The sequence below is a fragment of the Bacillus sp. BPN334 genome (assembly GCF_008368885.1).
Classification (GTDB): domain Bacteria; phylum Bacillota; class Bacilli; order Bacillales; family Bacillaceae_G; genus Bacillus_A; species Bacillus_A wiedmannii.
Genome location: NZ_QOZW01000008.1, coordinates 1 through 115,343, shown reverse-complemented (window position 1 = coordinate 115,343; position 115,343 = coordinate 1). Strand labels below are relative to the sequence as shown.

General features: G+C 33.4%; 122 protein-coding genes, 5 pseudogenes and 3 other annotated features (1 of these 130 running past the window's edge). Of the genes and pseudogenes, 34 read left to right on the top strand and 93 right to left on the bottom strand.

What is annotated here, in order from left to right; genetic code table 11:
• The 4 genes in view from dapA to DN393_RS12560 are tightly spaced (at most 22 nt apart) and all read right to left on the bottom strand, a layout consistent with a single transcriptional unit that may run on beyond the window.
• Positions 1-447, bottom strand: the 5' end (the start) of a protein-coding gene (gene dapA, locus DN393_RS12575) for a 4-hydroxy-tetrahydrodipicolinate synthase (RefSeq protein ID WP_064475521.1). The gene continues 450 nt to the left of window position 1, outside the view; the window shows 447 of its 897 coding nt (coding positions 1-447); it begins with the start codon at positions 445-447; its stop codon lies beyond the left edge, outside the window.
• A gap of 22 nt (positions 448-469) precedes the next feature.
• On the bottom strand, positions 470-1,411 hold the full coding sequence (locus tag DN393_RS12570) for a proline racemase family protein (protein WP_149173547.1): 942 nt from the start codon (positions 1,409-1,411) through the stop codon (positions 470-472).
• On the bottom strand, positions 1,408-2,445 hold the full coding sequence (locus tag DN393_RS12565; protein ID WP_149173546.1) for a proline racemase family protein: 1,038 nt from the start codon (positions 2,443-2,445) through the stop codon (positions 1,408-1,410). The genes DN393_RS12570 and DN393_RS12565 overlap by 4 nt, the downstream gene beginning before the upstream one ends.
• A complete protein-coding gene (locus DN393_RS12560; RefSeq protein WP_064475524.1) occupies positions 2,442-3,617 on the bottom strand; it encodes an NAD(P)/FAD-dependent oxidoreductase in 1,176 nt (391 codons plus the stop codon). The genes DN393_RS12565 and DN393_RS12560 overlap by 4 nt, the downstream gene beginning before the upstream one ends.
• A gap of 181 nt (positions 3,618-3,798) precedes the next feature.
• Here DN393_RS12560 and DN393_RS12555 point away from each other — a divergent pair, with 181 nt between their 5' ends.
• The 4 genes from DN393_RS12555 to DN393_RS12540 all read left to right on the top strand — a co-directional run bounded on the left by DN393_RS12555 (position 3,799) and on the right by DN393_RS12540 (position 7,365).
• A complete protein-coding gene (locus tag DN393_RS12555) occupies positions 3,799-5,460 on the top strand; it encodes a sigma-54 interaction domain-containing protein (protein WP_064475525.1) in 1,662 nt (553 codons plus the stop codon).
• A 71-nt stretch (positions 5,461-5,531) separates the two neighbouring features.
• The gene (locus tag DN393_RS12550) at positions 5,532-5,804 is read left to right on the top strand and encodes a (2Fe-2S)-binding protein (RefSeq protein WP_000182228.1); all 273 of its coding nucleotides are present in this window, start codon (positions 5,532-5,534) and stop codon (positions 5,802-5,804) included.
• Positions 5,801-6,133 carry a (2Fe-2S)-binding protein gene (locus tag DN393_RS12545; protein WP_064475526.1) on the top strand — a complete coding sequence of 111 codons (333 nt, stop codon included), beginning with the start codon at positions 5,801-5,803 and terminating at the stop codon, positions 6,131-6,133. The genes DN393_RS12550 and DN393_RS12545 overlap by 4 nt, the downstream gene beginning before the upstream one ends.
• Complete coding sequence (locus DN393_RS12540) at positions 6,130-7,365, top strand: NAD(P)/FAD-dependent oxidoreductase (RefSeq protein ID WP_149173545.1); 1,236 nt, start codon at positions 6,130-6,132, stop codon at positions 7,363-7,365. The genes DN393_RS12545 and DN393_RS12540 overlap by 4 nt, the downstream gene beginning before the upstream one ends.
• A 40-nt stretch (positions 7,366-7,405) precedes the next feature.
• Here DN393_RS12540 and DN393_RS12535 read toward each other — a convergent pair whose 3' ends face one another.
• Together DN393_RS12535 and DN393_RS12530 are read right to left on the bottom strand one after the other, a co-directional pair.
• The gene (locus DN393_RS12535; protein ID WP_103655049.1) at positions 7,406-7,699 is read right to left on the bottom strand and encodes a YxcD family protein; all 294 of its coding nucleotides are present in this window, start codon (positions 7,697-7,699) and stop codon (positions 7,406-7,408) included.
• A complete protein-coding gene (locus DN393_RS12530; protein WP_000914488.1) occupies positions 7,687-8,136 on the bottom strand; it encodes a hypothetical protein in 450 nt (149 codons plus the stop codon). Before DN393_RS12530 ends, DN393_RS12535 begins: the two co-directional genes overlap by 13 nt.
• Before the next feature lie 259 nt (positions 8,137-8,395).
• Between DN393_RS12530 and DN393_RS12525 the strand changes: the two genes are divergently transcribed.
• The 3 genes from DN393_RS12525 (at position 8,396) to DN393_RS12515 (ending at position 10,395) form a co-directional block, all read left to right on the top strand.
• The gene (locus DN393_RS12525; protein WP_000447228.1) at positions 8,396-9,160 is read left to right on the top strand and encodes a DUF1836 domain-containing protein; all 765 of its coding nucleotides are present in this window, start codon (positions 8,396-8,398) and stop codon (positions 9,158-9,160) included.
• Positions 9,161-9,393: 233 nt separating this feature from the next.
• On the top strand, positions 9,394-9,999 hold the full coding sequence (gene uptA, locus DN393_RS12520; protein ID WP_064475528.1) for an undecaprenyl phosphate transporter UptA: 606 nt from the start codon (positions 9,394-9,396) through the stop codon (positions 9,997-9,999).
• Positions 10,000-10,170: 171 nt separating this feature from the next.
• Entirely contained in the window at positions 10,171-10,395 is a 225-nt protein-coding gene (locus DN393_RS12515; RefSeq protein WP_000558703.1) for a hypothetical protein, read from the top strand.
• Between the two features lie 39 nt (positions 10,396-10,434).
• Here DN393_RS12515 and dltD read toward each other — a convergent pair whose 3' ends face one another.
• The 8 genes and pseudogenes from dltD to DN393_RS31945 form a co-directional block, all read right to left on the bottom strand.
• The gene (dltD, locus tag DN393_RS12510) at positions 10,435-11,616 is read right to left on the bottom strand and encodes a D-alanyl-lipoteichoic acid biosynthesis protein DltD (protein ID WP_098103140.1); all 1,182 of its coding nucleotides are present in this window, start codon (positions 11,614-11,616) and stop codon (positions 10,435-10,437) included.
• 333 nt (positions 11,617-11,949) lie between these two features.
• On the bottom strand, positions 11,950-13,572 hold the full coding sequence (locus DN393_RS12505) for a peptide ABC transporter substrate-binding protein (protein ID WP_149173544.1): 1,623 nt from the start codon (positions 13,570-13,572) through the stop codon (positions 11,950-11,952).
• A gap of 20 nt (positions 13,573-13,592) precedes the next feature.
• Positions 13,593-14,594 carry a C40 family peptidase gene (locus DN393_RS12500; protein ID WP_149173543.1) on the bottom strand — a complete coding sequence of 334 codons (1,002 nt, stop codon included), beginning with the start codon at positions 14,592-14,594 and terminating at the stop codon, positions 13,593-13,595.
• A 39-nt stretch (positions 14,595-14,633) separates the two neighbouring features.
• On the bottom strand, positions 14,634-15,695 hold the full coding sequence (locus DN393_RS12495; protein WP_142315085.1) for a dipeptide epimerase: 1,062 nt from the start codon (positions 15,693-15,695) through the stop codon (positions 14,634-14,636).
• A gap of 154 nt (positions 15,696-15,849) precedes the next feature.
• Positions 15,850-16,176 (bottom strand): DUF3870 domain-containing protein, encoded by a 327-nt coding sequence (locus DN393_RS12490; RefSeq protein WP_064475534.1) that lies wholly within the window; start codon positions 16,174-16,176, stop codon positions 15,850-15,852.
• 259 nt (positions 16,177-16,435) lie between these two features.
• Positions 16,436-16,792, bottom strand: coding sequence for an FtsB family cell division protein (locus tag DN393_RS12480; RefSeq protein WP_064475535.1), 357 nt, complete (start codon positions 16,790-16,792; stop codon positions 16,436-16,438).
• Positions 16,793-17,186: 394 nt separating this feature from the next.
• Positions 17,187-17,777 carry a DJ-1/PfpI family protein gene (locus DN393_RS12475; RefSeq protein ID WP_098112140.1) on the bottom strand — a complete coding sequence of 197 codons (591 nt, stop codon included), beginning with the start codon at positions 17,775-17,777 and terminating at the stop codon, positions 17,187-17,189.
• A pseudogene (locus DN393_RS31945) lies at positions 17,774-17,860 on the bottom strand (ankyrin repeat domain-containing protein); the annotation flags it as partial. The pseudogene DN393_RS31945 and the gene DN393_RS12475, both read right to left, overlap by 4 nt.
• 174 nt (positions 17,861-18,034) lie before the next feature.
• Between DN393_RS31945 and DN393_RS12465 the strand changes: the two are divergent.
• Positions 18,035-18,466 (top strand): cytidine deaminase, encoded by a 432-nt coding sequence (locus DN393_RS12465; RefSeq protein ID WP_064475537.1) that lies wholly within the window; start codon positions 18,035-18,037, stop codon positions 18,464-18,466.
• 260 nt (positions 18,467-18,726) lie between these two features.
• On the opposite strand, the gene DN393_RS12460 is transcribed toward DN393_RS12465, so the two are convergent.
• The 3 genes from DN393_RS12460 to DN393_RS12450 form a co-directional block, all read right to left on the bottom strand.
• Positions 18,727-18,957, bottom strand: a complete 231-nt coding sequence (locus tag DN393_RS12460; protein WP_000789031.1) for a hypothetical protein — start codon at positions 18,955-18,957, stop codon at positions 18,727-18,729.
• Between the two features lie 374 nt (positions 18,958-19,331).
• On the bottom strand, positions 19,332-19,595 hold the full coding sequence (locus DN393_RS12455; RefSeq protein ID WP_064475538.1) for a hypothetical protein: 264 nt from the start codon (positions 19,593-19,595) through the stop codon (positions 19,332-19,334).
• Positions 19,596-19,797: 202 nt separating this feature from the next.
• A complete protein-coding gene (locus DN393_RS12450) occupies positions 19,798-20,562 on the bottom strand; it encodes a class I SAM-dependent methyltransferase (RefSeq protein ID WP_064475539.1) in 765 nt (254 codons plus the stop codon).
• Between the two features lie 194 nt (positions 20,563-20,756).
• On the opposite strand from DN393_RS12450, the gene DN393_RS12445 reads away from it, so the two are divergent.
• Positions 20,757-21,038 (top strand): hypothetical protein, encoded by a 282-nt coding sequence (locus DN393_RS12445; RefSeq protein WP_098102868.1) that lies wholly within the window; start codon positions 20,757-20,759, stop codon positions 21,036-21,038.
• Positions 21,039-21,100: 62 nt separating this feature from the next.
• Here DN393_RS12445 and DN393_RS12440 read toward each other — a convergent pair whose 3' ends face one another.
• From DN393_RS12440 to DN393_RS12430, 3 genes are all read right to left on the bottom strand, one after another.
• The gene (locus DN393_RS12440; RefSeq protein WP_149173542.1) at positions 21,101-22,894 is read right to left on the bottom strand and encodes a Xaa-Pro dipeptidyl-peptidase; all 1,794 of its coding nucleotides are present in this window, start codon (positions 22,892-22,894) and stop codon (positions 21,101-21,103) included.
• Between the two features lie 201 nt (positions 22,895-23,095).
• A complete protein-coding gene (locus DN393_RS12435; RefSeq protein ID WP_098102870.1) occupies positions 23,096-24,472 on the bottom strand; it encodes a sensor histidine kinase in 1,377 nt (458 codons plus the stop codon).
• On the bottom strand, positions 24,465-25,112 hold the full coding sequence (locus tag DN393_RS12430) for a response regulator transcription factor (protein WP_098102871.1): 648 nt from the start codon (positions 25,110-25,112) through the stop codon (positions 24,465-24,467). The genes DN393_RS12435 and DN393_RS12430 overlap by 8 nt, the downstream gene beginning before the upstream one ends.
• Positions 25,113-25,233: 121 nt before the next feature.
• Between DN393_RS12430 and DN393_RS12425 the strand changes: the two genes are divergently transcribed.
• Entirely contained in the window at positions 25,234-25,650 is a 417-nt protein-coding gene (locus DN393_RS12425) for a hypothetical protein (protein WP_064475544.1), read from the top strand.
• A 58-nt stretch (positions 25,651-25,708) separates the two neighbouring features.
• Here DN393_RS12425 and DN393_RS12420 read toward each other — a convergent pair whose 3' ends face one another.
• The 5 genes from DN393_RS12420 to DN393_RS12400 all read right to left on the bottom strand — a co-directional run bounded on the left by DN393_RS12420 (position 25,709) and on the right by DN393_RS12400 (position 31,799).
• Positions 25,709-26,158 carry a GNAT family N-acetyltransferase gene (locus tag DN393_RS12420; RefSeq protein ID WP_064475545.1) on the bottom strand — a complete coding sequence of 150 codons (450 nt, stop codon included), beginning with the start codon at positions 26,156-26,158 and terminating at the stop codon, positions 25,709-25,711.
• A gap of 390 nt (positions 26,159-26,548) precedes the next feature.
• Positions 26,549-27,253 carry an alpha/beta hydrolase gene (locus DN393_RS12415; protein WP_154131823.1) on the bottom strand — a complete coding sequence of 235 codons (705 nt, stop codon included), beginning with the start codon at positions 27,251-27,253 and terminating at the stop codon, positions 26,549-26,551.
• Between the two features lie 169 nt (positions 27,254-27,422).
• Positions 27,423-28,802, bottom strand: coding sequence for a 5'-methylthioadenosine/adenosylhomocysteine nucleosidase (locus DN393_RS12410; protein ID WP_064475546.1), 1,380 nt, complete (start codon positions 28,800-28,802; stop codon positions 27,423-27,425).
• Between the two features lie 22 nt (positions 28,803-28,824).
• Complete coding sequence (locus DN393_RS12405; RefSeq protein ID WP_064475547.1) at positions 28,825-30,414, bottom strand: M3 family metallopeptidase; 1,590 nt, start codon at positions 30,412-30,414, stop codon at positions 28,825-28,827.
• 116 nt (positions 30,415-30,530) lie between these two features.
• Positions 30,531-31,799, bottom strand: a complete 1,269-nt coding sequence (locus DN393_RS12400) for an APC family permease (protein ID WP_149173541.1) — start codon at positions 31,797-31,799, stop codon at positions 30,531-30,533.
• A gap of 142 nt (positions 31,800-31,941) precedes the next feature.
• Between DN393_RS12400 and DN393_RS12395 the strand changes: the two genes are divergently transcribed.
• On the top strand, positions 31,942-32,376 hold the full coding sequence (locus tag DN393_RS12395) for an Lrp/AsnC family transcriptional regulator (RefSeq protein WP_098111695.1): 435 nt from the start codon (positions 31,942-31,944) through the stop codon (positions 32,374-32,376).
• Positions 32,377-32,408: 32 nt separating this feature from the next.
• Here the strand turns inward: DN393_RS12395 and DN393_RS12390 are convergent, their stop codons facing one another.
• Positions 32,409-33,269, bottom strand: a complete 861-nt coding sequence (locus DN393_RS12390; RefSeq protein WP_149173540.1) for a DegV family protein — start codon at positions 33,267-33,269, stop codon at positions 32,409-32,411.
• Between the two features lie 834 nt (positions 33,270-34,103).
• On the opposite strand from DN393_RS12390, the gene DN393_RS12385 reads away from it, so the two are divergent.
• Positions 34,104-34,535: a GNAT family N-acetyltransferase gene (locus DN393_RS12385; RefSeq protein ID WP_076538304.1), complete on the top strand. Its 432-nt coding sequence runs from the start codon at positions 34,104-34,106 to the stop codon at positions 34,533-34,535.
• Between the two features lie 297 nt (positions 34,536-34,832).
• On the opposite strand, the gene DN393_RS12380 is transcribed toward DN393_RS12385, so the two are convergent.
• The 4 genes from DN393_RS12380 to DN393_RS12360 form a co-directional block, all read right to left on the bottom strand.
• Positions 34,833-35,831 (bottom strand): BC_2427 family protein, encoded by a 999-nt coding sequence (locus DN393_RS12380; RefSeq protein ID WP_472926284.1) that lies wholly within the window; start codon positions 35,829-35,831, stop codon positions 34,833-34,835.
• Positions 35,832-35,954: 123 nt separating this feature from the next.
• The gene (locus DN393_RS12370; RefSeq protein WP_002013348.1) at positions 35,955-36,650 is read right to left on the bottom strand and encodes a CsxC family protein; all 696 of its coding nucleotides are present in this window, start codon (positions 36,648-36,650) and stop codon (positions 35,955-35,957) included.
• 521 nt (positions 36,651-37,171) lie between these two features.
• Positions 37,172-37,942 (bottom strand): GNAT family N-acetyltransferase, encoded by a 771-nt coding sequence (locus DN393_RS12365; RefSeq protein WP_000638757.1) that lies wholly within the window; start codon positions 37,940-37,942, stop codon positions 37,172-37,174.
• Between the two features lie 259 nt (positions 37,943-38,201).
• Positions 38,202-38,981 carry a BC_2878 family exosporium-associated protein gene (locus tag DN393_RS12360; RefSeq protein WP_064475551.1) on the bottom strand — a complete coding sequence of 260 codons (780 nt, stop codon included), beginning with the start codon at positions 38,979-38,981 and terminating at the stop codon, positions 38,202-38,204.
• Positions 38,982-39,234: 253 nt separating this feature from the next.
• Here DN393_RS12360 and DN393_RS12355 point away from each other — a divergent pair, with 253 nt between their 5' ends.
• The gene (locus tag DN393_RS12355) at positions 39,235-39,555 is read left to right on the top strand and encodes a hypothetical protein (RefSeq protein ID WP_001062728.1); all 321 of its coding nucleotides are present in this window, start codon (positions 39,235-39,237) and stop codon (positions 39,553-39,555) included.
• A gap of 54 nt (positions 39,556-39,609) precedes the next feature.
• Here DN393_RS12355 and DN393_RS12350 read toward each other — a convergent pair whose 3' ends face one another.
• The 5 genes from DN393_RS12350 to DN393_RS12330 all read right to left on the bottom strand — a co-directional run bounded on the left by DN393_RS12350 (position 39,610) and on the right by DN393_RS12330 (position 45,138).
• A complete protein-coding gene (locus DN393_RS12350) occupies positions 39,610-41,145 on the bottom strand; it encodes an MDR family MFS transporter (RefSeq protein WP_000229631.1) in 1,536 nt (511 codons plus the stop codon).
• Between the two features lie 23 nt (positions 41,146-41,168).
• A complete protein-coding gene (locus tag DN393_RS12345; RefSeq protein ID WP_098103611.1) occupies positions 41,169-41,876 on the bottom strand; it encodes a cytoplasmic protein in 708 nt (235 codons plus the stop codon).
• An 18-nt stretch (positions 41,877-41,894) separates the two neighbouring features.
• Entirely contained in the window at positions 41,895-42,605 is a 711-nt protein-coding gene (locus DN393_RS12340; RefSeq protein WP_098103612.1) for a bactofilin family protein, read from the bottom strand.
• Between the two features lie 13 nt (positions 42,606-42,618).
• Positions 42,619-43,242, bottom strand: a complete 624-nt coding sequence (locus tag DN393_RS12335) for a YhbD family protein (RefSeq protein ID WP_149173538.1) — start codon at positions 43,240-43,242, stop codon at positions 42,619-42,621.
• Positions 43,243-43,401: 159 nt separating this feature from the next.
• The gene (locus DN393_RS12330; RefSeq protein WP_149173537.1) at positions 43,402-45,138 is read right to left on the bottom strand and encodes an ABC transporter substrate-binding protein; all 1,737 of its coding nucleotides are present in this window, start codon (positions 45,136-45,138) and stop codon (positions 43,402-43,404) included.
• A gap of 101 nt (positions 45,139-45,239) precedes the next feature.
• Here DN393_RS12330 and DN393_RS12325 point away from each other — a divergent pair, with 101 nt between their 5' ends.
• Entirely contained in the window at positions 45,240-46,466 is a 1,227-nt protein-coding gene (locus tag DN393_RS12325) for an MDR family MFS transporter (protein ID WP_064475554.1), read from the top strand.
• Positions 46,467-46,531: 65 nt separating this feature from the next.
• Here DN393_RS12325 and DN393_RS12320 read toward each other — a convergent pair whose 3' ends face one another.
• The 8 genes from DN393_RS12320 to DN393_RS12285 form a co-directional block, all read right to left on the bottom strand.
• Complete coding sequence (locus tag DN393_RS12320; protein ID WP_064475555.1) at positions 46,532-47,200, bottom strand: YjgB family protein; 669 nt, start codon at positions 47,198-47,200, stop codon at positions 46,532-46,534.
• A 17-nt stretch (positions 47,201-47,217) separates the two neighbouring features.
• Entirely contained in the window at positions 47,218-48,075 is an 858-nt protein-coding gene (locus tag DN393_RS12315) for a gluzincin family metallopeptidase (protein WP_064475556.1), read from the bottom strand.
• Between the two features lie 219 nt (positions 48,076-48,294).
• A complete protein-coding gene (locus DN393_RS12310; RefSeq protein WP_000847586.1) occupies positions 48,295-48,690 on the bottom strand; it encodes a hypothetical protein in 396 nt (131 codons plus the stop codon).
• A 77-nt stretch (positions 48,691-48,767) separates the two neighbouring features.
• Entirely contained in the window at positions 48,768-49,010 is a 243-nt protein-coding gene (locus DN393_RS12305) for a GlsB/YeaQ/YmgE family stress response membrane protein (RefSeq protein WP_064475557.1), read from the bottom strand.
• Between the two features lie 165 nt (positions 49,011-49,175).
• Positions 49,176-50,141 (bottom strand): nucleoside hydrolase, encoded by a 966-nt coding sequence (locus tag DN393_RS12300; RefSeq protein ID WP_064475558.1) that lies wholly within the window; start codon positions 50,139-50,141, stop codon positions 49,176-49,178.
• A gap of 77 nt (positions 50,142-50,218) precedes the next feature.
• On the bottom strand, positions 50,219-50,407 hold the full coding sequence (locus DN393_RS12295) for a DUF3970 family protein (RefSeq protein ID WP_064475559.1): 189 nt from the start codon (positions 50,405-50,407) through the stop codon (positions 50,219-50,221).
• Positions 50,408-50,476: 69 nt separating this feature from the next.
• Positions 50,477-51,262, bottom strand: a complete 786-nt coding sequence (locus tag DN393_RS12290; protein WP_064475560.1) for a class I SAM-dependent methyltransferase — start codon at positions 51,260-51,262, stop codon at positions 50,477-50,479.
• A gap of 196 nt (positions 51,263-51,458) precedes the next feature.
• On the bottom strand, positions 51,459-51,827 hold the full coding sequence (locus DN393_RS12285; protein WP_098103617.1) for a hypothetical protein: 369 nt from the start codon (positions 51,825-51,827) through the stop codon (positions 51,459-51,461).
• A gap of 478 nt (positions 51,828-52,305) precedes the next feature.
• Between DN393_RS12285 and DN393_RS12280 the strand changes: the two genes are divergently transcribed.
• From DN393_RS12280 to coaW, 7 genes are all read left to right on the top strand, one after another.
• Positions 52,306-52,458: a YqbF domain-containing protein gene (locus DN393_RS12280; protein ID WP_071723536.1), complete on the top strand. Its 153-nt coding sequence runs from the start codon at positions 52,306-52,308 to the stop codon at positions 52,456-52,458.
• A 290-nt stretch (positions 52,459-52,748) separates the two neighbouring features.
• Positions 52,749-53,951: an MFS transporter gene (locus DN393_RS12275; protein WP_000269247.1), complete on the top strand. Its 1,203-nt coding sequence runs from the start codon at positions 52,749-52,751 to the stop codon at positions 53,949-53,951.
• Positions 53,952-54,116: 165 nt separating this feature from the next.
• Complete coding sequence (locus DN393_RS12270) at positions 54,117-54,404, top strand: hypothetical protein (protein ID WP_370458089.1); 288 nt, start codon at positions 54,117-54,119, stop codon at positions 54,402-54,404.
• A gap of 170 nt (positions 54,405-54,574) precedes the next feature.
• On the top strand, positions 54,575-54,937 hold the full coding sequence (locus DN393_RS12265; protein WP_064475563.1) for a hypothetical protein: 363 nt from the start codon (positions 54,575-54,577) through the stop codon (positions 54,935-54,937).
• 533 nt (positions 54,938-55,470) lie between these two features.
• Positions 55,471-56,670 (top strand): LL-diaminopimelate aminotransferase, encoded by a 1,200-nt coding sequence (locus DN393_RS12255; protein WP_064475564.1) that lies wholly within the window; start codon positions 55,471-55,473, stop codon positions 56,668-56,670.
• A gap of 56 nt (positions 56,671-56,726) precedes the next feature.
• Positions 56,727-57,125 (top strand): 3-hydroxyacyl-ACP dehydratase FabZ family protein, encoded by a 399-nt coding sequence (locus tag DN393_RS12250; RefSeq protein WP_098102550.1) that lies wholly within the window; start codon positions 56,727-56,729, stop codon positions 57,123-57,125.
• Between the two features lie 93 nt (positions 57,126-57,218).
• Entirely contained in the window at positions 57,219-58,049 is an 831-nt protein-coding gene (gene coaW, locus DN393_RS12245; RefSeq protein WP_088046644.1) for a type II pantothenate kinase, read from the top strand.
• A gap of 6 nt (positions 58,050-58,055) precedes the next feature.
• Here coaW and DN393_RS12240 read toward each other — a convergent pair whose 3' ends face one another.
• From DN393_RS12240 to DN393_RS12215, 6 genes and pseudogenes are all read right to left on the bottom strand, one after another.
• A complete protein-coding gene (locus DN393_RS12240; protein WP_064475567.1) occupies positions 58,056-58,565 on the bottom strand; it encodes a 2'-5' RNA ligase family protein in 510 nt (169 codons plus the stop codon).
• Between the two features lie 118 nt (positions 58,566-58,683).
• The gene (locus DN393_RS12235; protein WP_064475568.1) at positions 58,684-59,163 is read right to left on the bottom strand and encodes a CcdC family protein; all 480 of its coding nucleotides are present in this window, start codon (positions 59,161-59,163) and stop codon (positions 58,684-58,686) included.
• A 68-nt stretch (positions 59,164-59,231) separates the two neighbouring features.
• Positions 59,232-59,876 carry a DUF4052 family protein gene (locus DN393_RS12230; protein WP_149173536.1) on the bottom strand — a complete coding sequence of 215 codons (645 nt, stop codon included), beginning with the start codon at positions 59,874-59,876 and terminating at the stop codon, positions 59,232-59,234.
• On the bottom strand, positions 59,873-60,745 hold the full coding sequence (locus DN393_RS12225; RefSeq protein ID WP_064475570.1) for an ABC transporter ATP-binding protein: 873 nt from the start codon (positions 60,743-60,745) through the stop codon (positions 59,873-59,875). The genes DN393_RS12230 and DN393_RS12225 overlap by 4 nt, the downstream gene beginning before the upstream one ends.
• Before the next feature lie 2 nt (positions 60,746-60,747).
• On the bottom strand, positions 60,748-61,122 hold the full coding sequence (locus tag DN393_RS12220; protein ID WP_000805192.1) for a GntR family transcriptional regulator: 375 nt from the start codon (positions 61,120-61,122) through the stop codon (positions 60,748-60,750).
• Between the two features lie 216 nt (positions 61,123-61,338).
• A pseudogene (locus tag DN393_RS12215) lies at positions 61,339-61,933 on the bottom strand (DUF4825 domain-containing protein).
• Positions 61,934-62,372: 439 nt separating this feature from the next.
• On the opposite strand from DN393_RS12215, the gene DN393_RS12210 reads away from it, so the two are divergent.
• The 7 genes from DN393_RS12210 to DN393_RS12180 are packed head-to-tail and all read left to right on the top strand — an operon-like array spanning position 62,373 to position 63,528.
• Positions 62,373-62,513: a YrzI family small protein gene (locus tag DN393_RS12210; protein ID WP_000156189.1), complete on the top strand. Its 141-nt coding sequence runs from the start codon at positions 62,373-62,375 to the stop codon at positions 62,511-62,513.
• A gap of 27 nt (positions 62,514-62,540) precedes the next feature.
• Positions 62,541-62,684: a YrzI family small protein gene (locus DN393_RS12205; protein WP_064475571.1), complete on the top strand. Its 144-nt coding sequence runs from the start codon at positions 62,541-62,543 to the stop codon at positions 62,682-62,684.
• 28 nt (positions 62,685-62,712) lie between these two features.
• Positions 62,713-62,856 carry a YrzI family small protein gene (locus DN393_RS12200; protein WP_017560126.1) on the top strand — a complete coding sequence of 48 codons (144 nt, stop codon included), beginning with the start codon at positions 62,713-62,715 and terminating at the stop codon, positions 62,854-62,856.
• A 26-nt stretch (positions 62,857-62,882) separates the two neighbouring features.
• Entirely contained in the window at positions 62,883-63,026 is a 144-nt protein-coding gene (locus tag DN393_RS12195) for a YrzI family small protein (protein WP_098111721.1), read from the top strand.
• 26 nt (positions 63,027-63,052) lie between these two features.
• Entirely contained in the window at positions 63,053-63,196 is a 144-nt protein-coding gene (locus DN393_RS12190; RefSeq protein ID WP_000668981.1) for a YrzI family small protein, read from the top strand.
• Positions 63,197-63,221: 25 nt separating this feature from the next.
• Positions 63,222-63,362 (top strand): YrzI family small protein, encoded by a 141-nt coding sequence (locus DN393_RS12185; RefSeq protein ID WP_000669812.1) that lies wholly within the window; start codon positions 63,222-63,224, stop codon positions 63,360-63,362.
• A 25-nt stretch (positions 63,363-63,387) separates the two neighbouring features.
• Positions 63,388-63,528, top strand: a complete 141-nt coding sequence (locus tag DN393_RS12180; protein ID WP_064473550.1) for a YrzI family small protein — start codon at positions 63,388-63,390, stop codon at positions 63,526-63,528.
• 239 nt (positions 63,529-63,767) lie between these two features.
• Here DN393_RS12180 and DN393_RS12175 read toward each other — a convergent pair whose 3' ends face one another.
• A complete protein-coding gene (locus tag DN393_RS12175) occupies positions 63,768-64,853 on the bottom strand; it encodes an AI-2E family transporter (RefSeq protein WP_064475575.1) in 1,086 nt (361 codons plus the stop codon).
• 149 nt (positions 64,854-65,002) lie between these two features.
• Between DN393_RS12175 and DN393_RS12170 the strand changes: the two genes are divergently transcribed.
• Positions 65,003-65,824, top strand: a complete 822-nt coding sequence (locus tag DN393_RS12170) for an HNH endonuclease (protein ID WP_149173535.1) — start codon at positions 65,003-65,005, stop codon at positions 65,822-65,824.
• 228 nt (positions 65,825-66,052) lie between these two features.
• Here DN393_RS12170 and DN393_RS31935 read toward each other — a convergent pair whose 3' ends face one another.
• From DN393_RS31935 to DN393_RS12035, 28 genes and pseudogenes are all read right to left on the bottom strand, one after another.
• Complete coding sequence (locus DN393_RS31935) at positions 66,053-66,145, bottom strand: putative holin-like toxin (RefSeq protein ID WP_001289320.1); 93 nt, start codon at positions 66,143-66,145, stop codon at positions 66,053-66,055.
• Between the two features lie 266 nt (positions 66,146-66,411).
• Complete coding sequence (gene ssuD, locus DN393_RS12165; RefSeq protein ID WP_149173534.1) at positions 66,412-67,524, bottom strand: FMNH2-dependent alkanesulfonate monooxygenase; 1,113 nt, start codon at positions 67,522-67,524, stop codon at positions 66,412-66,414.
• A 178-nt stretch (positions 67,525-67,702) separates the two neighbouring features.
• Positions 67,703-68,551, bottom strand: coding sequence for an ABC transporter permease (locus tag DN393_RS12160; protein ID WP_064475578.1), 849 nt, complete (start codon positions 68,549-68,551; stop codon positions 67,703-67,705).
• Positions 68,552-68,567: 16 nt separating this feature from the next.
• Complete coding sequence (locus DN393_RS12155; protein ID WP_149173533.1) at positions 68,568-69,554, bottom strand: aliphatic sulfonate ABC transporter substrate-binding protein; 987 nt, start codon at positions 69,552-69,554, stop codon at positions 68,568-68,570.
• A 15-nt stretch (positions 69,555-69,569) separates the two neighbouring features.
• On the bottom strand, positions 69,570-70,325 hold the full coding sequence (locus DN393_RS12150; protein ID WP_064475580.1) for an ABC transporter ATP-binding protein: 756 nt from the start codon (positions 70,323-70,325) through the stop codon (positions 69,570-69,572).
• A gap of 227 nt (positions 70,326-70,552) precedes the next feature.
• Complete coding sequence (locus DN393_RS12145; RefSeq protein ID WP_064475581.1) at positions 70,553-71,281, bottom strand: hypothetical protein; 729 nt, start codon at positions 71,279-71,281, stop codon at positions 70,553-70,555.
• Positions 71,265-71,873 (bottom strand): TetR/AcrR family transcriptional regulator, encoded by a 609-nt coding sequence (locus tag DN393_RS12140; protein WP_149173532.1) that lies wholly within the window; start codon positions 71,871-71,873, stop codon positions 71,265-71,267. The genes DN393_RS12145 and DN393_RS12140 overlap by 17 nt, the downstream gene beginning before the upstream one ends.
• A 202-nt stretch (positions 71,874-72,075) precedes the next feature.
• Complete coding sequence (locus DN393_RS12135; RefSeq protein WP_098111719.1) at positions 72,076-72,585, bottom strand: ribonuclease FAU-1 family protein; 510 nt, start codon at positions 72,583-72,585, stop codon at positions 72,076-72,078.
• A 103-nt stretch (positions 72,586-72,688) separates the two neighbouring features.
• Positions 72,689-73,183 (bottom strand): NUDIX hydrolase, encoded by a 495-nt coding sequence (locus DN393_RS12130; RefSeq protein ID WP_001057918.1) that lies wholly within the window; start codon positions 73,181-73,183, stop codon positions 72,689-72,691.
• Positions 73,176-74,225, bottom strand: coding sequence for a hypothetical protein (locus DN393_RS12125; protein WP_064475583.1), 1,050 nt, complete (start codon positions 74,223-74,225; stop codon positions 73,176-73,178). Before DN393_RS12125 ends, DN393_RS12130 begins: the two co-directional genes overlap by 8 nt.
• Positions 74,226-74,237: 12 nt before the next feature.
• Positions 74,238-74,711 carry a tetratricopeptide repeat protein gene (locus DN393_RS12120; RefSeq protein WP_064475584.1) on the bottom strand — a complete coding sequence of 158 codons (474 nt, stop codon included), beginning with the start codon at positions 74,709-74,711 and terminating at the stop codon, positions 74,238-74,240.
• A gap of 137 nt (positions 74,712-74,848) precedes the next feature.
• Positions 74,849-75,538: a phosphopantothenoylcysteine decarboxylase domain-containing protein gene (locus tag DN393_RS12115; RefSeq protein WP_064475585.1), complete on the bottom strand. Its 690-nt coding sequence runs from the start codon at positions 75,536-75,538 to the stop codon at positions 74,849-74,851.
• A 12-nt stretch (positions 75,539-75,550) separates the two neighbouring features.
• Positions 75,551-76,351, bottom strand: a complete 801-nt coding sequence (gene aacC / locus DN393_RS12110) for a BA2930 family N-acetyltransferase (RefSeq protein WP_141669125.1) — start codon at positions 76,349-76,351, stop codon at positions 75,551-75,553.
• A gap of 377 nt (positions 76,352-76,728) precedes the next feature.
• Positions 76,729-77,673 carry a methyl-accepting chemotaxis protein gene (locus DN393_RS12105; RefSeq protein WP_064475587.1) on the bottom strand — a complete coding sequence of 315 codons (945 nt, stop codon included), beginning with the start codon at positions 77,671-77,673 and terminating at the stop codon, positions 76,729-76,731.
• Positions 77,674-77,874: 201 nt separating this feature from the next.
• Positions 77,875-79,122 carry a glutathionylspermidine synthase family protein gene (locus tag DN393_RS12100; protein ID WP_064475588.1) on the bottom strand — a complete coding sequence of 416 codons (1,248 nt, stop codon included), beginning with the start codon at positions 79,120-79,122 and terminating at the stop codon, positions 77,875-77,877.
• Between the two features lie 20 nt (positions 79,123-79,142).
• Positions 79,143-79,754, bottom strand: coding sequence for a hypothetical protein (locus tag DN393_RS12095; protein ID WP_064475589.1), 612 nt, complete (start codon positions 79,752-79,754; stop codon positions 79,143-79,145).
• Positions 79,755-79,943: 189 nt separating this feature from the next.
• Positions 79,944-81,134: a DUF418 domain-containing protein gene (locus DN393_RS12090; protein WP_149173531.1), complete on the bottom strand. Its 1,191-nt coding sequence runs from the start codon at positions 81,132-81,134 to the stop codon at positions 79,944-79,946.
• Positions 81,135-81,435: 301 nt separating this feature from the next.
• Positions 81,436-81,846 (bottom strand): GNAT family N-acetyltransferase, encoded by a 411-nt coding sequence (locus DN393_RS12085; RefSeq protein ID WP_098111960.1) that lies wholly within the window; start codon positions 81,844-81,846, stop codon positions 81,436-81,438.
• Positions 81,847-81,902: 56 nt separating this feature from the next.
• Positions 81,903-82,841 carry a DMT family transporter gene (locus DN393_RS12080; protein WP_088046647.1) on the bottom strand — a complete coding sequence of 313 codons (939 nt, stop codon included), beginning with the start codon at positions 82,839-82,841 and terminating at the stop codon, positions 81,903-81,905.
• Between the two features lie 69 nt (positions 82,842-82,910).
• Positions 82,911-83,432, bottom strand: a complete 522-nt coding sequence (locus DN393_RS12075) for a DinB family protein (protein ID WP_149173530.1) — start codon at positions 83,430-83,432, stop codon at positions 82,911-82,913.
• A 15-nt stretch (positions 83,433-83,447) separates the two neighbouring features.
• Complete coding sequence (locus DN393_RS12070) at positions 83,448-83,948, bottom strand: GNAT family N-acetyltransferase (RefSeq protein ID WP_064475594.1); 501 nt, start codon at positions 83,946-83,948, stop codon at positions 83,448-83,450.
• Positions 83,949-83,982: 34 nt separating this feature from the next.
• Positions 83,983-84,528 carry a GNAT family N-acetyltransferase gene (locus DN393_RS12065; protein ID WP_064475595.1) on the bottom strand — a complete coding sequence of 182 codons (546 nt, stop codon included), beginning with the start codon at positions 84,526-84,528 and terminating at the stop codon, positions 83,983-83,985.
• Positions 84,529-84,543: 15 nt separating this feature from the next.
• Positions 84,544-85,246: pseudogene (locus DN393_RS12060) on the bottom strand (nucleotidyltransferase domain-containing protein).
• A 16-nt stretch (positions 85,247-85,262) separates the two neighbouring features.
• A complete protein-coding gene (locus DN393_RS12055) occupies positions 85,263-85,946 on the bottom strand; it encodes a DNA alkylation repair protein (RefSeq protein ID WP_098111962.1) in 684 nt (227 codons plus the stop codon).
• Between the two features lie 240 nt (positions 85,947-86,186).
• Positions 86,187-87,134, bottom strand: coding sequence for a PLP-dependent cysteine synthase family protein (locus DN393_RS12050; protein ID WP_064475598.1), 948 nt, complete (start codon positions 87,132-87,134; stop codon positions 86,187-86,189).
• A gap of 166 nt (positions 87,135-87,300) precedes the next feature.
• Positions 87,301-87,690 carry a VOC family protein gene (locus tag DN393_RS12045; protein WP_064475599.1) on the bottom strand — a complete coding sequence of 130 codons (390 nt, stop codon included), beginning with the start codon at positions 87,688-87,690 and terminating at the stop codon, positions 87,301-87,303.
• A gap of 205 nt (positions 87,691-87,895) precedes the next feature.
• Positions 87,896-88,717: an MBL fold metallo-hydrolase gene (locus tag DN393_RS12040; protein ID WP_149173529.1), complete on the bottom strand. Its 822-nt coding sequence runs from the start codon at positions 88,715-88,717 to the stop codon at positions 87,896-87,898.
• A gap of 688 nt (positions 88,718-89,405) precedes the next feature.
• Positions 89,406-89,666, bottom strand: a complete 261-nt coding sequence (locus tag DN393_RS12035) for a hypothetical protein (protein ID WP_001106983.1) — start codon at positions 89,664-89,666, stop codon at positions 89,406-89,408.
• A gap of 217 nt (positions 89,667-89,883) precedes the next feature.
• Here DN393_RS12035 and DN393_RS12030 point away from each other — a divergent pair, with 217 nt between their 5' ends.
• Entirely contained in the window at positions 89,884-90,711 is an 828-nt protein-coding gene (locus DN393_RS12030; RefSeq protein ID WP_064475601.1) for a peptidoglycan-N-acetylglucosamine deacetylase, read from the top strand.
• 280 nt (positions 90,712-90,991) lie between these two features.
• On the top strand, positions 90,992-91,663 hold the full coding sequence (locus DN393_RS12025; RefSeq protein ID WP_064475602.1) for a TerC family protein: 672 nt from the start codon (positions 90,992-90,994) through the stop codon (positions 91,661-91,663).
• Between the two features lie 58 nt (positions 91,664-91,721).
• Here the strand turns inward: DN393_RS12025 and ltaS are convergent, their stop codons facing one another.
• Positions 91,722-93,695, bottom strand: a complete 1,974-nt coding sequence (gene ltaS, locus DN393_RS12020; protein WP_149173528.1) for a lipoteichoic acid synthase — start codon at positions 93,693-93,695, stop codon at positions 91,722-91,724.
• A gap of 528 nt (positions 93,696-94,223) precedes the next feature.
• Entirely contained in the window at positions 94,224-95,849 is a 1,626-nt protein-coding gene (locus tag DN393_RS12010) for an ABC-F family ATP-binding cassette domain-containing protein (RefSeq protein WP_000633871.1), read from the bottom strand.
• Between the two features lie 164 nt (positions 95,850-96,013).
• Between DN393_RS12010 and DN393_RS12005 the strand changes: the two are divergent.
• Positions 96,014-96,187 (top strand): annotated as a pseudogene (locus DN393_RS12005) (stress protein); the annotation flags it as partial.
• A 29-nt stretch (positions 96,188-96,216) separates the two neighbouring features.
• On the opposite strand, the gene DN393_RS12000 reads toward DN393_RS12005, so the two are convergent.
• From DN393_RS12000 to DN393_RS11960, 9 genes are all read right to left on the bottom strand, one after another.
• Positions 96,217-99,333: an MMPL family transporter gene (locus tag DN393_RS12000; protein ID WP_064475605.1), complete on the bottom strand. Its 3,117-nt coding sequence runs from the start codon at positions 99,331-99,333 to the stop codon at positions 96,217-96,219.
• A 244-nt stretch (positions 99,334-99,577) separates the two neighbouring features.
• Positions 99,578-100,144 carry a TetR/AcrR family transcriptional regulator gene (locus tag DN393_RS11995; RefSeq protein WP_001107298.1) on the bottom strand — a complete coding sequence of 189 codons (567 nt, stop codon included), beginning with the start codon at positions 100,142-100,144 and terminating at the stop codon, positions 99,578-99,580.
• Between the two features lie 230 nt (positions 100,145-100,374).
• Positions 100,375-101,535: a GNAT family N-acetyltransferase gene (locus DN393_RS11990; RefSeq protein WP_064475606.1), complete on the bottom strand. Its 1,161-nt coding sequence runs from the start codon at positions 101,533-101,535 to the stop codon at positions 100,375-100,377.
• 135 nt (positions 101,536-101,670) lie between these two features.
• Positions 101,671-102,960, bottom strand: coding sequence for a 3-phosphoshikimate 1-carboxyvinyltransferase (gene aroA / locus DN393_RS11985; RefSeq protein WP_000664596.1), 1,290 nt, complete (start codon positions 102,958-102,960; stop codon positions 101,671-101,673).
• Between the two features lie 16 nt (positions 102,961-102,976).
• The gene (gene tyrA, locus DN393_RS11980) at positions 102,977-104,077 is read right to left on the bottom strand and encodes a prephenate dehydrogenase (protein WP_098101514.1); all 1,101 of its coding nucleotides are present in this window, start codon (positions 104,075-104,077) and stop codon (positions 102,977-102,979) included.
• Entirely contained in the window at positions 104,070-105,170 is a 1,101-nt protein-coding gene (hisC, locus tag DN393_RS11975; RefSeq protein ID WP_064475608.1) for a histidinol-phosphate transaminase, read from the bottom strand. The genes tyrA and hisC overlap by 8 nt, the downstream gene beginning before the upstream one ends.
• Before the next feature lie 18 nt (positions 105,171-105,188).
• Positions 105,189-106,361: a chorismate synthase gene (aroC, locus tag DN393_RS11970; RefSeq protein WP_001269422.1), complete on the bottom strand. Its 1,173-nt coding sequence runs from the start codon at positions 106,359-106,361 to the stop codon at positions 105,189-105,191.
• A gap of 53 nt (positions 106,362-106,414) precedes the next feature.
• Positions 106,415-106,634 (bottom strand) — a binding site (T-box leader).
• A gap of 9 nt (positions 106,635-106,643) precedes the next feature.
• Positions 106,644-107,720: a bifunctional 3-deoxy-7-phosphoheptulonate synthase/chorismate mutase gene (locus DN393_RS11965; protein ID WP_001273578.1), complete on the bottom strand. Its 1,077-nt coding sequence runs from the start codon at positions 107,718-107,720 to the stop codon at positions 106,644-106,646.
• A 194-nt stretch (positions 107,721-107,914) separates the two neighbouring features.
• Positions 107,915-108,150, bottom strand: a binding site (T-box leader).
• A gap of 54 nt (positions 108,151-108,204) precedes the next feature.
• Positions 108,205-108,441 (bottom strand) — a binding site (T-box leader).
• 107 nt (positions 108,442-108,548) lie between these two features.
• On the bottom strand, positions 108,549-112,028 hold the full coding sequence (locus DN393_RS11960; RefSeq protein ID WP_179958508.1) for a DUF4020 domain-containing protein: 3,480 nt from the start codon (positions 112,026-112,028) through the stop codon (positions 108,549-108,551).
• A gap of 180 nt (positions 112,029-112,208) precedes the next feature.
• Between DN393_RS11960 and DN393_RS11955 the strand changes: the two genes are divergently transcribed.
• A complete protein-coding gene (locus DN393_RS11955; protein ID WP_098101510.1) occupies positions 112,209-112,652 on the top strand; it encodes a YndM family protein in 444 nt (147 codons plus the stop codon).
• A gap of 123 nt (positions 112,653-112,775) precedes the next feature.
• On the opposite strand, the gene DN393_RS31930 is transcribed toward DN393_RS11955, so the two are convergent.
• The 3 genes and pseudogenes from DN393_RS31930 to DN393_RS11945 all read right to left on the bottom strand — a co-directional run bounded on the left by DN393_RS31930 (position 112,776) and on the right by DN393_RS11945 (position 114,174).
• Entirely contained in the window at positions 112,776-113,306 is a 531-nt protein-coding gene (locus DN393_RS31930; RefSeq protein WP_064475973.1) for a cysteine hydrolase family protein, read from the bottom strand.
• A gap of 15 nt (positions 113,307-113,321) precedes the next feature.
• Positions 113,322-113,855: pseudogene (locus tag DN393_RS31925) on the bottom strand (GNAT family N-acetyltransferase); the annotation flags it as partial.
• Positions 113,856-113,868: 13 nt separating this feature from the next.
• Positions 113,869-114,174 carry a YfzA family protein gene (locus tag DN393_RS11945; protein ID WP_098101506.1) on the bottom strand — a complete coding sequence of 102 codons (306 nt, stop codon included), beginning with the start codon at positions 114,172-114,174 and terminating at the stop codon, positions 113,869-113,871.
• Between the two features lie 100 nt (positions 114,175-114,274).
• Here DN393_RS11945 and DN393_RS11940 point away from each other — a divergent pair, with 100 nt between their 5' ends.
• Positions 114,275-114,799 (top strand): kinase, encoded by a 525-nt coding sequence (locus tag DN393_RS11940; protein ID WP_064475613.1) that lies wholly within the window; start codon positions 114,275-114,277, stop codon positions 114,797-114,799.
• 108 nt (positions 114,800-114,907) lie between these two features.
• Here DN393_RS11940 and DN393_RS11935 read toward each other — a convergent pair.
• On the bottom strand, positions 114,908-115,343 hold a 436-nt coding region (locus DN393_RS11935), incomplete at its 5' end, for a 3D domain-containing protein (protein WP_149173524.1).

Genomic DNA, 115,343 nt, shown 5'->3' with positions numbered 1-115,343 from the left:
GAGCTCTGTACTCATATTGATACCAGATGTAAACGGATTATTGTATAACATAATTGGTATATTTACAGCGTTTGAGATTTCTTTAAAATGAAAATAAATTTCCTCTTCTTTCGGCTTACAATAGTACGAGTTAATAATTAATGCGCAATCCGCTCCGTGTGCTTCTGCATGTTTCGTATATTCAATCGTTTCTTTCGTCGTTTCTGCTGCAGTTCCTACAATAACTGGAATACGGCCATCAACTTCTTTTAATACTGTTTCTACCATTTTAAATCGTTCTTCTTTTGATAAACTAACAAACTCACCTGTGCTTCCATTAATAATAATGCCAGCTACCTTTTGATCGATAAAATAGTTTACGTTTTGTTTTACACCGTTCCAATTAATTTCTTGAAACTCATCCATCGGTGTGATCAATACTGGAAATGCCCCTTTAATTTTTTTCATATTTATCTCTCCCTTTACTATTTTATTTTAATAAAAATCCTGTCGGAAATGGATCTGTAGGGTCTAATAGAAACGTCTGCATCCCTGTAATAAATCCTCTACTTTCAAAACTGAAAATGTAACCCGTTTCTTCCTTCTTCACTTTTTCAACTGTTATAAAGCTATTAAATATACTTTCATTTATAAAAGGTTTATCCGCCAAATAATCATTTTTAAATAACGCATCAACATAAGATACAATAGTAGAAACAAAACCTGGCGAACGTACGATAAAGTTATCTTCATGAAATGTAATCGATTTTATATAGTTCTTATCTTTCTGCGAAGAATCTACTAAAATAAGCCTTTTTATTAACGACTGTTTTTGTATAGCTTGTAGTGTAGCTTCTCCCCATTTTTTCAATTCAGAAATGTTTTCAATACGAATGTCTGGTGAATACGTATCTTTTTCTACAACTGCATATACTTTATCTGCTTGAATGAGAGAGTAACTTATATTACCCACTTGTAAATTTTTCTCAATCCTATAACATAGTTTACTTTCAAACGAAACTGATACAACTTCATCATTCTCTACATACGCATGGATTGAAAATATACCAGATAGCGTTTCGATTTTGTATTGGTTCGTCTCTCTCTTTTTTAAATACCCGCTTTCTAGTAACATCGTTATTACTGCGACAATGCCTCCATAATGAAGCGGAATGGATCCTTCATGATTAAAAAATAATACAGCGGCATCGACTTCCATATGAATAGAAGGAACGACAATACATCCATTTAATCCGATAAAACCACGTGGCTCATTTAATAAAAGCTTCATTCCTTCTGCTAATTCACCTGAAAATTGTTCGTTTAATTGCTCTAAACTGTAGTAGTATTTGCATGGTACATCTTTCATTACACGAAATGCTTCACCATTTACATGTACGTCTACTGTTGTATACATTTTTTGAATGTTCATTTTACATCCTCCGTTTCATGTTCCATCGGCGGAATTAGCAAAAAGCCTTCTTTCAGTGGGTCCTTTTCATTATAAAAAAATCTATGCATCCCCATAAGCCAAGCTGAACCTGTAATTTTCGTTACGACAGCTTCAATATTTTCTACAGATGTTGTATTTATGACGCACCCTTTAAATAAAGAGCCAACGATACTCTCATGAATAAACTCTTCATCCACTTCAATTTTTTGATTTGCGTATAATACAGCTAACTTCGCTGATGTTCCTGTACCACATGGAGAACGATCAATTCCTCCTGGCGGAACGACAACTGTATTTTTCACATGAGCACTTTCATGAGTAGGATCTGTATAAAATTCAATATGGGTTAACCCTCTAATAAACGAGTACTGCGGATGAATGATTTCAAATTCCTCATTAATGATATTTCTAATATGAATTGCCTTATCGATAATTGTAGATGCATTTTCCGGTACTAACTCTAAACCTACTGACTTCGCATCGATAATGGCATAAAAATTCCCTCCATACGCAATATCTGCTTCTACAGTTCCGATTCCTTCAACTTGTACAGTAATATGTTTCAGTAAAAAAGCTGGTATGTTACAGAAAGAGACTTCTTTCGCTTTTCCATCTTGAACAAAGATATCAACTTCAACTAAGCCCGCTGGCGTGTCTAACTTTAACGAAGTAATCGGTTCAACTACCGGAATTAAACCTGATTCAATTAAAGCTGTACATACACCAATTGTATCGTGACCACACATTGGTAAATATCCACCTGTCTCTATGTATATAACACCAATATCTGCTTCAGGATGACATGGACCTGTTAATAATGCTCCTGACATTACATCATGACCACGCGGTTCATTCATTAACAATTTGCGAATCCAGTCATACTCCTTTTTCATATGTAACATCTTCTCTGCCATCGTCTCTCCAATTAACTTTGGAAGTCCGCTTATCAATGTCCTCGTCGGATTCCCGCCCGTATGTGTATCAATCGTCGTAAAGACTCTTTGTGACCTCATCCGTTTAACACCCTTTCTGTAAAACGACTCAAACGAAGTGGTTCAATAGGAATGATTGTTTCTTTTTCATTTAACAACTCTTCAATCACTTTCCCTGTAACTGCTGCCAGGCTAATGCCATCCCCTTCATGCCCCGCGGCGATAAAGTAGTTCGGGATATGTTCCACGCGTGAAATGATTGGCAAATGATCTTCTGTCCACGGGCGTAATCCAGCATATGAACGAATCACCATCATATCCGCCATTTTCGGATAAAAACGAATTGCTCTGTTTGCAATACATTTAATAACCTCGTTGTTTATCTTCGTATGAAAGCCTACAAACTCTCTACTACTACCAATTAAAAAATTTTGGCTTTCTGTCGGCTCAAACACAAGAGCTATCCCATATTTCTCAGTTAAAGCATCCACTTTTCGTTTTCCGCCAAATTTAGAAATTAAATAACCAAATTCCATTACTTTACGGCAACCAACGTGTTGTTGCCTTGAAGCTACAATAATATGTCCTTTTCTCGGTTCAATTGGGATATTTACATCCAACATTTCTCCGATTTTTGGAGCCCACACACCAGCTGCGTTCACCACTTGCTTCGCGGTAAACGTCCCGTTAGTCGTTTCTACAATAAAGGAACCGTCTATATCTCTTTTCATTTCTTTTACTTCCGTATGATTAAAAGCTTTCGCACCCATTTTTTTCGACTCTGCTAAAAGTGAAAATGCAAGGAGATATGGATTTACAGTAGAATCCGTTGCGCATTCTAAACCACCCAATAAATCGTCCGCAAAAAATGGCGATTCCGCTCTTATATCTTGCCTATCAAGCATTCGGAACGGTAACCCAACTTCTTTTTGACGATTCACCCATTGCTGTGCTGCTGCCATTTCTTCATCTGATTCACATACGAGAATACTTCCTGGCGCCCTATATTCAAATGAGTGCTCTAACTCTTCACTTAAATCATTTACTAATTTTTGACTTACTAACGACATTTGACTATCAAATCCTGGGTCTTTATCAATAGCCAAAATATTCCCGTCACACCGTGAAGACGTCCCACTGACAAATTCTCCTTTTTCAATGATTGTTACGTCTCTTCCATATTTTGATGTGTAATAAGCGATAGAACAGCCTATAATTCCACCACCTATTATTAAAACGTCACAGTGCCTCACGTAGCACCCCTCCCTTCTTTTTAATCCCTCACTTTCTTTCATGCAATTGACGTGCCAACTATACATATATAAACTTTTTATAAAAAATATTTTTATTTGTAAAAATATTTTAAATTTATCGTAAATAGGTGTATTATTTTTTTATCACTGTCAAAATTTTTATACATAACAGGAGGACAATATGGCATTCTCATTTCCCACAATAAAAGAATTTCTAAAAATTTTATCCATCGATCATACATACAGCATGCAACCTACCCAGCAAGTTAACGAAAAATTTTATTACCGCCCTTCTACTACAGAAGAATATAACTGCGCAGTTATATATGAAGATGACTCATTCACTGCTTTAATTGACGCGTTTTCTAATGAAATGGCCGTTATCGTAATGAACAAAAATAAAGAGCCTATATGCTGTATAACGTCTCAGCAAATCATTCCGTTTCTTATTAAGTCATACAATGAACTACAATCTTTTTATAACACCGTAATACAAACAACGGATTCTTCTGTTACAGTTATCGATGATAAAGAATGTGTTCGCACTTGGACAGATGGCGCCGAAAAGATTTTTTCAGTCAACTATACTGAAATTATTGGACAACCTATCACTCGTTTTTTTGACTATAAAGATTTGGAAATCTTGCAATCATTACATGACGGAAAAAGCATAATTGCTCAGTTCCATCAGCCTCGTCCAGATTTGTTCGTATTAATTAATTCAAATCCAGTGTATTGTAACGATGAAATTATCGGAGCTGTCGTTTCAGAAACTGATGTAACAAATCAAGTCGCTTTAAATGAAAAACTATTTAATATGTCACATGAAATGCACCGTTTAGAACAAGAGGTTGCAAAGTACAAAGATGAATCCGACCCTTTCCTTGCGATGAATGGAAAAAGCCCTGTTATACAAAGAACGATACAATTAGCTAGAAAAGTTTGTTCGGTGAAATCAACTGTTTTAATACTCGGCGAAAGTGGTGTTGGAAAAGAAGTATTTGCAAAAGCGATTCATGAAGCAAGTGAATCAGCTAAGGCACCTTTCATTTCAATTAACTGTGGCGCCATTCCAGAAGCGTTATTTGAAAGTGAATTATTTGGGTATGAACGCGGGGCGTTTTCTGGTGCAAGTAGTAAAGGCAAAAAGGGTAAAATAGAGCTCGCGCAAGGCGGTACTTTATTTCTAGATGAAATAGGAGAAATGCCGCTCGATATGCAAGTAAAACTATTGCGTGTACTACAAGAACGAAAATATTACCGAGTTGGTGGAGAAAAAGAGATTCATATTAATTTCCGCATTATCGCGGCTACAAATCGTGATTTACAAGAAGAAATGAGAAAAGGTACGTTCCGAGAAGATTTATACTATCGCCTAAATGTAGTTAGCTTGCATATTCCACCGCTGCGAGAAAGACGCGAGGATATTATTGAATTAACTTATTCTTTCTTAAACGATTTTTCAATCAACTACAACAGACCAATTCGTGACTTACCTTCTAGCATTATGCATGAACTGCTTCATTACAATTGGCCAGGTAATATTCGCGAGCTTCGTAACGTCGTTGAAAGACTTGTCGTATTTGCGACTGACGGGATTATAAAACAAGAATATTTACCATTTCATACAACTGAAACGTTAGACAATCATACGGCTCATTCCGTATTACTCAGCAACAATCATACAATCCTCTCCTTACAAGAAGAGATGGATGAACATGAGAAAAAAGTCATCGAGAGGGCTTTACGCATTTTAAATGGGAATAAATTAGAATGCGCGAAACAGCTCGGTGTTACGAGGGCCACTTTATATAACCGCCTAAAAAAACTCGGGTTACAATAAACCTTCCTTCTCTATTTTGGCATAGTTTTTGCATAATAATTTGTGAAAACCGAACTAGAGGAGGAATACATATGACGAATAAAGATCACTTAATTGTTTGTCGATGTGAAGAAGTTACATACGGACAACTTCAATCGACAATTGCTGCATATAAATGCTCGGCAAGAGAATTAAAACTAAGAACACGTGCTGGCATGGGATTTTGCGGTGGCCGCACATGTAGAATGATGATAGATCGAATGATTGAAAGTGCAAATCCCGACGTAAACACTAATGAAATTCCATTAAAATATCAACCACCAGTTCGCGCAGTTACCTTTGGAGCGGTAGGTGAAAATCAATGAATAGAATTACACATCACCCTATTTTAGGAAGTTTAAATAGTAGGAAGCGCATCACTTTCCAATTTAACGGGCAACAGTATGAAGCCTATGAACATGAAACGATTGGGGCGGCTTTACTTGCAAACGGAATAAGAACTTTAAGAGTGCATGAAGATAGCGGAACACCGCGAGGTATTTACTGTAATATCGGGCATTGTTCTGAATGCCGCGTGACAGTAAACAATCAAACGAACGTACGAGCATGCTTAACTGTTGTTGAAAAAGATATGGTAGTTGATAGCGGCAAACAGCATCCAAATATCGTGAGAGAGATGGTGAAAAAGCGATGAACGATGTCATTATTATCGGAGCTGGACCAGCAGGTTTGTCAGCCTCCATCTCTTGTGCTCATTTTGGACTAAATGTACTTGTTATTGATGAATTTATGAAGCCTGGCGGAAGGTTGCTCGGACAATTACATCAAGAACCTACTGGAGAATGGTGGAACGGAATAGAAGAATCAAAACGCCTTCACGAAGAAGCAAAATCACTTTCAGTTGATATTCGATGCGGCATTTCCGTCTATAATTTAGATAATGATGAAAGTTCTTGGTTCGTACATACGAATATCGGTACGTTAGAAGCACCGTTCGTTTTACTTGCTACTGGCGCTGCTGAATACTCCATTCCCCTTCCTGGTTGGACACTTCCAGGAGTCATGTCAATCGGGGCAGCCCAAGTAATGACAAATGTACATCGCGTTCAAGTTGGGCGAAAAGGAGTAATCATTGGTGCTAACATTTTGTCCTTCGCTATTTTAAATGAATTACAATTAGCAGGTATTAAAGTGGAACATATCGTACTTCCTGAAAAAAGTGAATTAAGTCAAAAGGCTGGTGAACCAGAAGAAGTTTTAAACTCTCTATTACATGCTGCACACCTTGCCCCTTCGCCTTTATTACGTATAGGTAGTCGATTGATGAAATATAATTGGGCGAAACAAGCTGGATTAAACTTCTATCCAAATAACGGTATGAAAATAAATGGCACACCGCTTCACCTTCGAAAAGCAGCTCTTGAAATTATCGGTACAGATCAAGTTAAAGGTGTACGCGTTGCTACTATTGATACGAAAGGAAACATCATAACTGGATCGGAACAAATATATGAGGCAGACTTCGTTTGTATTGCCGGTGGCTTATACCCTCTTGCTGAGCTAGCCGCTGTAGCTGGTTGTCCTTTCCGTTACATTCCGGAATTAGGCGGGCACGTTCCTCTCCATTCCGAAACGATGGAAACCCCTCTTACCGGTTTATTTGTAGCCGGCAATATAGCTGGCATTGAAAGCGGAAAAATCGCTATGGCACAAGGAACTGTTGCTGGATATTCAATCGTAAAACAAGCAAATACAAAATCCCATTCGGTTGAACTACACTTGCAACAGGCGATCCAACATGTACATACCGTACGACAACAAGCTGCCATTCAATTTAACCCGATGATTGATGTCGGTAGACGGAAAATGAATGAAATTTGGCGTGATTATTCCCTAGCATATGCACATACTAAAAAGAGCTGCTGAGATTACTCTCAACAGCTCTTTTTTCTACTCATTTGAGTTATTAAAACTTTGCTAATGCGTAAATGCCTTCTTCATCGTCTAATTCAAGTTGTAACCTTGCTGCAAATGAATTGACATTATATTCTCTATCAAGCAATAAGCGTAGTGCTTCGATTAAGTTCGCTTGAATTAAAATTTGTTTGCGACCATTTACCTCTACTTCAGCAGAGAAACCATAGTCATCGTCATACATTAATTCAACTAAAACTTCTTCTGGACCGACTTGTCTTTTTTCAGCGATATATACGCAAAGTGCATTTATTAATTCTTGTTCAGAAATTTTTATTGTTTCCATGCTACTTCATCTGCCTTTTTCTTACGTTGATCTTTGAAGTATTTAAATGCACGAACTGCTAACATTACGATACCAGCCATTACTAACATATTTACCATAAACGCTAATACAGAACCAAGAGCTCCCATATTTGCAAATAAGCTACCCATTAGTAAACCACCAAGACCACCTAGTAATAAACCTTTCATAAAGCTTCCTTTATTACTTTTTGGTGCTGTGTTTGTTGCTTTGTTTTTTGAATCTGTTGTTGTTTTTTGTGAATTCACGTTAGTATCTTTTTTGTTCAAATCAACTTTTGACTTTTGACCAGAACTTGGTGTGTATGATTTTTTACCAGATTTGTAACTCTTCGCTGCTGCGTGATCTACAAACATGAAGCTACTAGCTCCAAAGATAACCATGAATGCTGTCATGACTGCTACAAGTTTTTTCAACATATTATATCCATTCTCCTTTTATATAGATATATGTGAAATCTACCTTTCTAGTAAATTCAGAATGATAGATTTGTTTTTAAAAACATTTTAAAGGTTCTTATGAACTTATTATATGAACTTTTGTCGAAATATGCAAGCTTTATTTACTTACAACAGTTTGGTGACAAAGGAAAAATTAAGCAAAACAGAATTGACTTTAAATGAAACAAAACATATTATAGGTTCATAAGAACTTTTTAATATTTTTGGAGGTGAAAAGATGGAAACATTTCATCTCACACGAAACGAAATGGCTACCCTTCTTCTATCTTTAAGAGGATGGAATACGAAAAAGCCTCTCGGTATTTTACAAGAAGCGTGGGCAAAGTCACATAAAAAAGATATTGAAAGCGGACAAAGCGTAACTGCTTTTATTACTACCGCACTTTCACCTATTTTTGAAAAACTGATTAAAATTGATGATACAGACGTCGGTTTTTCATTAAATGAAATAGTTGCGCTTGGAAATCAGATTGAAAATACAAGTTTCTCAGTAACGGCCATGCAAAACTGGGTAAAACGAGATATTAAAGAAATGATTGGCTCCCCTCAAAAAGGGAAAAAATATTCAATTGAACAAGCAGCCTTACTATTCATTGTCGAAGATTTAAAAACAGCACTTGATTTTGAATCCATTCGTAAGCTATTACGCCTTATCGTAAATGACCCAGCCGATCGAAGTGATGACTTAATCAATCCTGTTCATTTATATGGAGCATACTCTTCCCTATTTGAAGAACTCAATCAAGGGAATTGCTTACAACTAAATGCAACAGATACAGTTCATACAATTGAAAACATCGTAAAAGAAAAAGCTGATAAAATCGCAAGCAAGTTCGATCAGGTTAACAACGAACAACGTGAAGCAATTCGTAACGCTATTATTATTGCGACACTTTCTGTACATACCGCTTATGTACAAATGTTAGCGAAACGTTACGTAACAGCAACTTTATTTTTACAAAATTTAGAAGTGAAACCGTAAAAAAATAGGAGCAGCAATGCTTCTATTTTTTATGAGAAATTTTTAATAATTTTTTCATTATCTCTTCATGAAAACTGGGCTTATATCCTTCACTATAATACTTATGAGAGACATAAAAGAATTGAAATAGCAATCCCCTATATAAATAAGGTATAATCTACATATAGTGAACCTTTTACATTGTTAAATAAAGGGACATTTATTCAAAAATACATAAACTAGAAGGTGCAACAATGGTAAGTAGTTTTATTCATTCAGTATTAACATTTTTTGAAGGATTAGGTTATTGGGGCATTATGCTTGGTCTAATGATTGAGATTATTCCAAGTGAAATCGTCCTTGCTTATGCGGGATTCTTAGTATTCAATGGTAGTATCTCATTTGTAGGCGCCGTTGTATTCGGTACAATTGGCGGCGTTATTGCTCAAATCTTTATTTATTGGCTTGGACGATACGGTGGACGACCTATATTAGAACGATACGGAAAATATATTTTCATTCATAAAAAACATATAGATGCAGCTGAAGATTGGTTTAACCGTTACGGGACTGGTGTAATTTTCACTGCACGCTTTATTCCAGTAGTACGTCATGCGATTTCAATTCCTGCTGGTATTACAAAAATGCCATTATTACGTTTCACTACATTAACAGCACTTGCAATCATCCCTTGGTCTATCATTTTCATTTATTTAGGTGAAAAACTAGGTCAAAATTGGGAGAATATTAATGATATTGCTGGGCCATATGTGAAATCATTCGCAATTGGCGGTGTCATACTCGTTCTTTTATACTTCATCATTAAAAAATGGACAAAAAAACGTAAAAATCTTGCTTAAGATAATAAATAAAAACCGCTATATATTCATTACGAACTATAGCGGTTTTTTATGTTTAAATTGACTAATCTTGAGAAATCACAAGAAAACCCCTCAGTTTAACATTTACATGGATAAGCAACAATTCACTCGTCCATTTCGTATATTATCTCAAAAAGGAGTGATTTCCCTATGCATTGGCAACAAAAAATACAATACTTAATCGGACGCCCTATCGGTATTTCTTTCATAAATGGGCAAGGAACTTCTGGTGTATTATGTTCAGCACATGATGGTCAATTATATGTGTATGAATACCTTTATCAAGCTCAATTCGCAATGAAGCATTATGATTTTAGACAAATTCAAGATATACATGCCTTTCCGAATTGCCCACATCAAAATCCTCTGTACTAAAAAAAGGAACAGCTTATAGCCGTTCCTTTTTCTCCACACTTATTTTTCAGTATAAAAGTTATGCACTGCTTCATCAAAGTAAATCCAGCCTTTCCAACCTAAATGAATTGTATCTTTTAAGAAATACTTATCATATTCATGGCCAGAAAAATCAACTACTGGGTATCCTGCTTTCTCAACTTGTTCCCGAACTTTTTTATAATACACTTCGCGGCGTTCTTTAGGGAAACCAGCGTAATCATACCACGGTCCATTTACAGGTACAGAAATGAATAGTGGCTTAACATTTTTCTCTTTAAATATATTTAAAACAATTTGTAAGTCATCATATTCTGGTGATTCTTCATATGATTCATTTGCTCTAAAGTTTTTTAAACCTTTTAATTTTTTCTTCAAATTATGTTTATAGTAATACGGATTTTCAATTCCGAATGTGTTTGTAGTAGATTCCAATTTCCCTTCTTCCTCCGCATGTTTACGTGCATCTACCCAAGAAATTGAACGTAGTCCTATATTTGTTTTTTCTTTCATCGGTTCAATCTTAAATAAAGAGTTAAATACATCTCTATGATCTAAAATATTTCGATGCATATAAGCAAGCGGTTTGACTAAACCTGCTTTTATGTTATGTTTCGTATCATTATATACAATACCTTCTAATGAATTTTTTAATATATCATCTTTTTGAACAACTTTATAGTCTAATAGTCGTTTCGCAATTTGCTTCTTCATTTCAGTATTTATTTCATCATTAAAAATAAAATGATATGCTTGTTGTTTAGAGAAATTGTTAGTGAAATCCCCCTGTGATACCCCTGTCTTTGTAAACCATTGTGGCGATAAAACAAAGACTACTTTTTTACCTTCTAATCCATCCATCGTAGACGTCATATTCAATATATGAGCTAAACTTTGCGTACCGCCAATTCCCATTAAATATGGTGTAAAACCTGCGGGATTTACTTTAAAGTAATTAGACGGATGATATGCATCCATTCGTAAAAATTCAGATGAACCATACATCGGTAAATACTGCGAATTCTCTAACATTTTTTGCTGCAAGAAAACACTTTGCAATTTTTCTTTTTGTAAGGAAGTTGCCGCATCTTCTACCTTTTTATCACTAATAAGTGATACTAAACTTCTCGATGGAATGAGTATGATAATGAAAAAAAGCACACACGCTAAAATTATGGGACCAAAAGCATGCTTCATTTTCATCGTCTCTTCCTCTTTCTATCGCTATTAAATTGTAACCCTTGTTTTTGACACGCCATCATTTCTCTCCTTTTTCTCTTTACATGTTCCATTCTATTTATCTATTATATACATGTATGTATTTCTTTCCTTGTTCTATTAAGTCCTATATAAATAGCACAAGAAAATGTTTCCATAGAAACACGTTAATTATACAAGATTCTACATGAATTTCACACTGAAATTTTACTAATAATTTTATTTTTAAGACATGAAAAAATATATAAAATGTCTATACATTTGAAACTGTACAAAAAAACAGACAATCACATACGTGAAGTCTGTTTCTCCATAATTTTATTTCTGCACATCTGCCCATTTTAAACTTGTAGCTGGACCGAATTGATGTACATATAAATCTTTCACATGCGGCTTTTGTAAGTATGATAATCCGCGCTGGAATACCGGTGCAATTACTGCATCATCGAGTAATATTTTCTCAGCATCTTGCATTGCTTTCCAACGAGCTTTTTCATCATTACCTAATTCTGTTTTAATCTTCTTAATTAACGCATCGTAATCTGGGTTTGCATATTCTGTATTGTTCACACTGCTTCCAGAAAGGAATACTTCTAAATAAGTCATTGGATCTGGATAATCTGGTAACCAGCGTGATAATGACATTTCATATTCCTTCTTCTTCTCTAACGCCAGTTTTTGCGTATGTGGTTGTAATTTTACATTTACCTTTAAGCCTGGTAAGTTTTTCTCTAGCTCTTCTTTAATGTATTCTCCTACTTTTTTGAAGTTTTCTAAGTCATAGTTTAATAACTCAAGCGTCACTTCATTTGTACCAGTCTCTTGCTTCGCCTTTTCCCAATATTCTTTCGCCTGTTTTACATCAGTTTTATTAAACTCACCTGCTGTACTTCTAAAATCTTTTTTATCTGGACCTTTTAAAAATCCTTTTGGTACGTAATAGTTAGCAGCAACCGAACCATCATTTAAAAATGAATTCGCAAGTCCTTTCTTATCAAACACTGTACTTAGCGCAAGCCTTGCGTTTTTATTTTTAAGAATAGGTACATTTTCATTGAATCGGAAGAAGTACATAACCGGATCTGTATATTGTTTTAGCTCTTTATTATTTTTATATTTATCGACGAATTCTTTAGAAATGACAGCTCTATCCACTTTATCTGTTTCATATAAATTTACCGCAGTTGAAATTTCCTTTACAATTTGATAGTTTATTTCATCTAGCTTCACTTCTTTTTTATCCCAATACTTATCGTTTTTCTTCATTGTAAAACTCGCTTCATGCTTCCACTCCGATAATGTAAATGGCCCGTTATATACCGCTTTATTTGCTTCTAATCCGTATTTATCACCTTGTTCTTTCGCATATTTTTCGTTAATTGGATAGAAGGACGGTAAAATAAGTAGTTTTGTAAAATACGGTACAGGATGTTCTAACTCTACAACGAACGTTTTATCATCCTTTGCTTTTACTCCTAATTCCTCTAACCCTAGTTGTTTTTTATTTATTTTCTCCGCATTTTTCACATCGTACGCAATGTATGCATATTGAGAAGCTGTATCTGGATTAATAAGCTGCTTCCAAGCGTATACGTAATCTTGTGCTGTTACTGGATCTCCGTTAGACCATTTCGCATCACGTAAGTGGAATGTATATGTTTTCCCATCTTGACTCACTTCATATTTTTGTGCTCCAGCTTCAATCACTTCATCATTTTTCGATAAACGGAATAATCCTTCCATTACGTTATTTAAAACGTTAAACGATACCGCATCTGTTACTTTCCCTGAATGTAAAGACAGAATTTCACCTGTTTCTAATAACTGTAATACTTTTTTCTCATCTTTCGGCTTTGTCGTTGTTTTTTCTTTTGCGCAGCCAACTAAAAATGAAGAGGCTAATAAAGTACTAACTAATGAGTAACGAACAACTTTTTTCATTTGAAAACCCCCTCTACTTTTTATGGTAAGTAACGACGAGCACCAGCGTATTCTTCTATATATCCTGGTGTATTAAGCGGTATAATCTCTACTGATCTTTCAGCTCTCGGCGAGTGAATCATATTTCCGTCACCAATATACATCCCCACATGATGAACACTGCCTTTTCCTTGATCATGTGCAAAGAAGATTAAATCTCCTTTTTGTAAATGTTCTTTATCAACTGCAACTCCATTTCTCGATTGCGGACCTGAATCTCGCGGAATTGTAATACCGTGCGATTTATAAATCGTATGTGTAAATCCAGAGCAATCAAATCCGAAACCACTTGTACCAGCCCATATATACGGTAATCCTAAAAACATTTTCCCTGTGTTTATTAAATCATCGGCCGCCGGAGTTGGAATATCATTTTGAGAACGGTAAACCGTTCCATCATTTTTTCGTAGCCAAGCTTTCTGTCCGTTTGGTAACAACACGCGATATGAAATCGTATCTTCACTAAGTAGCGGCAGTCGCGTATTATAACTCACTTCAAGCGATTTATGTTTTTCAGAAGGATTTATATATAAAATGGCTGTCGGTTTCGTTACTAATACGAAAGGTTCATTTGTTTTATCTGCAAATTCTTGATTATATGTTAACTGTTTTTCAAGCATCCACCCTGGGTAGCCTTCTTCATTTCGCGGTGTTGGCTGACCGTGAACTAGCACTTTCACCCAGTCCCCTTTTTTATCAACAACCGTTACTTCTTGACCTAATAGCGCTTGCGTTTCTAATTTATTTGCATTTGTTAACCAAAGTTTCTCATCAAGCGTCATCGATTTCGTCCACTTCCACAAATCAACTGGATTTGTAGCACTCGGTGCATCAATTGGTCGTAATGAATCAGGTGCAGTCCAAAGTGTTGCGGCAGATACATCGATAAACGCCTTACTATCTTTCTTTTCTTCAGCATGTACTGATGTAAACGATGAAAATATAAATAAAGTTGTTAAAAATGCAGTTCCTACTTTTTTCATACATATCCCCCTTAAAAGATAGTTTACTTGTCTCTTCTCCTAAGATTTACTATTCACTGTTGATTGAAGGTTTACCTTTGATCCCGCATAAGTCATTCCTTCCGGTTCTTCCATTAACCAAAGTGGTGCATCCAAATCGAAGTAATGAATATTAGGATGTGCAGCAGCTAAATGGGCTACAGCACTAACAGAAAGTGAGGATTCCATCATACTTCCGACCATACATTTCACACCAGCTGTTTCAGCAATATCGGCAATACGCCACGCTTCACGTATACCACCACATTTCATTAATTTAATATTGATTAAGTCTGCATATCCTCCTTGAACAATTTTCAATGCATCACTCGCTGAAAATATGCTTTCATCTGCCATAATGGGCGTTTGCACATGATCTTTGACGTACTTTAATCCATCCCAATCTTTCGCATGAACAGGTTGTTCAATAAATTCAATATTTAAATTGCGATTTTCCATCTCTTTAATGATCGTAACCGCTTCTTTTGGATTCCACCCTTGATTTGCATCTAATCGTAACGTCGTATTTTTTGGTACGCTATTTCGAATCGCTTCAATACGTTCTAAGTCTAAAGGAGCAGATTTTCCCACTTTAATTTTTAAAATTTGAAATCCTTTTTCTACATGTTGCTTTGCCTCTTTCGCCATAATAAAAGGCTCATCTACACTCACCGTAATATCTGTATGAATATCTTTCTTCCCGCCTAATAATGCGTAAAGTGGAACGTTTTGGTGTTGACAATACACATCATATAAAGCAATATCTACCGCCGCTTTCGCACTTGGGTTTCCAATACAACTCATCTGAATGTGCTGTAGTAACTGCTGAAATTGAATGATATCTTGACCAATTAAACAGGAACGCATCGGCCCAATTATTGCTTCTTCAATCCCGTTAGCGAAATCACCTGTAATAACGGGTGTTGCGGTTGCAGCCCCCTTGCCAACAATTCCTTCATCAGTATGAATATATACATCTAAACTTTCTATTTCAGTTACGGTACGAAGCGCTGTTTTAAACGGTGTGTGAAGATTAACACGTCTACGATTTACTTTTACATCAGTGATTTTCATATTGTTCATCCTTTCGTTGTCTAACAAAGTGGAACCTTACTATTTAAAAATAAATTATGTTTTTACGTACAATTCATCTCCTCCTTTGCTTGCTTTTCATGTAGGAGGTTAATGTGAAATAAAAAAATCCAGCCATAAGAAGATTCTTACGGCTGGATTTTGTCTAGGAATGTGTAGACAAAGCAGCGATTTGATTATATTTTTTCCGCGCATCTTTTAACGCTACAAGTAGTGCTTTTTGAGACGAACCGAAGTATCTATTTTTTATTTCTGTTACTAATAGTGGGTCATTAATATTTTTATGTAGAAACAAATATTTAACGAATTGAGATGTTAATGCAATTGTCGCTGAGCAATCTGCATCTACAATTTCCCCAGTCTCCTTAACAAGTACAAACGCTACAAAATAGCTTTTAAACTTTTCGGTAATGGGATTATTTTGAGGTGCTTTCGCATCCCCTACGACATAAATTGTATTTGAAGCGTACACAGCTATCTTCCTTTCTAATACGGGATAACGGTTTTCTTAATAGTCGCATGAGTGATAAACTCAACGTTGATTAAAAAATGTATCCGCTTACCTTGTATTATAATATAATTAACAGAATTTTAACAACATTTATTTCGGTATATATTCCATAACTATAAAAACAGCTCAAACTCTTCATGTTTACAATATGTGATTGTTTCTTGTACCATGCCATTCATACATGAAAAAACAGTTAGCTATCGCTAACTGTTCTATTACACTACTTCGGCAACACAAATATAGTTTCATTTGACTTAGAAAACTGATATTCTTTTCTCGCAAACTTCAAAATTTCTTCCTCATCGTCTGTTAAATTTTCTATGTTAGTCTTTAAAGAAGCCTGATTTTTCTTTAAAGAAACCAATTGTTTTTTTTGATTCGTTATTGTATCTTTTTTTTCTACGATTATTTCTTGTTGTTTCGTTAAAATAAATTGAAGGTACAAAGTAGCCGCCACAATAAATATAAACATGAATATAAATCGTCTTAGTTTTTTCTTATTAATTGCTCGCTTCTCATTAGGCTGTGATAGTTGCTCTTCTATATTAGGAACATTTATTCGCTTGAGTTTCCTCATTATGAAATCCCCCTAACACATATATTTTCACTACCCTCGGCATAATCCCTTACTAACTTTAATTCTATTCTTATAAAATAAGCTCCTTCACAAAAATATCTCACAAATTAACCAATTAAAGATAGCATTCGACGACATTTCCATATTTACATTGCATTTTTTTATGTATGCTGCCATAAAATAGTAGTTTCTGTTATTCTTTTTCTACTATTGTAGAAGAGTTTTTTCACACACAAAATTTCTCCTTGTTATAACATGCTTACAAGGAGGGAAAAGATAAATTATCGTATATTCGATAAAACTGGAATTACTGTTTTAGAACTAAGACTTTGAGCATAGATCACCTGTTAAGAAACTTTACTAAATAAAAAAGCCCCAATTGGGCTTTTTTATTTTACAATTCAATTTCATATTCCATGCTTTTTGCCGTATTCTCAGCATTCTCCTCACCTAACAAATTTTTCACGATATGAAATGACATGTTAATACCAGCTGAAATACCTGCAGATGTAATAATGTGTCCTTCATCTACAAATTTCACATTCTCCATTACTTCTACATTCGGAAAATCTTTTTTGAAGGTTTGAATACTAGCCCAATGCGTTGTTGCTTTTAAGCCTTCCAGTAAACCGGCTTTCGCAAGTAATAGCGCACCCGTACAAACTGAAGTCATTAGCTTTACTTCTTTCATTTGCTGACGGACCCAATTTATTATAATATCATTTTTCACTTCATTTTCCCGAACTCCTTTACCACCTGGAATGATTAAAATATCAACTGATGGTAAATCTTCAATACTATAATCCGGCAGTACCTTTAATCCGTTTCTTGCTGTAATCATTTCTCCATTTTGGCTAACTGTATAGACAGTAAATGGTTTTTCTTCATCCGCTTCGGTTACAGAAAAAACTTCAAATGGCCCAGCAAAGTCTAACACTTCTACCTCGTTAAATAAAAATATGCCTACACTCCATTTATTTATCATACGTTCACTTCCTGTTTTAAATAATGTAAAAGGTGATCATGTCCTTTTGCTAATGCAATATGAAATGCTGTTCCCCCATCTTTCAAAATATTTAAGTATCCCTTCTTCTATATGTTCTATTGATTATGATATTTTCCTGTTAAAACTAAAGTTTACATAATAATATTATCTATCTAATTCCCATCTTTTGTTTTAAATGTTAAAATTTCCTGTCAAAATAACTATGATCATGTTTAATACGGAGGATAACATATGATATGTTACAAGTAATGCATTTAAATAATGAAGACTATGATTTAATTACAGCTGCTAAAAAAGTAATTGAAAAAAAATATAAATATGGCCGTCATCATATCGGTTCAGCTGTAAGAACTAAAACAGGTAATATTTATGCAGCAGTGCATGTTGAAGCGAATGTTGGAAGGATAACAGTATGTGGTGAAGCAATGGCGATTGGAAAATCTATTTCAGAAGGCGATTATGAATTTGATACCATTGTAGCAGTTGCTCACCCGCACCCTCATAAAGACATAGAAAAATGTTGGGTTGTTGCTCCATGTGGTATGTGTCGAGAATTAATAAGTGATTACGGAAAAAATACGAACGTTATACTTTCTTATAATGGTGAACTTGTAAAATGTAACGTAATGGAATTATTACCTGAAAAGTATACAAGTGAAGTAGAATAATCATTCATACTTTCAACATATCAAATAATATTATTCCAATAAAAAACAATCCATTTTAAAAACGGATTGTTTTTTTATTTCTTTTTTATGCAGTTTATTTTATTTTTCTATTTTCGATAATTATGAAATTAACATTAACAAAAATGAAATACAAATATTTAAGTACGTATCGCGGTTCGTTTTTCATTTGAAAGTAAAAATATAATTTCTCCTTACATTTGAAAAAAATCAATATGGACCCTCTAAAATCAGCAGTCTTATCATACCAATCTATAACAATTCTGTCTTCTTCCCTTACCAGTTTCCTTTAACACATATGATTTTAAAACAAGGGCCGTTAATGAATCTGTTAATGTTTTATATGATAAATTAGATAATGCCAATAGATCGTTCGTATATAACATTCTATGCTTCTCTAATAATAATAGTACTAATCGTTCAGACGGTTTTAATGCCTCATCACTTTCTAGTATAAAGTCTATATTTTTCATTTCTCTAATTGTTACTCCTTATATAAAAAAATACTTGCACAACTAATTTAATATAAAAATAATACACAACAAGATTTGAAGTATATTAAAATAACATCATTTCGAAACACTATTATACTATAACATAGAAAAAGCATTTCCCGAAATAGGAAATACTTTTTAAAATTTCTTATATATTTCTTCCAAACTTACATTATATTTCGAATTCTTATCCGTACAATTTCCTCCTAATTTTTGCTGGTCATACAGATGTATTTGTATTAAATTAACCTATTCTAAATTGATTTAAATAAATAAAAAACGGTTAGTCTATTATGCTCTAAACATGAATGACTAACCGTTTTCCAGCTTCTTCTCAATTATCATGTTCTACCTTAAATATTTCTTGCAATATGCGGCTTACTGTAATGACTTGTACCACCGCCACCTACTACTACTTTACCGCCTTTTTCAAAAATCAGTAATTTACTTGAACCATCTGCAAGAAGTACTATTACTTCAGCATTGTTACTTGTTGCTACATAAATTACATAACCACTTTTTGATATACACGTTTCCCAATTCGCATCAAATTCTGATCTTAATACACGATTGGAATACACTTGATTTTCAACTCTATCTTGTGCTTCGTTTCCCAAAATTTATCCCCCTAATTCTCCAAAATATCATTTACAAAAAATAACGATTCTATTTAAAATAGTAACTGTCTTTAATATAAATAGTATATGTAGGTAGTAGAAAAATGCTTGGACAATGAAAACGTAATAACATGTAAGTAATATACAATTGAAATAAGGCAATCGATACAGTATCGATTGCCTTATTTTCATAAATAATTCTTTATTTTTCATTTCGCATAGCTTCAAAAGTAAACATTTGATTTGCATTTGACGGTTCATTTTCATAAACATAGTCAGCCGAGCAAGTAATGTTAGAGAAACCTATACTTTCTAACAGAAGTTTAAACTCGTCTATTCCATACCAGCGCACCGCAAAGCGTTGCAGTTCTGATTGTACTAACTGTCCCTTACTCCATTTTTCATATTTTAAATATGATAGAGTAACTTGGTTCAACCAATCTATTTCAATTGATTTATTTTCTAATGTAATTCCGTCTCCGCTTGGCAAAGAAAAGGTCGATGTATGAATCTCTCCAGTCTTCCAGTCATGCGGAAGCATAATATCTACGATTAAACGCCCGCCTGGATTAAGGTGTTCATAAAAACATTTCAATGCGTTTATAGAATCCGCACGATTTTCAATTAAACAAAAGGATCCAGTAGGAATGATAATTGCCTCATATTTATGCGGCAGTGAAAATTGTTGTAAACTTCCTTCATACAAATGAGGATGTAAGCCTCTCTCATTACATCGTATACGGCACGATTCTAGCATTTCAGGTGAATAGTCAATCCCATCCACTTTAAAACCAGCTTCAAGAAGTGGGATGATAACACGCCCTGATCCGACTGCCGCTTCGAGAATTCTTCCTCTACCATTTTTTAAACGTTCTTCGTAATACTCAATATCACCATTTAAAGAATACCCGACAGGCTTTGTGTAATCATAAAGTTCCGTGCAAAGTGTACTATAAAAACTAAACATTTATTTTCTCCTCCGTTTTATACGTACGGAAGATTTTAACTCAATTAATCTTCCTGCACCTTTATTTTTAATAAAAATTCGAAAGAGCTGACTGTCATAATATATCACTCGCTTTCCATACAATATAATTATATTGTATAATATTCCATTCAAAATGAACATATGAAAATTCAGAATTATATTGAAAGGAGGATATGATGAATTCATTAATTGGATTTATTTTTCTTCTTATCACTTTTAATACACTGATTTTCTTTATAGCAAAGAAATATCAACGAATATGGAAAATAGCCAGTGGTATTTTCATACTTTCTTCTCCCGTTGTTTTCTTCGCCACTTTGCACGTAATTGGTGAAAAAGTAGGAGATGGATTCGCTGGAGGTTTTGCTGGGCTTACCTTTAGTGGTCTATTGATCATGAATGCAATTTTTTTATTTGTTGTAAGCATTTTTGTATCTACTAATAAAAATTCATAATAAACTCCCCATTTCAAAGTTTAAAGAGCTTACTATGCAGTAAGCTCTTTATTCATAACTATTTATTTCACAATCGGCAATGTTACTTCACTTAATTTTACTGTAAGCTTCGTGCCCGCTTTCGGTCTAATTGTATAATCATAGTCACTAGCGATTAAAATGACCCCTATTTGATGCCCCGCTTTAAATACATAATCATCAGGCTGCATATCCCATGTAAATGTATAATCTTTGCCCGGTTGAATCGCTGTTGAATTTTCTATACTCTTTAAGTTTTGTGGATCCATCCAGCCTCTCGTTACAATTTCCGGCTTTGCTCCACCATAATCAACAAGTAAAGCAGTTAAATTTGATACAGATCGATCAATATTTCCTCTAATTGAAATCTTTGGTGTACCGCTTATACGCGTATCTTTTTGAAGTACAGGCATTGTATACACTAATCGATTGGCTACTTCTAATTCTGGGTTTGCTATTAATTGATTTGATTTCATTTTTGCATCATCTACGAATGAGAAAACTTTATTTGCAGAGCCCATACTTAATGGCAAATTAACTGCTTTGTTACTTAAATACATACGAACTTTTGACGGTACAGCTGCTGGATCCGGCCAATTTTTTATTTTATCCCAAGTTTTATTTTCACGTTGAACATCAACCATTGGTTCATTCATAATTCCATTTTCAATTCCATACAACCAATAATCGAGCCATTTATTTTGTGTTCTTTGCCAGTCATTCGTTGATGTTTCACCATGTCCACCCTGATGTAACCACATTTTACGAGGAACATTATTTTCTCCAAGTGCATCCCACCATTGCGCGAACTGCTTCGTCTTTACATTCCAATCATTTAAACCATGAACAACAAATACGCTTGCTTTTACATTTTTAGCATCTTTTACATAATTACGTTTATCCCAAAAATCATTATAATTACCAGTTTTTCGGTCTTGTCCAGCTGTTAACTCTTTTATTACTTGTCCGCAAACTTCAGGATTTTCTCTTGTTAGAACTGCTTCTGCCATATTATCAGTATCTTCTCCTTGGTATCCACCTGGCGCAATGACTGCACCGTTTGCACGATAATAATCATACCAACTACTAATCGCTGCGATTGGAATAATTGTTTTTAAACCTTCAACACCAGTCGTCGCTACAGCATTCGGTAACGTACCATTATAAGAAACTCCTGTCATACCTACATTTCCTGTAGACCAATCAGCCTTAACTTCCTCACCATTTTCTGTATACGCTTTCGCACGTCCATTCGCCCAATCAATGACCGATTTCGTCCCTAATATTTCTTGCTCATCCCCAGTAGTCGGACATCCATCTGATTTACCAGTTCCAATACTTTCACCTAAAATGACTGCATAGCCTCTTGGCACATAATAATTTCCGTATGAACCAAGATTAACAGCTCCATACGGTTTCCCTTCATACGCATACAATTCTTCATCTACATTATATACAGGAACATCTTTTAAGCCAGATCGATATGGACTCATTTCATAAATAACGGGAACTTTCACATTCGAATCAGTTTTTGGACGCATAACTTTTACTGATACACGATCCTTTTTTCCATCTCGATCACTATCAACTTCTGTTTCTACAAATAAATTTTCAATAATTGCTTCATCAAGCGAATAAATCGGTTTTGTCATTCCATTTTCTAATTCTATCTTCGTGTTTGAACGTACCGCTTCTGAAACATTTCCATTTAACTTCACATCATTCTCATTTATGTAGTTTGTTTCTTTACTGTCTGCATACGCAGTCATACTAGAAACTCCTGACGTAATTGATAAAGATAATATTGCTGATAGTGCTGCTATTTTCTTTTTCCCCATACCCTTCCCTCCCCATATATTTCTCCTTTTACTATACACTAAAATTACAGAAAATTCAGTTTATATTTTATGCAACAACTTGAAAAATTTGTATAACACTCTTCAAACGAGCTTTCGAGTTTATATTTTATGATTTACTGCTCTCATATAATCAATAAAAAACATCGCCTAATAATAGACGATGCTTCTAATAGTATTGAATTAAACATTCTTCATATCAATATAAAATCGTATTTCTCCATCTATAGTAGATACTCCATAGTCAAAACCATGTCTTTCTAAAATGCTTTTTACGATCGCTAAACCTAATCCTGTACCTGAATGGTCTTTACTGCGAGAAGATTCTAAGACGTAAAAAGGTTCCCAAATTTTATCGATATCTTTCATTTGCTCAGTGTTCATACCATTTTGAATTTGAAAATATATATTTTCATTTCGATTTTCTAAAGTAATTTTTATATTTTGATTTGCTGTATATTTTATCGCATTAGATATTAAATTTTGAAACACCATTCTCATTTTATTTACATCAGCATAAACAACTGCATCGCCAACATTATAGTTCACATGCAAATTAATTTCTTTCGATTCCAGTTCAATCTTATGCTTATCTAATATACTTTGTACTAGTGATTTAATATCGAATTCTTCTTTTTCTAAAACATCTCTTTCTAGTTTAGAAAATCGTAATAACTCTTCAATTAGGTTTGAGATGTGATCAGTTTGTTTTATGATTGTATCTATGTATGTACCATCATCTAAACCATCTTTTATTCCCATAGAATATGCTTTCACTAATGCGATTGGAGTTTTTAATTCATGCGTCACATCACCCATAAATCGTTTTAAATGTTCATTTCGATCTGTTAAATCTTCATGCGCTTCATGTAGTTTCTCACTCATAATATTAATACTATTAGCTAAGTCCCCTATTTCATCATTTGTTTTCACTTTCGCTCGTTCAAATTTCAAATTTGAAATATCTTCTGCAACATTACTTAATTCTTTCAATGGTCTGGTGATTGTTGTTGAAAGTATCCATACAAGTACGATAATGAGAAAAATCGTAATGCCAAAAATATAAAAATAAAATGAATTTAACGTTTTTATTACTTCATTAGAATTTGCGATCGAAACTCCTACCAAAATTAACATATCGTCTTTCGCAATGTATTTCACAAAAAAACTAGATTTAATCTTTTCTTGATCATATATTTTATTCGCTTGCCCGAAGTTCTTTACTTTCATTACTTCTTCTTTTGTAATCCAAAGTTTATTAAGGGCAACCCTTTTCCTTGTAAGTTGCATACGTAACTCATCATTAATTTGATCTTCCGAATTGTTAATCAATGTATACGCAATCGTAACATTTCCTTTATTTTCAATACTAGTAATTGCTTCATCCAGTTGTTTGCTCGGTATGGACTGTATTTGTGCTGTAATACCTTCTAAACTTTCTCGCGTTTTGTAAATATTATATTTCGGTAAAAGATAGTTAATTAATAATAAAGAGATTGTAAAAATAAGAATAACAGTTAAAGAAATGCTGAGAAATAGCTTTTTTCCAAGTTTATTCACTCTGCTCCTCCAAACTATATCCTAAACCACGATGCGTCTTTATAATATTTTCTCCTACTTTTTTACGTAATCTTCTTACATGTGTATCAACAGTTCGCTCTTCTCCAAAATAGTCAAATCCCCATACGATATCTAACAATTTTTTACGAGTTAAAATCATGCCTTTATGATTTAAAAAACATTTTATTAATTCTAGCTCTGTTTTTGTAATATCTAACTCTTTGTCATTTTTATAAACTTTATTTTTAGTGAAATCTATTTTCAAATCTTGAACTTGAATGACATCATTATGCTGTATAAGCTTTTTCGCCCTAGTTATTAATACGCCTGGATGAAATGGTTTTTTTACGTACTCATCTGCACCACTTTGAAGCGCCGCTAATTCGTCTTCGCTTTCACTTTTCGCCGTAAGCATTAATACTTTAACGCTTGAGTTCTTTTTTATTTCCTGACAAACAGTAATACCACTATGTTTCGGCATCATCCAGTCTAAAACAGCTAAATCAATTTTTTCATCATAAAATATTTGAAGTGCTTCTTCTCCATCTTTCGCTAATAAAACTTCGAAGCCTTCTTTCTCGAAATAAGCTTTTAAAATCCTTAACATATCTTGTTCATCATCTGCTATTAATACTTTCATACATTATCCTCCATTGCTTTTAAACAAAAACCAATTGTATTATATAACTTCTTTGTTACATAAATGTGACAGAAAAATATTTAAACTTTTTAAGGGTATAGTAAAGACGAGGTGTTGTACTATGATTAAAAAAATCGGGTTCATTACTCTTCTTTGTTTCTTATTATCAACAAATGTGTTCGCAAATACAAATCAACAAATTGAAGTGTTTGATTGTCAAAAAGAAATGGTCGTTCAAAAACAATCTTTAGATCCAGCTATCCAAAAAGAAGCTGTTCAATATGCTAAATCCATTACTGGCCCGTTCAAAAACTTAAACGTCGTTCCAAAAGATGGTCACATGATAAAGATCCCTTTATCTAAACCAGTTTCTATTACAAATCAATGGTTACATACAACAATTGATGAAGTACTAATTCTTCTACCGCTTAATCAAAAGCCTTATATTATGCTTTACGATGATGAAAACAACCCGCATTTTTATTATGTGAAAGGTGATCCTGTATTACTATTGAAACAAATGAATGTTAAAACATAATTGATTAGCAAAAAGAGACTTCATAAGCTTATTTTTCGAAGCTGGGGTCTCTTTTTTACTAATATAATACTTTATAGTGACTAAATCCTTTATATACTTCCCCCTTCACAAATCCATTTACAGTATAAAACGCATCGCCTTGCTTTGTATCTGTATGTAAAACAACCACTTTAAAATACTTTTCCGAATGAGATAATAGCCGGTTTAATAACAAGTTCCCTAGCCCTACACGACGATAGTCCTTTGAAATATAAAATCTCCTTACCCTACCAATCTTATTGTTTTCTGTATATGGATCCTCATTTAGCCCTCCTATTCCAATTAACTTTTCCCCTTGAAAAATCCCAAATAAGCATTCACCATTTTTATTAAATGTGTTTATTTTATTTTCATATTCACTTATTAGTTTTATTAGGAAATAAAACCCTTCGTCTTTGCTTTCTTGAACAAGGTAATCGTGTTCGTATATCATTAAATCTTCTATTTGTTGAATATGTATATCTTTCAAGTGATTTCCCCCTTAATTTGAAAATACATAAAAATGCTCAAGAATCATTTATTCTGAGCATTTTTATGGTTGTTACTTTATTCAATTCGTAACATGCGTATTCTTCACTTCAGATGTAAATCGATAATATAGTTGTTTTATTTTATTATGAAAATATAAGAGCCTTGCTACACTCTAGTGTGTGGTAAAGCTCTTTAAAGTTATTTAATTTCTATACATATAAAGATATTTGTACTCAAAAAATCATTAATAAAGTTGTTTAATTCTTATTGAACTAAGGCAATTGTTTGTTTAAGTGAATACTTTTACATTTATAATGTCTCTCAAATATAATATTAGTTTATATATTCACTATTCTTCTCTAACAGGTTCATGATAAATTATAATTTGTTAATCGATATGTTTGTGTAACCACTGTTCAAATATCTTGAACTGTTCTTCAGTATGAAAATAATGTTCACCTGTCTCCATGACTTCTAATTTACAACGATGTTTTTTTGTAAAATAGTTAATAGTTTCAAATTCGCACAGTTCATCCTTGGATCCGTACATAATATATGTATCTGTATTCCATGTATTAATAGGATGTTCTTTTACATAACATAAATAATCCCAATATAACTTTTGACCAATCGGTGTCTCTATAGTCATTTCTTTTTGCAAAAGCTCTGGTGTTACATTAAACCATTTCATCATATTTTCGATAATTCGTTCCATATTAACTACTGGTGATAAAAATAATGCCTTTTCTATCACATCATTTTGATAAGCTAAAAGGCTAAAATAAGCTCCTATACTACATGCAAACACGCTTACTTCTTTCCAATGTTCTTTTGCGTAATTCATAATTATAGATAATTCACTAACACAAAACTGTACTTTGCAAGGAGTATTATCATTTTTTCTGTCTCCATGCTCAGGTAAATCAAAGCTTAATACTTGATAACCTTTTTGATTAGCTTCTTCAGCTAATATTTGAATAACTGCATCTTCCTTATTTGATATATTTCCATGTACTGCAATAAAAACTCTTTCACTTTTATCTCCCCACAAAACCGCGGGAATATTACTAATGTTAAAATTATCTTTCAGCATATTTCCTCCGTGGAATAAGATATATAGGAATTGGCAAAAAACTGCACACACTTAATAATCCTCTACTCAGTTTTTAAAAAAATCAAACTATTACTAATTTATCACAAATGATTCTACTCCGTTCGTGGAAGAAGGATTTTTAAAATATTATATGATTTTTTAAATGACTTTATAATCTCTGCACAGTAGGCAATATCCCCTTTAGCTCCATTAAATCATCTATTACTAAATCCGCCTGCGCAAGTTCATCTTCTTGTGCAAAATCAAAATTACATCCAATCGCAATCAAGCCATTATCTTTAGCTGCGTTTATATCAGATAAACGGTCCCCAACTACCGCTGCTTCTTTTATCTCATATTTGTTCAAAATACTTTTTACTAAGTCACTTTTATTAAGTGAGTTTATTTGTTCAATACTAAACGTTTCAGTAACCCACTGGTCTAAAGAATAATAAGATACGATTGCTCGTAAATATTCAGTTAAACCATTACTAGCAATATATATTGAACAATTATTTTCTTTTATGTATGTAAAAACTTCTTTTACGTTCGGATATAAAGCACCTTTTCCACTCTTAATGTTTTCAATTAGTCTTTCTAAAAAATATGCATCTGTTTGTTCTCTTACTTTAAGAGAATGATGCGGTAATAAAGCTTCCCAAACTTTCGGTAATGGCACACCCATAATTTCACGATATTTTTCAATAGGTGTTACCGTATCCCATAACTGTAATGATCTTAAGTGATCAAATGTATCATCTAACGATAATTCTAAAATTTTATCTGTCTGAAATAACGTTCCGTCCATATCAAAAATTAATGCTTGTAACATGTCATTCTCTCCTTTTGAACTATAAGTATTACTCGATATATTTTTCAGCATCTCCACGATAATTTCTGAACAATAATTTGCGGCAGTTTTCGCGAAGTCATCATAGGAAACTTGCGCTTCATCGTCTGCACTGTCAGAAATACATCTTATAACGAGAAACGGTACTTCATTTATGTAAGCAACATGTCCAATTGCTGCACCTTCCATTTCTGTACAATGCGGCGCATATTCGTCTATTAATTTCGCTTTTAGTTTTGAATCTTCAACAAAACATTCACCGCTGACAATTCTTCCTTCATGAACCTCTATATGTAAACTACTACTATTGCATGCTGTACGTGCTAACTCTATTAATTCCTTACTTGCATTAAATTCTTCTTGGAACGGGAATAAGTTTTTCATTTGAGTTTTACTTACATCATGATGGGTAACATTCGTTGAAATAACTACATCACCAACTTTTACACCCGGGTGTAATCCGCCAGCAATACCCGTATTGATAATAGCATCTACATGAAATTTATGAATTAATGTTTGCGTACATGCGGCTGCATTTACTTTTCCTACACCACATCTTGTAATAATCACTTCAGTTCCCATGAATTCGCCAATGTAAAAAGGCATTCCCGCAATCGTCTGTTCCTCTTGTATAGCTAGTTTTTCTAAAAGTAAGTCTATTTCAATTTGCATTGCTCCGATAATGCCGATTCTGTTCATGTATCTTGTCCCCTTTTTCACTCTAAATAAGCCTCAAATATTCATCAATATCTTTAGAAATTTGTCTAAAAGCTTTATCCCAGAACGCATAACCTGTTATATCTATTTCAAAATGTTTTTTCATAAGCTCTTCCACTGGAGCTTTTCCTGTTTCTCGTAAAAACTCTTTATATTTCGAATGAAAAGTACTTTTACTTTCTTGAGCTATTTCTAATAAACTAAAACTAGCTAAATACCCAAATGTGTATGGATAATTATAAAAAGGAACATCTACAATATAAAATTGAACATATTTCATCCAAACAAACGGCTGATATTCTGATAATGCATTCCCGTATGCTTTTTCTTGCGCTGCTATAGATAATCTCTCGATTTCATCAGCACTTAAAGGACCTTCTTTACATTTTTCATAAAAATTCTTCTCAAATTCAAATGATGCTCGAATTGCCATTACATAATTACAACAGTTTCTTATTTTCCAACTAAGCAATGACTTTTTCATATCTATACTATCTGTTGTTTGAATTAGATAGTTTATAAGCACGGTTTCAAAGAATATAGACGCCGATTCAGCCGTACTCATTGGCAAATAATCATCTAAAAAAGAAGAGGATTGCTCAAAACTCATATTATAAAAGTGCCAAGCATGTCCTAGTTCGTGTGCAAGTACTCTTACACTATCAATACTTCCGTCATAACGCATAGAGATCCGTGATTCTTTTTCACCGAAGAAAGGAGCACAAAAGCCACCTGGTGGTTTATTCTCTCTCGGTTCCGCATCTACCCATCCATTCTCTATTGCATTCCGTGCAAATTCTGCTAATTCTTTATCTATATTTTCAAACGCATCGTATATGCTTTGAAGTGCTACTGAAAAAGGGATATTAACCTCATTATTTTCCTTTACTGTCATAAGTTCATGCCATGTAATTGAAGATTCCCCCTTCTTATACACGTTTAAAGCACTTACTAATGTATCAAGATTTTCTTCTGTCGCATTCCACATTTGTAATAATACAGTTTCAGAAATACCATTCGCATGTAGAGATTGAGTTAAAATCACTCTATCTTCTAATTCATTACTCTTTGTATTGCGTAATCTCCCTATTTGATTTAAGACAGTAGCGAAGATTTCTTTTTCCTTATGTAAGGCACTTGTTAATAACTCGAATACTTCTAATCTTTCCTTTTCATTATCACTATTCATTTCAATATTATTTGCTTGGCCAAATGATAATTGCTTATTATCGTGCTCTATTTCTATTTTATTCCTTAATTGTATGTACATATTTTCCCATGCGTTAAGTTCATCTTTTATTAACCTAGTATTAATATTATCGGAAGTTTCCACTTCACTTTTTTGTATTACTTGCTGCACTTCTCTTTTCAGATTTTTTACTGTAGCAGTCAATATGGTAAGATCAGATGAAACACTTTCTTCAGCTGATCGGCAATACAAAAAGTATTCTGCTTTTTCAATAGCTTGTATAAGTTTTGAAAGAATCGCTACATCTTTTGTCGCATAATATTGTTCTTTCAGCCCCAATATTGGAGTTAGAATATCCTCAATCGGATACAATCGATCTAAATCCCACTTAGCAATTTCATTCACTTTTATAGCCGCCTCCTATTTTTACAAATAGTTACAGATGTTTCTCCCCACACAATTATAAACGAAATGTAAAAATTTTAATATCTTTAAATATTTCGATTTATACAAACACATTCTTATTTATATTCTTTTCTTCTGCTACTGAAACTCACATAACATAAACATATGAATGCTACGGCTACTGGAATCAGTATTACTCCTCCAATAAAAGGATAAACTACTATACAACATGTAAAAGCTACTATAGAAAAAATTTTACCTAACCTATTCTTTATTAATTTCATTCCAGAAGCAGTACCTACTATGTATGTAACAATCCCTAACGAATTCGGTATTAAAACAATTTTATCTATACTAATATGGAAAACGAAACTTATTAACAAACCTATTATTGCAATACAACCTACAACTTTTACTGCATTTATTGGTGTTTCTCTTTTTTTATTAATATGTGCTAAATAACGCGGTGCAACTTCTTCTTTTCCTAGTGAATAACCTAGGCGCCCCATACTTGCGATAAATGCATTTGTCGTCCCTAAACAAATGATAAAAGCTACAAATCCAATTATCCATGAAAATTGGCCGCCTAATGTTTGCTTGATTACAAGCACGAGAGCTGTCGTATTATCAGTATTTATATGATAAGATTTCGTTCCAATTACTGATAATGCAATACCAATATATAAAACTCCAATAATAACGATCGCAAATCCCGTAGATAAAATAATATTTCTTTTTCTAGGTGTTTTAAATTCTGGAGCCAAACTTGCAATGGCTTCCCAGCCGAAAAAAGACCAAAAAATTAATAAAGATGCATCTAAAATCGAATTTATTTTTTGCATATAAATATATACATTTATATTTTTCATTTCAATATAAGGTAGTGAGCTAATAATCGTTACAATTAAAATAAAGAAAGTTAATACACCAATACACACTTGAAACCAACCACTCATTTTTAACCCGTATAAATTAAAACCAATTGAAATACTTAAAATAATAAGCGCTATAACGTAAGAGAAATATGGTGATAAAGCAAACACTCTCACTATATACATTCCACCAGTCATTGAGACTACGATTTGACCAACACTACCCGCAATAAAAAAACACCATCCTATAATAGCACCTATATTTTTACCGAAAGCTTTTTCTGCAAACGTGGCAATTCCACCTGCACTTGAGTACTCAATCGATAAAAAAGCGAACGTAAATGCAAGTGGAATACTAAGTAATATCATAACAAGCCAAGAAACAATCGCATTCCCTTCTGCTACACTCGCGGTCATACCAGGTAATATAAGGATTCCCGATCCTAAAACTGCTCCGACATATAAGACTGTTCCCCTTTTAATAGAAATTGTTTCGTCAAAATGATTAGACATTACAAGCACCTCCATTTATATTTTAATTATAGAAAGTTATCAGTCTATTCAATATACAAAATTGTATGTATTTTTACATAAGGCTTTATATTATGTATTTGTTTAAGAAATTTACTTTCAATTTTGCAAAGGAGCATAATTCATGGATGAAATTGATAAGAAAATAACGCTATTACTACAAGAAGATGCCAGAATGACAATTACAGAAATGACCGAACACTTACACCTCAGCCGCCCTAGTGTTACCGAAAGACTAAAGAGATTACAAGATACTAGAATAATTGAAAAATATACCGCACGGATATCATTAGATGCAGTTGGAAAATCAATTCAAGCATTTTTAAGAATTGAAAATCTAAAGATTCCTTGTAAAAAATTTGAGGAGAAAATCTACGAAGAATATAGAATACTCGAATGTCATCGAGTAACAGGTGAAAGTAGCTATTACTTAAAAGTAGCGGTTCACTCTATGAAGGAATTAGAGGAATTAATTGATTTCGTTATACCATTTGGAACAGTCAAAACTTCGATGATTTTATCTTCACCGATACCATATCGACCGATTATTACTGATTAATAAGAAAAAGGATTGATCAAAAGATCAATCCTTTACTCTACCTCATTTAAGAAGAACAATGTTAATGCACCAGGTCCTGTATGCGCACCAATTGCTGCTCCAATTGTATTTATTATAAATACTTCACAGCCAAATCTTTCAGTAATTAATGCTTTTAATGCTTCAGCTGTTTCTAAGTCATCACCGTGAGTCATAGCGATTGTTTGACCTTTAAGGTCTTTTCCGCGCTCTTCCATAATATCTACAATTCGGCTTAGTACTTTCTTTTTCCCTCTTACCTTTTCAAGTGGTACAAGTTTTCCTTCTTGCACGTTTAAGATCGGTTTAATGTTTAGTAAACCACCGATAAAACCAGCTACTTTACTTAAACGCCCACCTCTCACTAAGTACTGTAAGTCAGCTACTGTGAAGATATGTTCTATATGGTTCATTAGAAAATCAACACGTTTTAAAATATCTTCTTTGGATGCGCCGTCTTTCGCCATTTTAGCAGCTTCTAATACGACAAGCCCTTGACCAAGCGAAGCACATTTCGTATCAATAATTTCTAAATCTAAATCAGCATATGTTTCTTTCACTTCTTCTTTAATAACAACTGACGATTGATATGTACCAGACAGTTCAGATGAAAAAGCTAAATATATACAAGGATTACCTTCTTTTGCATAAGAAATAAATTTTTCTTGGAAAGTTTCAAGTGAAGGCAATGACGTTCTATAAACAGCGCCTTCTCTCATGTTTTGCAATAATGTAACTGACTCTAATGTAACTCCATCTAAATACTCTGTTTCTGCTTCATCATAAACACGGAGTGGAATTAAATCAATATCATATGCTTGCAGCAATTCTACCGGTAAATCCGCCGCACTATCCGTAATGATTTTAACACCCATTTTTAAACCTCTATTCTGTTATAAATATAAAAAATATAAAATAAAAATAGTACTTTTAAATTATATACGTAAAACTTAAATGAAGAAAGGAAAAGACTTTATATTGTATGCACTATTCTTCAAAACTTGAACTGTTATTAAAAATCATTCCATTTTAACCATTTTTTTATTGTTATTTTTTCTATAACACAAATAATTTTATGGGAATTTTACATAATTGCATTTAAATTATTTAATTTAGGATAATCTTTTCAAATTTATACTGTTTAAAATTTAAAAGCTAAATCCAATAAAGTAGTGCTTTGTTTTACTGAAAAGAGGTTGCGGAAACAACCGCCTATTTATTTGGAATAAAATAAAACTTTTATATAAAGGGTCCATAATTAAATACACTTAACTTCATATGATATATTGCATCCTTTCTTTTTAGAATGAGTAGTCATTACTGAAGGGCACTTTTCGAAGTGCTCTTATATTTAAATCCCTCTTCCTTTCCCCCTATTTCAAGAGGAGTTTTTGACTAAATCTTAATACGATTTGTATCACTCAGGCTGGCAATTACCACATTTCCTTAATAGTTTCAATTAATACAGTAGCTGCTAATTAAAATAACTCTATGATCTCTATACGCATAAACTAATTTTCATTTTGACTATGTAACACTAAATTCACAAGATTATTATCCTCTGTTTGGTGAAGCCATCATTTCAATACCAGCAAACCCATACCTTCAACTAATAACTTAAACAAATGTGCTATATCAAGGTTCTTTTGATATAGCATCTTATGTTTTATATAATGAAGATAGCGCTAATATTCCGAAGGAGGATGTATATGAGTATTCAATTGGCCACATCTAACGATTTAGAATGGATTAATAATCAATATGATTCAATAGGATTTGTACGAAGTGATTTAAAAAGTGATAAAGTTGCAATTATTACATACAACAACGAGTATGCAGGTGTGGGTCGATTAGTCCAAATAGATGAAGATACTATAGAAATGGGCGGGATTTTTATTCTTCCTAAATTTAGAGGTCTACAATTAGCTAAGAAGCTCGTGTCATTCTTAATACAAACTGCGAAAACATTAGAAATACAAAACGTATATTGTCTTCCTTTTGAAGAACTCGAGAGTTTTTATAAAACATACGGCTTTACTGATGTTGATACAACGAAAGAAATCGTCCATCCAATTATTCTAAAAAAATATAATTGGTGTTTAGAAAATTATGATAAACATGTATTACTATTTAAATTGTGAGTCCTGTAAAAAAAGAAGTGAATACACTTTATATTACACATCAGTTTATAACAAGTAATTATCAATGTTTTTTATTAAATACTTAAATCAAACCACATATAATCCAAATTTTATGTCTGTTTTTAATAAGTGTTAGTAAGTTTGTTATCAAACATGTTAGCACTTATTTTTTCATAGACCTAAATAGATTCATATAATAAAGTAACTATCCCCGTTAGCAAAAATTAGTATTCATAAATATTACACTGAATTTATTGAGGAAAAACCATTTGTAGCATTTAGAGAATATATTCATTTTTATTTCATTCGTACTTGTACTTCCTGTTCTTGTATTACTTGAACGACTAATTCCAGTACAATATTTTGCATTAATTGATACACATTATTATGAAATGTACTTTGTTCTGATATGTATTCAATACATTGATAAATATAGCCTTCTACAAATAAGCTCCCTTTTTCAACTGTAAATGTATTTTGTCCATTTTTTATTACTTTTGGCACTAAGAATTCAGTTTTTGTCAAAACAATCTCCTGTTCCACCTCTTTTATTCCTATGACTTTTTCTTTAAATACAACTTTTTCTCGTAAAATAATTTCACCTTTATATTTTCCTATTTCTATTGGTAGCTTGGCTGTTATAACATTATTTATTTCTCCTTCATTTTCACCCTCTAATACTATGCTATGTATTGGGGTCCATGAAGATGTCTCTACCTTTTTCTCTTCAATATTCCCTATAACTTTTTTATTATATAATTCCATAAGCACTCTCTTTTCATGAAGATTAAAAGAAACTATTTCACAATAAGCCTCCGAATGATACTGTTGTACTGTAGTTAATAACTTAGAATCTAATTCACGCCTACCTACATCTTTTTCATTTTGAAAAACAAACGCTTCTTGATTTTTTATGTTTATTTTTGGAAATATTTTAAAACTTGACACTTCAGAAATAATAGAAAATGGTGTTTTCACTACCATTGAACGCACTGAAGATTCTAATTGTGATTCAGATGTTGCATTTTCTTTCTTTACTTCAGATACTTCTTCTTCTTTCTTTACTTCAGATACTTCCTCCTCTTTCTTTACTTCAGATACTTCCTCCTCTTTCTTTACTTCAGATACTTCCTCCTCTTTCTTTACTTCAGATACTTCTTCTTCTTTCTTTACTTCAGATACTTCCTCTTCTTTCTTTACTATTCTTTCTCGTGAATTATCTTGTTTATTCAGATCTTTATACTTGTGAATTTCATCCCATAGCACCTTACCAATCCATGGCTTATTCATCACCATCCCCCCATCTAATAAAATTCAGGAAAATATGTTATTTTACACGTATTCATTTTCATCATTATATATGTTTTATAATAATAAAAAAGACATTGTCTTTTTATTAAAGACAATGCTTTTTTAGTCTTATACTTGTACTTGTTGTACTTGTAAAACTTTTAAAGTAAGATCTAGTACAATTTTTTCACGAAGAGTTCCAAATGGCTCGTTTAATTCTGTTGGACAAGGTGAAAAGTCTAATTCGAAAAATTGTGCGCTTACTAATTCACAATATGGTTGTTCATTATAAAAAACTGTATTTTCGAAGAAGTATTTGTCTAAACGTGGTAAATCACCATTTTTAGGATTAATAAAGTGAGATGTAGTATCTGAGGAAGAAGCTACTACAGCTTGTGATAGAAAATCAGCTGCTGTTAAATCTGCAAAACCAGAAAATGGAACATTTGCAATACGATCATATAGCACTCCATTACACTCATCATTTGCATATTCAATATTTTTACGAATATATCCTTGTACAAATAATTTTGCTCTTGTAACTCGGCGGTAATTTGTACCTGGTACTGGAGTAAATGCTACAGGAACTAACTTACATTGTGTTAAAAATACATTTTTTAACACACGTTTAATCTCAGTTGCTGGAGGATCTAATGAAATATCAGATTCTACAACAATTTGAATTGTTCTTTCTGCTAATACAACTGGTATTTTTACAATCGGTGTTCCTGGAGTAAGAATTGGTGTTGCAGCTGCATCACTTAATGGCGTTTGAGTTTGTCCATCTACCTGACATGGTACATTAATTGGGCATTGTTCGCTCATATTTTATAATCTCCTTTATAAAAAAATTAGAGTTTTTTAACTCTCTTTACTGTATATGTATTTTTTCTATTAATGCGTGGGTTTGTATCATAGTCACTTTTATCATTTGCAAATAAAGATAGTATTCTATCTTTAATAGTCAAATACACACAGTTTAATATAATTAGTTTTTATGAATATTTACCTATTAAAAAAATTCTTAACTATTATCGCGGAAAAACACCATAATATGTTGATTAAGTTCAATAGTAAAAAGGATATCCATATTTTCGAAGAAACTTTCAAAAATCTATTCTTAAATTTATTAAGACAAATAAAATTAATTTTGTTAATTTCTTCATTCCATAATATCTATGCAACAGCAAATTAATATTGGATGCACCTTATTGTTAAAAAATAAAAACCGACTTTTTCAAGTCGATTTTTATACCCAATTTGTAATTAAAAAAAAGAGTAATTAACACGAATTTTATAGGATTTTCTAGACTTTTTCTGTTGTACAATTGTACAAATTCATTCATTTACCTATTATCCACAAAATAAGCATCATACGCCTTATCAAAAACATATCCTAGCTTTTCTGCTAGTTTAGCAGACGTAGTATTCGCTGCATCCCAATTTGGATATATTCTTTTTTCTAGACAGTCCAAGATTAGCGCTGCACTAACTATAGTCGCCAACCCTTTTCTTCTATGATTGTGATCAGTCGCCACTTCAATTTCAATGCCATTATCATAAATACTATACGATGATGCACCACATACAACTTCATCTTTATATAAAACGCTATAACCTATACCTCGGTTTATATAATCTTCCACCGTTTGAAATTGACTTGTAAAATCTTCAGAGACCTTATGTAATGTGGGAATATTTACGATATGTTCATCTATTTTTCGTAACTCGTATCCTTTTGGAAGCGCTGATATAAAAGATTGTAATTTTGAATGATTAAAAACTTCCGCATTCCGTTTGAACTTATAGCGTAAAAACTTATCTATTTTTCTTTCGTAACATGTTTCTAAACGCTTTTTCCACTCTTCACTATTTACGATTACTAACATTCTATCAGGAATGTTACGTACTAATTCTTCAGTTTCTTTCGCATTCGAATCACCAGCGTAAAATGTAAAGATCCCTACCGTAACTTGCGCTACTGTTGGATTTTCAAGATTATTTACCCAAGCAGTACCCATATGTCCTTGTAAATAAGAAAGTAAAACAACGTTATTGAAATCCTCGAACATAGTAACTAATTTTTCTCTCGTATGTATACTCGCTTCATATATCATGTACATTCCCGCTTTCTTTGGAATCAGTTTAACTCTACTTTTCATATATAAACAAAAGTTTATTAAACTATATATAATCGTAAAATATTCGTAAATATAAAATTATTATAACATCTAATGAATAGTAAGCGACTGTCCTGTATAAAGGTTAACAGTAAATATACTTAATAATAATTTGCAATCTACATGTAACCGATTATCATCTTTTATTATGTAATACCCCTCAATACTCGTTTGAGGGTTCATTTAAATACGTATGTTATAACTCATTCTTATAAATATATGATTCTGTTCCTCCAATCTTATATACTTTAGTCAATTTAACAACTGACTTGTACGTATTATTGTCATTCGTCACCATCTTTTTCATCTCTTCTATTTCAGCATTACCAGTTCCACTCTCGATTTTCAAACAATTCGAAATATTGAGGTACCCACTCGATGCGAAAAGAATAATAAACGTAAGATCAGGGAAATTAATGAACAGTATTCCAAACTTTAAAGGATTCGTAGCCGTATCAGATAAAACTAATTGAAAGTTTAATAGTTCTGGCACTTGAACAAAATCTTTAGAAACAATCGCTTCACCTATTATAGTAATTTGCTTTACGACATTCCCCATCTCATCTATAAATTCAGTACAACTAGGTGCATCAATTGTTTTTGCTTGTAGTGATAAATTCAATTCTGGATTGTAAAAGTCAAAAAAGAGTGTACTACCCTCTGTTAAACATTGCGGACAAACATTTCCAAGTAAACTAAAATCCTCTTCAATAAATTTAACTTTCGTTTTACAACTACAAACTTTTCCTATTCGAATTGCATCAATCCTAGAGCAATCTACAAAAATAACCTCATTGTCCTCTTGTACGAAGGATACGATACCATTCCTCTTATTAAATGAAAGAAAATAAGATACAACAATTTCGTTTCCGGCGATTACAATACTCTCAACTTTTGTAAAAGGCTCTAGACTTCGCAAAAATTCACAAATACTATTTTGGCAGCATTGATAATTTCGTTTCGGCTCACAACCCACTTACACTCCATCCCTTTCCTATATGTTTTATCTAATACATATAATATGAACGGAGCATAAAAAAGCTTGGACAATATAACTTTAACTCAGGAATATAGGTACTTACTTATCACATTAATAATGAAATTACGCCAATAATGAGTAATAACACATAAATTTCCCTATAAATACATATAACAATTTCATCTTTCATGAAAAAAACGTTATAATAAGGTGTAGCCTCTACGATTACGTTATAAAGGAGAATAAAACAATGGCTAAAATTAAAGTATACCAAGCAAAAGAAGAAAATATGGATGCAGTAAAGAACATCATTGATGTTGAGGAACAAAACCCAACTGCTGAAAACTTACAAAATCTATATGCATGTGTATTAGAAACAGAAGATATGGCATTGCCTGAATCATACATTGAAGAAGATATCTTAATTGATTCTATGGAAGTTATGGTTAACGCTTCTCAAAACAAACTAAGAGACTTAGGTGCATACGATGTAATCGAAGTTCAAAACAAAGGTAAGAAGACACAAATTTTATTATTAGCAGACGAAGAATACGAAATTATCGAAGGCTAATCTAAATCCGTACATACGAAAAAGCTCCTTTCCAATTGGAAAGGAGCTTTTTCATTACGCTTTTGATGTTTCACTCTTTTTATTCGTTTGTTTTTTCTTAATTACCATACGCTCATTTCCCATAAAGAAAATAAATATGAATGCTAGACCTGCTGGTACCAATGCCCACATAAATGTTTGAACGATGGAGCTAGAAAGAGCATCAATAATTTTATCTAATATTTGCGGCGGGATTTGAGATCTTGCCGATTCTGATAGAATAGCTCTTGAATCTCCTAAAGCGTTTGTATTCATTCCTCCGCTCATACCTTTAAAAGCTTCTTCTAATTGATCTTGGAAACCTGTTCTTTGAATCATTCCGAAGATTGTAATACCAAGTGTCATTCCTAGTGAACGAATGAAATTACTCGTTGAAGTTGCAGAACCACGCTGCTCCATACCGAAGTTGTGAATAGCTGCCATACTTAGTACAGAGAATGAGAAACCTACTCCAAATCCAATAATAATCATATAAACCGTTAATAATATACGACTTGTTTCTGGCGTTAATGTGCTTAATAAGAATAGTCCAATTAGCATAATAACAGCAGAAATAATCATAATGTTTCGGTAGCTAAGCTTCGTCGTTAAAAATCCACCTAATTGAGCTGTTACGACTGATCCTAACATCATCGGTAAAAGTAATAATCCTGAGTTTGTTGCGCTACCACCGTATACACCTTGAATGAATAACGGTATGTATACAGTTGCTGACATGAACGCAGCACCGTAACATAATGCAATAATGGTACTCATTCCGAATAAACGTTGTTTAAACATTTCAAATGAAATGATCGGTTCTTCTACTTTACGTTCAATAAAAATAAATGCAATAATTAAAATAGCGAATCCGCCAAATAAACTTAAAATAAAGTTAGAATCCCAATCATACTTTTGTCCACCTAGTTCTAAAGCAAACATTAGCGAAACTACTGCACCAACTAAAGTAATTGCGCCAAACCAATCAATTTTTTGCTTTCTATGAACTCGTGATTCTTTATAAAAGAATGTAATAAAAATAAGTGCTAAAACGCCAAGCGGTAAGTTAATGTAAAATACCCAGTGCCAGCTTATGTAATCTGTAATATACGCACCAAGCAACGGACCAAAAATACTTGATAAACCAAATACTGCTCCGAATAATCCACCCATTTTCCCGCGCTTTTCAGGAGGGAAAATATCAAAAACGATTGTAAACGCGATCGGCACTAATGCCCCGCCGCCAATACCTTGAATGGCACGATAAATACCTAACTGTGTAATATTTTCAGCAGTACCACAAAGTGCCGAACCAATCATAAAGACGATTAAACCGAAAATAAAGAATCTCTTTCTACCATACATATCTGATAGTTTTCCGAATATCGGCATACCTGCCATTTCTGCGACCATATAGGCAGAAACGACCCATACAAAATTTTCAAGGCCTCCTAAGTCACCAACAATCGTTCCCATCGCTGTTACGACAATGGTATTGTCCATTGATGCCATTAAAATACCTAGCAATAAGCCCGCCACAACAAAGCCGAGCTTATTATTCTTCTCAACCATAACCTTGCTCTCCCTCGTACTACTTATATTTGTTTATGTTCTTTTACGACTGCATTACCTTTTTGGTTAAAACTAGTATAATATTCTACAACACTAATTTCACATCCTGGACCAATGGTAACGTTGTTTCCTCTTACAACTTCAGCAATCGTATGCTCTAAATAAATTTCATCTCCTTCAATGATAGACGTTTGGAGGCTTCCAGCATGACTTGTAAATGGAATAAATCTCGCTTTTTTATGAACGGTAATCTTCTTACCACCAATCTCTCTTACTTTACTTCCTTCATAACGAAGTGAAATATCAATATTTTCAGCATTAAGTAATCCATCACTTTCAAGGCCACCAGTTAGTGATAGTTCTTCAACTTCAATATCTCCTTTCACATTTAAAGCGCCTTTCACATCTACGAAATCACCAGTAAACTTCCCTTTAACTTCTATCATACCTCTTACTTTCGTTTTTTCAATATGGGCATCACTATTCATTTGTGTATTTCCGTATACTTTTACATATTCAGCAGTTACATTTCCTTGTACTTCACTATCTCCATACACGACATAATTTTTCACTTTCATATTACCGCGCACTTCACTCGTTCCGTACGTTTTAAATTCATTACAGCTCATATCATTAGAAATCGTTCCTTCACCGCGAATCTTCACTTTGTTATAATCCCCGCCTGCTGAACTACCAGAACCATTGACAGTAAGACTATGTTGATGTTCCATATTATTTTCTCCCTCCCATTAAACCTGCTTCATTTCTTTTACATTTGCGTTTTTATCAACAGTAAGAACACCAGTATATTCAATCAATTCAATCTCACAGTTCGCTCCTACTGTAACATTGTTTCCTCTTACCGTTTTTATGTGAGCATAATCAATATCGATATTGTCACCTTCTAATAGTTCAGCCTCTAATTGCATACCAAATACCGATTTAAACAGTCTACTAAAAGTACTTAGTCTATGTTTTACTTTAATCGTTTGACCACCAATTTCTTTCGCTCGACATGTACCGTGAATATTAATATTTATTTCATCGGCGCTTAATAATCCACCAATTGTAAATTGTCCTTCTGAAGAAAAAGTATCCACTTCACAATTACCATCAATCGTTGCTTGACCGTTGATTTTAAATTCTTCACCAGTTACATTTCCACCTATCGTACCTTTTCCTGCAATTTTTAAACTGTTCGCCTTCACATCTTGCGTAATTGTTGCTTTTCCATCAATTCGCATCGTTTCCGCAATAACTGTACCATCGACTTTACCCGATCCACTAATTCTTGCATTGCTACTTTTCAAATTTCCAGTAACAGCACCGTAACCGTTACATTCAAATTGATCACATTCAACATTTCCATTAACAGTACCTTTTCCATTTAATTGCACTTTAAGAAACTCGCCGCCATTCGATGAACCGTAACCATTTATAATCAAATTATCTGTACGCATACTTTCTCCTCCACTACAACAGTTTCGTTTTTAATGCTTCGGTATATTTCATAATCGCTTCGCGTAAAACTATTTTGGTACCTTTTTCAAAAATTAAATCGTCCACGTTTGAAACTAAGAAACATGTAGAAATCCCTAACTTTCGGACGATGATTAAGTCACAAGTTTTATGCTTAATCGCCTCATAATTTTCACGTAAAACTTGCAAGACCATTTTTCCTTCTTCTAAACTAATCTCTCCCGATTGTAGTAATTCTTCTAACATATACACATAAAGAATATTTACAAATTGAAACTCTGTTGTTTTATTCGTTTGTTCTATGAAGAATTGTAAAACTGGCTCTGATGCAATTCCTTTACGTAAGACGTCTTCTTTTGTTAAAAGAATTTCTCTTACACTCGGTGAAAACATATTTGCTAGTTCATCAAGTGATAAATCTTCTTTCATCGTTTGGATTTTATCAATACGCTCTAATATCTTTTCTTTCGGAAAAAATGTCTCTTGACCCGTGAATGTTGATTTTCGTACAAACCAATCTTCCGGTATTAAATTTTTTCTTTTCCACCTATATAACTGTCCGTATGAAATACCAGTTAGTTCTAATAAATCTTTTTTTGAAATTAAATCTGTACTCAACTGTATAACACTCCTTCCTGATAACAACGTAACATAACACTGTTACGTTGTAAATAGACTTTTATCATAAGTAGCGTAACAATGTGTAAAACAACCCTCTTTCACACAAAAAAATAAGGTTCTCACGCATCCTATAAAATGCGTAAAAACCCTTATATATCAGCATGTAAACCATATTTCATAAAAATCAATCCACCCTTGTGAATTAATCATTATATTTTGTACTTTTTCGTGAGAAGTTACTTGTTGTTTGTTACGATATAAAGGAATAATATGAATGTGACGCAACAAAGTGTCCTCAATATTGCGTAACAATGTAACTCTATTCTCTAAATGTTCTTCTTTAAAATAAGGGGAGAACTTTTTATGAAAGTCCATGCTGCTTTGCCCATGAATAAAACTATTTTTTGTAAGAAACATATATAGCAGACTATCTTCTATTCGTTCGCTAATTGTTGCACTATCATGCATCATATCAGCCTTTTGTATCGTACTGATTTCCAATAACTCTTCAACTTCAAGAAAATTATTTTCTACACGAATCCCGTACTTCGCACACTCTTTCTGTATCCATTGTGCATCTTCTACGTGATCTTGTCCTGTAAATGTGTAGAGTTGTAGCACTTCATAATGGTACGTACTCCTTTTAATTAAACTAGCTATATCTTCCTCAATCTCTACTATGCTTTCATTTGCTAATATTAGTTTCTTTGCCACTTCTCCACGTTCGCCGCAGAGCTCTTGAACAATTTTATCGCCATGAATAATTTTATAAAGCGCCTTTCGAAACAACTCATCTTGCATTGGCCCTTCTTTTACAAGATTGCACGTTACATATGTCACGTTCGATTCAAGCCGAGACAACTCTTTATTGGGCTTTTCTTTATCTTTATACTGCGTCTTTACTAATACATCATACGTATTTACATTTTGCTCTACATTCATTAGTTCAATTCGGTCAAGAAAAGGTCTTTCACGATAATATAAATCATGCACTTCTAATACAAATAACTGTGCATTTTTCTCACGTAATATAAAAGGACCTGTACCAATAAAGCTTCCTTTTTCATCTTCATGTACGATAGAACACTGTTCTGCACTTAGCATATGTAAAAACATCCTATTTTCCGTATGTAATTGAATTTCAACAACAAATTCATCCACTGCATGGACATTTTTAACATGTTGCAACATCCATGCGTGTGGGTTGTTTTCCGCTTTCATAAATCGATTTAATGAATGTATAACATCATGTGCGGTAAGTCGTTTTCTATTATGAAGATGAACGCCTTTTCTTAAATAAAATGTCCAAACCTTTTCAGCGTCATTATATTGCCAGTGAAAAGCAAGTCTTGGCTCTATACAATTTGTTTCCTCATTCACATATACGAGTGTATCAAAAATATGTTTAACCATATGACATTCTGAGCGCATCGTAGCGTATACCGGATCTAAAGCGATGTCTAGATTCATTTGTACTTGCAACCGAAGTACATCTTTTCTTCCATCAGGTGTCCTTTCTATTTTATGACCAAATATTGAATCTACCCAAGCTTCATATTCTTTCTTTACTGATGGAAATTGTGAGCTGTAGCGTTCCACAAATGAGATTCCACTTTTCACATCCCCTTTTTTCGTTAGTTCTTTTCCTCTGTCTAAAATCAATGTCATCGGTTGCTTTTGAAATATTAATTTAGAACGATTCCCTCTTCCGCGCCCTGGAAACCAAGCGATCCAATTTAACTCTTCTAATTTTTTTATTATTAATTTACTATTACGCTCCGTACAAAATAATGTTTCTGCTATCATTTGTACGGTTACTTCTAATTGTTCTCCTTCTTGTCTCCCTTTACCATAGGTACACCATAGTGCAATATACTGATCTAAAATAAACATCATAATCCCCCTAAAAGGTGAAAAATAACCCCTTTTGTTTCTACCCTTTTTCCACTTCTCCTTTCATCTTATCATTTCAATATAGAAAGGAGGAATTAATATTGAACAATCTCTTACTACGTTATAATAAACCAATTATTATAAGACTGTGCGGCGAATTATTAACCCGAACAACCGAATCCATGTTAGCTCTTATTATGATTATTTACGTTAATAAAATGTTAAACGGTAATATAATAATAACTATGCTCATCTTTGGACTACAACCACTATCAGACATTGTATTTACACTTATTGCTGGGGGAATTACTGATAAATATGGGCGAAAGAAAATTATGTTACTCGGCTTATTGCTACAAGGCGTTGCAATCGGTAGCTTCATCTTTGCTCAATCTGTTTTTATATTTGCTTTGCTTTACGTCATAAATGGGGTTGGCCGTTCCCTATATATTCCCGCTCAACGTGCACAAATTGCTGATTTATCAACACAAAAACAACAAGCAGAAATTTTTGCTCTTTTGCATACGATGGCTGCAATTGGTTCCGTAATCGGTCCAATAATTGGTGCTATCTTTTATCGTACTCACCCTGAATATTTATTTATAATGCAAAGCATTACACTTATGGTATATGCAGTAGTTGTATGGACGCAGCTTCCAGAAACCGCTCCAGTATTTATAAAGCCAAAGCAAAAAGTTGAAGTATCATCTTCAAAACAATTTGTAAGCAAGCATTACGCCGTTTTAGGACTTATGATTACTACACTCCCTATTAGCTTTTTTTATGCTCAAACTGAGACAAATTATCGCATTTTCGCTAAAGATATATTTCCAGATTTCGTATTCATGCTCGCTTTTATTTCAACATGCAAGGCTATAATGGAAATCTTCCTGCAAGTTTTCCTTGTGAAATGGTCTGAACGATTTTCTATGGCGAAAATTATTCTTATTTCTTATACCTGCTATACAATAGCTGCAATTGGCTACGGGATTTCAGCAACAATCACGTCACTATTCTTCACTTTACTTTTTTTAGTCATTGGGGAAAGTATTGCCTTAAACCATTTACTTCGATTCGTTTCAGAAATCGCTCCTACAGATAAGCGTGGATTGTATTTTTCAATTTACGGGTTACATTGGGATATATCTCGTACGTGCGGTCCTGTACTTGGTGCGGTTTTATTAAGTAAACTAAACGGTAGCATGCTATTTTATATTTGCGCTTGTTTCTTAATAATGGGAGGGATTATTCAAGCACTGTTTATTCATAATGTAGAACGTAATAAAATAAATAAAGACGTTTCGGAGCATACCCCTCATATTTTATAGGATGCTTTCTTTATAAAAAGAAGGATGTCACAAAAGTCTCGAGACTTTTGTGACACCCTTTTTTATTACCCTGCCATTTTATTAATACTATCTTCTGGTGAAAATACCGAAATATGATTTACCTTACCAGTCGATTTTGGAATAATGAATTTTAACTCAAACTGATTGTTTACTTTATATACGTATATTTTATCTTCCCCATTTACTTTAACTGAAGCTGGTTTTCCTAATGCTTTCTCTATTTCTTGTAATGTAATTAATTTTAGCTCTGCATGATAGGAGCGTACATCAAAAACTTGTGATCCTTTATTAAAACCGAAGGAAACATTTTTATTTGTAAAGGTAGCGTACATTCCGTTGCCTGCTTGTTCCGTTTTATCTGCTTTACCCCAATCTTTTTCTATTTCTTCAATATCACCTGTATGTGCTGCGAACGGAACATTAGGTACTTTTCCTTCTTTCGCTAGTTCAAACAAATCTTTAATGTGGTTAATTGATTTTTGATTTATAACTGTATCTTTCGTGCTTGAATCTGTCTTTGTTTTTTCTGATCCTTCATTATTTGATTTTACTTCAGGCTCTTTCTTTTCTTCAGAAGAATTATTTTGTTCGTTTTTACTATTTTCCGAGGTTGGGTTTGTTTCCTTTTTTTCGTCTGTCCCTTTACATGCTACTAATGCAAATATGCATGTAAAAGCGAGAAATAACATAGCTATCTTTACATACACTTTCATACATTTCAGCCCCCCTATTATAATCTTATTCCTTTCGATAACCAATCCATGACACCGCTTTTCAAATTGTGTTTGTTCCAAAAAGTAAATGCTTCACTCTCTCCCAATACTTGTACAACATATTCTACAAAAGCTGTTCCTAAAAAATAACCGAGTCGGTTGTATCCAAAATACTGTCCTCCAGATAACCGAAACCACTCTTTCTCTTTTTCAAACGTCCATCCTTCTATATAATCTTCCAAAAAACGATTCTTTATTTGTTCTTCATTTTCTATATAGCATTGTAACCAACGTTCGCCATCATTGTTATATGAGTAGTACACTGATTCATTTAAACCTCTCATAATTTGCTTTGATAAATATGTTGCAACACCTTCACGATACAAATTAACTGATCCGTCAGTCCAATCGGCTTTCCCCCAATCCATTCCATCATTGTGTAACATAACATTATGATATATATGTCCTATTTCGTGAGCGACAATAACACGAAGGTGATTTACATCTGGAGATAATTTTTCTGCCGCAAAAAATATGTCTCCAATAATTTCCCTTTCTACAAATGCATTAGAGCCAAAAGCTCCAACAAATAGATGAAAATTCATATTTACATCAAAGTTATATTTATAATGATATTCATTCGTTATTTCTTGAATAATAGTCGGTAATGTTTCTGCAATGATACGAATTTCTTCTATTTTTGCGGGATATTGTTTAATGGCATTAGAAACTCGTTCTCTCGTATGTGGACAATGATACTTAAAGTATTCTTCAAATATCTCTGGATACGAAGTAAAGTATTGGTTGAGGACTGCTAATTCTACATCGTTACTTTCCCATAATTTTAAAAAACTTGGAATTGTATTATTTATCATTTTTTCCATCTCCTTATATATCCCTTCTCGCCATTTACACTGCAATCCTTCCTGAAACGTAGAAAAAGCAACAAAGAAAGATGAGTCTTCTTTGTTGCTTTTTCTGTTTAATCAAACCATTTATCACCATCAGAAATCCATTTACCATTATGCAAATCATAACATTTATTATAATAATAAAAAAAGCTGCCCAAAAAGGACAGCTTTACATATGTATTTTTACACTTCGATTGATTTACCATCTTCAACAATATGATAAAGTAAGTGAGCTAAATGATGAATTGGGCCATACTCTTCCTCTTCCTCATCTGTTTCACCGTGGAATTCAAGATCATTTAAGTATAGTGCTAAAAATTGATAGTATAATTTTAAATCAAATCCGTAGCACGCAGTTGGCTCTTCATGATCCCCTTCGTATTGTAACATTAAGTATTGATCATTACCTTCTGCATCTTCTGCATCAAAGAATACGAAGAATCCAACGTTTGTATCTAAATCAAATAGATGACGAGTGCCTTTTTCTGTTGCTTTATTGAAGTCCTCTTCACTTAATTTATGTACTGTTGTCGCTTTAGCATTATCTTCTTGATGGAAATTTACTGTAAATGTTTTCAATGCTGACACCTCCTGATTGTATAATACTAGCATAACATATAAAAAGGACTGCTTACAAATGTAAACAGTCCGTACATTCATTTCCGCATTGCTCGTAATAAAAAGCTTACGATGAAAATTAAAATAATCGCACCGATTAAAGCTGGAATAATTGCAAACCCGCCTATTACAGGGCCAAAACTACCAAGTAATTTCGTACCAACCCAAGAACCGATAATACCAGCAATAATATTACCAATTACACCACCTGGTACGTCTCTTCCAGTAATTAAGCTTGCAAACCATCCTAATAAACCACCAACGATTAAAGACCAAATCATATGATAACCTCCTTTATATTTCACCAATCAAAATATAATTAGAAACAATTGCTTACCATTAGTTATGTTACATTTTCCATAAGTTATTCATACAGCTTAACCACTAAGTTAGTTCAAAACAGTGAACGATCTTTTTTGAACTGACAATTTATACAGTTCCACATATTAAGGACAATCAGGCTTTAATATCGTTCGCATAAATTCTTCTTTAAAAGCCAGATAGTTAAAACCAACTGCAATTTTTTGGATAGGCCTATTATCAAACGTTGTCGGCTCAGCTATTTTTCTAAAGTCTGCCACACTTTGTCCTCTTGTTACGTCATTTGTCGTACTAATCCAAACTGCAGATTTTTTATATTCAAAAATATCATCATTTATAAAAGAAATGAACGGAAGTAAATCGTGAATTGGACTTCCAGCAATACCCGGGTATTCTTTTTTATAAAAGTTCTCATAATAAAAATCGATCATTGGTTTAATGAGTTTTGCCTGCCCTGTTCCTTCTTTATTAATCATATCCAACATTTCAGGAGTAATTAGAGCGTCTTGTGTTACATTTAACGGATAAATAGTCGCATTCTTTGCGTACTTCATAACAATATTTGCGGCGATTGGATCTCCATAAAAATTCGCTTCTGATACAGGAGTAACGTTACCAGGAAATAAAAAAGCACCACCCATAATATAATACGAACATACCTTATCCATGACATTTGGATATAATAAAAATAACGTTGCCAATGTTGTTAATCGTCCTGTCGCTACAATAATGATATCTTCTGGACAAGGCTCAATTAATTTAATTAATTCACAAAAATTTTCCCGTTTACAAATCCTCATATCAGGTGGAATAATTGGACCTAAACCGTGATCTCCATGAATTTCAGGAAAGAATAAAGGTTCTTCTGCTGTCATCGGTCTTGCTGCACCCTCAATGATTTTTACTTCTGTAGCATAGTATCTTTCTAAAAAATACACATTTTCCGTTACAATCTCTCGCGATACATTCCCATATTCAGCAACAATACCTATAATATCTAATTTACATGTTTTATTTGCATAAATTAACGCCACAGCATCGTCAATACCAAAGTCTCCAAAAAAGATGATTTTCTTATTAACTATCCTCACCCCTCTTCAGCATAGTCTACTACTATTATTATGTGAAAAAGACAAGGCTGTGAAACGGTACAAACTAAAAAAGCCACCTATTTATTGGCGACTTCAATCTTTTTATAAGATAAATATGCTAGTACATTTTTACTTGAATCGTATTTTGGATTATTTCCTTTTCTCGGTTCTCTCATATGTGTTTTTTCAAATCCAGGAATATCTGGAATTTTCTCCATAAATTCAAGCATTTCTTCTTCAGTTCCTTCAATACGTACGCGAATCATTATTATATTTCCTCAATTCTCATTTTCTCTGTACTAAGTATAACGTACTTTGAAAAGACTGCAAGAAATTTATCTTTTTAATGTCGCGCTTTTTTTGCATACAAACAATGCCATTTCAGTATAAAACGAATTTATTTTATTATTTTCAATTTGAATATTAAAGAATTCTTGCATTTCAACTGGTGTTTTCATCATACATTCTGTTAATTTCATACGTTTCTGCAAAGGTACATTCATCATATCGCACCACCAGTCAAATTCAAATTTCTTGTCAAAAGTAAGGCATGATTGCATTTGCAAACCGTTTTTTTCTAACATGGTAATCCATTCTGTTTTTTTCAGCGCTCGTTCATGACTCGGATCTCGCTTTTTTTCTATAAAATTATAAAATGTATCAAATTCATTATTTTCCGGTGAAACATTATCTATCAAAATAAACAATCCATTATGTTCTAACGTACGATTTACTTCATAAATAAACTGAGCTGGATTCGTAAAATGATGTGCTGCAATTCGGCATGTAATCGTATCAAAAGAACTATCGGCAAACGGTAAACTTTCAGCGTTTCCAGCGACAAAAGATACATTTTCATATCCATTACTTATAATAAAGTTTTTTGCATTCTCTAACATTTTTTCTGTTAAGTCTAAGGCAACTACTTCTTTAAACAATGGAGCTAATACATTCGCAACATGTCCACCGCCAGTAGCAATATCAAGAAGACGATTATTATGACGAGACTCTACTTGTTGAACTACATATTGTAAATCCGGTCCTTTTGCATGAATTTTACTTTTTACATACTTTTCCGCATTATTACCAAACTGTTGTTTTACAAGCTCTTCTTTACTCATTTTATCATCTTCTTTCTATTGTTACTTACATATAAGATTCATGTAATAATTAAAGTTCTCTTTATGTATTTTCAAATCCTCTTTTCAGCTTACTTCTTATCATGCTGTCCTATCATCGATATAATATTAATGTTACGTTTTATTACTAAACAAAAAAGGCTACGGGAACTTGTCCCCTAACCTGACTAAATATTTATTACATTTTTACTTTTTCATATACATCTATATAATATAAATCCTCTTTCAACTTCATAATAACGTCTACTTCGTTATAAGTAGCCTCACGAGCATGTAAACCAAATTGATCCATACCAATCCATATCCATCCAGGTGTATGCTGTAGAACATCTATGTTAAAATAATCTAATTTAATAAGCTCCGATTTAATAAAATTATCTTTATTAGCGATTTGTTTATCTATTAAACCATATTCTTTTCCATTTTCAAGTAGCGATATAATTTTCCCTAAAATCGGATGTTCACGTATAATAAAATGATATTCCCTTTCGTCTACATTCGCCATAATTAAACAAGAATTAGATAAATCAGATCCTAAATTCGACATCTTTATTTATTCACCTCCTTTATGAGTTTCACAAACATAATAACAAATGAATATTCAAATAAAATTAATATAATGTAAAAAATAAAAAAGCTGACTCCCTTTTAGAAATCAACCTTTATATTTGGATCATCTGTATACTTTTACAAACTATTATAATGTTTCTTTTTCCTCATCATTCCCGGAAACTAAATTCCCAATAGCATCTGCCGTTACTTCAACTACAAATTCACAAATACCTGCTACAACTTCTCCAATTACTTCATCCATCTTTTTACCCCCTTATTTTATGTAACTTATTTGTAGTATAGAAGAGATTGGTTATTTTTAACTATCGGAAAACGTGACAAAAACATTACAATTTTGTAATGTTTTGTAATTTGTTTAGTTCCTATCCTTTGAAACTCCAAGTATGATTAACAAGCATATAGGCCATCATAATATCAATTAAGTTCCAATTATGCTAGAGGAGGCGTGTAAAATATACTACGTAAAATTAATTAAAGGTCAATCATTCTATGCTTTTGATCATCGTTTCTTAATGTCTGAAGAAGAAAAGGTTTCCGAGAAAGTTTATAATTACTTACGTCGTAATGAATTTTTCGAAGTACGTAAAGAAGAATATTCAGCCTGATGTATTAAAAGCATCAAGAAAAATATCATTTAATTGTGATATTTTCTTGATGCTTTTATTTTATTTATCCTTAATTTCAATGAATATGTAATCATTGGTTGTATGCATTTTGACTTACTTGTTTCATCTATTAACACATCAAATTTTTGACAAATCAAAAAGATTGAAATCCACTCATGAAACACGTAATATAGACTCTGACTCTAAAAAAGTTCGTTATAAATTATACATAAAATAAGGAGGTTTTATATACGAGTTTTTCATTTTAAAAGACGGAGAGGTTTTACATTATGTGGCGTAATAAAAATGTTTGGATTGTGTTAATTGGGGAGTTTATTGCTGGTCTAGGGCTATGGCTTGGTATTCTTGGCAACCTTGAATTTATGCAAAAATATGTCCCTTCTGATTTCATGAAATCAGTTATATTATTCATCGGACTATTAGCTGGTGTACTAGTTGGTCCTATGGCCGGTCGTATTATCGATCAATATGAAAAGAAAAAAGTTCTTCTTTATGCTGGGTTCGGTCGCGTTATTAGTGTTATTTTTATGTTTTTCGCTATCCAATTTGAAAGTATTGCCTTTATGATTGCATTTATGGTTGCTCTTCAAATTTCTGCAGCATTTTACTTCCCTGCATTACAATCTGTAATTCCACTCATCGTACGTGAGCATGAGTTATTACAGATGAACGGTGTACATATGAATGTAGGTACAATCGCTCGTATTGCAGGTACTTCACTAGGTGGAATTCTTTTAGTTGTAATGAGTTTACAGTATATGTATGCCTTCTCAATGGCAGCATACGCTTTATTATTCCTCTCAACTTTCTTCCTACAATTCGAAGATAAGAAATCAACAACACCAAGTAAACAAGCTGCGAAAGATAATAGCTTTATGGAAGTCTTTCGTATTTTAAAAGGAATTCCTATTGCTTTTACAGCACTTATATTAAGTATTATCCCTCTATTATTTATAGCCGGATTTAATTTAATGGTAATCAACATTAGTGAAATGCAACATGATCCAACGATTAAAGGCTTTATATATACCATTGAAGGTGTAGCATTTATGTTAGGGGCCTTCGTTATTAAACGTTTATCTGACCATTTCAAACCTGAAAAATTATTATATTTCTTCGCTGTTTGTACCGCTTTTGCACATCTTTCCTTGTTCTTTAGCGATATAAAATGGATGTCTCTTACATCATTTGGTTTATTTGGTTTTAGTGTTGGTTGCTTCTTCCCTATTATGTCGACAATTTTCCAAACGAAAGTGGAAAAAAGCTATCATGGTCGTCTCTTCTCATTCCGTAATATGTTTGAGAGAGTTATGTTCCAAATTGTCTTACTCGGCACAGGCTTCTTCTTAGATACGATTGGATTGCAATATATGGTTCTCATTTTCGGTGTGATTTCATTATTAATTATTTTCATTTCATTATCTAAACAGAAACAATATGAAAAACAACCTTCGCAATCTGCGAATTTATAACATAAACAAAGACGCATGGATCATATTTGATTAATCCATGCGTCTTTGTTATATAAAGCCTTATTTATTACGTTTATTGTAATTATTTAAAGGAGTACCCTCTTTCGCTTTCGAATACAGTATACTAACATGATATATACAGGAGGTGCGAAATTGTCTGATGTTATGCAGTTATTTAGTATCTTTATTTTTGTATTAGCTCTGTTTAGCATCATAAACTTTTTAGCTATTTCCTTATCTGGACATAACTTTAAAAGAAGAATTATCGCAGGTTTCATATTTTTACTGATAACTCCTATTGTTTTTTTTGCTACCTTAGCATTCGCTTCTATATTTGATAAAGCTGGATTTGGCGCAGGTGGGCTAGCCTTCATTGTTGCAATTATATATATTTTAAATGGAATAATGATCCTACTTTCCTCATTATTTTTCCTCAAAAGAGACATAACATAGGCTATAGTACTCTGCATGAATCTGACTTTATACTAGATTCATGCTTTTTCAATTCTCCCAAAATTTTTATGTGAAATTAAATAATTCTTTATAAAAATTTAAACTTTATTTATTACAATATTTGTATCGTATTCGCACGTTTATTGAAAATGAAAAGAAAGGAGTACAAAATGAAAAAGATTCTATTAATTATTCCAATATTCATCGTTCTACTTAGCGGATGTAGCAATAATGATATATACGGTTCTTGGGAAGTCGTTGACAACAAAAATGGTCTTTGCCCTGCATCTTATAAATTTGAAACAGTTGTAAAAGAAGAAAAGAAAGAAAAAATTGTTCAATATTTAGTTGAGATGCAAACATCAAAGGAAAAAGAAGATTTATACAAAGGCTCATTTGTAAAGAATTCTAATGTATATCACATTGATTATGGTAACTCATTTACATCGGATCAAACTTTAAAAGTTGTCGATGGCAAATTAAATGTATACTTTTATGCAGTGGAAAAGTTATGTACATATAAAAAGAAATGATTACACTTCATATAAGACGCAGAAAATATTTTCTGCGTTATTTTTAATTTACAAAACCTCCCCAAAAACATTTCCCTCTTTTAAATCTTTAAATTTAAATGTAGTATTATATAATAACAATATTTTAATGCGAGGTGCTTTTTTTGAGAAGTTTAAGTTCATTAATTGTATCAACAATCTGTTCCATTATCCTAATCCTATGGAGTGCACTTTCATTTTATGAAAGATTCTCGACAGGAAATTCATACTATTGGCTTAGTGGTATATTAGGCCTCGTTTTCATGTTCTTTTTCATCCAAAATATGCGGGATATACTTAATAAAAACTATAAAACATCCTAAACCGTATAGAAATATATAATAAACAATTCAGTTAACCAATCCTTATTTACAACGCCCTTTCAAAAAAGACTAATCCTCCCTCTAAATTTGTCAATCGTTTTAATTTTCATAAAAAAATGATAAAATGTAAACATGTGTTTTCAGAATAATTAAAAACGCAGAAAGAAAACACTGTTTTTAGGAGGGGTTTTGATGACTTACACGTTAGCAACTAGAATGAAAGCATTCCAATCTTCTATATTTAGTGAATTAGGGGCTTATAAAAAAGAAAAAATTGCAGCAGGTCACAAAATGATTGATTTAAGTATCGGGAATCCTGATATGCCGCCTGCTGACTTCGTAAGAGAAGAAATGGTACATACAGCAAGTAAAAAAGAAAGCTACGGATACACATTAAGTGGTATTCAAGAATTTCACGAAGCTGTAACTGAATATTACAACAACACTCATAACGTTAAATTAAATGCCAATAAAGAAGTTTTATTATTAATGGGTTCACAGGACGGACTCGTTCACTTACCTATGGTTTATGCAAATCCGGGAGATATTATATTAGTTCCGGATCCAGGATATACAGCTTATGAAACTGGAATTCAAATGGCTGGTGCAACATCTTACTACATGCCATTAAAGAAAGAAAATGAATTCTTACCTAATTTAGCAGCTATCCCCGAAGATATTGCTGATCAAGCAAAGATGATGATTTTAAACTTCCCAGGGAATCCAGTTCCAGCAATGGCTCATGCAGATTTCTTTAAAGAGGTAATCGCATTTGCGAAAAAGCATAACATTATTGTTGTCCATGATTTTGCTTATGCTGAATTTTATTTTGATGGCAATAAACCAATTAGCTTCCTCTCTGTACCTGGTGCTAAAGAAGTTGGAGTAGAAATCAACTCTTTATCAAAAAGTTATAGTTTAGCAGGTAGCCGTATTGGATATATGATTGGAAACGAAGAAATTGTTCGTGCACTTACTCAATTTAAATCAAATACAGATTATGGTGTGTTTTTACCAATTCAAAAAGCGGCATCAGCGGCACTAAGAAATGGCGCTGCGTTTTGTGAGAAAAATCGCGGTATTTATCAAGAACGTAGAGATACTTTAGTTGATGGATTCCGAACATTTGGTTGGAATGTTGATAAACCAGCTGGTAGTATGTTCGTCTGGGCCGAAATTCCGAAAGGCTGGACTTCTATAGATTTCGCTTATGCATTAATGGATCGTGCGAATGTCGTTGTTACACCAGGTCATGCATTTGGACCTCATGGAGAAGGCTTTGTACGTATTGCACTTGTTCAAGATAAAGAAGTGTTACAACAAGTTGTTGAAAACATTAGAAATAGCGGTATTTTTTCTCTTGAAAAAATAAATGAATTAGTTAAAAATTAATGATAACTCCCCTGCTTAACTGTAGCAGGGGTATTATTTATTGGAGGTACTTTCATATGCATATTAAAGACACTCTTCCTCATCGTTATCCTTTTTTAATGATTGATAAAGTAACAAATATAATCCATAGTCAATCCGTTACGGGATATAAACTCATTTCAAATAATGAGTGGTTTATAAATGATAATCAAAAACATATGCCTCATATGTTAATTGTAGAAGCACTTGCTCAGCTTAGTCCATTTGTACATACAAGTGACTCTGAAGGGCTAGGCTTCCTCTCCTCATTAGATGGGGTTGAATTCCATGGAAACGCATTTCCCGGTGATAAGCTTGATTTACATTATGAGCTAACTCGTAATCGACGAGGTTTTATTCTCGGTAAAGGTACTGCAACTGTTAACGATCAGCCGATTGTAACTATAGAAAAACTATTAATATATCAAGCAGAATAGAGATGATGTAATTCGTCGGGATATCTCACTCCTACAAATTCGTTTCACTAATATGAACAGAGTAAATAAATTACTTGGTTAGGGGTCATGAAAATGGAAAGTACTATCGGTATCGATGCCGGAGGAACATTAACGAAAATTGCTTATTTGAACGAACAAAAGCAATTAGCTTTTGAAAAATTTTATTCAAATGAACAAGATAAAATAATAAATTGGCTTAAGAAAAACACTCGTATAAAACAAATATGTATTACAGGTGGTAAAGCAAAACAATTACAGCAACTACTTTCACACTCATATAAAATAGTAGAACGAAACGAATTTGAAGCTACTCTAATAGGTGTCCAATACATATTAAAAAAAGAAAAATATGATATAAATAACTTTATATTAACAAATATCGGTACAGGTACTTCCATTCATTACGTTTATAATGACCAATATATTCGCGCTGGTGGAACCGGTGTTGGCGGTGGTACTATTATGGGGCTTTCAAAATTGTTAACAAATATAGACTATTTTGAAGATGTGATTCCTTTAACAAAAGTAGGTTCTAGAAAAGAACTAGATATTACGGTTGGAGATATTTATGGTGGCATTCTCTCTCCTATTGATAATAGCTTAACTGCAAGCAATTTCGGAAAAGCTACCAAAACAGATTCAAATTTTAGTAGTGCTGATATACTAGCAACTGTGCAAGGGCTTGTAGGTGAAGTCGTTACTGCATTAAGCCTTCAATTCGCCGAAACAAAAAACATTGACCATATTATTTATATTGGTTCCACTCTATGTAATAACGTACACCTTCAAAATATTATTAGTAACTACACAAAATATCAAAATAAAACACCAATCTTTTTACGAGATGGTGGTAATAGCGGTGCGATTGGTGCTTTACTTCATGTTACGAATAAAAAAAGCTGACTTTTGTCAGCTTTTTTGCAACGGTACTTCAAATTCAATAATCGATTTCCCGTTTTCTCCAATTCGCTCTACACTAATTCTATCAATTACACATTGTAACTTTTCAGGGAAACTCTTAATTTCCTTAGCTACTTCAGCAGCTAACTCAGTACTTTCTTTTCTCCCGACTGTTACATGCGGTATGTACGAAATATCTTCTTTCAAAAATTGTAATAAAGCGCCTGTATACAGCATATCATGAAGTTCTTCTATTTGTTTTTGCCCCTTTTCAACTCGTAAAAATAAATATTCCCCTTCACTCGTAATTTGATTCGCAAATTCAATTTCTATCTCCTGTATCTCTTTTGATAATTTTAAAATATGTAATTTCAGCTCATCATTTGAAGTCGAGCTTTCAAATGGGAATACAATTGTAATATGCGGTGGGATTAAACCGAATAAAGGATCATGTTGTTTCCTAATGTCCTCTATTTCATTAATAGACATGTCGTTTAGAAAAAGTAAAATTGTACGCATTTTTATATCCCCTACTTTCTCTTTTTTATATTCATCATATTGTATGGTAGCTTGCACTTCAACAAATGATTTCAATTACATATAAAAAGAAAAAACTTCTCAAAAGAAAAGTTTTTTCTTATAAAGCATGATTACTATTTTCCCGCCAAACTTTCCTAAACTTTATATAACTAGCTATTCTCCAAGGGATAATATACGATACTGCAATAACATAAAATAATAAACCAATCGTTTGTTGATCTAAGTCAACAATATATTGTCTTGAACCGTATCTTAAAACGACAAGTGCAATAAAAGTAATTAAAAAGGCTGCACTTTTTTTCGTATAAATATTCCCATCATCTCTTCGCTCATAATTTGTTAAAACTATAAGTGGTACGGCGAAAAGAACCCCAATGAATGCTGCTATTATACCTTGTAAAATAGCTGGATGTACGGGACCAAAAAACCATAAAACACCAGGTGTTAAAAATAGTAATGGCCACAAAATACGTATCCCACTGCCCTTTATTGGCTTATACATAGAACGATAACGACGCCAGAGTATTAGTAGTGCAATGCATAAAAAGACTGTAACGAGTGAAGATGTATCTCTCATTTGTTTTTCCTACTCTCCCAAAATATTTACTTAATTACACTTTAAATTGTTTGCTCAAATGATACTTTTTAAATAAATATACCGCTAGTCACGATATAGACGATAGTTAATATAATTGAAATGACAATAAAGTATGGGATATCTATTAAAGATAGATTAGATGTAGAATTTAAATCCTGTATTCCTACGTCTGCATAAAGCACACTATTCAATGATATAAAAAATGTTCCGCCTATCATAAGACCAATCCACTTAAAACGTTTCTTAATCACTACTGCTACTTGAAAGAAAGTTGCTATTGTAACATACAATAATAGTTGTACAATAAACTGTTTAACTGAGTGTTCTCCTAAACTACTATTTACTGTTCTATACAATGTATTTTGTAAAAAAATCACTTGAAGGAATGAGAAAACCGCAGCTTGTAATATGATATAGCAAACTGATCCAATGAAAAACTGTAATCGCGTTACTCCAAATGAAACTGCTAAACGAAACACATCATCCTGTATAATAAAAGTACTTACTACTATAAACAATGTAATTACAATCGAAGGATTATTTAATATATGTTGTAAAAATCCTTCTCTTATATCATTTAAATCCATTACACTTGTGATTCCTTTTATAAGTAATGCTGTAATCCAAAATATGATAATTGCTTTATAATGAAAATTTATATGTAACTTCAACTGCTTCATTAACATCGTCATTTCACTTCACCACCCGTTATGTGTATAAATAGTTTTTGTAATGTAATTCTATTAATTACTAAACCTTCTTTTTCAAGAGAGTAATAATCTTCATTAGAAAGTTCTTCCCATATAACAGCAATCCCCTTATTTCCATAAACTTCTCGATTTATTACTTTTTTATTAATCGAAAATTCATCTACTTTATCTTTTTTCCCTGAAATAATATGAGCTTTTTGCAATAAATCTTCCACCGATGATTGAACAACAAGTGCGCCTACTTTTATGATGATTACATCTTCAATAACATGAGTGACTTCTTCTACTAAATGAGTTGATAATATAATTGTTCGTGGATATCCACCGTAATCTTCTAGTAGTAAATTATAAAATAACTCACGATGTGCTGCGTCTAAACCGGTAGTCGGTTCATCAAAAATAGTAATTGGTGCTCTACTTGCTAGACCTTGAATAATTCCGACGACTGTTTGCATGCCGTGTGATAGTTTATGATATTTCATTGTCATATTAAGCTGAAATTTATCAGCGAGTTCTTCAGCGTACTTTCCATCCCAGTTTTTATAAAACATGCTGCACATCTTAAAGATTTCTTTTACTTTATAACTTAAATGTGCTTCTTCTTTCACTCTAACAAAACAAATATTTTGCATCGCTTTACTATTTTCAAAAACATTTTCACCAAATATTGATACGCTACCACTACTTGAAGTAATTTGTCCTGCAAGTAAATTTAATAGAGTCGTTTTTCCTGCTCCGTTTCTACCGAGCAAACCATATATTTTATGCTCTTCCAAAGAAATCGTTACTTCATTTACCGCTACTTTCTTTTTATATTTTTTCGTTATATCCTTCGTTTTAAGTGCAATCATACCTATTTCCCCTCCTTCGTAATTTTTTGAATCATATCCATCAATTCATCTTTGGATATTTCTAGTACTTTTGCTTCTTCCCACACTTTAGGTAAATATTCAGTCATAAAAGTATTTTGTCTTTTTTTAAGTACGACTTCTTTCGCTCCCTTTGCAACAAACATCCCGATCCCTCTCTTTTTATATAGAATCCCTTCATCCACTAATACATTTACCCCTTTAGCTGCAGTAGCTGGGTTTATTTGTAACATCTTTGCAAATTGATTTGTTGATGGAACCTGTTCTTCTTCAAGTAATATGTCTTTTAAAATATCAGATTCAATCGTTTCTGCAATTTGTAAGTATATTAATTTATTTTGTTCCAGAGTAGGTTTCATAATTTCACCACCTTAGGTTCATAGGTTCATTACTTATGTAACTAACCATATCACATAAAAATATTTATTTCCATAAATTTCTTTTACAAAAAAAGAGAGTCATTCGTTTAAGAATGACTCTCTTACTAACAATTCTCTGTACTAACTTAGGTAAATAATGATCCTGCATTCGATAATAAGTAATTTTGTATACTAACTCCACCCTTTCTCCTCCCATCATTCCAACTGCTGCACTGGATATTTAGCAAATAAAGATTTCCAAAAATCTTTATCATTCATAAGCATTGTAATTTTTTCGTTATTATCGTTAAGGAACTTTACTCCTTTCTTTTTATCCCATATATCATCTTCTTTTGGAAAATCATTAAATTTTTCATACAAGATTGATAGTATTTCTTCTCTTTTTATTTTAAATTTTTTATTTTCTACTTGAAACTCCTAACCTTTTGCATTTGGTACTAAAATCGCTAGATAAATAACGTTAAAGAGAAAATTCTTCTCCATCGTATCCTTACCATCAAACCAATATGTCTCAACCATATCTTCTGTAAGGGCTCCAATCCCTCTTGCACCATAGTTTACCTTTATACTTTCATTCTCTAAACTTATACTTTGAAATGTTTCACCACCAGGTAAATGATTAAGAATTGCAACCACATCTGAGTTATTATCAAACATATGTCCCAGCATATTTCTTAAAAGCACCAGGTTCAATATCAGATATTTCTTTTATTCTTTCTCCGCTAGAACAAGCAGAAATAATTAAAAAAATTGTTAGCATAACAACCACATTACGATGCATATATTTCATTTAGCATCCCCCATTATTATCGATATTTCGTTCATTACAATACTTCTTCTCAAAACCCTTTAAAATATACGCATTTTAATCAAAATTAAAAATTTTCGATTTTTATGTTTACAATTATCCATTAATTGTATATACTTACTAACGTAAGAAAAAATTCTAAAAGGAGGTCGAAGGAAATGATGAAATTACAATTACATGCTTTAACTTTAGCGTTAACTGCACCTTTGTTTTTCGGACAATTAAATATGAATTCGACCACCCTAATGGAGAATTGAAAATCGCACTTTATTTCTATTAATTCATAAATTCGCCACAGGAGGTCGTATACTTTCCTGTGGCTTTTTGACGCCCAGCCGTAGGAGAACTATATCTTCCTGTGGCTTTTTTGTGCGATTTTTTAGCCTCTTATATTATTTTTTAAAGAAAGGAGCAACATTCGATGACTATTAGCGTATTGTTTTTAAGTATTACGATTCAAAGAAATACAATTTCCAAAGATGAAATTTTTCATAACGAGCAAATTGAAAAAGCTATGAATGATGTTAAGGAGCGCCAAGCGCTTTATTGTGATCACCTGTAATTCCTTTTCGAGAGGAGGAATTCATTTATGGCTTTTCATATTTTCTTTTTTACAACTGTACTTCAGAAAAAGACTTTATCTGAAGATGAAATCATTCGTAAACAACAATTAAAGCAACTGACTGATAAAATGACTGACATTAAAAGTTCATACTATACGCAAATGTATTAAAAATATATTTTTAAGGAGCAATACCTTCATGAAATTTAAAGCATTCTTTTTAACAATCACCATTCAAAAACGTAAGCTTTCTCAAAGTGAGATTTTGCGTGAGCAACACATTCAAACTATTATGGACGAAGTGAAAGAGCACCAAGCTTCTTATTACAGCCGTCTTTTCTAAATAACTTTTAAAGGAGCAATATCCTAATGAAATTCAAAGCATTCTTTTTAACAATCACCATTCAAAAACGTAAGCTTTCTCAAAGTGAGATTTTGCGTGAGCAACACATTCAAACTATTATGGGTGAAGTGAAAGAGCGTCAAGCTTCTTATTACAGCCGTCTTTTCTAAATAACTTTTAAAGGAGCAATATCCTAATGAAATTTAAAGCATTCTTTTTAACGATTACCATTCAAAAGCGTAAGCTTTCACAGCAAGAAATTTTGCGTGAGCAACACATTCAAACTATTATGGGCGAAGTGAAAGAGCGTCAAGCTTCTTATTACAGCCGCCTTTTCTAAATAACTTTTAAAGGGGAAAAAACATATGAAATTTAAAGTATTCTTTTTAACGATCACCATTCAAAAAACTAAGTTCTCAGACAGTGAGATATTGCATGACCATCAAATTAATAAAGCTATGGAGGATGTAAAAGAACGTCAAAGTCACTACTGTAGCCATCTATAATTCCTTTCGAAAGGAGGAATGTATCATGAAGTTTCACCTTTTCTTTTTAACAATTACAATTCAGAAAAAAAACTATTCTGATGCGGAATTAAAACAAGAACAACAATATAAACAGGTTATAGACGAAATTCGAGATCGTAGAAGCAAATACTACTCTCACCTATAAATCTTTAAAATATAAAAATTGAAAGGAGTCGATTATGATGTTGATAGCACGTTCTAAAGAAATGATTTGGATAGTTCAGAGGGATTCCACATAGTTTTATAGACATACTATCACACAAGTATATCGTTATATTTGATGTGTAATAAATATATAATAAAATTACACCCGTACACTTTTAATGTTGAGTAATAAACAAAAGATACACCACTTAAAAAGCGGTGTATCTTTCTCAATTTATACTATTTCCGATTATTTCGTTTCGTCTTAAACAATCTCACTAAGTTCGAAACAACTGTTTTCGTTACTGCATAAACTGGCACTGCTAAAATCATTCCGATAATTCCCGCAAAGTTACCTACCCCTAAAATTAAAATAATAATTGTTAACGGGTGGATATTTAATTTTGAACTCATAATACGCGGTGAAATGATGTTACTTTCAAACTGTTGTACAATTGTTACGATAATAATTACGTACAACGCTTGCATCGGAGATACGAACAGACCTACAATAACAGCTGGTGCTGCACCAATAAATGGACCTAAATTAGGAATGATATTTGTAAATGCTGCTATAATTCCTAAAACGAAAGCGTACGGTAAATCGATAATTAAATAACCGATAAAAGTAAAAGCACCTACAAATATACAAACGAGCGCTTGCCCTTGAATATACGCAGATAATGTTTCGTTCGTTTCCTTAATGATACGAAGTCCTTCTTCACGGTAAGACACAGGTAATAGACTAACTGCTTTCCCTGGAAACGCATGTCCATCTTTAAACATATAAAATAAAATAAACGGTACTGTGAAGATAACTAATGCAACGTTTGTGATAATACCAAATAAAGCCGTTGCACTCGACGTAATCGTGTTTGGTATATCCTTTAAGTATTCAATCGCGTTTTTCTCAATTGTTTCAATGGAAACGTAGTTTTGTGTAGATAACCATTCAAATAATCTGTGATGGGATAAATCTTGTATGTATAGTTTTCCCTCTTTAATATAACCTGGCATATTTTTTACTAAATCCATTAACTGTTGTGAGATCGTTGGAACAACTACCCCAACTCCAACTGCAGTTAATGTTATAATAAAAAGATATAACAGTAAAATCGCTAAATTTCTAGGTACTTTTTTATTCTCCAAAAAGACTAACAATGGGTTAAATATGAAGTATAAAAATAACGCGATTAAGATTGGGAAAAACAACGTAGATATGAAGATACCAATCGGTTGAAATAGAAACGATATTTTTGTGCAAATAAATATGATCGCTACAACCATTAGCACTTCTAATGTCCAAAAGTGCACTTTCGATTTCAAAAAAACGTCCTCCTTTAAACTAGCACTTCTCTTCATTGTACCAAAATAAGCAAGAATTTCACATAATATTTTCCTTTACAATATTCCAAAATACCAATAAATACACTACAATGAGATTACATACAAATTTGCAGGTAAAGGTGATAAAAATGACACAATGCATCATATGCAGAAAAGATACGAAAGAACTTAGTGAACAATATGTCATCCCCGAAATATTATGTGGATATTATTTCACAAACTCAATTTGTGATACTTGCCATGAACAAATGACAACAAATATTGATCGTCCCTTAATTCGGCATAAATTAAGTCAATTTAAGATTGAACAAATGAAAAAACAAATTGATTCCCCGCTCTATACGAATGAACATGGTGAGGAACTTGCGGCTGCTGAGACAGATGTTGTTGAAGTAAGTGATGAAATACTTTATTCCAATACATTAATTATGAAACTATGTAAAAAGCACGATATTTCACTACATAATGAAATTTGGAAAGAAGAACGTGTAACGAAAGTAGCTAGCTCTATTCAACGTGAATTACTTTTAGATAACCGTAAATACAAAATGAGTGTATTAAAAATGGCTTATACTTTCGCTGTACAAGCTGTTGATGGCTATTTTGAAGATCCAGATGCGATTGATATTTCTAACATTCTATCAAATGCCGATTTTATGGAATTAAAAGAAAAAAGTATAGTTCGCGATTTAAGTAAAAGTTCTTTATGGAATACATTAAATACATATAGCGAGAACCATTACTTTATTTTATTAAGTGATAAAGATGGCCTGTTCTGTTTCATTCGTCTATTTGATATATTTGACGTTGTCGTTCACTTATCAGAAAAGAGATATGAACTTTCATCTCCAATTGTCGGCGTAAATGATGTAAATAGACAGGAATTTTATATCCAAACTTTAAAACAGTATATGGATGGGCTATTTAAAGAAAAAAAACCTTCTATTTAATCGAAATCAGAACATACGGTCTCCTTTCTTGACGAAAAGACACTGTGTTATAATAAGTATGAAAAGAACAATACAATCACATAAACCAATTATTAATTGTAAATAAATAAAAAAGACCAGTGTGCGGCTACACACTAGTCCACGTAACTTAGCAGATTGGATTGTTCATTTATCCTATTTGTTTCTTACAAACAAAACAACCCACATTCTATTGGCATAGGTGGGTTGTTATTTTTTGAGCTTGTCTATTAAAACGACGACGAACGTTAACAATGCAACGAGAAACAGTCCACCCTGCAGTAACAACGCTATTTCACTCACGTATTATCACCCCCCTCCTATTCGGAGAAGTGATAATTGAACAACCAACCGTACCTTAAGTTACTATTTAATTTTACCATATTTTCTAATAGTTTACGATGAAAACCCGCAAGTGAAATACTTGCGAGTTTTTTATCCCGTATTAACAGGCAATAAACAAAATGTAGCAAAACATAGGTGAAACTGCCTGCAAATGCCCGATTGGTTCAACTAATAATCCTTTGGGACAATTCACCCAAAGGATTAAAGTTTCATTTTATTTCTCACTATTTTTTTAATGCATATGCATCAGCGATCATTTCCCCAACAATTTTATTTTCTTGTTTCTTCTCGTCTTTCAATAAAGGAAATAACAGTTCTGCCACTTCATATGCCTCTTCTAAATGGGGGTATCCTGATAATACAAACGTATCAATTCCTAACGCTTCATATTCTTTTATTCTTTCTGCTACTGTATGCGGATCTCCAACAAGCGCAGTACCCGCACCACCTCTTACAAGCCCAATTCCAGCCCATAAGTTAGGACTTATCTCTAACGACTCTCTCGTACCTTTATTTAAGTGTGTCATTCGTTTTTGTCCGACTGAATCATATCTTGCAAATGTTTTTTGAGCGAGCTCAATTGTTTCATTATCTACATATTGAATTAACCTTTCAGCTTCTTCCCATGCTTCTTCTTCTGTCTCTCTTACAATTACGTGTAGTCTAATACCAAATTTTACGTTACGCCCCTTCTCTTCCGCAAGTTTTTTTACTTCATCTATTTTCTCTTTCACTTGCTCTGGTGGCTCGCCCCACGTTAAATATACATCACTATGTTCAGCTGCAACTTCTTTACCTGCAGCGGACGATCCGCCAAAATAAATTGGTGGATACGGTGTTTGAACCGGAGGAAATACAACTTTACTCTCCGTAACTTTAATATGTTTTCCTTCTAAAGAGATTGTTTCACCTTGTAATACTGACTTCCAAACTTTTAAAAATTCATCCGCTGCTTCATATCTTTCATCATGTTCAAGATATAATCCATCGCCATGCAATTCAACAGGATCTCCTCCAGCTACTACATTAATAAGTAACCTCCCATCTGAAATTCTATCAAATGTAGATGCCATCCTCGCTGCAACTGTCGGTGACATTAGTCCTGGTCTAACTGCTACTAAAAATTTTAATTTCTCTGTCTCAGCTGCAAGTGCCGATGCTAATACCCATGGATCTTCACACCCTTGACCAGTTGGAAGTAATACACCCGAATATCCTAAATAATCAGCTGCAGCTGCAACTTGTTTATAATAACCATACTCAGCTGCTCTTCCTCTTTTTGTCGTTCCTAAATATCGACCATCTCCATAAGCCGGAATAAACCATAATAATTCCATACCTTTACACACCCCTTATTTATTTTGAAACGCATACTAACATACTCTATATAAATTACCCCTAATAATTTACCCCGCTATTTGCGGGCAGTAAGATCCCCACCTTAAAATTCAGCGAAAGCAAAGAAGTTAGGTGGGGGATTGACCCTCCCCACTGATTAAAGTTTCACTTTATATGTTAATTCCCTGTCTCTCCTTTAAAATTATCTCGCCATCTTAAAAACTTCACTTCTAGTAAACGTACGAGTGAATCAGAAAACTTTCCAACGAATGCAAAAATAATAATGCCGACAAATACGATATCTGTATTTGAAAATTGCCTTGCATCCATAATCATATAGCCGATACCTTCTGTAGACCCCATAAGTTCTGCTACTACTAAACTCACCCATGCAACTCCTAAAGATAACCTTGCTCCCAGTAATAGATTTGGCAATGCGGCAGGTAAAATTAATTTTGTAATTAATTTTCTTTTACTAAACTCTAACACTCTCGCAACATCGAATAGTTTTGAATCTACACCTCGTATCCCTAAAAACGCGTTTACGTATAAAGGAAAAAATGCACCGTCCGCAATTAATAATACTTTCGATGTTTCTCCGAAACCGAACCATAATACGAAAAGCGGTGCAACAGCTAAATGAGGTACAGTTCTTAACATTTGTACAGATGGATCTAAATATTGCTCACTTCTCGTTGAAAATCCAACAATCGTTCCTAAAATAATTCCTAAACTCCCGCCGATAAAGAAACCAGCCGCAGCCCTGAATACACTGAAACTTAAATGACCGAATAACTCTCCTGTTTTTATAAGTTCTTGAAAAGCTAGTAATATATCTAATGGTGTTGGTAAAACTGTTTTAGAAACTAAATCGAATACGCCGGCTAACTGCCAAATAATTAATACGATAATCGGTATAGTAATCGCTCTTACTAGCACTTTTACATTCGTCTTTCGCACTTTCTTTACATTATTTTTGCCAATCGTTATACCCGTTGGTTTCATAACAGCTTTCGTATTCTCCAATTTACAAAACCTCTTTTCATTTCGCCTTTAATGCTTTTTCTACGAAAGAATTGTCTACTACTTTATCTGTCTTAATTTCTTTCTTTATAGAGCCTAGCTTATATTGAAAATCCGCTGTCTTTTGCTGTTCCGCTATTATTTCTTTCGTTACTGGAACTAAAATTGGTTTGTCGTGATTAAACACTTCTTTTACAATTTCGGCATCTATTTTCTTTGCAGAAGTATATATTTTTATCGCTTCATCTAAGTTTGACTCTTGCCATACACGTGCTTTTTCATAAACTTTAAGGAATTTCTCAACTAATTCTGGGTGCTCCTTCGCAAATTTTGTTCTCGCAATTAAAAATTCTGGAGAAGAAACATTTAATAGTTCACCATCTGCAATAACTTTTGCCTCTTTATTTAACGTATGTAGCGAGATGAATGGATCCCATATCGCCCATACATCTACTGATCCGGATTCAAATGCCGGCTGTGCTTCATCTGGTTGTAACTGAATAACATTTACATCTTTCGCATTGATACCTTCTTTTTCTAAGGCTCGATACAATAAATTAAACGCGCTACTCCCTTTTGCTACCGCAATTTTTTTACCTTTTAAATCTTTTACACTCGTAATCTTACTATCTTTTTGTACAAGAATCCCTGTTCCTTTTCTCGCATAACTTGTATTAGCAATTTCGGTAAATTCAATACCTGCTGCTTGTGCTGAAATAACTGGGGAGTTTCCCACTTCACCAAAGTCTAATCGATTTGATGCAATCGCTTCAAAATAAGGAGGTCCGCTTTGAAACTCTGTCCATTTCACCTTAACCCCTTCTTTTTTAAACTCCTCTTCAAACCATCCTTTTTTCTGTGCTAATAATAGCGGGCTTAATCCTTGCTGTATACCAATTTGTACTGTTACATCTTCCTTCTTACTACTTGCTGTGCTTTTTTCACATCCAAATAAAAATAAAGAAATAGCTACTGCAAAAGAAAGAACTTTAATTTTTTTATACATATACTCACTCTTTCCCTATATACTTGTTTGAATTAATCCCCCGTGTTCAAACTGCTGTAATACTTTCTTTCGAATTTCTTGGAATGACTCCGAAGTTTTACTACGCGGATAAGATAAATTATTTTCAATCACTTTATGTATTTTTCCAGGCTTTGCACTCATGATGACAATTCGGTTCGAAAGATATATTGCTTCGTCTATATCATGTGTAACGAATATCATTGTCGTCTTTTTTTGTTCCCAAATGTTGAGCAGTACTTCTTGCAAATGACTTCGGGTAAATGCATCCAGTGCTCCAAATGGTTCATCAAGCAATAATACATTGGGATCCCTTAACAACGCTCTTGCAATCGCAACACGTTGTGACATCCCGCCTGATATTTCTTTCGGATATGATTTTTCAAAACCGTCTAATCGAACAATTTCAACCCATTCCTTTACCTTATCCTTCACATACTTATCTTTTAATGACAAATCAGCTGCAATATTTTCTTCCACTGTTAGCCATGGAAACAATCGATGCTCTTGAAATATAAATCCTTGCTTCTTACTCGGTTTTGTTATACGCTCCCCGTCAATAATGATTTCTCCTTCAAAATCGCTGTCTAAACCTGCAATAATTTTTAATAGTGTACTTTTTCCGCAACCACTCGGACCAATTACTGTAACAAAATCCCCTTTCTCTAATTGAAAATTAATATTCTCTAATACTTGAACCGTAGCATTTTGTTTCGAAAAATATTTTGATACTCCATCAATTGAAACAGTCACTTCTTCGCCTCCTTGAAATGATTCATCTAAATGAACAGATTCAGTATTTATGCAATAAAAAAACCAAAGGCATTTTATCAATAGATAAAATGCCTTTGGTTTCTCCAATCAGCAATACGTAATAGAATTAAGTACATATTATACAAATATTTCCGATAAGTCAACTGGGTTTTGTTTAAAAATACATATGATTCGTTTGAACATCCTTATTGTTATTTATTTAAAAATTATTTTTTATGGTTCTTAATCCACTGTAACCAATAAGAAAACTCACATGCCAAATGCATTTGATGCGATTTAATAAGGCTATTAGGACAAAGTGCCGGAAACTCTACAACTAGACTTACTTCTATACCAGTATCTGTATCTTTGAATTGATGTCGAACTCCACCAATAGTAGTACCGTCTTTCATACGTGCAACACCTGTTGATTGGTATTGATAAGACTTATCTCGAGGTGTCTTCAATCCCGTTTCGTCACCAAAAACAATAAAAAATTGAACTGGAAATGGAGAATTACCAGTAGTTTCGATAACCTCTAATTCATTTTCCCCAAAGGGTCTTAGTACGTAGTGATCTGGACAGGCTGATAAATTCACTTGATCATTTTCATCTGATTGTTCAAGCATAAAACTATCAATTCCATTTATCGCTTCTTCTGCTGTAATCCCATCTAAATAGATACTTGTTTTTGAAAATTTTCGTCTATCACCAGATAAAACAGTACAAATACGCATACCCATTTCACTTAATTTCAGTTTAATTTTCAACTTATCATACATTTCATTGTATGAATGATTTAACTTTAGTTCCGTTAGTTTTTTTTTCATAACGTCTGTATCATTTAATTCCGGTTCTTTATGTCCTAATGTATTTAAAACTTTTTTAATACGTTCTCTTTTCCACTTTGTAAGTTGTTCATTCGAAATATTGTTTCCATCAATAATAATTTTCATATACATTCTCCTTCGATTTGATCGTATCGTATCGTATTGTATTTAATACTAAATTAATCATTTCTTGCTTCGTGTCTAGATTCAAATTCACCTCTGAATGAGCAATACTGCTAAGACCGTATAAAATAAATCCTGATGCTAATAATGAGTTATTAGTATTAAAAATCCCAGTTTTCACCCCTTCTTCGATTACTTGTCGAATTAATGGCTGCATTCGCGTAAATAATTTCTGTTCCAGTTGAAAATGTTGTTCCGTCTGAAACGAACTCACATTTTTATAGGGTGCTAATTTTTCGATAAATGTCCAAAATATATTTAGAGAATCTTTCAGCTTTTGCATGACAGACCGTTCATTAGAAATAAGTATTTCTTCAATTAACTCCATATTTTTCACAATAAAATCATTTAATACTTCATCAACAAAATTCTCTTTAGACTTGAAGTAATAATAAAATAAGCCCGTTGCTACACCTGCATGATTCACAACATCTTTTATGCTAAATCCTTTCATACCATTTTTCATATATAGTTCAAAACCAATATCCATCAACTCTTGCCTTCTAACATCTGGTTCTTTTGATATTCTTTTCATAGGTCATCTCCTACTATGTTTTACCTTCGACTGAATCTGATTCAATCATAAACGACTGAACTATATTCAGTCAATATTAGTTTCCACAAAAAAAGAGTAATCTCAAGAAATATACATCTAACCTTAGACTTATCAAAAAGTTAGATCATATAACTTAAGACTACTCAATTTCATTAAACACATATTTTCTTTTCAAATCGCTTTAGTTTAACCACACCATTTCTGTCTCTACAATCATTTGAGGAAGCGTCTTTTGAATTATTTCCTCTAATACATTAAGAGCTTCATTCACATCCCCCCCCTCAAAACCCTCTAAAGGCTCAGGTAACTCATCCTCATCTAAAATAAAATATTCTCCACTTGGAAGTACCAATATATCAATAATTAAGTCTTCAAATGACACTAATTCGTCTGTTATTTGCGTATTTTTTACAACATTAAAATAAGAGCCTAAATACATTCCATTTTTATCTCTCCATATGTATAAATTGTACAGACGATTTTCCCAGTAGTATGCAATGGTGTAACTTCCTTTTGGGATTGTTAAACTCGCACGATGTGCAGTCATTGTAAATGAATACTGAACCTCATGAAATAACACGATACTTTGCAACTGCTTTTCAAGTAATAAGCAAGTGTGATCTACTACGGTCGAGTCATACCGAATTTTTCTTTCTATAATTTTACTTTTTGGTGTTAGTAATTTATTCATTCTTTGTTTCCCCTTATGCTATTTCTAATCTTAATTATATCCATTTATATAGTGATAAAGAAGTGTTTGGTCTCCAAATACACAATAAAAACTCCCTCTTATTTTAGAAGGAGTTTTTCACTGTCCATGTTTCATATTTTTTCACTTCTAATGGAAGCTCATTCGTTTTCAACCACTTCACTGCACTACATACAAGTGGAGATGAATTGTCTTCTGTAATGCTTTCTATAGAAACCCATCTCGCTCCTAAAGAATCTTGACCTTCAAATTGTTTTGGTACTATGATTTTCCCTGCACTCTTTTCAACATCATACAAAACTGCAATATGGTGTACATGTGTATAATCTTTAAACTTTGAAGGGTATTGAAAATCAACCGTACCTACTTGCTTTATAACCTTTACTTCTAATCCAGTTTCTTCTTTACATTCCCTATGGAGTGCCGATAACAACGACTCCTCTTCATTAAAGCTCCCACCAGGTAGATCATATCTGTTCTTATATGGACCTTTTGATTTATCAATTACTAATATATTATTATTTTCGATACAAATACCATACACACCAAGCGCACGATAAAAATTAGTAGCATTATTCATGGTTCAATTTCTCCACCATCACATCATAAAATTTTCGTTCCTCATCAACATTTAAGTAAACACGACTTACTGTTTTAGAAAATCCATATAATAATTGTGCTTTCATTGGCTCTTTGAGTATTATTTCAAATATTGGAGGTTCCTTTATAAATTCCATCACCGTTGCGTCAAGAACCTCTTTCTCTTTTTTTAAAAGTTCCCCTTTATAAAACGTAATCTTATCAATTTGTGTAAACGGTATAATGATTTTCTTCCCTAATCCAATTTGAATAATTACCTGTTCTTCCGTAACAATAATTGGATTTTTACGCATTGCTTGAATTTCAGCTAAAAAATAAAACATTGCATATACATTTAAAATAAGTAACACCCATGCTACAACTGGATTCCATTGATGAAACAAATAATGAAAACCGATACTTTCTATTAAGGTCGCATGGATGATCATAATATATACACCTATTGCACCAGTCTTTTTGTGATATGAGTATACGTATTCACCTTCTGGTACTTTTTCACGCCACGATAAAAATGCATAATAAATTAGCTTACACTCTGTTACAATGATATCTATTAATTTATTTCTTTTCATAGTGGCGTCAAACGCAGCATCAATTGCATAAGAAAATGAAGAATACTGACTTTTATATTCTTTATATTTTTTTATTATGTTAGGAAGCTTTCTAACAATTTTATATAGAAGGAATAACTCTAAACATACAAAAGCAATTTCTCCTGCAACTATACTATAAGAAACGTATGAAAAAGCTTGTAAATAGTCGCTTGGAATAATAAATCTTGCAAATATATAACCAGCTATTACAACAGGAAATATATAAGTTAACGAGTATCTTTTTCGAATAATAAAGAAATACGTAATGACTGGAATTACAAACATGCAATCTAATAATGATCCAAGAACAACTTCTTTCGGAGTAGCTGGTACAATCGGAAGAGCATACAATAAATAGTTTGATAACAAGATTAAAGATACGAGTCCAATCCAGATACCTTTTCGCCTTCGCGAAAGTGCGACACTCATACTTTCACTCCTCTATTTAAAAACCTCATTTAAATGGTCTTTATAAAATGAAATAGCACGTTCAAATTCTTTAACTTCTTCTACTTTTACGACTGTTTCAAGTAATAATTTCATAGCGGATTCATGATCGTTTACGTTATATTTCGCTAATGACAAAAATACTTTCATCACATCATTATCTGGAAACTGCTGCAAACCTGTTTCTAAAACAGTAATTGCTTTGTCATACTCACCTATACAACGATATGTACTGCCAAGACCGATAAATGCACCGCAAAGCGACTCCCCATCAAGACCATTTGCAATTGCCTGTTCATAATACGGCACAGCCTCTGTTTCAAGCCCCATTACATCATGTATCCAGGCACATTGAAAAAGCACTTCTGCGTCTCGCGTAAAATTGGTTAACCCCATAAGTATCTCTCTAGATTGCGCATATTTCTTTTCATTTCTTAGTTTAATCGCTTGCTTTAATAAATGTTCCATAGAATCCACTCCTCACCAATTATTTTATGTATCCATCTTGAATGGTTAACATTTGTGTAAAAGTAAAATTCCCATAAATTAAAGTTTCGCTTACCTATATATACTATGCGGATTCACTCTTATCCAAATACTTAAAATTATAAAGCAATAATGTGATTACATAGTACTTCTAACCTTTTGACAATTTCTTTCGCCGTTTCATCTTTCCCATTACATAACTTTCCTTTACCGTCCTGTCCAATTACGTAGTGCACCGCTCCGCGTGAATATAAAGAATGCGGTGAATTTGCAATCATTACATTTGCCTTAGATTCTTTCATTCTATTTTTCGTTCTTTCAAACAATTCTTCTTCATTTACATCACTTTCAAGTTTAAAGCCAACGAGTACGGTTTCTGGATCCCACTCTTTTATTTGCTTTAATATTTTTGGAGCCTTTTGAAAATGAATAATTGGCGCTATATCACTTGAGATTTTCCCATTCATATCAAGAACATTACCATCTTGATCACAAATTTTGTCTACAACCCAATCTGATCCAGCCGCTGCCATAATGACCGCATCGACCTTTTCATGCGTAATGATACTTTTCATTTTATCTTGCAAATCAACAATTCCTTCAAACGGGTGTAATTCTAATTGATTATTTACATCGTTCGGTTTCTCAGCGAAATAACCGTGTAAATATATAACATGTGCTCCTTTACTTATAAGCTCTTCCGCGATTATTCTTCCAATTGTACCTTTTGCCATATTCGTATGCCCACGTACTTGGTCCCATTTCTCTAAACAACCACCACTCGTAATTAATACCTTTTTCCCCTTCATTGTAACCATCCCTTACTGATTTTTCTTACGAAACCATTCTGTTCCAAAGTCAACGATATCTCGTTGCTTCATAAGACGGCACGTTGCATTTCCTATTTTTCCATTTGTTACTGTTCCTTTTCGCTCAAACTCTACACCGATTTCTACAAACTTATCAGAATCGTAATCCATATCAACAAACTCTTTCCATACTCTTTCACCATTTTCTAAAATAGGTGCGCCTACTTTTATTAACTCACATGCACCAGTACGTACTTCAGATAAATGTACAGACGTATTGGAATCATATCCAACACCAATTAATAATATGTATCCGTCTAAATCATATATTTTTCTTAATGGAGATTCCTCTCCTAAACTCATTGATAGCGACTGATTCATCGTTATTTCTTCTGCATGTTTTCCCCATGCAGCAAAACTTCCTAATGGATGGTTGCTGCGTACTACATCCGGATATGTACGAAAACATTCAACTACTTTTCCCATTGCCCTTGTTGGTGTTATATGTGGTTCAAACGCCGGGACGTTATCTCGAATGATTTGCCACCATTCTTCAGGTACAGGTGGTCTTGACCAATGTTTCGGATCAGATAAATCCGAAGATTGTGTTGGCATAATAATTGTTCCCTCTTCCGTAATAACTTTCATTAACGCCTCTACTACCGCAACTGCTCCGCCAGATACCCAGCCAATAGAACTTAGCGAAGAATGCACAATAACCGTCATTCCTTTTTCTAACCCTAATTCTCTTAAATCATTTGTAATTGTTTTGATTGTATTTGGCAATTGTGTACTTGCCACTATGTCATTCATTTTCACGATTGTTCCCCCATTTTTTAAAACTAATACATACATATATTATCATATTTTTCTTAATTTTTAACTTAATCATTTTTCATATTTATAAAATAGCGAACTATAAAAACAAATTGTTTTTTAATATATATAGCAAGGACGTTTAACATTTCTTACAAACATGTAGTTTTTATCAATAAACAAAAATATTTTTCAAATCAATTACAAATATAACACCGAAAAAAAGAATCACATATTATGTTAGTGATTCTTTTTTTATAAGAGAACGACGCCCCATTCCAACCGAAAAATGGCATATTTAATTTTAAAATGTGTTTCTTATAAAAAGTTTTCAATTTATGTATTTAAATCTCGAACTTCAGGAACATTTGAACTTATTTTTGCCCTTGTAGTTGCTCTACTATAGTTTTTGCCTGTGTATCAAGTCTCTGGGCCGCTTCACCAATACCATTGAATTCATGAACTGCTTGTTCTATACATGAGTAACTTTCAGTAACTCTCTTTTCTGATTGAAGGGTCCCTGCACTAATCTTTTGTACCTGTTTGGTTATATTCTCTACATTAAAGTGTACATCTTTCGTTACGGCTTTAACTTTATTTGCTAAATTACGAACTTCATTTGCAACAACATTAAAACCACTACCATAGGTACCTGCATGGGCGGCCTGAATTCCAGCATTTAAGGCCAATAAATTAGTTTGTGTGGCAATTTCATTAATCGTTTTCACCATGTCGCGTATCATATTAGTTTGTACGTTAAGCTCTTGTAATAACTTCATATTGTCATTAGTTTGTTCGACTATTTGTTTAATAGCCGCGGAAACAATATGACTACGCTTAATCCCTTCTTGCGCACGTTCCTTTAGATTTTCCGCCATCTCTTGCAATTCAAATGTTACCTTAGCCGTCCCATTCTCACGCGCAGTAATATCTGTAGCGACTTTAATAACCGCTTGAATTTTTCCATTCTTATCTACAACAGGGGTATATGTCGCTTCTAGCCATATAATTTTCCCTTGTTTAGTAATTCTCTGTATTTTCCTTTGAAATGAGACTCCATTCCGAAAATTTCTCCAAAAGATATCATATTCTGGACTTTGAGCAAACTGTGAAGTACAAAACTGACGATGATGACTGTTTAATAGTTCATCCACTTCATAGCCCATTGCATATGCAAAATTATGATTTGCCCATATTACTTTTCCATAGGGATCAAACTCAATCATAGCTAGTGAACGTTCTAATGCAGCAAGTACCTCCCCTTGATTTAATACTTGTGTACTAAGTGAAGTAGTTTTTGAAATATGATCACTCTTCATATGCTTTTCCCCATTTCAAAAAAATTAAATATCATAGCATCTCGCATTAAATATACCACTATCGAATTATACTAATATTTATATAATTTGTCCCACTTTAATTTATATATATCAACGATCTTTAATAATATTTTTTCAAAATAAAAAGAGCACTTTTAATTTCAAAGTGCTCTACCATTAATGCTTTTTTTCATATATTTCTTATCCTTCAATTGTAACCCCAGTAAACATCGATAAGTTTCCCGTAATTTTCTCGCCTACACGTAAAAATAACCCAGCGGCTCTCCCACTAATACAGTGTGAGCCAATTAATAGTTTACCAGTATACGGACCATCCCATGTGTCAATTGTATAGTCAGGCATTTCTATGTATTGCTGATATATTTTTCGTTGTTCAAAGTAATACTCCGTTTTATCTTCAGCTAATAGTTCGTCATTTTCGTATATAGATACCCCTCCGCCTTCACGGCCGTATAAAGGTTTAGAAACATATGATTCATTTCTTTCTATAAACGGTTTATTTGTAAAATATGTTGGTAAGAAGTAGTTCTGAATGATTTCTCGCTCTTCTTTCTCAAAAAAAACTCCCTCTTCGAACAGTTGCCAAATTAATGCGAGTACACTTTTATTTTGCATAAGGAAAGCAGCAGGTGGATTAATGATTTTCACTCTTCCTTGCGCTATATGATTTAAAAATTGAAGTCCAATTCTTTTCCCATTTTTATCAGTATCTGAAACTAAATATTCAATTGGATATAATCTATATAAATAATGAATTCGTTCACCATTCGGCGTATATATACCATCATCTGCAACGACGATATCTTGTATACCTAAATAGTCCGTTGATTGATCTAAGCAATAGCTTCTTAAAAATTGAACTGTTTGATGATCTTCATCGTGCCAATCATAACTAGTAAAATATATCGTCTCTATAGGACTTATATTATAGTCATGTTTAATTTGTTCCCACGCCTGTACAATATGCTCTTCTATATGATTCGGATGGTTCACATCGTGATAACGGCACAACACTTCATTCGCGACAGACGGCTCTAAATAACCTGTTGGTGTATCACAATTTACTTCTATTAATTTAATATCTTCACCATTTACGATAAAATCAAACCTTGTAAAATATGAAAACAATCCAGTATGTTTCATTCTCGCAATTTCCCACGTTTCAACTGGAAATCCTAGTTTTTGAAAATCTTCTGTCGTATTTACAATATATTGATACGTTCTATATAACACGTACATAATTTCCTCTGTCGCTTTTGAAATAGCAGTATAAGTTTTTACTGGCATACGATACATACTTGTTGCCATATATTGATTCCATTCTTCCTTCTCTAAAAGACTCGGCCACGTAAATCCATTTCGACCAACCTCTTCCGCAAGTGAAAACCATACTTTCATATACTCTTTCTGCTCTTGTTCTGTATACATGATCCTATTATCCTTTCGTATTATGATCCGGCTGGCGCTTTTGCGTTTCCAATTCCACTTGAACCAGAATTCACTTTCGGCGTTTGAGTAGTAGATGATTTCGGCGTATTTGTATCTGGCGTCACTTTATTTGATGTACTCGGCTGTTGTTTGTTTAAATCTACTTTATTGGAAGAATTATTGTTGTTACTGTTAGTTCCACCGTAGTATCCTCCACCACCGCTGCCACCAGTTCTACTTTGGTCTTTTTCACGATATGGAATAATATTATTTGCATACGGTTTCTTCATTACATTGGGTTTTGCTGTATAATTCATATTTGAAGTTCTGCTTGCTAATAAATATCCTGCTACGAATGGCAGTATCGGTAAATGTGAGTTTTCATTATACGATGAAAACGATGGATTAATTTCCTTGCATAACTCATCATTTTCTACATTTTCATTGGTAGGAGTTTTATCATCACAATGTAAAGCTTCTTGTTCATTGCCTTGCTTTGCACCATCTGTTTTAACAGCGGTACTTTCTTTCTGTGCAGTTTCTTCTTCATAATCACCACACCCAGTTAATAAAAATGATGACACCCCAATTGAAGTAGCAATTTTTATAAATTTACTCTTATCCATTCTCATGTGTTATACACCTAATTTCTTTTATCTATATTTTTCCAGATACCTTTATTATATAATGTATCTGTTAATTTTTTCAAACTAAAGCCTATATGCACATTTGCATATTTTATGCTTTTTATTCCATAAATAAAAACAAACTAACATTAGATTATAATTTTGTTTATAGATTAAAATAAATTGAAAGACGACCTAATACCCAGGTCGTCTTTCAATTATTTTATTTTTATATATTAAACGTCTCAATAAAATCTCTAATGGTCCATTCAGATTGTTTTTTTCCATTATTGTAGCTAATAGGACAGACAATATCCAAATACTTATAGCTATCAATGCAGCAAAAGCGTTACTTACATGCCCTCCTAAATCAAATGCTACAGGTGATAAAAGTATAACAAGCAGTGCCTCATTCAAAACAAAAAATGTTAATGAACGCTTTCCTAGAGCAATTAATGAACGGCTAAAGTACCCTAGATTTTTTAATCTACTCCCTATTATACCGAAACCCGTTGCATATGCTAATCCTCCAACAATTCCAGTTAAAATATGGATTCCATTTATCATTCCAGCTGTAAATACACTTGGATACCATATAGTCCCTATAAAAGATAGAGGCAAAGCACCTATTAAGGAAATTGCTAATCCTATAATTGTTATATAATATAATTTTTTCAAATGTTGCTCTGGTTTTATTAATAACTGATATCTAGCAATCCACAAACCAAGAATTACCGAAGGAAGAATTGGGAACATAAAATGGATGAGAACAGGTATAACAGGAAAGAAAAGTAATCGTAACATTATAGTACTTAGATACGTGTCTTTTGCTGAAACATCTGGTGAAAAACCGTAATCACCTATTGCTTGCATATTAAATCCCCATATTATTGGAATAAAAATGATATACAATATAGTGATAATCGTAAATGTTCGAATTAATGTTTTCATTTTACACTTTAATAGCGGGCTAACAAGAAGCCCCGCTACGCCATAGGCCATAAGAATATCTTGCCCTCCAATTAAGACTGCTAACACAACCCCAAACAGTATTAAATACAAAGAGCGTCTTCTTACAATTTTCACAGCATGATTTTCATTTTTCCCTTTTGATATTTGCCCTTCAAGTGCTAGAACCAAACCGTAGCCTAATAATACGGCAAACATCGCTCTAGCACGGTTATCAATTATGAATATACCAAAAAAGTTTACAATTTGATCAAAGAAACTTCCGCTTTCCACCCTATGCATAATTCCAGGATCTGCAGCATACAAGTAAAGCGGTGCATGGGCAAGTACGATTAATAGTAACATAGTACCTCTTGCTAAATCTAATGAGACTGCACGCTTCTTCTCAATTGCGCCATTATTTATTGATTTACTCATATTTTACTTCCTTCCTTAGCACCAACTAACCTTTTTTACATTTTTGTCAAAAACTAATAACTAGTTGCTATTAAAATTAGAAAAAATAAAGTGAAACTTTAATCAGTGGAGCTTTTGTTCATCCACGCACTGATTATTATCCCCGTACCAATTGGCGTTTACTGGCTTCAGGGCTTCCACCTAGCTTCCTTACTCCAGCCGAATTTTGAGGTGGGAGTTTTACTGTCCACAAATAGCAGGATACATATAAAACGAACTATTTCTTCAAATCCTATTCCGGATATTATATTCTAAGATGATTTTAATATGTTTTATTTTTAAAATACAAATGAAATCTTTCAATCCCCGGATATCTTTCTCCTAAACTTTTAACCTGAAAACCAATTTTTTTATAAAATTCTACTGCCTCATTGTCTGTCTCTGCTTCTATATAAGTTAATTGAAGCATTTTTACTACTTCTTTTATCATTTGCAACGCAATTCCTTTATTACGATATTGTGGAGCGACTGCTATGTGACATATTCTCGCTTTATTTGCTCCGATTATTTCAATACCTATACAAGCCTTTTCTTCATATCTGTACAAAGTCCCTTTACTACTTTCATAATATAAAACTGCTTTCTTTAAGCTAGTTTCGCTTGGCCCAACTGCATACTGTAACACATTTAAAATTGGATTTTTCTCAATTTGTTCCACGCGTTGCAAATTCATTTCTACATCCCTTTCCATGAAAAAAGACTAGCTCTTTGTATAAAGAGCTAGTCTCATTACGCCGTTATTTTTTCTTCTTTTTTCACAACGACCGCTACATAACTATGTAGTATCATTCCGACAATAACAAGACTCATTCCGATCCAAGATAAAGATGACGGAATTGGCGCAGATAGCAAGATGAGCTCTCCTACTAGCGCAAATAAAACTTCACCGGACTGTGTTGCTTCGACTGTTGCTAGTTTTTGTGGATCATCTTTTACAAGATCTGTCGCAAAGAAGAATAGTACTGTCGCGATTAAACCAGAACTAACTGCTACAATAAAACATTGGAAAACTTGGCCACTTGACGGTAATCCGCCTGTTGATACTTCATAACCTGATAGTAAAAACCAAAATGGTAAACTTGCTAATGTCATACCAAGAACTCGCTGGAATACATCTAATTCGCCTTTACAAACTTGCATCATTTTTCGATTTCCAAGAGGATACGCAAACGCTGCAATAAGTACAGAAACTACACATAAAACAGTTTCTCGAATTCCTAATGAAGAAGCATGTTCTACTTGCATGAGTACAACACCGCATAAAATAACCCCAGACATAACTAATTCCTTCATTGGAAGTTTTTTATGTAATGGATCTGCTGCAAAAAATGGTGTTAACAAAATTCCTGCGACAATCGTAATTTGCCATGTTGATGCAACAAGCCAACCAGGTCCAAAAGCTCCGGCAAAACTAAGTGGTGCATAGAAGAGACCAAACCCAACGATACTCCACACTAACCATTCTTTCGGATTATTTTTCATATATTGAAAGAGTTGCTTTAAGTTCCCTCTATACATGACAATAAGTAAAAGCATTGGAACCATAAAGTAGTACCGTAATGAAGCACTCCAAATCCAGCTTCCACCTTCTAAGTCCATCGCCCGGTTTAAAACAAAGGTAAAGGCAAAGAAAAATGATGCCAATATCCCTACTGCAATAGCTTTCATTATAAAACCCCTTGTTTAGTTTCTTCTTATACTATACAACAAATTAAATATAATTAAAATTCGAAATCTTCATCTCGCATCTATTCTAGCTCTATATAGTTTTCTTAACTGACTAATATGAGCTTGATGGTACCGATTATGATCGGCTATATGCCATATTCCCCACCTTATAGTCGCAGTTTCTCCCTTCTCATAAAAAACTTCCCTTGTTAAATCATTTTCTGTTAGTTCCATACACTCCTCATAAAACATATGTTGCACCGCTTCATAGTCTTGCATTAATTCTTGTAATTTATACTTTCTTAAACTAGGCAATCCTCCCATTTCATTCAACATTGGTCCATATTTATTTTCAAGTTTCGGTGGAACTTCCTCTCCTTTTAAACGGTACACCCAGTGTAAATCGACTATTGCTAAATGCTGAAGTAGTTGCCCAATACTATTTTCATTATTTTCTGACCCTTTGAAGGACAGTTCTTTCACATCAGTACCTTCTACTAACTTTTGCAATCGTTTAAATGTATCAGTAACCGTCGCATACAAAATCGCTACTTGCGGGTTCATATTTTTTTCTAAATGGAGATCTTTCATACTAAACTCCCCCCATTAAAAGAACAACACCATATGTTCATCATCACTATACACACCATTCATTTTTATAGCTCTCTTTTCAATCCCATACGTTTTAAAGCCCATTAATTCATACAATTTTTTTGCTGGTTCGTTTGTGGACACAACACCTAATGTTAATTGTTCCAAGTTCAGTTCTCTTGCTCTTTCAATTGCCTTACGTATTAACTCACGTGCAAAACCACTTCTTCGATTGTCAGCATCTACATACATCGCAACGATATGACCTTTATGTTTATACGCCTCTTTCTCTTCTGTTAGTAAAGTGACAACTCCAACTAATTGATAATCCTCATTAAAAGCACCAAATGTACAGCTAGTAGTAGCTGTTAAATTACTTTCCACTCGTTTAATAGGATTTTCCTGACGAATCGCCTCTTCATAAGTTGTTACAAATGCCTCTGGATTTATTTGTAATGCTTGTAAACGTAAATCCCAATATTTTTTCGCATCTTCTTTCGTAAGTAATCGAATCATATTTCTCCAGCCCCTTTTAGTTAACATAATATTTTTATAAGCTACCATTTAAAGATTCGTATTCTTCTCTTAACATACTATAACGATAACGATGAATGAACTTCCCTTGACGTAATCGATCATTTCTCATTAATCCTTCACAAATAAAACCAGCCTTTTCATAACTCTTTCTAGCTTGAAAATTATCTTCATCTACACGTAGCCAAACTTTCTCTAATTCAAATTCAATGAATGCTAGATGTAACATACTATATAAACCTGCTAATCCATATCCTTTACCCCAATACTCTTTATCACCAATCGCGATTCCCAGTTCTGCATTTTTATTTGTTTTATCAAAGTTTTTAAGGTCTACCCATCCAATATGTATGCCGTTCTCTGTTACTATAGCTCTTTGTTCATAACCATTTTTTCGATTTATACATGCTTCAATCCACTTTTTCGTATCATCACGAGTGAACGGTGGATATTGATCTGGTACAACTAAATGATTTGTCACTTCTTTATCTAATGACCATTGATATCGCTCTTCTACATCATCTAGTGTCAGTTCTCTTAATTGAACGTATGGTACATTCATTGCGTTATCCCCTTTTTATTTTCCTATAGAAAACCCTTCAAACATTCTTCCTCCGTACTGTTCTAGCGTTTTTTCTACAAAAGTAATTAATTTTCTTTTCTCTCCCGTTGTATAAAAATGATCGAACGCCGCTACAAATTGGTCTGCATATTGTTCATCATATTTTCTAAGTACCCTTATAAACCATTTTGAATTTCCAAGCCATTTACCATTTACTCTTAATACATATTCATGTAATAAATCAGCTAATAAATTCGCGATAAACAATTCTTCTTCTCTTTTTGATGCACCAATAAAATCGTCCAAAGTATCCGTAATAAAATACCGTTTCTGCTTCATCATTTCTTCCGTCCATTTAGCTGGCCCTTTATTTAGTAAATCATTTGCTTCACTTTTTAATTTCTCAACAATTTCATTTTCCCCTTTCAATACAATACCCTCTGAAACTAATTGTGGTAACGAAGGTCTCCCTCGGTCACAATCCATTTTAAAAAAAGGTTTTACACGTTTCAAAATTATGTACAAAGACTTCAACAGGCCATCCATTACTATAGAAAGATTCTCTATAACAAGACGTTAAATTTTGATCAACTATAACAATGTCCAGATCAGATGTTTTTGTCGCTTCTCCTCGTACAACGCTTCCTCCCAGTAAAGCTACATCACAATTCGGAAATTGTGATGTAATTATGCTTTGTGCCGCTTCCATTGGTTTCATAACCGTTCCCCTTTTCTTATTTCACTTTCTTTTTTTCAGCTCTTTCTCTCGCTTTTTTTATATACGGCTCTGCGTCTGGTGTTTTGCATGATGTTGCCCCGTGATCAACTTGTACTTTTCCAATTTCACGTGCAATTACAATCGCCTTTCCCTCTAAGTCTTCATTACGAATTCCTATCGCGATTAAAGCACTATTCATCGCTTCTTTTTTTCTATTTTTTTCATTATGTATATTTGTTTTAACCTCTTCTAAATACGGAGAGAAGAAATCATCATGTAACGTTTTATTTTTAATCGCTATATTTGCTAATAAAGACCAGCCAGCTCTTCCAATCCATTCATCATCAGACTTTGTCCATTCTTCCATTCTTTCTATCGCGATTGGCGACGTACAAATAGCCGTCATCAAAACGTCCATTAAACAATAATAATCAACTTCCTGTACCCATTTATTAAGCTGTTCTGTCGTAACTTTCTTTGGATCTAAAATCATTGTTGCTAAAGTCATTGCATCCATATTTTTTGTTTTCCATAATGAAATTGCTAAATCATGATCTTTTTTTATCTTCTTTTTTAACAATTTTAAATTAGCAAAACTAACTCCGAATAGTGGTTCTTTCGCTCCGTGGTTTTTATACGTTTTACGATTTTGTTCTGTTCCATATTCCTCTAGTAGTTGCATTACTTCTTCAAGTAACATATGCCCACCTCTTTATCTTTTATGTTGACTTCATATATATATGTACGATATATTCTACATTACTTTTTGGTTTTCCTATATGTATTTTTTAAATACGGTATGTGAAATTTTATAGTTGCTATATATAACTAAAACAACCACGAAAAACCTGTACATTTTACATATACAGGTTTTCATTTCTTCAATTTCTCATATTGTAAGAAATAGAATATGATAGAACTTTTATTGGTCTGATTTTCTCTATATTTGTTGTAAGCTCTTTACATCTGACCACTCTTCTATAGACCCGGCGTCCGGAAAAACTGTAACTACATTAAAATTCGCACCTTTTTCTTTTCCAATTTGTTTAGCAGCTAATAAATTCGCTGCCGCAGACGTTCCTATTTTCATACCAGTTTCATTATAAAAACGTGCCATTTCATACAAGGTTTCTTCATATGAATATGTCCATTGTTTTTCTATCAAATTGTCTTCCTGTTCTATGAAATGTTGTTTCCTTCCTAGGCCGAATCCACCTGATCCTGCATATTTCTTTAAATCATTTGGTGGTTGTTCGGAACCATAAGGCAATTCAGCAGGCATTACTAAATGTAGCTCAGCTTTTTTTGTATAATTCTTTACTACTTTATAGACCCCCATTAGAGTTCCACCAGTACCAGCAGATGCTACCCATGCGTGTATTGGCTTTCCATTCATTTGTGTAATAATTTCTCGTCCTGTTCCTTCTATATGACTTAATAGATTTGCATTATTATAATGTTGGAATAAAAAGTATAACTCTGGTTTTTGTTTGCTAATCTCAATTGTCTTTTCAATTACTGCATAAAAACCCATACATTTATCAACTAAAATCACATTAGCTCCATAATGTTTAAGTTCATTTAGTAGTGATTTACCAGTTCCAGAACTTAAAACTAACGTGCATTGAACTCCTAAACAATAACAAATATAGCCAATTGATCTCGCTAAGCTTCCACCGCTATACTCTAAAATAGGTTGTTTTTTGTCCGCTTCTTGTAAATATTTATTAATCATTCCAAGTGCGGCTCTATCCTTAATCGATCCTGTAGGGTTGTGCCATTCACATTTAGCATAAACAGAAAGATCCTTCGTTTCTTCGCATTCTAATTTAATGAGAGGTGTATTCCCAACATTTTTAGCGAACTCATTAAAATGCTTTAATGTCATACTTCTATTCCTCCTACATAAATCATATTTATTTTTAGCTAAAATACTTTCTACATTTTCATAACTCTCTTGGCTAAATCTTTTTATATAAAAATCCCTACAAATGCTGTAGGGATTTATGACTAAATCATTTTGTTACACTCCATTACATACGAAAAGAGCTTCTTTATTCAAATGCGTTCATAAGCACAATTCTCCAACCATCTGGATCCTCTATTGTGGTCCCTTTCTCTATCCAATACGGATTTTCTGGTTCCACCTCATGATAGCCCATATTACTTAATCGATTCACTATTTTTTCAATTTCATCTTTATTTGGCATATAAAATACTAATAAATTATCTTTTGTCGGTGCCGGACATGGACTTCCATTAACGTGCGTTGTAAACTCTAAATGATACTCGGCATCCGGTACTCCAAACATAACCCCATCATATCCTTCATGATTGTGAAATTCTCCTATACGCTTTAACCCTAACCCTGTCTCATAAAAACCTATAACTTCTTCAAATTTATCTGTTGGTCTTGCAATTCTAAATTGAACCCAATTCTTCATGCAAATCTCCTCCTTTTCATTTTCCAAAGCTTTATAGTAATTATTATAAGTTACATATATTTCCTTTCATATCCCTCATTAGTGTGAGAACTACCTAAGTTGAAAGACCTATTAGTTTATAAATAGTAGGACTTTAGTATTAAATTCATATAAAAGTAGTTATATAAATATTGAGATGAAATAAATAGTTCTTCCTTATATTTTATTACGTATGAAAAAGTTCTCCTTGCAGGGCCTTTATATACCGATCAGCAGATCTTTGTACAGCCTTATTCGCATCTTCCACCACACCATGAAATGCATTATATAGTCGACTAAACTGGATATCTTTTACTTTCTCTGCCATATCTCTAACTTTATTCGCTGGTAATGGGATGAGATTTGGATAACTATACATAAAACTTACCCATTTTTGATCGGAAACTACTTGTATAATATCACCTGATAACAAAATTCCTTTCCCTTCGTTACCTTCTTTCCAATGCATAACAGTCCCGCCCTTAAAATGGCCTCCTAAACGATGCAATGTAAGTTCTTCCGATAATATCAAATGTTCCCCAGACCAAAATTTAATTTGTTTACTCGGGCGAACTACCCACTCTTTATCATCTTCATGAATATAGATAGGTACATTGAATGTTTCCGCCCATTTTACTTGTGTAGAGTAATAATGTGGATGAGAAAGTGCTATTGCTTGAATACCACCTAAATCATATATACTCTTGATCGTTTTATGATCTAAATAGCTAATGCAATCCCACATAACATGTAGAGTTTTACTTTGTATTAAAAATGCTGTTTGTCCAATTGCAAATTTAGGTTTTGTAGTAATGCTATACAAACCACTTTCTTCTTTTATTATTTCATTTTTGTATAAATTGCTATTTTGCATAGTTTCTAATGTTGTCCATGACTGCCCAATTGGATTCACATATTGCCTTTCCTCATTGCAAATATTACAACGGGAAGGTGCTTCTTTATTTTCGGGATACTGTACTCCACATGTAGTGCAAATATAATTAACCATATTCCCACTCCCTTTTTAAATTTAATTGTTCTTATACCAATATTTTAATAGAAAACAAAAATATTCGAATCAATAATTGGAATGAAAATGAAGTAATACGAAAGTATGATTAGCCCCCTTCCTTTTAACACTTTAGTCTAATTTCTTAAATTTTTTATTTGCTGCTTCGAAGAAAATAGAGTTTTTAATATATTAAAACTTCCTAATATACTTAACCCTTTAATCGTTAAAAGAAAGAGCACATCTTCATAAAATAAATGAAGCAATTGAAAGATTTTGTTACAACTTTATCACTATAATACTTACTAATACACATCAGGGGGATAGTAGATTTAAATTAAGGAGAGAGTATAATAAAAATTGTAATTATACTGTACGAAGGATGTAATACAGAAAGCAGTAGCAACATAAAGTTTGTTGATAAAACTATCGGGTGAATTTAATTTGATGATTGAAGAGTTTGTAAAGATAAATGAATATTGATTTCAAGCTTCATTTTAGGGGAAATAAACATCACAAACTACATGTATTAAAAAGTAGCCTTAAGACAAAATTTAAATCCATGAAATATTTAAATGCATATGCAATTTTATACAACCACTTTTTTTATAAAGTAAGGAAAGTGGTTGTATGTTTTAGAAAGTATTCTTTGTTACAAAATCACGTTACATATTTCATTAATCTAGACCTACTCATTTTCTTTTTTCTTCTTTTGTTCCTCAGATGGCTCTTCTGTTGGATCTGGTTCTTGTTCATCCTTTTTGTTTAACTCATTATTTTTTTCTTTAGCAGGATCTTGTTTTTCATTTTTTTCCTCCTGTCTTTGTTCAGAAGGTTCCTCCGTTGGATCTGGCTCCTTTTCGTCTTTTGGAGCTGGATTACAGCCAATTAATAATCCTACTGTAAATATGCTTGTCATAAATATTGAAAGCATTTTTTTATAATTCAATTAAAGCACCTCCTAAAATTAATATCCCTTGTATTGTTTCCAACTCATAATTAAAATTATCCAATTATTTGTGACGTTTCTTTCAAAATGACATCCCTTTAAAATCTTGCATATTTTCGAACAAACTTTTTTGCACTTGTAAAAAAGTTTTTTTGCAATTACCTCCATATAATTGCTAATATAGTAGAGTAGAACTTTTATAGAGAGAAGGAAAATTATGCACAATGGAATTCGAATGACAACTTTAGTAAAAAGGGCTATGTTGATTTGCGCGGGGGTATTATTTACATACGAAGCGGCTTTAGGATCAGCACATATTGCTCTAGCAAGCACAGAGGATGAAGCAAAATCTGTTCAACTTGTAAGTGAAATTCAATCATCTCTTGCACCGAAAGAAGCTCCAAAACAATATAATGGGCAAGTTAGAAAAGTAGCTTACTTAACATTTGATGATGGTCCTGGAAAATACACAGCTGAGCTTTTAGATATGTTAAAGAAAGAAAATGCAAAAGCAACATTTTTCCTAATTGGTTCAAACGTAAAAGCTTTCCCTGACCTTGTAAAACGTGAAGATGCTGAAGGCCACTATGTTGGGATGCATAGTATGACTCATAACTACAAGAAACTTTACACAGAAGGTCGTTATGTAGATGAAATGAAGGAAGATCAAGGCTTAATCGCTGGTGTTCTAGGTAAATCACCAGTATTAACTCGTCCATCTTACGGCTCAATGCCAGGATTAAATGAAGCTCTTCGTAACAAAGTTGTTGAAAATGGGTTGAAAGTTTGGGATTGGACAATTGATTCTTTAGACTGGACATACAGCAAAATGCCTGTTGATGCTGCATCAGCTAAAATTGTACAAAACGTTGTAAATGGAGCTAACAAGCCAACAGAAGTAATTCTAATGCACGATATTCATCCACAATCCGTTAAAGCAGTACCAGGAATTATTAAAGGGCTGAAAGAAAAAGGATATGAATTAGAAAGTTATAGTGAGAACGAACACTTCCCATTAAACTTCTGGCACGATAATCGTATGTAATGAAAAAGACTCTATTTCCTCTAGTAGGTTATTGAGTCTTTTTTTATCGTTTTTGAAATTTCTTCTCGTATATTCGATTTCCCCCTCTTCCTTTATATCAATAGAAAATATAAATCACATTAATTTAGTAACATCACATGTTATTCTAAAAACGACTAGTACGAAATTAAAACATATATCAAAATACAGTAAGAAATTATAGATTGAATATACAAATTCAATCCTATTTTTTATATTATCAACACTTTAGCACATATTACTCTTAAGGAGTGATGTGTATATGGATTTTCTTTCAGCTGAATATTTGTCAGCCTTACTTGCCATCATTGTAATTGATTTAGTGTTAGCCGGTGATAATGCTATTGTAATTGGATTAGCAGCAAGACGATTACCGAAAGATCAACAAAAGAAAGTTATTATATGGGGAACTATCGGGGCAATCGCGATTAGAGCCCTCGCTACTTTAGTTGTCGTTTGGTTGTTAAAAATACCAGGGCTACTTCTAATTGGTGGTGTACTCCTTATATGGATCGCTTACAAATTAATTGCTGAAGGCAAAGATCATGACATTAAGGCAGAAGAAGGATTTTGGTCTGCTATTAAAACCATTATTATAGCTGATGCGTTAATGGGAATTGATAATGTTCTCGCTGTTGCCGGAGCTGCGCATGGCAATTTTTCTTTAGTCATCATCGGGCTATTAGTGTCCATTCCAGTAGTAGTATGGGGTAGTACATTAATTTTAAAATGGGTGGACCGATTCCCTGTCATCATTACAATTGGAGCAGCTGTTTTAGCTTATACTGCCGCGAAAATGATTGTAGATGAAAAATGGTTCGCTGGATTTTTCGAAAGTAATCCTTTCATAAAATGGGCATTTATCATTATTATCATTGCCGGTGTAGTATTCTTTGGAAAGATGAAACAAAAAAAGAAAGATGTTTCTATATAATGACAACGTTCTATATACAAACAAAAGCGCTACTCAAATGAGTAGCGCTTTTTAATATTTATTTCATTTCTCCGTCTTCAGTCGTCTTTACCTTCGTTTTATTTTTATCACGATGGTTATAGTTGTACTTCGAACGATCGACCGGTGTAAATCCTTCCGGTGTATAGAATCGTAATAAGTCACCGTTAACAACTTGGTCAGAGTATTTCAGTGATTTTTGAACCATTTGTTCATTTTGTTTTATTTCGTCTGTTAATTCTACAGATTCACCAGTAGCTGTATCATAGTATTTTCCATTCAGTGCAGTAACTGTTGGACTTACGAAGTTACCGTTACGGAATGGAACGACTTGTTTATGCTCTGGTGATAATAAATCTGATCCGAACTGGACATAATTTTTCGTATCTGTACCTAGTAAGTGTAATAGTGTCGGAAGAACATCAATTTCTCCGCCGTATTGATGTTGTACGCCACCCTTCATTCCTGGAACACGAATGATTAATGGTACACGTTGCAGTTGTGCATTTTCAAATGAGTTCATTTCTTTACCCATTATTTGAGACATTGCTGCGCCATGATTATCTGAAATTCCGTAATGGTCACCGTACATAACGATAATTGAGTTATCGTATAAACCAGATTGTTTCAAGTAATCCATGAATCCTTTTACAGATTCATCTAAATAACGCGCTGTTTGGAAATACGTATCTACTGAAGAGTCACCTGTTTTAGCTGGTTCAATCGTCGCTTCCTCTTTATCAATTGGATAAGGGAAATGGTTCGATAACGTAATGAACTTCGTATAGAACGGTTGTTTCAATGTTTGTAATAACGGAATTGATTCATTAAAGAACGGTTTATCTTTTAATCCATAGTTTACTACATCTTTTTCATTCATATCATAGTATGACGCATCAAAGAATTTATTGAAACCAAATGATTTATAAATATCGTCACGGTTCCAGAACGTTTTGTAATTACCGTGGAATACAGCTGATGTGTATCCTTGTTGACCTAAAATAGCTGGTGCTGATTGATACGTGTTATGAGCTTTATTTGTAAAAACAGATCCTTGTGGTAATCCAAACATTGAGTTTTCTAACATGAACTCCGCATCAGATGTTTTACCTTGTCCTGTTTGATGGAAGAAGTTATCAAAGTATAACGTATTCGCATCTTTTGAAAATGAGTTTAAGAACGGTGTAACTTCTTGCCCATTTAATTTATAATCAATTAAAAAGTTTTGGAATGATTCTAAATGAATATAAATTACGTTCATTCCTTTTCCTTTACCAAAGTACTCAGGATTTGGACTTGCATATGTTGATGCAAGATAATTTCTAACCTCTGTCATATTATCTCCATCAGCTAACGCTCGTTCTGTTGATGCTTTCGCACTTTGAATGCCATCATAAATCGTATAGTTGTATGCCCCTAAATATTTCACAATATAATTACGGTCAAATGTTCTTGTTAATAATTCAGGACGATCGGATTCTGCAAGACCTAAATTAATGCTGAATAATAAAATACCTGCTACAAATACTAGTGATAATTTATGTTTCGCAACACGAATTGGTTTTGGACTTGCAAATTTTGTTGCGACTAAAGCAATTAAAATGATTGTATCTAAGAAATATAGTGGATCATAGACGTGTAGCAATGCAAAAATACTACCACCTAAATCTCCAAAGTTATTCGTTTGTGTTAATGTCGGGAACGTAATAAAGTCACTGAAAAAGCGATAATATACTACGTTTGCGTATAACAGTATAGACATTAACAAATTAATAACAATTAACCAAATGTAAGCACGTTTCCCCTTTGCGAATAATGCGAGCCCTAAAAATAAAACTGCTGAGCTTAACGGGTTGAAAAACAGTAAAAACTTTTGGATTGTGTTGGATATCCCTAAATTAAATTCTGTCACATATGCTGCGTATGTTTTTAACCAGAATAAAATAATGGCAAACACGAAAAATCCAAAGTGATTGCTTAACACTCGCTTACTCTTTAATAGTAATTGTTTCATCTCTCCACCTCTTTTGATCATCCAAGGCTTATTTTTTTATAAGTCTGTCTCTATTCAATTTTTATCTTCAAATAGATTTTGTTTGTTTAACTAAATGAAGAATATTAGTAATTATAATTTGAAGCTAGTATTTATTCAACTATTTCTTTCTAGACATTTTGACCTTGGTTTCTATTTAATAAAATAAATTTGTAACATTTTCTGTTTTCTCCCATGTCCCATCCACTAATTATGACACCACATACTATAAACTTTTATTCACTGCTTCGCAAATAAATATGTCTCCAGTTCTGGAACATTAATGTAATATAATGAATTTAACAATAGATAGCATTAGTTTTTTTGGTGTATATTACATCCCTTCATGAATTTCATAGTTTATTCATGCTGTAGCCATTTCTCTATATGCAACATCAAAATAACTTTCCACCGCTAAAGTTATTTCTGTATAATTATTCACAATTCATAAAAACAATGATTATAAAAAAACCTCGCTCTCATAAAGAGAGCGAGGTTTTTCATCATTTATTATTGACCTTTGTACATTGCATCTACTTGTTTTTGAAGTTCTTCATTTTCTAAGAACTCATCGTAAGTAGCCTCTTTATCGATTACACCGTTTGGCGTTACTTCGATAATGCGGTTTGCAATTGTTTGTACGAACTGATGGTCATGAGATGTGAATAACATTGTACCTTTGAATGCGATTAAACCGTTGTTTAATGCAGTGATAGACTCAAGGTCTAAGTGGTTCGTTGGATCATCAAGTGTGATTACGTTCGCACCACTTAACATCATTTTAGATAGCATACAACGAACTTTTTCGCCTCCAGATAATACAGAAACGTTCTTCTTAACTTCTTCACCTGAGAATAACATACGGCCTAAGAAACCACGTAAGAAGCTTTCTGACTCATCTTGTGGAGAGAATTGGCGTAACCAATCAACTAAGTTGGAGTCACTGTTCTCAAAGTATTTAGAGTTATCTCTTGGGAAGTAAGATTGAGATGTTGTAACGCCCCATTTGAATGAACCGCTATCTGGCTCCATTTCACCCATAAGGATTTTAAATAATGTTGTCATCGCAATATCGTTACGACCGATAAATGCAACTTTATCACCTTTATTTAAAGTGAAGTACACATTATCTAACACTTTTTCACCATCAATTGTTTTAGAAAGACCTTCAACAGTTAATAAGTCATTTCCTATTTCACGCTCAGGTGTAAAGCCAACAAATGGGTAACGACGTGACGATGGTCTAATATCATCTAATGTAATTTTATCTAATAATTTTTTACGAGAAGTTGCTTGTTTCGCTTTAGATGCGTTTGAGCTAAAGCGTGCAATGAAGTTTTGTAACTCTTTTACTTTCTCTTCTTTTTTCTTATTAGCATCTTGTGTTAATTTTAAAGCTAATTGGCTTGACTCATACCAGAAGTCATAGTTACCAACATAAAGTTGAATTTTACCGAAATCAAGATCAGCCATGTGCGTACAAACTTTATTTAAGAAGTGACGGTCATGGGATACAACGATTACTGTATTTTCAAAGTTCATTAAGAAGTTTTCTAACCATTGAATCGCTTTTAAGTCCAAGTGGTTGGTAGGCTCATCTAGTAATAGAATGTCAGGTTTACCAAATAATGCTTGAGCAAGTAATACTTTTACTTTCTCTGCACCAGTTAATTCTGACAATTTCTTATCATGAACATCTTCACCAATACCTAAACCTTTAAGAAGGATTGCAGCTTCTGATTCTGCTTCCCAACCGTTAAGCTCAGCGAACTCACCTTCAAGTTCAGCAGCACGCATACCATCTTCATCACTAAAGTCTTCTTTCATGTAAATGGCATTTTTCTCTTGCATTACTTTGTAAAGTTGCGTGTGACCCATAATTACTGTTTCTAATACTGGGAACTCTTCATATTCGAAGTGATTCTGTTTTAATACTGCTAGACGCTCACCTGGCGTAATATGTATATCACCTGTTGATTGTTCGATTTCTCCAGATAAAATCTTTAGAAATGTTGATTTACCCGCACCGTTTGCTCCGATTAAACCGTAGCAGTTACCTGGCGTGAATTTTATGTTAACATCTTCAAATAATTTGCGATCCGCAAAACGCAAACTAACGTTACTTACTGTAATCATTTGTGTCCTCCTACTAATACCGCTTATTTCAGCGTTTTCTCACCGATTGTCTTAAAAAATCGCATATTACGACTCAATTATTGTAGACTATAGCTATTATATAGTAGAAGATGGATGAATAGCAACGGTTGATTGCTATTCATCCCTTTTCTACCTTGAATAAAAAGAAAAAAGACCTAGAAAAAGTTAAGAAATATTATGATGAATTAGGAAATTCTGCTCCTATGTTATTCTCTCATACACACGCAAAAGGCAATTTTCTTTTACAAATGAATAGAGATATGAAAGATGAAGAATTTGCAAAATATATAGACGTGATGGACAAGTTTATTAAATAAGAAAAATCCCCTTTTAAAAGGGGATTCTTTTATTTTCTTTTACTTAATTTCTTCGTATAATGCTTCATTTTACTCGTTAACCCTATTAATGCAGGTAACAATATTGGCATCACAATGATAGCTAATAGTAACAGTGCAACACCAACAACAGATGCTACTTGTATAAGTGTCAATACACCTGAAGGGATTAATGCAGCAAATGTACCACCTAAAATAAGTGCCGCTGATAATACGACTCCTCCTATGTGACGAGATGCATTTACAATTTTCGTTGCGGGGTCCCCTTCTAGCTCATTGTATCGCATCATTACAAAAATGCTATAATCCACACCTAAAGCGACAATCATAATAAAACTAAAGAATGGTACATTCCAGCTTAATGACTCTACATTTAGTAAGTGTGCACTAATTTGTTCACTTATGCCAAGTGATGCAAAATAAGCTAATATTAAAGATCCAATAATGAAGATTGTATTTAAAAATGACCGTGTAATAATGAGTAATACAATCGCAATTCCAATTAACATAATTGTAGCTGTACGTAAGAAATCTTGGCCTGTTACTTCTTTTAAATCAACATTTCTAGCTGTTGTGCCGCCGATTGCTTTTTTCACCGATTTTAATTCTGTACCATTTAACGTACCGTCTATCGTTTTATTAATTTCTTCAATGATTGGCATTGCTTCTTTTGAATACGGATTTACGTCTAAAATGATTGTCATTTTAGCAGTCTTTCTATCTTGTGACATGTACGTATTCAATGCTTTTTGGAAATCTTCCCCCTCTAAAACTTCTTTTGGTATATAAAATTTCGCAGAGCTTTTTGATTCATTTAGTTCTCCTAAATATTTTTGAGCATCTCCTAGTCCGTTACTTACCTTTTCAAGCCCTTCTGTACTTTTAGATAATCCTGATTGTAATTGCCCCATCTGTTCTTGCAAGTCTTTCAGCCCGGTTAATAACTGGCCTTGCCCATCATTTATTTTTGTTAATCCGGTTTGTAACTCAGATGACTTGTTCGCAATTTGTTTTGAGCCTGAAGCACCTTCATTTAATCCATTTTTAAGATCAGCTGCTCCTTTTTGTAACTTAGTAACTCCATCGCTCATTTCTTTTAAGCCGTTATCCACTTTCGATAACGATTGATTTGCTTCTTTAAATGAACCCATCGCCGCTTTATGTTGCGTTGCTAATTGGTTTAATTCATTTGAAAGCCCACCTAATTGCTTTTGAGCCTCTTTAGCGATCCCTATCGTTTGCAGTATGTTCGGATCATTTGCTAATTCTGGTTTCGTTTGAATGAAATTGGTCATTAATATGTCAATTTGTTCATAGCCTTTTTTCGCCCCATCAATCGCTTGAGAAATACTTCCGAAGTATTGATCGTAGGAACTTAAACCTTTTTCTAACTGCGAATAACCAGCATGAAGTTGTGACGTTGCATTAGATAGAACATTTATATTTTCATTTACTGAGGTTAATCCACTCTCAATTCGCTGCGCACCTTGTGCTCCGTTGTTTATACCACTTGAAAGTTGATTTAAAGCTGTTCCTAATGCTGTTACACCATTTTTCGCTTCCGTTGTTCCATCAATTAATTTTTGAACGTTTGCAAGACTATTTGAATCTTTACTACCCATTTTATCTTTTGCAGTAGTTAATCCATCATTAATTTCATTTATACCACCATTCGCATCTCCTAAACCTGTATTCAGTTCTCCCGCTTGTTTATTTATATATAGTTCTTTTATCCTTTCACCGGTTGGACGCGTCGGTGAATATACTTCTGAAACACCTTTCACTTTCAAAATCTTATCAGTTAGTTCGTCTAAAGTTTGCAGCGAACTCGCCTCATCTAACTTGTTATCTGATTGAATGACTAACGTACTTGGTGAAGAGAAACCAGGTGGAAAATGCTCTTCTATTACGTTAATCCCCATTTTCGACTCATATTTATTATCTACTTCAAATAAATCATTGTAATTTAATGTGTTAGAGTATTTCATTACGAAAGGAATCGATATCACAAATACGATGATTAAAGCTGCGAATGGTCTTACTACTGAGTTTTTCGCAAGAAATCCCCATAAACGACTATCCTCATGACCTTTAAATGTTTTAACTGGATAAAACATTCCTTTTCCTAAAAGCACCATAAAAAATGGATTTAACGTAGTTAATACGAGTAATAATACTGCGACACCAATTGCTACCGCTGAAGTAGATTGATATAATTTAAAACTCGCTAAAGCAAGAGATGCAAAACCAATTAGTACTGCTATCCCACTATATAAAACGGTTTTCCCTGCTGATTTAAACGTTTCTTTCGTAGCCAAAAATGAATTCTCTTGTTTACTTAATTCTTCTTTAAATCTTGTATATAATAAAATGTTATAGTCTGTTCCAACCCCAAACAGGACAACGACTACAAACACTTGTGTAAAGTTAGAAAACGGAAAATTAAATTGATCTACTAAATGGGCAATAATCCCCATTGAAACTAAATATGATACACCAACAGTAAGAAGGGAAACAATCGGAACAATTGGCGAACGAAATACAATGATTAATACAACTAGAATGAAAATGATAGAAATAACTTCTGTCTTCTTCACTCCCTCTTGAGAGGAAGTAAGAAAATCACCAGCTATTAAATCACTTCCTGTTAAGTACGTTTTTACCCCTTTCGTTTGCACTTTTTTATGAAGCCCATTTGCAACTTTTGATATTTCACCATTTTTTTTATCTACTGAGATTTGCGTTAAAATGGTCGTATTGTCTTTAGATATCAACTGTTTTTCCAAATCTTTATTATCTAAATGTGAAACAACTTCCTTAATTCCTAATTGCTCTTTTTCATTTTGTAAAGCATGGATTGTTTTTACGATTTCCTCTTTTTGCTCAGTTGTTAAAGCTGTTTTACTTCCACTATTAAAAACAGCTATAATTTCATACTTTTCAGTCCCGTCTTTATCCATCTCTTTTATCATCTTGTCAGCAATACTACTTTGTTCTGTATTAGGAATCGTAATGTGCCCTTTTTCTTTCACTAATTTATCCATATTAGGCATCGTTACGATCATTGCAATAGTAATAACTATCCATAATAGAAAAGATAAACTTCTCCAATTTTTCAGCTTACTCATTTTAATCATCTCCCATTTTGAAAATTAAAAGGGAATGAATATTCATTCCTATCCTTTTAAAAATACTTTTTTCGGAATGAACGTTCATTCCTATCATTATATTACATTATTTTTTAAACTTTATTAAACTACCTTTTCCGGAATGAATGTTCATTCCTGTTGTTACACAAATATCCTCTCCTACTCTCATGTTTTAAATCTATTCAGGAATGAATATTCATTCCTATACTTATTAGCTATAGAATCAAATGATTCTAATAGCGTTCCAAGAACTTTCTTCCAATTCTTTTACTAATTCTTTTGAGTATTCTAATTGCCCTGTTGCAATTACCTTCGTTAGTTTTTCTAGCGGTTGATATACAATAATAATTAAAGCAACTGGAGGCAATGGACGAAGAAAACCTTTTGCGATTCCATCTTCAATAATATTCATAAAGAAGCCTATAAAATCTTCAAATATTTTCTTACTTTGTTCATCAAGAAAATAACTATCACAGTGAGAATTTGTAAATAAAAAAGCATCCACATTGTTTCTCGCAAATTCAAATAAACGGTTGTACGTATGACTAAACTGTTCACGAATATTTGCTTCAACAGGAAAATCCGTTTTTATCATTTCAGAAAGCTCTAACATACTTTTTGAAAATAATGAGTTAACAAGTGCCTCTTTATTTTCAAAATAGCGATAAATAGTACCCGCACCGACTTTTGCCTTTTCAGCAATCATTGGAATTGTCGTACCATCGTAACCACGCTCTGCGAAAAGTTTCATCGCAGCATCAAAAATATCCTCTTGTTTGTTTTTAGCCATTTTTTCCACCTCTATTTTCAGGAATGAAAATTCATTCCGTTTTTAATTATAAATTACATGGATTAAAAGTCAAGTGCGTGACCAGTATCGGTTCGGTTTTTAATCCCTTGTTTGTGAAAAAATTATATCAGCGATTTTCAAGATATATCGATTTACCGACAAAAACTGACAGTGTAATTTGAAGCCGTCCCAAAATTTTATTTGGGACAGCTCAATTTCCTATTTATAACTTAAAAGAAATCATAAATAAATGCTTTACGTACTGGAACTATATTCTCAAACGCTCGTATTTCCTCTTCACTTCCGCTAATTAATTCTAGTTCATTAAGTTGTAACGGACGTTTGTATCCAAACATTATTGTAGATAATGCATTTATATCTAGACTAATTCCTTTATCCTTTATTTCTTCTTCTATAATTGTTATTTCATGATTTGCAAGCCTCACTGTAACGTTATTCCACGGTGCAAATGAATCTGTAATATGTAAAATCACTTCTTGCTGTGCATTGTTCCAATTCAACTCATATTGTTTTAAGAACTGCTCCACATCTACAATTCTGCCCATAAAATATGGCTTTATTTCTGCTTTCACGCGTGGCTCTTGCAGTGTATATAATAACGGTTCGTTTTCAATTACTGTCATTTCAAGTTCTTTAATCATAGAATCATGCTGACAAATAAAGTTCCACAGACCATTTCGCGCTTCATTATGCAGTGGAACAAATTCTTCTACTGTCATTTTATAGTTTTCTATTTTATATAGCATGTAGCCAGCTGCCGTTTTATTTTTATCGTAATAAATCGCTAATGTTAAATCATCATAAACAGCTTGTAACCACCATTTTTCATCGCGAACTAGCATACCGGAAAAATGTTCTGCAAATGTTTCATAAATCTTTTCGACCTCTTCTGGGTGATTTTCTTTATTGAAACGTTTCACAGTACCATTTACTTGTTTTTTCATAACTAAATCACTCTTTGTCATATGACATACAAAGAGATTCGCACAAAGTTCCCAGCCGTATTTACGGTAAAATGAAACAGCAAATGGATGTAGCATTGATACTGTATATCCGTCATTTTTCATCGTTTGAAGTGAGTGTTGAAGTAATTCTTTTACATATCCGCTTCTTCTATACTCTGGATACGTCGCTACCCCTGCAACGCCTCCCATTTTAAATTTCTCTTTGCCTATGTATATATGAAACGGAATAAGATGCAGTTTTGCTGCTACATCTTCACCTTCCATAATACCGTATATTTCATGACTTTCTTTCATCTTTGTAAGTTGTTGCTGCAATCGTTCCCCATCAACTTTATATTGAAAAGCGTATTCCGATAAGCGTAATGCTTCTCTAAATCTATCTTCTTTTAATTGTATAACGTTCATCTATTTCTCCTCCATTCCCTGTTTGAATTGTACCATAATTCTCAATATTCTGGTGCGGTGAATGAAATTATATGGACTTAACGACACGAATCCAATATAAAAAGCAGATACATCCCGTATCTGCTTTTTATTACTTTATTTTGCTAACTTTTGAAGTTCTTCGAAGAATGTAGGATATGATACGCCTACTGCTTCTGCGTCTTCAATTGTTGTTTTTCCTTCTGCTAGACAGCCGGCAATTGCAAGCATCATTCCAATGCGGTGATCACCGTAACTATTTACTGTATTGCCTTTTAGTGCTGATTTCCCGTAAATAATCATGCCGTCATCAGTTGCTTCTATGCGAGCTCCTAGTTTCGTTAACTCCGCAACGACTGTATCGATACGGTTTGTTTCTTTTACTTTTAATTCGTGCGCATCTTTAATTACTGTAATTCCTTCTGCTTGCGTTGCCGCTAAGGCGATAACAGGAATTTCATCGATTAATCTTGGGATAATATCTCCGCCAATTTCGATTCCTTTTAATGAAGATGTTTCAATTGTAATATTTGCAGCTGGTTCTGATGCTCCTTCGTTAATTGGCTCTACAGTGAACGTAGCACCCATTTTCTCTAAAACATCAATAATCCCTGTACGAGTTGGATTCATCCCTACATTTTGTAATACTAGTTTACTATTTGGAATGGTTGCGCCCGCTACTAAGAAGAATGCTGCTGACGATACGTCACCTGGCACTTGAACGTCTGTTGCTGTTAACTTTTGTCCACCTGCAAGTTTCACTGTTTTTCCCTCACGAATTACTTTAACTCCAAAGGCTTCAAGCATTCTTTCCGTATGATCGCGTGAAATATGTGGTTCTGTAACAGCTGTTACACCTTCTGCTCGAAGTCCTGCAAGTAAAATAGCTGACTTTACTTGCGCACTTGCTACAGGTGAAGTGTATTCAATTGCTTTTAAATCTCCACCACGTATTGTTAACGGTGTAAACGTCCCTTCTTCGCGGCCATCAATGTTTGCACCCATTTGTTTTAATGGATTTGTAACACGTTTCATCGGTCTTTTTGCGATAGATGCATCACCTTGTACGCAAGAGAAAAATGGTGTATTTGCCAAAATTCCTGACATTAAACGTATTGTTGTACCAGAATTACCAACATCTAATACAGCTTTCGGTTCTTGTAAGCCTTCTAATCCTTTACCAACTACAGTGACTTCATCACCGTTTTGCACGATTTCTACTCCCATTTCTTTAAAGCAAGAAATTGTACTTAAACAGTCTGCACCGGGCAAGAAACCTTTAATCGTTGTTTTTCCTTCTGCAATCGCGCCGAACATGACAGCGCGGTGTGAAATGGATTTATCTCCTGGAATTGTAATAATACCATTTAATCCGTTATTAACAGGTTCTATTGTTCTTTCCTTCATGTTTTCACCTTCTCATTTAAATTGTTTCATAAGTTTGGTATTTTTCTTCTCCAAGCGCTAGCTTTGCTTTCATACGATCTTCTTCTCTTTGGAAGCTAATACGTAATACCCCAAGCAACCCTTCACGCGCTTCTAATATTTGCAAGTTCGTAATACTAATTTCTTCGCGTGCCAAAATACTCGTAATATGAGCCAATGCCCCTACTTTATCTAAAACATCGACGTATAAGTCGTGATAGGCAGGAATTGCCCCTCTCTTTCGTACTGGTAAAGAGTCACGGTATTCTTTCGCGTCTGCAAAATAGGTTTGAATCTCGCCTGCATCTCCAGTAGAAACTGTATCATATAAATCTTCCATTTCAGAGATCCACTCTTTTAATAATACCATTAAATGCTCGCGATTTTGCTTAACAATATCACTCCACATTTTTGGGCTACTAGATGCGATACGTGTAATGTCTTTAAACCCTCCCGCAGCTAGTTGATGAATGAGCGGATTATCTCCTGCATGTTTCTCCACTTGCTTTACTAATCCAGCTGCGATAAGATGCGGAAAATGACTAACGATCCCTGTTACATAATCATGTTCCTCTGTATTTAGAACGAGAAAATGAGATCCTGTTCCTTGTAACCAACGCTTTAGTTCTTCCACATGTTCATTTGGCACATGATTCATCGGCGTTAAAATATAAAATGCATTTTCAAATAGATGTGCTTTTGCACTTTCAACTCCCGTTTTATGAGAACCTGCCATCGGATGTCCACCAATGAAAGAAACTTTCTTTGAAAATAAAGCTTCCGCTTCATTCATGATCGTCCCTTTTGTACTACCAACATCTGTTACAATAACATCTTCCCGTAAATGAAATGACGCTAATTTGTGTAATAACTTCTTCGTTTCTTCAACTGGAGAAGCAAACACAATTAAATGTGCCTCTTCACATGCATGCTGTAAATCTACTGCTACTTCATCTACTACGTGTAATTCTTTTGCACGCTCTACTTGTTCTTGAAATATATCATAACCTGTTATCGTTACATCGTGCTCTTTCTTAATTGCTAATGCGAGAGAGCCTCCTATTAAACCCGTTCCAATTAATACTACCTTTTTACGCATTTGCCTCATCTCGAGACTTTCTTTTTTTATTTTCAAAGTGTTGTTTTAACACTGAAATCACTCCTTCATTTTGCTCCCTTGTTCCGACTGTAATACGGACACCATTCGGGAACGGACGTATAATAAACCCTGCGTGTGCACAAGCTTCATAAATCTCTCCAGCATTCTCAACTGGCAAGAAGATGAAATTGGTTTGCGATGGATAAAATGGAATTTCATTTTCCTTACAAAAGCTCTCGTATTTTTGTAATCCCTCTGTATTCACACGAACTATTTCTTCAATAAACTCATTATCACCAAAAGCAATCGTCGCTGCTTTTTGCGCTAATGAAGATACGTTAAATGGCAAACGTACGACATTTAATTTCTCGATTAACTCTTCTTGTCCAATCGCATATCCAACGCGGAAAGAAGCTAATCCGTACGCTTTAGAAAATGTTCTAAGTACAAGAATATTTTTATGTTTTTCTAAAAGCGGTAATGTCTCCGGGAAATCTTTTGCTGTTACGTATTCATAGTACGCTTCATCAATGACAATTAACGTATTTTCACTAATACCTTCAATAAATTGAGTCAAATTTCGATCATTCACATATGTGCCTGTCGGGTTGTTCGGATTACAAATCCATACGATTTTCGTATTATTATTTATTGCTGACGAAATTTCGTCTAAATCGTATACACCGTTATTTAAAGGGATTTCTTTCACTTCACAACCTTCAATAATTGCATGATGACGGTACTGCGGGAATGTTGCACCAGCCGTTACGATGTTATCTCCTGCTTTAAGTACTGCACGGCTTATTATTTGAATGACTTCGTCTAAACCACTACCGCAAAGTATTTGTTCCATTTGGACATGTAACTCATCTGCAATTGTTTGACGGAGCGTTGTAGCACCTCCGTCAGGATATAAAGCATGTTCCAACCACGATTTTTGCAACTCATCTAAAACACGTGGTGAGCAGCCGAATGGATTTTCATTTGATGCTAATTTCACAAATGAATGATCTCCGTACACTTCTTTCATTTGTTCAGGTGATTTACCTGGTTTATATGGTTGTAATGATGATAGCTGATCTTTTACTTGCATGTTAAAACCACCTTTTTATTAAAATTCTTTTGCGTATTTGTTATGTTGCGTAATGTTTTGCTGAATTAAATCCATACGATCTTTTCCGAATTGTTCGACTAGTGCATGTGCAAGTTCCCATGCTACAACAGATTCAGCTACTACACCTGCTGCTGGTACTGCACAACTATCAGATCTTTCAATACTCGCTTGGAATGCTTCTTTCGTATCAATGTCAACACTTGCTAACGGTTTATATAATGTAGGTATTGGCTTCATAACACCTCTTACGACAATTGGCATTCCTGTTGTCATACCGCCTTCTAAACCACCGGCATTATTCGTTTTTCTCGTGTATCCATTTTCTTCATCCCATAATATTTCATCGTGCACTTTACTTCCTGGCTGTCTTGCTGCTTCAAAACCAACGCCAATTTCAGCACCTTTAAATGCATTAATACTCATAATTGCACCAGCAAGTTTTGCATCTAATTTACGATCGTAATGAACGTAACTACCAACGCCAATTGGCATACCTTCTGCAATGACTTCAACAATACCGCCGATTGAATCCCCACTACTTTTAGCGTTATCTATCGCATCCATCATCTCTTGTTCTACTTCTTTATCTAAACATCGAACTGGTGAATTTTCAGTAATCGTTTGAATTTCTTCTATTGGTAAGTTTGAAATTCGTTTCGCTTGTACCCCACCAATTTCAAGAACATGCCCTGCAATTTCTACGCCTAATTCTTTCAAAATTTGTTTCGCAACTGCACCAGCAGCTACACGAACTGTTGTTTCTCTTGCAGATGAGCGCTCTAGTACGTTTCTTATATCACGATGTCCATATTTAATTGCGCCGTTTAAATCCGCATGTCCTGGACGTGGTTTTGTAATTGTACGTTTCATATCTTTACTTTCTTTTTCCGAAATTGGCTCTGCACCCATTACTTTCGTCCAATGTTTGAAATCATCATTTTTAACGATTAACGTTATTGGTGAGCCAAGTGTCATCCCATGACGAACACCACTTACAATTTCAACTGTATCAGTTTCTATTTGCATGCGTCTTCCGCGTCCGTGCCCTTTTTGTCTTCTTAATAATTCTTTATTAATATGTTCCGCTGTTAATGTTAAACCTGCTGGTACACCTTCTAAAATAACTGTTAACTGCGGTCCATGTGATTCTCCAGCTGTAATGTATCTCATTTCTCTTGCCCCTTTACTATTTTTTTGTACAAAAAAGTCCCTACTGAGCGCTCAGTAGGGACGATGTTTATCGCGGTACCACCCTAGTTGTAGACAACTATCGTCTACCTCTCTTCTTCTGTAACGATCGTTTGACCGTCTTTCCCTCCAAAAGTTGGCGGAAAAGATGCTCCAAGGCTGTAATTCATGCTTATCTTTGTACTGATTCACACCGACCATCAGCTCTCTTTAACAGTGAGATAAGCACTACTGTTTCCTCTTCAGCGCATATATGATATGGAATTAAGATAATTTATTTTTGAAACCTTTTAACTCATCCATGAATCTATGGAATTCTGGAATATCCATTTGTTGTGCAGAATCTGATAATGCAACCGCTGGGTCTGGGTGTACTTCAGCCATTACTGCATCTGCGCCAATTGCAAGTGCTGCTTTCGCTGTTGGTAATAATAAATCTCTGCGTCCAGTTGAATGCGTTACGTCAACGATTACTGGTAAATGTGTTTCTTTCTTTAAAATCGGTACTGCTGAAATGTCTAATGTGTTACGTGTCGCTCTTTCGTATGTGCGGATACCACGCTCACATAGAATAATTTGGTCGTTACCTTGTGCAATGATGTACTCAGCTGCGTTAATGAACTCATCAATTGTTGCTGCTAATCCACGTTTTAGTAATACTGGCTTGTTAACTTTACCTACAGCTCGTAATAAATCGAAGTTTTGCATGTTACGTGCGCCAACTTGAATGACATCAACGTAGTCTAGCGCCATTTCAACATCGTTCGGATTTAAGATTTCACTAATGATCGCTAAGTCGAACTCATCTGCTACTTGGCGTAAAATTTGTAATCCTTCTACTCCTAAACCTTGGAAATCGTATGGAGATGTTCTCGGTTTGAAAGCACCACCGCGCATTAATTTTAGACCTTGGTCTTTCATCGCTTGCCCTACTTGGCGAACTTGCTCTAAGCTTTCTACCGCACAAGGTCCCATGATGAACGTTTGTGTTCCATTTCCAATCAATTCACCTTTTACATTAACGATTGTGTTTTCTTGTTTCTTTTTACGTGATACTAGTAATGCTTTACGGTTATCATCTTCTTGTAATTCTAAGCTAGCTTTGAAGATTGTTTTGAAAATGTGTTGAACTGTTGACGTTTCGAATGGTCCTTCGTTATGCTCTGCGATCATGTCAAGTACTTCACGCTCACGTACTGGATCAAAACGTTTCGTACCTTGTACTTGCTTCTGTTCCCCAATTTTTTGAACGATTTCACCACGTTTGTTTAAAAGGTGTAATAGTTGTAAGTTAATTTCATCTACCTGTTTACGTAATTGATCTAATTCATGATTTGCCATTTGGAAATCCTCCTCTAATGTTTTAAAAGTATAGTAAGAGAATGAAAAATTCTCTATTTTCTGAACTGATAAATTATACAAATTTTAAGTGGAATCGATACCTCTTCTTATTTTAAACGAATATTTACTATAAGGACACTATCGACTAGATAAAAACCCACTTTTTTGTACAAAAAATCCCTACTGATCCAATCAGTAGGGACGATATTTATCGCGGTACCACCCTAGTTGTAGACTTCTTTCGTCTACCTCTCTTCATTGTTAACGATCATCTGACCGTCTTTCCCTTCATAAAGACAATACTATCTTTATTACGAAAAAGATGCTCTAGGACTGTAATTCGCTCTTGTTTTTGTACTGGTTCACACCAACCACCAGCTCTCTGTTACAGGGAAACAACAACTACTGCTTTTCCTTTCAACGCATATATATTTAATTTTCAAGTTGGACCACTAAAATACAAAAAGTCCCTACTGAATAAATCAGTAGGGACGATATTTATCGCGGTACCACCCTAGTTGTAGACTAACTTTCCGTCTACCTCTCTTCACTGTTAACGATCAATTGACCGCTTTTTCTTCATAAAGACGAAACTATCTTTACTACGAAAAAGATGCTCCAAGACTGTAATTCATGATTATCCCTGTACTGGTTCACACCAACCACCAGCTCTCTGCTACAGTAAGACTAACCACTACTGTGATCTCTTCATTGCACTTTGTTTATTCAAATGTTTTTGAAATTGAATAAGTATGATTCGTATTATAGAACGCTTTTCAAAACACTGTCAACAACTTTTTATATATTTTTTAAAATTCCACTTCCGCCCTACATTTCTTCTTGTAAATTCTCCATAACAATTCCGATGCGAATTATCTCATTATCTATTGCATTTAATACATATTTTTCTACTCCATACTGGATTAATATTTCTTTTATTTGAATGATTTCAGTTTCAAGTAAATCGGCTTCCTGAAGCGTTTGTAATAAAGTAAAAAATACATTTGCATACAATTTTTTATACATTTTTATACTCTCTGTCTTTTCAAGTATTTCATTAAACAACTGTTTTAACTCCGTTTGATTCCCTTTTCCAACCACATCTGAAAATGTTTTTATTATAGATAATCCTCTTTCTACTATTTCATCCATAAATAAAATAATACGCAAAAGCATTACATATTCTCTAGCTGTGATTTCACCCATTTTCGGTCGCTCACGCAAAAATATACTGAGCCAAGATGCCCAAAATTTTTGTTGTTCTTTTGCACTTAGCGTTTTGACGTAATAGCATAAAAACTGCATAAATTTAATTTTATTTTCTTCATTTTCTTGTATAAGTAACGGGTATAACCAATCTGTTTTTTGCTCCCAATATAGTACACATTTAATAAATACAAAACTGAGCCATTTCAAGAAAGATTCCCTCGTATGCGGATGTAATACTTCCAAATGTTCTACTGCATACTTAATAAATCGTTTCATTTCTGTAAATAAAGGTAAATTGATTTGCGTGTAACATAAGCCTGCCCATGCATATTTCGTAATCTCATTTTCTTTCTTTAAATCTAAGCACGGTAACAAATATTTTCGGCACCATTGCTTCTCAATATGATAAAGAAATGTAATATCTGCTACTAAACGAGCTAACATAAAATTTGTCCGTTCTGTACTAACTCTTACTTGTTCTTCAAATAAAAATAAATATTCATACACGTTACGATCGTATAAATGATCATATGATAACAGTTTTAATAATACAGCTGTCATTTTCCCAACAGGATGCTGGATGGATTCATTGTAAAAGTCTTGTTTTCCAAGCTTAAAATCTGTATCACTTTTCATTACTTGAGGGAATACCGAAAAAGCAAAACGTTTCACACTACGTATACTAGTTTCCTCTAACTCTTCTAATCGATTACTAATTTCATATAGAAAGCTACTAATTAACCAATGAAAAGCAGTATTTCTAACAAATTTCTGTAATAGCGGAATTACTTTTTGGATTTGTTCATTTGTCAATCCTCGGTTATTTCGCCACTCTCTAATACAAACAAACCATACTTCATTACTTATTTCGTGCATACCAACTAATTGATAGGCAAATGAAATACTCCATTCTGTATTCAACTTACATGCTTTCGATAACATCTCTAAAAAATGGCGTTGTTCAAAAACACCATCTTGAGAAAATTGACGAACTTGCTTCATAATTTCATCGTCTTTCAACTGCAATAATCCATCAGCAGTTACATTACAAGTAATACTTTGATCTACCGTCTCTTTCTTTTGTACACTATATCGATCAGAATGAAAGTGAGGATGTTTTTGCTGCATTAACTCATAACCTTTTGCTGTAGATGGACTATTCGAATCACAAGTGAATAATAAATCTAAAACTAAACAAGCATTAAATGCTCTCTCCTCTGCAAGGTCCTTCAATACAATTTGAATAACCTCTTCCTTTGTTTTTTCTAAAGAGAGTGCGAAATAATTTTTTATAAGTTGAAAAACTTCGTGTTTATACGTGACATCTAAAAGAAGTCCTTCCTGTAACAACCATTTCATTTTGGCATCGGCACTAACGAATATATTTTTATTCATCGCATCAATTGCAATTCGGTTCTGAAGCATGCTGTTTGCTTCTATCATTTCTGTAATATAATAATTTGCTTTTTTTTCATTATTTTCACACAAATAGGCTAAACACTCTTTTACAATTTGAATTAAAAATGCAAGATCATTTTGCTGAAACTCTTTTTCAACATTTTCCTTATCCTTTTTTTTCAGTGCCGTTTGTCGTAGTGATAACATTCGCATCTTCTCTATTCCCATCGTCATAATTGGTACGGCGTAATAGGAAATATGAGGTTTCATCTTCTCATTCCAAATTTGCTCCACATAAGAAAATGTAGACACTGGTAAACGACTCGATTCCTCAAGTTCTATTGATTCTTGTGTATCATTTCCCCATTTTCTCTCCCGCTTTAACTTAAGCTTTCCATCCAAAATAAATGTTAGTAATAATAAAGCAATCTCTTTATGCTCAGGAAAAGAACATTTTTGGAGTAAGTAAGAAATTTTTTCAATTGATTTACTATCTTTTTCAGCTGTTTCTAGTAAAAGAAGTGTCCATCTTGCAAACAACAACGGGTCCATTTTAATTTTCGTTTCGTTTAAGTAGCTACAAATTGTTCTCCATAATAACGGAGATAGTTTAGAATGATTTTTAAAAATTAATTGAAATAATTCTTTTTGATGACTAAAAAGAAATTGTTCCACCAACCATTCTGCAAGTAATTCATCTACCTCATTATCGTTTGATGTAACTAAAAATAAATTTTGTAATTTCCCTTCTGCTTCAAGCCATTCCACCCATTCATAATCATGAGTAAATTCAACAAAGTAGCGGACTGTTTCAATTTTTTTTATGGATTGTTTTATGTATGATAATTGTTCCTGCTCTACTGACGGTGGAACTGTTACTATGTCACGAATCCGCATTCGTTTTGTAATATAATTATCTCCCATTAATTCCGCCCATCGCTTCACTGCTTTAACAAGAGATTGATGATTATTACCTTTATTCGGGTATACAATCGGCCGTATTCCTAAGTGCTCCCAATGGTACGTATTTTCCCCTTGCGCAACAAATGCATAACGCCTTGTACTTGGTGGTAAACCAGTTGCTAAATATTTCATTACTGGATCATTATGGCTATATCCAACGAATAAAACGGTATAATTCGAGAATAAATCAACTAAAAATCTTCTTGCCCATCCTTCCGTCAAGTAAGCCCTTCCAAAATCACCATCTGTTAATATTAATGCTTCTTTCTCTTGTTCTATATTGCCATGTATGTAGGCGAGTCCTTTAAACGCTCTACCTGTAGGTAACGCAGGTGCGTAATATACGTTTAATTCTCTATTCATTTCTTTCATCGCAGTTGTAAAATGCCGATCAAAATTTGTCGTTACAATGCGGACTTCCGTATCTAAAGGAAACAATCTCGGAATCGCATAATGAAGAGGATTCGGCTTTGATTTTTCAATATGAACTAAATCTCTTGCAACTTGATGTATATCTTTTGTTTTCGCAATTTTACCAAGATAATAATCATGAGGTTCTGTTATTTCACGCGTTTCTACATATAACGTTTTCGCAATCTCATCAACTAGATCATCAAAATTCGGTAAGTTTGATTTCCCTTTCATAGAAACTCCCGCTCCAACAAATAGTACTAACTTTCCTTGTTCAAGATGATCAATTAACTCCTCTGGAATTTCTACTTCTGAAGTAATCCACATCATGGATTCCCCCTTACCTAAAAATGTCATATACTCTCATTTTACTATAACATTTTTTCTTTGTTTTTTTAATATTTAGACAAAAATCGAACATGAAAAAGTTTTATGTAAATATATTTGTTACAATGTATGAACTCCTAAATTTATTGTAAAACTATGTATAAATCGGAGGTGTAAATATTGAATGGTTTTACTGTAGTTCTTATTAAGTTTATATCGTGCATTATCGCATTTAGTATCGGACTCGCTTTATTTTTCCCTGCAACGTTCGTCCAAATTATTTCATTTAGTCTCTTTGTTACAATCGTATCCTATATGTTCGTCGATAAAATCATATTAAACCGAATAGGCAATACCGGTGCCATTATGTCGGATTTCTTACTAACGTATTTAAGCGTATGGATTTTCGGTAATATTTTATTAGACAATTACATGCAAATTGCATGGGGTAGTTTCCTTTCCGCTACTGTCTTTACATTATCTGAAGTAATCGTTCATCGCTTTTCTAACTCACACACAAGGCACCAAAATGATAACATTCATATTAATCGCCGCTTTGCATATGGTACGGAATTTGCTGAAGAGCAGAATATATTGGATAAAGATAAGAATAAGAAGAAATGACATTTTGATGCAGGAGCGCCCTTTTTAATTATGTGGTGCTCCTTTTTTATGTATTCATTATGGTACGTGAAATTATAAGAACGATGTTTTCAAGATATCGTTCTTATAATAAAAAACTGCCTCTTATTTAGAGGCAGTCACTTTCAAATCTTTTAACGCAACAACATTAGCAAACGCTCCAAACACTACATTATGATGCTTTACAATGTCTTCCGCACGTAACACGTCTGTATGAAACGTACTATGTGCATCACTCACTAACGTTACTTTATACCCTTCACTAAACGCTCTTCGCGTTGTCGTATCCACACAGTACTCTGTTTGCATTCCTGAAATAATAACGTGTTCAATGCCTTTTTCTTGTAATACTTCATTTAAGTTCGTCTTATAGAATGAATCTGGCGTCGTCTTTTCAATGATACTGTCCCCTTCTTGCGGGGCAATTACCTCATGCACTTTCCAACCAGCTGTACCTTTTTCTAACGGATGATCTTTTGGCCCGTTATGCTGTACAAAAATAACTGGAATATCATTTGAACGACATTCCCCAATAAGCTCTTGCAATATTTCTAAAAACTTTTCCCCATTATGTACTGGCATTCCTGCTGTATACATACCTGCTTGCACATCAATTACTATTAAAGCTTTTTTCATTTCGCGCAGCTCCCTTTGTTTGTATTCTATCATCCAACAATCTTCTAATTTCCCCTCATGCAGCTCATGTTCCTTTAATATCTTCACTTTTTTAAAGCCGCATTTTTCATAACATTTTATCGCACGTCCATTATTTACTTTCGGATCCATCGCGATTGCTTCTGCTCCCGTGTTCTCCATAATATAAGTAATTGCTGCCTGAACGAGTTTCGTTCCAATTCCTTTTCCCCAATAATTCGGTTCTCCGATAAATTGATCCATTCCCCATACATTTTGTGATTCTTCATAGCCATATAATGTTTTCCACTCAGAATCAACTGGATACATTTGAATATAACCGATTGGCATATCATCAAACTCTATTAAGCATCTTTTTTCATGACTATTTGGATTATGTATAAAATGATCCAGTACCATTTCTACAGATTGCGGATTATCTCGCCCTTCGTAATACTGTAGAACTTTTGGGTCTGTTAACCATTTTGAAATGATTGGTGCATCCTCTTCTATTACGTATCTAATCGATATATTATCTTTTTGAAATAGCATATAGTACCTCTTTTTAATTATTTATATTTTTTCTTTTTTTAAAATCTTTCATTGCACCTATTAGTACGTATGGTAACAATGTAATCATAAAAAGAGCAGTAAACAAATTAAAATGAGGGATTTCATATGGAGTGAACCATTCCGTAAAAAATTTGGAATGTAAAATTCTACTTAAAAATTCCCCACTTGGTTTAAAATTTGGTGCCCATCCAGTAACCTCACAAATAATAAACAACAATTGAACAATAATAAATGCCCCTAGATAGCGAAACCATGTCCGTTTCAAAATCGGCTGCGCCTTATTTAATTTATGTTCCATCTAGCTCCCACCTTTTTACTTCCATCCTATTAATTATACACTTTTCACGGTTTATTTGTTAAAATTTTCTATATAATCATTCGTGCTGGGGGAATACATTATGTCTAATCCTATCCTTAAATCAACATTAATCATTCTTAGAGGAAACTCCGCAAGTGGTAAAACAACAATCGCAAAGCAACTACAAGAACATTTCGGAAAAGGTACACTTTTCGTATCACAAGATGTTGTACGTAGAGATATGCTTAGGGTACATGATACGATGGGTAATTTATCACATGATTTACTATTTGAAATTACAAAATACGGAAAAGGAAAATGTGAATTTGTTATTTTAGAAGGCATTTTAAACAGTCGTAGATACGGTGAAATGTTGAAAGAATTAATACATTTTTTTGAAGGAAACGTCTATACATATTACTTTGATTTATCGTTAAAAGAAACGATTCGACGACATACTACAAGGGACAAACGGCATGAATTTGGTGAGGATTCCCTACAAAAATGGTATAATCCGCACGATACAATTGAAGTTACTAGAGAAACTATTTTTACAGATAACTTCACGCAAAAAGATATATTTGATGCGATTCTTACTGATGTTGCAATCAAAAAACAAGACTAACATAATCTGTTAGTCTTATTTTCTTTATGCACTTTGTATTTTACTTTCACAAAAATAAAAGCCAGTCTCAATAAAGAGAACTGACTTCTATCTAGATAACTATATCGATTAAAGAATTTTAACTTTAACAGTTTGTCTTCCCCAATTCATAGCTTTACTTTTTGAACCCATTAAAACATCAATACGATTTCCTTTAATAGCACTTCCAGTATCACCAGCAATTGCTTCGCCATAACCTTCTACCCATACTTTAGATCCTAATGGGATTACTTTCGGATCTACTGCGATAATTCTCATATTCGGATTAGCCGTTAAATCATGCCCCATCGCAGTTAAAACGCGTCCACCATATGTACCATTTTCACTTGGATCCGCAGTATATGCAGTCGCTACTACCGTTAATTCACGCTTAGCAGCCTGCGTGTTATTTTTAGACTCTTCTCTTGCTTTCGCTTCTTCCTTAGCCTTGGCTATTTCTCTTGCTTTTGCCTCTTCCTTAGCCCTTGCTATCTCTTGGGCTTTTGCTTCTTCCTTAGCCTTCGCT

Bases quoted from the DNA above. Each gene is read 5' to 3' on its own strand.
- DN393_RS11960 (WP_179958508.1), bottom strand. From the start codon at position 112,028: ATGTGGATTACTTCAGAAGTAGAAATTCCAGAGGAGTTAATTGATCAT.
- DN393_RS12425 (WP_064475544.1), top strand. From the start codon at position 25,234: ATGATTAAAAAAATCGGGTTCATTACTCTTCTTTGTTTCTTATTATCA.
- uptA (WP_064475528.1), top strand. From the start codon at position 9,394: ATGGTAAGTAGTTTTATTCATTCAGTATTAACATTTTTTGAAGGATTA.
- DN393_RS12210 (WP_000156189.1), top strand. From the start codon at position 62,373: ATGACTATTAGCGTATTGTTTTTAAGTATTACGATTCAAAGAAATACA.
- DN393_RS12155 (WP_149173533.1), bottom strand. From the start codon at position 69,554: ATGTATAAAAAAATTAAAGTTCTTTCTTTTGCAGTAGCTATTTCTTTA.
- DN393_RS12095 (WP_064475589.1), bottom strand. From the start codon at position 79,754: ATGAGAATGGATAAGAGTAAATTTATAAAAATTGCTACTTCAATTGGG.
- DN393_RS12545 (WP_064475526.1), top strand. From the start codon at position 5,801: ATGAATAGAATTACACATCACCCTATTTTAGGAAGTTTAAATAGTAGG.
- DN393_RS12450 (WP_064475539.1), bottom strand. From the start codon at position 20,562: ATGTTTAGTTTTTATAGTACACTTTGCACGGAACTTTATGATTACACA.
- DN393_RS12430 (WP_098102871.1), bottom strand. From the start codon at position 25,112: ATGAAAGTATTAATAGCAGATGATGAACAAGATATGTTAAGGATTTTA.
- ssuD (WP_149173534.1), bottom strand. From the start codon at position 67,524: ATGGAATTATTATGGTTTATTCCGGCTTATGGAGATGGTCGATATTTA.
- DN393_RS12235 (WP_064475568.1), bottom strand. From the start codon at position 59,163: ATGAGAGATACATCTTCACTCGTTACAGTCTTTTTATGCATTGCACTA.
- DN393_RS12400 (WP_149173541.1), bottom strand. From the start codon at position 31,799: ATGTCTAATCATTTTGACGAAACAATTTCTATTAAAAGGGGAACAGTC.
- DN393_RS12195 (WP_098111721.1), top strand. From the start codon at position 62,883: ATGAAATTCAAAGCATTCTTTTTAACAATCACCATTCAAAAACGTAAG.
- aroC (WP_001269422.1), bottom strand. From the start codon at position 106,361: ATGAGATACATTACAGCTGGAGAATCACATGGACCGCAGTTAACAGTT.
- ltaS (WP_149173528.1), bottom strand. From the start codon at position 93,695: ATGAAACAATTACTATTAAAGAGTAAGCGAGTGTTAAGCAATCACTTT.
- DN393_RS12355 (WP_001062728.1), top strand. From the start codon at position 39,235: ATGGCTAAAATTAAAGTATACCAAGCAAAAGAAGAAAATATGGATGCA.
- aroA (WP_000664596.1), bottom strand. From the start codon at position 102,960: ATGAAGGAAAGAACAATAGAACCTGTTAATAACGGATTAAATGGTATT.
- DN393_RS12090 (WP_149173531.1), bottom strand. From the start codon at position 81,134: ATGAGTAAATCAATAAATAATGGCGCAATTGAGAAGAAGCGTGCAGTC.
- DN393_RS12255 (WP_064475564.1), top strand. From the start codon at position 55,471: ATGACTTACACGTTAGCAACTAGAATGAAAGCATTCCAATCTTCTATA.
- DN393_RS12475 (WP_098112140.1), bottom strand. From the start codon at position 17,777: ATGATAAATAAATGGAGTGTAGGCATATTTTTATTTAACGAGGTAGAA.
- DN393_RS12135 (WP_098111719.1), bottom strand. From the start codon at position 72,585: ATGAATAAATTACTAACACCAAAAAGTAAAATTATAGAAAGAAAAATT.
- DN393_RS11940 (WP_064475613.1), top strand. From the start codon at position 114,275: ATGTCTAATCCTATCCTTAAATCAACATTAATCATTCTTAGAGGAAAC.
- DN393_RS12170 (WP_149173535.1), top strand. From the start codon at position 65,003: ATGACACAATGCATCATATGCAGAAAAGATACGAAAGAACTTAGTGAA.
- DN393_RS12460 (WP_000789031.1), bottom strand. From the start codon at position 18,957: ATGAAAAATATAGACTTTATACTAGAAAGTGATGAGGCATTAAAACCG.
- DN393_RS12185 (WP_000669812.1), top strand. From the start codon at position 63,222: ATGAAATTTAAAGTATTCTTTTTAACGATCACCATTCAAAAAACTAAG.
- DN393_RS12380 (WP_472926284.1), bottom strand. From the start codon at position 35,831: ATGGTGATGAATAAGCCATGGATTGGTAAGGTGCTATGGGATGAAATT.
- DN393_RS12065 (WP_064475595.1), bottom strand. From the start codon at position 84,528: ATGAATGTACCATACGTTCAATTAAGAGAACTGACACTAGATGATGTA.
- DN393_RS12365 (WP_000638757.1), bottom strand. From the start codon at position 37,942: ATGATATATGAAGCGAGTATACATACGAGAGAAAAATTAGTTACTATG.
- DN393_RS12440 (WP_149173542.1), bottom strand. From the start codon at position 22,894: ATGGGGAAAAAGAAAATAGCAGCACTATCAGCAATATTATCTTTATCA.
- DN393_RS12025 (WP_064475602.1), top strand. From the start codon at position 90,992: ATGGATTTTCTTTCAGCTGAATATTTGTCAGCCTTACTTGCCATCATT.
- DN393_RS12515 (WP_000558703.1), top strand. From the start codon at position 10,171: ATGCATTGGCAACAAAAAATACAATACTTAATCGGACGCCCTATCGGT.
- DN393_RS12445 (WP_098102868.1), top strand. From the start codon at position 20,757: ATGATGAATTCATTAATTGGATTTATTTTTCTTCTTATCACTTTTAAT.
- DN393_RS12530 (WP_000914488.1), bottom strand. From the start codon at position 8,136: ATGTTGAAAAAACTTGTAGCAGTCATGACAGCATTCATGGTTATCTTT.
- DN393_RS12145 (WP_064475581.1), bottom strand. From the start codon at position 71,281: ATGAAAATTATTATTGATGGAAACAATATTTCGAATGAACAACTTACA.
- DN393_RS12000 (WP_064475605.1), bottom strand. From the start codon at position 99,333: ATGAGTAAGCTGAAAAATTGGAGAAGTTTATCTTTTCTATTATGGATA.
- aacC (WP_141669125.1), bottom strand. From the start codon at position 76,351: ATGAATGACATAGTGGCAAGTACACAATTGCCAAATACAATCAAAACA.
- DN393_RS12550 (WP_000182228.1), top strand. From the start codon at position 5,532: ATGACGAATAAAGATCACTTAATTGTTTGTCGATGTGAAGAAGTTACA.
- DN393_RS12465 (WP_064475537.1), top strand. From the start codon at position 18,035: ATGTTACAAGTAATGCATTTAAATAATGAAGACTATGATTTAATTACA.
- DN393_RS12240 (WP_064475567.1), bottom strand. From the start codon at position 58,565: ATGCGTACAATTTTACTTTTTCTAAACGACATGTCTATTAATGAAATA.
- DN393_RS12205 (WP_064475571.1), top strand. From the start codon at position 62,541: ATGGCTTTTCATATTTTCTTTTTTACAACTGTACTTCAGAAAAAGACT.
- DN393_RS12115 (WP_064475585.1), bottom strand. From the start codon at position 75,538: ATGAAGGGGAAAAAGGTATTAATTACGAGTGGTGGTTGTTTAGAGAAA.
- DN393_RS11995 (WP_001107298.1), bottom strand. From the start codon at position 100,144: ATGGCTAAAAACAAACAAGAGGATATTTTTGATGCTGCGATGAAACTT.
- tyrA (WP_098101514.1), bottom strand. From the start codon at position 104,077: ATGCGTAAAAAGGTAGTATTAATTGGAACGGGTTTAATAGGAGGCTCT.
- DN393_RS12120 (WP_064475584.1), bottom strand. From the start codon at position 74,711: ATGGAACATTTATTAAAGCAAGCGATTAAACTAAGAAATGAAAAGAAA.
- DN393_RS12370 (WP_002013348.1), bottom strand. From the start codon at position 36,650: ATGAGCGAACAATGCCCAATTAATGTACCATGTCAGGTAGATGGACAA.
- dltD (WP_098103140.1), bottom strand. From the start codon at position 11,616: ATGAAAATGAAGCATGCTTTTGGTCCCATAATTTTAGCGTGTGTGCTT.
- DN393_RS12100 (WP_064475588.1), bottom strand. From the start codon at position 79,122: ATGTATACAGAACAAGAGCAGAAAGAGTATATGAAAGTATGGTTTTCA.
- DN393_RS12345 (WP_098103611.1), bottom strand. From the start codon at position 41,876: ATGGAACATCAACATAGTCTTACTGTCAATGGTTCTGGTAGTTCAGCA.
- DN393_RS12330 (WP_149173537.1), bottom strand. From the start codon at position 45,138: ATGTTTATTTTAGATCAGTATATTGCACTATGGTGTACCTATGGTAAA.
- DN393_RS12410 (WP_064475546.1), bottom strand. From the start codon at position 28,802: ATGAACAGAATCGGCATTATCGGAGCAATGCAAATTGAAATAGACTTA.
- DN393_RS12525 (WP_000447228.1), top strand. From the start codon at position 8,396: ATGGAAACATTTCATCTCACACGAAACGAAATGGCTACCCTTCTTCTA.
- DN393_RS12030 (WP_064475601.1), top strand. From the start codon at position 89,884: ATGCACAATGGAATTCGAATGACAACTTTAGTAAAAAGGGCTATGTTG.
- DN393_RS12250 (WP_098102550.1), top strand. From the start codon at position 56,727: ATGCATATTAAAGACACTCTTCCTCATCGTTATCCTTTTTTAATGATT.
- DN393_RS12570 (WP_149173547.1), bottom strand. From the start codon at position 1,411: ATGAACATTCAAAAAATGTATACAACAGTAGACGTACATGTAAATGGT.
- DN393_RS12495 (WP_142315085.1), bottom strand. From the start codon at position 15,695: ATGAACAATATGAAAATCACTGATGTAAAAGTAAATCGTAGACGTGTT.
- DN393_RS12075 (WP_149173530.1), bottom strand. From the start codon at position 83,432: ATGAAAGATCTCCATTTAGAAAAAAATATGAACCCGCAAGTAGCGATT.
- DN393_RS12180 (WP_064473550.1), top strand. From the start codon at position 63,388: ATGAAGTTTCACCTTTTCTTTTTAACAATTACAATTCAGAAAAAAAAC.
- hisC (WP_064475608.1), bottom strand. From the start codon at position 105,170: ATGCAAGTAAAAGATCAGCTATCATCATTACAACCATATAAACCAGGT.
- DN393_RS12565 (WP_149173546.1), bottom strand. From the start codon at position 2,445: ATGAGGTCACAAAGAGTCTTTACGACGATTGATACACATACGGGCGGG.
- DN393_RS12220 (WP_000805192.1), bottom strand. From the start codon at position 61,122: ATGAAACCTACTCTGGAACAAAATAAATTAATATACTTACAAATTGCA.
- DN393_RS12480 (WP_064475535.1), bottom strand. From the start codon at position 16,792: ATGAGGAAACTCAAGCGAATAAATGTTCCTAATATAGAAGAGCAACTA.
- DN393_RS11945 (WP_098101506.1), bottom strand. From the start codon at position 114,174: ATGGAACATAAATTAAATAAGGCGCAGCCGATTTTGAAACGGACATGG.
- DN393_RS11965 (WP_001273578.1), bottom strand. From the start codon at position 107,720: ATGGCAAATCATGAATTAGATCAATTACGTAAACAGGTAGATGAAATT.
- DN393_RS12225 (WP_064475570.1), bottom strand. From the start codon at position 60,745: ATGATTGCACTTAAAACGAAGGATATAACGAAAAAATATAAAAAGAAA.
- DN393_RS12305 (WP_064475557.1), bottom strand. From the start codon at position 49,010: ATGATTTGGTCTTTAATCGTTGGTGGTTTATTAGGATGGTTTGCAAGC.
- DN393_RS12270 (WP_370458089.1), top strand. From the start codon at position 54,117: ATGCAGTTATTTAGTATCTTTATTTTTGTATTAGCTCTGTTTAGCATC.
- DN393_RS12295 (WP_064475559.1), bottom strand. From the start codon at position 50,407: ATGATTCGCGTACGTATTGAAGGAACTGAAGAAGAAATGCTTGAATTT.
- DN393_RS12390 (WP_149173540.1), bottom strand. From the start codon at position 33,269: ATGGGTGTTAAAATCATTACGGATAGTGCGGCGGATTTACCGGTAGAA.
- DN393_RS12265 (WP_064475563.1), top strand. From the start codon at position 54,575: ATGAAAAAGATTCTATTAATTATTCCAATATTCATCGTTCTACTTAGC.
- DN393_RS12050 (WP_064475598.1), bottom strand. From the start codon at position 87,134: ATGACATTAAAGCATTTTAATGAGTTCGCTAAAAATGTTGGGAATACA.
- DN393_RS12070 (WP_064475594.1), bottom strand. From the start codon at position 83,948: ATGATTCGATTACTTACGAAAGAAGATGCGAAAAAATATTGGGATTTA.
- DN393_RS12105 (WP_064475587.1), bottom strand. From the start codon at position 77,673: ATGAAGAGTGATCATATTTCAAAAACTACTTCACTTAGTACACAAGTA.
- DN393_RS12230 (WP_149173536.1), bottom strand. From the start codon at position 59,876: ATGACGATGTTAATGAAGCAGTTGAAGTTACATATAAATTTTCATTAT.
- DN393_RS12505 (WP_149173544.1), bottom strand. From the start codon at position 13,572: ATGAAAAAAGTTGTTCGTTACTCATTAGTTAGTACTTTATTAGCCTCT.
- DN393_RS12395 (WP_098111695.1), top strand. From the start codon at position 31,942: ATGGATGAAATTGATAAGAAAATAACGCTATTACTACAAGAAGATGCC.
- DN393_RS12315 (WP_064475556.1), bottom strand. From the start codon at position 48,075: ATGATAAATAATACAATTCCAAGTTTTTTAAAATTATGGGAAAGTAAC.
- DN393_RS12290 (WP_064475560.1), bottom strand. From the start codon at position 51,262: ATGAGTAAAGAAGAGCTTGTAAAACAACAGTTTGGTAATAATGCGGAA.
- DN393_RS12500 (WP_149173543.1), bottom strand. From the start codon at position 14,594: ATGAAAAAAGTAGGAACTGCATTTTTAACAACTTTATTTATATTTTCA.
- coaW (WP_088046644.1), top strand. From the start codon at position 57,219: ATGGAAAGTACTATCGGTATCGATGCCGGAGGAACATTAACGAAAATT.
- DN393_RS12540 (WP_149173545.1), top strand. From the start codon at position 6,130: ATGAACGATGTCATTATTATCGGAGCTGGACCAGCAGGTTTGTCAGCC.
- DN393_RS12385 (WP_076538304.1), top strand. From the start codon at position 34,104: ATGAGTATTCAATTGGCCACATCTAACGATTTAGAATGGATTAATAAT.
- DN393_RS12130 (WP_001057918.1), bottom strand. From the start codon at position 73,183: ATGAATAATGCTACTAATTTTTATCGTGCGCTTGGTGTGTATGGTATT.
- DN393_RS12045 (WP_064475599.1), bottom strand. From the start codon at position 87,690: ATGAAGAATTGGGTTCAATTTAGAATTGCAAGACCAACAGATAAATTT.
- DN393_RS12140 (WP_149173532.1), bottom strand. From the start codon at position 71,873: ATGAAAAGAATATCAAAAGAACCAGATGTTAGAAGGCAAGAGTTGATG.
- DN393_RS12125 (WP_064475583.1), bottom strand. From the start codon at position 74,225: ATGAGTGTCGCACTTTCGCGAAGGCGAAAAGGTATCTGGATTGGACTC.
- DN393_RS12555 (WP_064475525.1), top strand. From the start codon at position 3,799: ATGGCATTCTCATTTCCCACAATAAAAGAATTTCTAAAAATTTTATCC.
- DN393_RS11990 (WP_064475606.1), bottom strand. From the start codon at position 101,535: ATGAACGTTATACAATTAAAAGAAGATAGATTTAGAGAAGCATTACGC.
- DN393_RS12200 (WP_017560126.1), top strand. From the start codon at position 62,713: ATGAAATTTAAAGCATTCTTTTTAACAATCACCATTCAAAAACGTAAG.
- DN393_RS12415 (WP_154131823.1), bottom strand. From the start codon at position 27,253: ATGCTGAAAGATAATTTTAACATTAGTAATATTCCCGCGGTTTTGTGG.
- DN393_RS12055 (WP_098111962.1), bottom strand. From the start codon at position 85,946: ATGTTACTTGAAGAAGTAATGCAACTACTAGAGGAATATGGAACAGAA.
- DN393_RS12285 (WP_098103617.1), bottom strand. From the start codon at position 51,827: ATGTCGAATTTAGGATCTGATTTATCTAATTCTTGTTTAATTATGGCG.
- DN393_RS12080 (WP_088046647.1), bottom strand. From the start codon at position 82,841: ATGAAAGCTATTGCAGTAGGGATATTGGCATCATTTTTCTTTGCCTTT.
- DN393_RS12010 (WP_000633871.1), bottom strand. From the start codon at position 95,849: ATGATTACAGTAAGTAACGTTAGTTTGCGTTTTGCGGATCGCAAATTA.
- DN393_RS31930 (WP_064475973.1), bottom strand. From the start codon at position 113,306: ATGAAAAAAGCTTTAATAGTAATTGATGTGCAAGCAGGTATGTATACA.
- DN393_RS12275 (WP_000269247.1), top strand. From the start codon at position 52,749: ATGTGGCGTAATAAAAATGTTTGGATTGTGTTAATTGGGGAGTTTATT.
- DN393_RS12040 (WP_149173529.1), bottom strand. From the start codon at position 88,717: ATGGTTAATTATATTTGCACTACATGTGGAGTACAGTATCCCGAAAAT.
- DN393_RS12190 (WP_000668981.1), top strand. From the start codon at position 63,053: ATGAAATTTAAAGCATTCTTTTTAACGATTACCATTCAAAAGCGTAAG.
- DN393_RS12535 (WP_103655049.1), bottom strand. From the start codon at position 7,699: ATGGAAACAATAAAAATTTCTGAACAAGAATTAATAAATGCACTTTGC.
- DN393_RS12340 (WP_098103612.1), bottom strand. From the start codon at position 42,605: ATGCGTACAGATAATTTGATTATAAATGGTTACGGTTCATCGAATGGC.
- DN393_RS12350 (WP_000229631.1), bottom strand. From the start codon at position 41,145: ATGGTTGAGAAGAATAATAAGCTCGGCTTTGTTGTGGCGGGCTTATTG.
- DN393_RS12085 (WP_098111960.1), bottom strand. From the start codon at position 81,846: ATGAATTTGCAACGCGTGGAACAAATTGAGAAAAATCCAATTTTAAAT.
- DN393_RS12320 (WP_064475555.1), bottom strand. From the start codon at position 47,200: ATGAAAGTGTATGTAAAGATAGCTATGTTATTTCTCGCTTTTACATGC.